General features: G+C 61.0%; 95 protein-coding genes, 2 tRNA genes and 3 pseudogenes (1 of these 100 running past the window's edge). 49 read left to right on the top strand and 51 right to left on the bottom strand.

What is annotated here, in order from left to right; all coding sequences use genetic code 11:
• The 15 genes from lepA to BLW71_RS00440 all read right to left on the bottom strand — a co-directional run.
• Positions 1–737 carry the start of a translation elongation factor 4 gene (gene lepA, locus BLW71_RS00515; RefSeq protein ID WP_091792565.1) on the bottom strand. It extends 1,057 nt beyond the left edge of the window, so only the first 737 of its 1,794 coding nucleotides appear in the window; its start codon is at positions 735–737; its stop codon lies beyond the left edge, outside the window.
• 263 nt (positions 738–1,000) lie between these two features.
• A complete protein-coding gene (locus BLW71_RS00510) occupies positions 1,001–1,264 on the bottom strand; it encodes a glutaredoxin family protein (RefSeq protein ID WP_091792564.1) in 264 nt (87 codons plus the stop codon).
• Positions 1,261–2,778, bottom strand: a complete 1,518-nt coding sequence (locus BLW71_RS00505; RefSeq protein ID WP_091792563.1) for a DegQ family serine endoprotease — start codon at positions 2,776–2,778, stop codon at positions 1,261–1,263. Before BLW71_RS00505 ends, BLW71_RS00510 begins: the two co-directional genes overlap by 4 nt.
• 35 nt (positions 2,779–2,813) lie before the next feature.
• Positions 2,814–3,857 carry a MucB/RseB C-terminal domain-containing protein gene (locus BLW71_RS00500; RefSeq protein ID WP_091800186.1) on the bottom strand — a complete coding sequence of 348 codons (1,044 nt, stop codon included), beginning with the start codon at positions 3,855–3,857 and terminating at the stop codon, positions 2,814–2,816.
• 4 nt (positions 3,858–3,861) lie between these two features.
• On the bottom strand, positions 3,862–4,494 hold the full coding sequence (locus BLW71_RS00495; RefSeq protein ID WP_091792562.1) for a sigma-E factor negative regulatory protein: 633 nt from the start codon (positions 4,492–4,494) through the stop codon (positions 3,862–3,864).
• A gap of 83 nt (positions 4,495–4,577) precedes the next feature.
• Complete coding sequence (gene rpoE, locus BLW71_RS00490; RefSeq protein WP_006051939.1) at positions 4,578–5,177, bottom strand: RNA polymerase sigma factor RpoE; 600 nt, start codon at positions 5,175–5,177, stop codon at positions 4,578–4,580.
• A gap of 101 nt (positions 5,178–5,278) precedes the next feature.
• Positions 5,279–5,764 (bottom strand): hypothetical protein, encoded by a 486-nt coding sequence (locus BLW71_RS00485; protein ID WP_353615877.1) that lies wholly within the window; start codon positions 5,762–5,764, stop codon positions 5,279–5,281.
• Positions 5,765–5,778: 14 nt separating this feature from the next.
• Positions 5,779–7,017 (bottom strand): beta-ketoacyl-ACP synthase II, encoded by a 1,239-nt coding sequence (fabF, locus tag BLW71_RS00480; RefSeq protein WP_091800181.1) that lies wholly within the window; start codon positions 7,015–7,017, stop codon positions 5,779–5,781.
• Positions 7,018–7,249: 232 nt separating this feature from the next.
• Entirely contained in the window at positions 7,250–7,489 is a 240-nt protein-coding gene (gene acpP, locus BLW71_RS00475; RefSeq protein ID WP_004197638.1) for an acyl carrier protein, read from the bottom strand.
• Positions 7,490–7,640: 151 nt separating this feature from the next.
• Complete coding sequence (fabG, locus tag BLW71_RS00470; protein ID WP_091792561.1) at positions 7,641–8,390, bottom strand: 3-oxoacyl-ACP reductase FabG; 750 nt, start codon at positions 8,388–8,390, stop codon at positions 7,641–7,643.
• A gap of 105 nt (positions 8,391–8,495) precedes the next feature.
• On the bottom strand, positions 8,496–9,431 hold the full coding sequence (gene fabD / locus BLW71_RS00465; protein ID WP_091792560.1) for an ACP S-malonyltransferase: 936 nt from the start codon (positions 9,429–9,431) through the stop codon (positions 8,496–8,498).
• Between the two features lie 110 nt (positions 9,432–9,541).
• Positions 9,542–10,531, bottom strand: coding sequence for a beta-ketoacyl-ACP synthase III (locus BLW71_RS00460; protein WP_091792559.1), 990 nt, complete (start codon positions 10,529–10,531; stop codon positions 9,542–9,544).
• Positions 10,531–11,637: a phosphate acyltransferase PlsX gene (gene plsX, locus BLW71_RS00455; RefSeq protein WP_091792558.1), complete on the bottom strand. Its 1,107-nt coding sequence runs from the start codon at positions 11,635–11,637 to the stop codon at positions 10,531–10,533. Before plsX ends, BLW71_RS00460 begins: the two co-directional genes overlap by 1 nt.
• A gap of 184 nt (positions 11,638–11,821) precedes the next feature.
• Entirely contained in the window at positions 11,822–12,001 is a 180-nt protein-coding gene (gene rpmF / locus BLW71_RS00445; RefSeq protein ID WP_006051932.1) for a 50S ribosomal protein L32, read from the bottom strand.
• 101 nt (positions 12,002–12,102) lie between these two features.
• Complete coding sequence (locus BLW71_RS00440) at positions 12,103–12,738, bottom strand: DUF177 domain-containing protein (protein WP_091792556.1); 636 nt, start codon at positions 12,736–12,738, stop codon at positions 12,103–12,105.
• A 284-nt stretch (positions 12,739–13,022) separates the two neighbouring features.
• Between BLW71_RS00440 and BLW71_RS00435 the strand changes: the two genes are divergently transcribed.
• Both BLW71_RS00435 and BLW71_RS00430 read left to right on the top strand, forming a co-directional pair.
• The gene (locus tag BLW71_RS00435; protein WP_091792555.1) at positions 13,023–13,640 is read left to right on the top strand and encodes a Maf-like protein; all 618 of its coding nucleotides are present in this window, start codon (positions 13,023–13,025) and stop codon (positions 13,638–13,640) included.
• Positions 13,637–14,356: an SAM-dependent methyltransferase gene (locus BLW71_RS00430; RefSeq protein ID WP_091792554.1), complete on the top strand. Its 720-nt coding sequence runs from the start codon at positions 13,637–13,639 to the stop codon at positions 14,354–14,356. The genes BLW71_RS00435 and BLW71_RS00430 overlap by 4 nt, the downstream gene beginning before the upstream one ends.
• Positions 14,357–14,454: 98 nt before the next feature.
• On the opposite strand, the gene BLW71_RS00425 is transcribed toward BLW71_RS00430, so the two are convergent.
• The 4 genes from BLW71_RS00425 to BLW71_RS00410 are packed head-to-tail and all read right to left on the bottom strand — an operon-like array spanning position 14,455 to position 17,568.
• Positions 14,455–15,459, bottom strand: coding sequence for a S49 family peptidase (locus tag BLW71_RS00425; protein ID WP_091792553.1), 1,005 nt, complete (start codon positions 15,457–15,459; stop codon positions 14,455–14,457).
• Between the two features lie 33 nt (positions 15,460–15,492).
• On the bottom strand, positions 15,493–15,894 hold the full coding sequence (locus BLW71_RS00420) for a Rieske (2Fe-2S) protein (RefSeq protein WP_091792552.1): 402 nt from the start codon (positions 15,892–15,894) through the stop codon (positions 15,493–15,495).
• A complete protein-coding gene (locus BLW71_RS00415; protein ID WP_091792551.1) occupies positions 15,891–16,550 on the bottom strand; it encodes an HAD-IA family hydrolase in 660 nt (219 codons plus the stop codon). Before BLW71_RS00415 ends, BLW71_RS00420 begins: the two co-directional genes overlap by 4 nt.
• Positions 16,543–17,568: an RluA family pseudouridine synthase gene (locus tag BLW71_RS00410; RefSeq protein ID WP_091792550.1), complete on the bottom strand. Its 1,026-nt coding sequence runs from the start codon at positions 17,566–17,568 to the stop codon at positions 16,543–16,545. Before BLW71_RS00410 ends, BLW71_RS00415 begins: the two co-directional genes overlap by 8 nt.
• Before the next feature lie 732 nt (positions 17,569–18,300).
• Here BLW71_RS00410 and BLW71_RS00405 point away from each other — a divergent pair.
• The 6 genes from BLW71_RS00405 (at position 18,301) to BLW71_RS00380 (ending at position 25,755) form a co-directional block, all read left to right on the top strand.
• Positions 18,301–21,579: an Rne/Rng family ribonuclease gene (locus BLW71_RS00405; protein ID WP_091792549.1), complete on the top strand. Its 3,279-nt coding sequence runs from the start codon at positions 18,301–18,303 to the stop codon at positions 21,577–21,579.
• 221 nt (positions 21,580–21,800) lie between these two features.
• Positions 21,801–22,910: a GTP 3',8-cyclase MoaA gene (moaA, locus tag BLW71_RS00400; protein ID WP_091792548.1), complete on the top strand. Its 1,110-nt coding sequence runs from the start codon at positions 21,801–21,803 to the stop codon at positions 22,908–22,910.
• 10 nt (positions 22,911–22,920) lie between these two features.
• Positions 22,921–23,535 (top strand): molybdenum cofactor guanylyltransferase MobA, encoded by a 615-nt coding sequence (gene mobA, locus BLW71_RS00395; RefSeq protein ID WP_091792547.1) that lies wholly within the window; start codon positions 22,921–22,923, stop codon positions 23,533–23,535.
• Positions 23,536–23,609: 74 nt separating this feature from the next.
• On the top strand, positions 23,610–24,911 hold the full coding sequence (gene moeA, locus BLW71_RS00390; protein ID WP_091800178.1) for a molybdopterin molybdotransferase MoeA: 1,302 nt from the start codon (positions 23,610–23,612) through the stop codon (positions 24,909–24,911).
• 80 nt (positions 24,912–24,991) lie between these two features.
• Positions 24,992–25,267 (top strand): hypothetical protein, encoded by a 276-nt coding sequence (locus tag BLW71_RS00385; RefSeq protein WP_091792546.1) that lies wholly within the window; start codon positions 24,992–24,994, stop codon positions 25,265–25,267.
• Positions 25,267–25,755 carry a GNAT family N-acetyltransferase gene (locus tag BLW71_RS00380; protein ID WP_091792545.1) on the top strand — a complete coding sequence of 163 codons (489 nt, stop codon included), beginning with the start codon at positions 25,267–25,269 and terminating at the stop codon, positions 25,753–25,755. Before BLW71_RS00385 ends, BLW71_RS00380 begins: the two co-directional genes overlap by 1 nt.
• Before the next feature lie 61 nt (positions 25,756–25,816).
• On the opposite strand, the gene BLW71_RS00375 is transcribed toward BLW71_RS00380, so the two are convergent.
• The 5 genes from BLW71_RS00375 to pncB all read right to left on the bottom strand — a co-directional run bounded on the left by BLW71_RS00375 (position 25,817) and on the right by pncB (position 31,809).
• A complete protein-coding gene (locus tag BLW71_RS00375; RefSeq protein ID WP_091792544.1) occupies positions 25,817–27,265 on the bottom strand; it encodes a DNA recombination protein RmuC in 1,449 nt (482 codons plus the stop codon).
• Entirely contained in the window at positions 27,262–28,251 is a 990-nt protein-coding gene (locus BLW71_RS00370) for a 2-hydroxyacid dehydrogenase (protein WP_091792543.1), read from the bottom strand. The genes BLW71_RS00375 and BLW71_RS00370 overlap by 4 nt, the downstream gene beginning before the upstream one ends.
• Positions 28,252–28,293: 42 nt before the next feature.
• A complete protein-coding gene (locus BLW71_RS00365) occupies positions 28,294–29,724 on the bottom strand; it encodes a sodium:proton antiporter (protein WP_091792542.1) in 1,431 nt (476 codons plus the stop codon).
• Between the two features lie 75 nt (positions 29,725–29,799).
• On the bottom strand, positions 29,800–30,462 hold the full coding sequence (locus tag BLW71_RS00360) for a LutC/YkgG family protein (RefSeq protein WP_091792541.1): 663 nt from the start codon (positions 30,460–30,462) through the stop codon (positions 29,800–29,802).
• Between the two features lie 150 nt (positions 30,463–30,612).
• On the bottom strand, positions 30,613–31,809 hold the full coding sequence (pncB, locus tag BLW71_RS00355) for a nicotinate phosphoribosyltransferase (protein WP_091792540.1): 1,197 nt from the start codon (positions 31,807–31,809) through the stop codon (positions 30,613–30,615).
• A 332-nt stretch (positions 31,810–32,141) separates the two neighbouring features.
• Between pncB and fdxA the strand changes: the two genes are divergently transcribed.
• The 8 genes from fdxA to BLW71_RS00310 all read left to right on the top strand — a co-directional run bounded on the left by fdxA (position 32,142) and on the right by BLW71_RS00310 (position 37,075).
• Positions 32,142–32,465 carry a ferredoxin FdxA gene (gene fdxA / locus BLW71_RS00345; RefSeq protein ID WP_091792539.1) on the top strand — a complete coding sequence of 108 codons (324 nt, stop codon included), beginning with the start codon at positions 32,142–32,144 and terminating at the stop codon, positions 32,463–32,465.
• Positions 32,466–32,593: 128 nt separating this feature from the next.
• Positions 32,594–32,669 (top strand) — tRNA-Asn (locus BLW71_RS00340).
• Positions 32,670–32,731: 62 nt separating this feature from the next.
• Positions 32,732–32,807: transfer RNA gene (locus BLW71_RS00335), tRNA-Asn, on the top strand.
• 223 nt (positions 32,808–33,030) lie between these two features.
• Positions 33,031–33,507 (top strand): CreA family protein, encoded by a 477-nt coding sequence (locus BLW71_RS00330; RefSeq protein WP_091792538.1) that lies wholly within the window; start codon positions 33,031–33,033, stop codon positions 33,505–33,507.
• Positions 33,508–33,699: 192 nt separating this feature from the next.
• Positions 33,700–34,530, top strand: coding sequence for a helix-turn-helix transcriptional regulator (locus BLW71_RS00325; RefSeq protein WP_091792537.1), 831 nt, complete (start codon positions 33,700–33,702; stop codon positions 34,528–34,530).
• 411 nt (positions 34,531–34,941) lie between these two features.
• Positions 34,942–35,703 (top strand): AzlC family ABC transporter permease, encoded by a 762-nt coding sequence (locus BLW71_RS00320; RefSeq protein WP_091792536.1) that lies wholly within the window; start codon positions 34,942–34,944, stop codon positions 35,701–35,703.
• Positions 35,700–36,023: an AzlD domain-containing protein gene (locus BLW71_RS00315; RefSeq protein WP_091792535.1), complete on the top strand. Its 324-nt coding sequence runs from the start codon at positions 35,700–35,702 to the stop codon at positions 36,021–36,023. Before BLW71_RS00320 ends, BLW71_RS00315 begins: the two co-directional genes overlap by 4 nt.
• 284 nt (positions 36,024–36,307) lie before the next feature.
• Entirely contained in the window at positions 36,308–37,075 is a 768-nt protein-coding gene (locus BLW71_RS00310) for a DUF4088 family protein (protein WP_091792534.1), read from the top strand.
• A gap of 58 nt (positions 37,076–37,133) precedes the next feature.
• Here BLW71_RS00310 and BLW71_RS00305 read toward each other — a convergent pair whose 3' ends face one another.
• The 3 genes from BLW71_RS00305 to BLW71_RS00295 form a co-directional block, all read right to left on the bottom strand.
• Positions 37,134–39,260, bottom strand: coding sequence for an ATP-dependent helicase (locus BLW71_RS00305; protein WP_091792533.1), 2,127 nt, complete (start codon positions 39,258–39,260; stop codon positions 37,134–37,136).
• 234 nt (positions 39,261–39,494) lie between these two features.
• Positions 39,495–39,758, bottom strand: a complete 264-nt coding sequence (locus BLW71_RS00300; protein ID WP_091792532.1) for a hypothetical protein — start codon at positions 39,756–39,758, stop codon at positions 39,495–39,497.
• 118 nt (positions 39,759–39,876) lie between these two features.
• Positions 39,877–40,344, bottom strand: a complete 468-nt coding sequence (locus BLW71_RS00295; protein ID WP_091792531.1) for a hypothetical protein — start codon at positions 40,342–40,344, stop codon at positions 39,877–39,879.
• A 317-nt stretch (positions 40,345–40,661) separates the two neighbouring features.
• Between BLW71_RS00295 and BLW71_RS00290 the strand changes: the two genes are divergently transcribed.
• The 5 genes from BLW71_RS00290 to fumC all read left to right on the top strand — a co-directional run bounded on the left by BLW71_RS00290 (position 40,662) and on the right by fumC (position 47,151).
• On the top strand, positions 40,662–40,880 hold the full coding sequence (locus BLW71_RS00290; protein ID WP_011489423.1) for an RNA-binding S4 domain-containing protein: 219 nt from the start codon (positions 40,662–40,664) through the stop codon (positions 40,878–40,880).
• A gap of 280 nt (positions 40,881–41,160) precedes the next feature.
• Positions 41,161–42,552 (top strand): MATE family efflux transporter, encoded by a 1,392-nt coding sequence (locus BLW71_RS00285; protein ID WP_091792530.1) that lies wholly within the window; start codon positions 41,161–41,163, stop codon positions 42,550–42,552.
• A 278-nt stretch (positions 42,553–42,830) separates the two neighbouring features.
• A complete protein-coding gene (gene panS / locus BLW71_RS00280; RefSeq protein ID WP_091792529.1) occupies positions 42,831–43,790 on the top strand; it encodes a ketopantoate/pantoate/pantothenate transporter PanS in 960 nt (319 codons plus the stop codon).
• A 240-nt stretch (positions 43,791–44,030) separates the two neighbouring features.
• On the top strand, positions 44,031–45,737 hold the full coding sequence (locus tag BLW71_RS00275) for a phospholipase D family protein (protein WP_502686809.1): 1,707 nt from the start codon (positions 44,031–44,033) through the stop codon (positions 45,735–45,737).
• Between the two features lie 13 nt (positions 45,738–45,750).
• Entirely contained in the window at positions 45,751–47,151 is a 1,401-nt protein-coding gene (gene fumC, locus BLW71_RS00270; RefSeq protein WP_091792528.1) for a class II fumarate hydratase, read from the top strand.
• A 161-nt stretch (positions 47,152–47,312) separates the two neighbouring features.
• Here the strand turns inward: fumC and BLW71_RS00265 are convergent, their stop codons facing one another.
• The 4 genes from BLW71_RS00265 to BLW71_RS41470 form a co-directional block, all read right to left on the bottom strand.
• Positions 47,313–47,819 (bottom strand): acyl-CoA thioesterase, encoded by a 507-nt coding sequence (locus BLW71_RS00265; protein ID WP_091792527.1) that lies wholly within the window; start codon positions 47,817–47,819, stop codon positions 47,313–47,315.
• A 142-nt stretch (positions 47,820–47,961) separates the two neighbouring features.
• On the bottom strand, positions 47,962–49,092 hold the full coding sequence (locus BLW71_RS00260; protein ID WP_091792526.1) for a GlxA family transcriptional regulator: 1,131 nt from the start codon (positions 49,090–49,092) through the stop codon (positions 47,962–47,964).
• Complete coding sequence (locus tag BLW71_RS00255) at positions 49,092–50,348, bottom strand: MFS transporter (RefSeq protein ID WP_091792525.1); 1,257 nt, start codon at positions 50,346–50,348, stop codon at positions 49,092–49,094. The genes BLW71_RS00260 and BLW71_RS00255 overlap by 1 nt, the downstream gene beginning before the upstream one ends.
• A 146-nt stretch (positions 50,349–50,494) precedes the next feature.
• Complete coding sequence (locus BLW71_RS41470) at positions 50,495–50,638, bottom strand: hypothetical protein (protein ID WP_177204935.1); 144 nt, start codon at positions 50,636–50,638, stop codon at positions 50,495–50,497.
• A gap of 222 nt (positions 50,639–50,860) precedes the next feature.
• Here BLW71_RS41470 and BLW71_RS00250 point away from each other — a divergent pair, with 222 nt between their 5' ends.
• Both BLW71_RS00250 and BLW71_RS00245 read left to right on the top strand, forming a co-directional pair.
• Positions 50,861–51,574: an ArsR/SmtB family transcription factor gene (locus BLW71_RS00250; RefSeq protein ID WP_091792524.1), complete on the top strand. Its 714-nt coding sequence runs from the start codon at positions 50,861–50,863 to the stop codon at positions 51,572–51,574.
• Positions 51,575–51,767: 193 nt separating this feature from the next.
• Positions 51,768–54,407 (top strand): DUF6600 domain-containing protein, encoded by a 2,640-nt coding sequence (locus tag BLW71_RS00245; RefSeq protein ID WP_091792523.1) that lies wholly within the window; start codon positions 51,768–51,770, stop codon positions 54,405–54,407.
• 101 nt (positions 54,408–54,508) lie between these two features.
• Here BLW71_RS00245 and BLW71_RS00240 read toward each other — a convergent pair.
• Positions 54,509–54,721 (bottom strand): annotated as a pseudogene (locus BLW71_RS00240) (thymidylate synthase); the annotation flags it as partial.
• 198 nt (positions 54,722–54,919) lie between these two features.
• On the opposite strand from BLW71_RS00240, the gene BLW71_RS00235 reads away from it, so the two are divergent.
• The 5 genes from BLW71_RS00235 (at position 54,920) to BLW71_RS00215 (ending at position 61,448) form a co-directional block, all read left to right on the top strand.
• Positions 54,920–56,152, top strand: coding sequence for a tyrosine-type recombinase/integrase (locus BLW71_RS00235; RefSeq protein WP_091792522.1), 1,233 nt, complete (start codon positions 54,920–54,922; stop codon positions 56,150–56,152).
• Positions 56,153–56,219: 67 nt separating this feature from the next.
• Positions 56,220–58,259: a site-specific integrase gene (locus BLW71_RS00230; protein ID WP_143048269.1), complete on the top strand. Its 2,040-nt coding sequence runs from the start codon at positions 56,220–56,222 to the stop codon at positions 58,257–58,259.
• Positions 58,260–58,288: 29 nt separating this feature from the next.
• Positions 58,289–60,154, top strand: a complete 1,866-nt coding sequence (locus BLW71_RS00225; RefSeq protein WP_177204934.1) for a site-specific integrase — start codon at positions 58,289–58,291, stop codon at positions 60,152–60,154.
• Complete coding sequence (locus BLW71_RS00220; protein WP_091792519.1) at positions 60,147–60,602, top strand: hypothetical protein; 456 nt, start codon at positions 60,147–60,149, stop codon at positions 60,600–60,602. Before BLW71_RS00225 ends, BLW71_RS00220 begins: the two co-directional genes overlap by 8 nt.
• Positions 60,603–60,614: 12 nt before the next feature.
• Positions 60,615–61,448: a thymidylate synthase gene (locus BLW71_RS00215; RefSeq protein ID WP_091792518.1), complete on the top strand. Its 834-nt coding sequence runs from the start codon at positions 60,615–60,617 to the stop codon at positions 61,446–61,448.
• A 280-nt stretch (positions 61,449–61,728) separates the two neighbouring features.
• Here the strand turns inward: BLW71_RS00215 and BLW71_RS00210 are convergent, their stop codons facing one another.
• From BLW71_RS00210 to BLW71_RS00175, 8 genes are all read right to left on the bottom strand, one after another.
• Entirely contained in the window at positions 61,729–63,885 is a 2,157-nt protein-coding gene (locus BLW71_RS00210) for an AAA family ATPase (RefSeq protein ID WP_177204933.1), read from the bottom strand.
• Positions 63,886–63,890: 5 nt separating this feature from the next.
• Positions 63,891–64,613, bottom strand: a complete 723-nt coding sequence (locus BLW71_RS00205) for a hypothetical protein (protein WP_091792516.1) — start codon at positions 64,611–64,613, stop codon at positions 63,891–63,893.
• Complete coding sequence (locus tag BLW71_RS00200) at positions 64,610–66,595, bottom strand: SIR2 family protein (RefSeq protein WP_091792515.1); 1,986 nt, start codon at positions 66,593–66,595, stop codon at positions 64,610–64,612. Before BLW71_RS00200 ends, BLW71_RS00205 begins: the two co-directional genes overlap by 4 nt.
• A gap of 69 nt (positions 66,596–66,664) precedes the next feature.
• Positions 66,665–69,034, bottom strand: a complete 2,370-nt coding sequence (locus tag BLW71_RS00195; RefSeq protein WP_091792514.1) for an nSTAND3 domain-containing NTPase — start codon at positions 69,032–69,034, stop codon at positions 66,665–66,667.
• A 74-nt stretch (positions 69,035–69,108) separates the two neighbouring features.
• On the bottom strand, positions 69,109–72,222 hold the full coding sequence (locus BLW71_RS00190) for a type I restriction endonuclease subunit R (RefSeq protein WP_091792513.1): 3,114 nt from the start codon (positions 72,220–72,222) through the stop codon (positions 69,109–69,111).
• A 101-nt stretch (positions 72,223–72,323) separates the two neighbouring features.
• Positions 72,324–73,694, bottom strand: coding sequence for a restriction endonuclease subunit S (locus BLW71_RS00185; RefSeq protein ID WP_091792512.1), 1,371 nt, complete (start codon positions 73,692–73,694; stop codon positions 72,324–72,326).
• Positions 73,691–75,529 (bottom strand): type I restriction-modification system subunit M, encoded by a 1,839-nt coding sequence (locus BLW71_RS00180; RefSeq protein WP_091792511.1) that lies wholly within the window; start codon positions 75,527–75,529, stop codon positions 73,691–73,693. The genes BLW71_RS00185 and BLW71_RS00180 overlap by 4 nt, the downstream gene beginning before the upstream one ends.
• 222 nt (positions 75,530–75,751) lie before the next feature.
• A complete protein-coding gene (locus BLW71_RS00175; protein ID WP_177204932.1) occupies positions 75,752–78,589 on the bottom strand; it encodes a type I restriction enzyme HsdR N-terminal domain-containing protein in 2,838 nt (945 codons plus the stop codon).
• Positions 78,590–78,782: 193 nt separating this feature from the next.
• On the opposite strand from BLW71_RS00175, the gene BLW71_RS41990 reads away from it, so the two are divergent.
• Positions 78,783–81,155, top strand: a complete 2,373-nt coding sequence (locus BLW71_RS41990; protein ID WP_218157107.1) for an SEC-C domain-containing protein — start codon at positions 78,783–78,785, stop codon at positions 81,153–81,155.
• A gap of 87 nt (positions 81,156–81,242) precedes the next feature.
• Positions 81,243–85,007, top strand: coding sequence for an SIR2 family protein (locus BLW71_RS00165; protein WP_091792508.1), 3,765 nt, complete (start codon positions 81,243–81,245; stop codon positions 85,005–85,007).
• Between the two features lie 681 nt (positions 85,008–85,688).
• Here BLW71_RS00165 and BLW71_RS00160 read toward each other — a convergent pair.
• The 4 genes from BLW71_RS00160 to BLW71_RS00135 form a co-directional block, all read right to left on the bottom strand.
• Positions 85,689–85,997, bottom strand: coding sequence for a helix-turn-helix domain-containing protein (locus tag BLW71_RS00160; protein ID WP_091792507.1), 309 nt, complete (start codon positions 85,995–85,997; stop codon positions 85,689–85,691).
• A gap of 96 nt (positions 85,998–86,093) precedes the next feature.
• The gene (locus BLW71_RS00155; RefSeq protein ID WP_091792506.1) at positions 86,094–86,903 is read right to left on the bottom strand and encodes a hypothetical protein; all 810 of its coding nucleotides are present in this window, start codon (positions 86,901–86,903) and stop codon (positions 86,094–86,096) included.
• Between the two features lie 2 nt (positions 86,904–86,905).
• Positions 86,906–87,100: a BPSL0761 family protein gene (locus BLW71_RS42735; protein ID WP_353615886.1), complete on the bottom strand. Its 195-nt coding sequence runs from the start codon at positions 87,098–87,100 to the stop codon at positions 86,906–86,908.
• A gap of 1,162 nt (positions 87,101–88,262) precedes the next feature.
• Positions 88,263–88,871 (bottom strand): hypothetical protein, encoded by a 609-nt coding sequence (locus tag BLW71_RS00135; RefSeq protein WP_177204931.1) that lies wholly within the window; start codon positions 88,869–88,871, stop codon positions 88,263–88,265.
• Between the two features lie 342 nt (positions 88,872–89,213).
• Between BLW71_RS00135 and BLW71_RS00130 the strand changes: the two genes are divergently transcribed.
• The 4 genes from BLW71_RS00130 to BLW71_RS00115 all read left to right on the top strand — a co-directional run bounded on the left by BLW71_RS00130 (position 89,214) and on the right by BLW71_RS00115 (position 94,631).
• Complete coding sequence (locus BLW71_RS00130) at positions 89,214–89,693, top strand: helix-turn-helix domain-containing protein (RefSeq protein ID WP_091792502.1); 480 nt, start codon at positions 89,214–89,216, stop codon at positions 89,691–89,693.
• Positions 89,694–90,112: 419 nt separating this feature from the next.
• Positions 90,113–91,537 (top strand): hypothetical protein, encoded by a 1,425-nt coding sequence (locus tag BLW71_RS00125; RefSeq protein WP_091792501.1) that lies wholly within the window; start codon positions 90,113–90,115, stop codon positions 91,535–91,537.
• Positions 91,538–92,227: 690 nt separating this feature from the next.
• Complete coding sequence (locus BLW71_RS00120) at positions 92,228–93,919, top strand: RNA-directed DNA polymerase (protein ID WP_091800172.1); 1,692 nt, start codon at positions 92,228–92,230, stop codon at positions 93,917–93,919.
• Complete coding sequence (locus BLW71_RS00115) at positions 93,909–94,631, top strand: hypothetical protein (RefSeq protein ID WP_091792500.1); 723 nt, start codon at positions 93,909–93,911, stop codon at positions 94,629–94,631. Before BLW71_RS00120 ends, BLW71_RS00115 begins: the two co-directional genes overlap by 11 nt.
• Before the next feature lie 329 nt (positions 94,632–94,960).
• On the opposite strand, the pseudogene BLW71_RS00110 reads toward BLW71_RS00115, so the two are convergent.
• Both BLW71_RS00110 and BLW71_RS00105 read right to left on the bottom strand, forming a co-directional pair.
• A pseudogene (locus BLW71_RS00110) lies at positions 94,961–95,731 on the bottom strand (thymidylate synthase); the annotation flags it as partial.
• Positions 95,732–95,986: 255 nt separating this feature from the next.
• The gene (locus BLW71_RS00105) at positions 95,987–97,381 is read right to left on the bottom strand and encodes a sigma-54 dependent transcriptional regulator (protein WP_091792499.1); all 1,395 of its coding nucleotides are present in this window, start codon (positions 97,379–97,381) and stop codon (positions 95,987–95,989) included.
• 537 nt (positions 97,382–97,918) lie between these two features.
• On the opposite strand from BLW71_RS00105, the gene BLW71_RS00100 reads away from it, so the two are divergent.
• The 10 genes from BLW71_RS00100 (at position 97,919) to BLW71_RS00055 (ending at position 106,766) form a co-directional block, all read left to right on the top strand.
• Positions 97,919–98,413: a hypothetical protein gene (locus BLW71_RS00100; protein WP_091792498.1), complete on the top strand. Its 495-nt coding sequence runs from the start codon at positions 97,919–97,921 to the stop codon at positions 98,411–98,413.
• A gap of 86 nt (positions 98,414–98,499) precedes the next feature.
• On the top strand, positions 98,500–99,024 hold the full coding sequence (locus BLW71_RS00095) for a FapA family amyloid fibril periplasmic chaperone (protein ID WP_091792497.1): 525 nt from the start codon (positions 98,500–98,502) through the stop codon (positions 99,022–99,024).
• A 32-nt stretch (positions 99,025–99,056) separates the two neighbouring features.
• Positions 99,057–99,683 carry a FapB/FapC family functional amyloid domain-containing protein gene (locus BLW71_RS00090; RefSeq protein ID WP_091800169.1) on the top strand — a complete coding sequence of 209 codons (627 nt, stop codon included), beginning with the start codon at positions 99,057–99,059 and terminating at the stop codon, positions 99,681–99,683.
• Between the two features lie 26 nt (positions 99,684–99,709).
• Positions 99,710–101,101: a FapB/FapC family functional amyloid domain-containing protein gene (locus BLW71_RS00085; protein WP_091792496.1), complete on the top strand. Its 1,392-nt coding sequence runs from the start codon at positions 99,710–99,712 to the stop codon at positions 101,099–101,101.
• Between the two features lie 94 nt (positions 101,102–101,195).
• On the top strand, positions 101,196–101,909 hold the full coding sequence (locus BLW71_RS00080) for a C39 family peptidase (RefSeq protein WP_091792495.1): 714 nt from the start codon (positions 101,196–101,198) through the stop codon (positions 101,907–101,909).
• 7 nt (positions 101,910–101,916) lie between these two features.
• Positions 101,917–102,744: a peptidase C39 gene (locus BLW71_RS00075; RefSeq protein WP_091792494.1), complete on the top strand. Its 828-nt coding sequence runs from the start codon at positions 101,917–101,919 to the stop codon at positions 102,742–102,744.
• A gap of 158 nt (positions 102,745–102,902) precedes the next feature.
• Positions 102,903–104,339, top strand: coding sequence for a hypothetical protein (locus BLW71_RS00070; protein ID WP_218157106.1), 1,437 nt, complete (start codon positions 102,903–102,905; stop codon positions 104,337–104,339).
• 81 nt (positions 104,340–104,420) lie between these two features.
• Positions 104,421–105,899, top strand: a complete 1,479-nt coding sequence (locus tag BLW71_RS00065; RefSeq protein WP_502686808.1) for a sigma-54 dependent transcriptional regulator — start codon at positions 104,421–104,423, stop codon at positions 105,897–105,899.
• Positions 105,900–105,930: 31 nt separating this feature from the next.
• The gene (locus tag BLW71_RS41465) at positions 105,931–106,233 is read left to right on the top strand and encodes a hypothetical protein (RefSeq protein ID WP_091792492.1); all 303 of its coding nucleotides are present in this window, start codon (positions 105,931–105,933) and stop codon (positions 106,231–106,233) included.
• A 32-nt stretch (positions 106,234–106,265) separates the two neighbouring features.
• Positions 106,266–106,766, top strand: a complete 501-nt coding sequence (locus tag BLW71_RS00055) for a dihydrofolate reductase (protein WP_091792491.1) — start codon at positions 106,266–106,268, stop codon at positions 106,764–106,766.
• Between the two features lie 147 nt (positions 106,767–106,913).
• On the opposite strand, the gene pmbA is transcribed toward BLW71_RS00055, so the two are convergent.
• The gene (gene pmbA / locus BLW71_RS00050; protein WP_091792490.1) at positions 106,914–108,284 is read right to left on the bottom strand and encodes a metalloprotease PmbA; all 1,371 of its coding nucleotides are present in this window, start codon (positions 108,282–108,284) and stop codon (positions 106,914–106,916) included.
• A 254-nt stretch (positions 108,285–108,538) separates the two neighbouring features.
• On the opposite strand from pmbA, the gene yjgA reads away from it, so the two are divergent.
• Both yjgA and mog read left to right on the top strand, forming a co-directional pair.
• Positions 108,539–109,153 (top strand): ribosome biogenesis factor YjgA, encoded by a 615-nt coding sequence (gene yjgA, locus BLW71_RS00045; protein WP_091800163.1) that lies wholly within the window; start codon positions 108,539–108,541, stop codon positions 109,151–109,153.
• Positions 109,134–109,790: a molybdopterin adenylyltransferase gene (gene mog, locus BLW71_RS00040; protein WP_091800160.1), complete on the top strand. Its 657-nt coding sequence runs from the start codon at positions 109,134–109,136 to the stop codon at positions 109,788–109,790. Before yjgA ends, mog begins: the two co-directional genes overlap by 20 nt.
• Before the next feature lie 193 nt (positions 109,791–109,983).
• Here the strand turns inward: mog and orn are convergent, their stop codons facing one another.
• Positions 109,984–110,595, bottom strand: coding sequence for an oligoribonuclease (gene orn, locus BLW71_RS00035; protein WP_091792489.1), 612 nt, complete (start codon positions 110,593–110,595; stop codon positions 109,984–109,986).
• Positions 110,596–110,763: 168 nt separating this feature from the next.
• On the opposite strand from orn, the gene BLW71_RS00030 reads away from it, so the two are divergent.
• The 3 genes from BLW71_RS00030 to BLW71_RS00020 are packed head-to-tail and all read left to right on the top strand — an operon-like array spanning position 110,764 to position 113,292.
• On the top strand, positions 110,764–112,023 hold the full coding sequence (locus BLW71_RS00030; protein WP_091792488.1) for a M48 family metallopeptidase: 1,260 nt from the start codon (positions 110,764–110,766) through the stop codon (positions 112,021–112,023).
• Positions 112,020–112,970: a ribosome small subunit-dependent GTPase A gene (rsgA, locus tag BLW71_RS00025; RefSeq protein ID WP_091792487.1), complete on the top strand. Its 951-nt coding sequence runs from the start codon at positions 112,020–112,022 to the stop codon at positions 112,968–112,970. Before BLW71_RS00030 ends, rsgA begins: the two co-directional genes overlap by 4 nt.
• A gap of 1 nt (position 112,971) precedes the next feature.
• Entirely contained in the window at positions 112,972–113,292 is a 321-nt protein-coding gene (locus tag BLW71_RS00020; protein WP_091792486.1) for a putative signal transducing protein, read from the top strand.
• A 104-nt stretch (positions 113,293–113,396) separates the two neighbouring features.
• Here the strand turns inward: BLW71_RS00020 and BLW71_RS00015 are convergent, their stop codons facing one another.
• The 3 genes and pseudogenes from BLW71_RS00015 to BLW71_RS00005 form a co-directional block, all read right to left on the bottom strand.
• The gene (locus BLW71_RS00015; RefSeq protein ID WP_091792485.1) at positions 113,397–114,335 is read right to left on the bottom strand and encodes a CobD/CbiB family protein; all 939 of its coding nucleotides are present in this window, start codon (positions 114,333–114,335) and stop codon (positions 113,397–113,399) included.
• A gap of 114 nt (positions 114,336–114,449) precedes the next feature.
• Positions 114,450–115,172: a CoA pyrophosphatase gene (locus BLW71_RS00010; protein ID WP_091792484.1), complete on the bottom strand. Its 723-nt coding sequence runs from the start codon at positions 115,170–115,172 to the stop codon at positions 114,450–114,452.
• A gap of 93 nt (positions 115,173–115,265) precedes the next feature.
• Positions 115,266–115,343: pseudogene (locus BLW71_RS00005) on the bottom strand (50S ribosomal protein L19); the annotation flags it as partial.

Genomic DNA, 115,343 nt, shown 5'->3' with positions numbered 1-115,343 from the left:
TTCTTCGACTTCGGCGTGAACACGCCGATGTGCTCGACCGGGTACTGCGCGCCGGTCGCCATCATACGGATCTTGTCCTTGGGACGCAGCGTGCCGTTGACGATACGCACCAGCATCACAACGCCGACATAGTTGTCGAACCACGAGTCGATGATCAGCGCCTGCAACGGCGCTTCCGGATCGCCCTTGGGCGGCGGCACTTTAGCGATCAGTGCTTCGAGCACGTCTTCGACGCCGAGGCCCGTCTTTGCGCTGCAATGCGTGGCGTCGGTCGCGTCGATGCCGATCACGTCTTCGATTTCAGCGATCGCATTTTCGGGGTTCGCCGCCGGCAGATCGATCTTGTTGAGCACCGGAATCACGTCCACGCCGAGCTCGATCGCCGTGTAGCAGTTGGCCACGGTTTGCGCCTCGACGCCCTGGCTCGCATCGACGACCAGCAACGCGCCTTCGCATGCGGACAGCGAGCGGCTGACTTCGTACGAGAAGTCGACGTGGCCCGGCGTGTCGATCATGTTCAGGTTGTAGACCTGCCCGTCACGGGCCTTGTACGTCAGTGCGGCGGTTTGTGCCTTGATGGTGATGCCGCGCTCGCGTTCGAGATCCATCGAATCGAGCACTTGAGATTCCATTTCGCGGTCGGACAGGCCGCCGCAAATCTGGATGATGCGATCGGCGAGCGTCGACTTGCCATGGTCGATGTGCGCAATGATCGAGAAGTTACGAATATGATCCATTCAGTGCCGATCAAGCAAAAAAGGCGCGCTCGGACAATAGCGGAGCACGCCTTGTAAGTAGGTGAAAAACCTATCTATTTTAGCCGAAAAGGCCGTCGCCCGGCGCATCTTGCGAAGCTCGGGCGGAAAAGACAGCTGGGCAACCCTGCTGCATGGGACCAGAGCACGGCGCTGCGGCGCCAACTCGGGTTGACAGGAGAGACGTGAAACTCGGCGTGAGCGGAGCGGCGTCGATGCCGCACCTCGAACCCTCGTGCTAAAACTCAGGAGGCCGCCGCGACCCGCGTGGCGAGCGCGGCGCGAACCCGCGCTACGTCGAGGTGATAGTGACACAGCTCGACGCCGTCACAGACCAGAACTGGCACCAGTTCGTTGTAACGGGCTTCCAGCAAGGGATCCGCGTCGACGTCGACAATTTCGACCTGCGCGCCGAATTCGGCCAGCAAGGGCGCGAGCGCGGCACGCATGTCATCGCAAAGATGGCACCACGCGCGCCCGTAGAGCGTGAGCGGCGCCGTCTTTGTCATTTCTGCGCGCTGCGCGGGCGGACCGGCACGAACTGCGTGTTCTCGCCGCGGCGAACCAGCAGCGCGACCATCTTCTGCGAATCGAGATGCGAACTCACGTCGTCGAACTGCTTTGCGCTCGTGATGTCGGTGTCGCCCACCCGCAGAATGATGTCGCCCTTTTGCAGGCCCACGCGCGCTGCGGGACCGTCCACGGCGTCGATCTGCACGCCGCTGTGCAGCTTCAGCGCCTTCAACTGATCGGCAGGGATATCGCTGACCGCCACACCCAGCACGTTCGTGGCGCGCTGTTTGGGCGGCTGCGGCTTCTTCTGATCCGCCTTGGTTGCCTTATCCGGCTGCATCTCGGCGATCGTCACCGGCAGATCGCGCGTCTGGCCCTTGCGCCAGATCGTGATCGTCGACTTCGTACCCGGCTTCGTGTCGCCAACCATGCGCGGCAGGTCGGTTGCCGTGTCGACCGAATGGCCGTTGAATTTCAGGATGATATCGCCCGGCTGCACACCCGCCTTATCCGCCGGGCCGCCCGGCTCGACGCTGCTGACCAGCGCGCCCTGCGCCTTCGGCAGACCAAGCGATTCGGCGACGTCTTTGGTCACTTCGCCGATCGCCACCGCAATCCGGCCGCGCACCACCTTGCCCGAGGCCTTCAACTGATCGGCCACGCGCATCGCCTCGTCGATCGGAATCGCGAACGAAATGCCCATGAAACCGCCGGTGCGGCTGTAAATCTGCGAATTGATGCCGATCACCTCGCCCTGCATGTTGATCAGCGGACCGCCCGAGTTGCCTGGGTTGACGGCCACGTCGGTCTGGATGAACGGCAGATAGTCGCCCGTATCGCGCCCCTTGGCGCTGACAATACCGGCCGTCACCGTGTTCTCGAGCCCGAACGGCGAGCCGATCGCGACCACCCACTCGCCGACGCGAACCTTGTTCGAGTCGCCGATCGTGATGGTCGGCAGATTGGCGGCGCTGATTTTGACGACGGCGACGTCGGTGCGATCGTCCACGCCGATCAGCTTTGCCTTGAATTCGCGCTTGTCGGTGAGCGTGACATAAATGGTGTCCGCGTCGTCGATGACGTGCGCGTTTGTCATCACGTAGCCGTCCGCCGACAGGATAAAGCCCGAGCCCACGCCGCTGTTCTGTTCCGGATCGCTGCTATCCGGCGTGTCCTGGCTGCCGCCACTGCCGCCGTTGTCGCCGCCGCGGGGTGCCCCCGGCGAACCCGGCGATTGCGGTGACTGCGGCAACGGAATGCCAAAGAAACGCCGGAAAAACTCCGACATGTCGCCGTCGTCCATACCCGGCGGCAAACCGCTGCGGGCACCGCTGCTGGACACGCGAGTGGTGGTGCGGATGTTGACGACCGCCGGGCCGACTTTGTCGACCAGGTCAGTGAAGTCGGGCAGATTGGCGGCGGGAGCCGCCGACGCCGTATGCGGCACGAGCGGCAAACACGCCGCTACTACCGCGGCCGCGAGGAATTTGCGCACCGAGAAAGTCGTCATATCGTAGCAAGCCGAGGGATTCAGGATTCGGGGGGTTACTTCGGAGCTTTGTATTCTATGGCAGCCGCAAATTGCTGCAATGTGGTCTGGGGCACTTCACCCAGCAGAGTAATCCAGAAGTCGCCGCGACGCTTGACGAGCACGTGCGTCGCGCCGCTGCTGCCCGCGCCTTCCTTGCGCGTGTTGTTCTCGACCGGCTCGACGAACACCGAAATGGCCGCGAGGCCGTCGGAGAACACCGCCTGGTCCACTGGAATGGTCGGCTGGCCGGCGTCACGCGCGGCCATGGGACGGCGTAGTTCACGAATCTTGCGGAAACCCGGCACGGTTGGCGTGATCTGCCAGCCTTGCGCGGCCATGTCCACCGGCTCGACCGGCGGGCGCACCACGGTCCAACCCGCCGTATTACGAATACCGTTGACGATGCCGGCCTTGTCGACCGGCACGCCGATGCGAATCTGCGAAAAAGACAGTTGTTCGAGCACCTGACCGCTCGGGTCGAGTGTCTGGGCACGCAGCAGCAGGCCGGTTTTCTTGTCGGCCCACAACTTGTAGGCAAAGCGATAGGCGTCTTTCGGGTCGAGCTCGATCACCTGGCTGTCGACGCCCGCGACACGGTCGTCGCCCAGCAGCTTGGGCTCGTAGACCGACAGCACCTGTTCGCCGCTCACGGCCAGTAGCGCCGGGAACGAATCCTTGTTCTGACGTTTTTCGACGACGCACAAATGCCGCTCCGGCACGAACGTGTAGAGCTCCTCGTTATGACGCAGCATTTTGCGCGGCTTGCCGTCGAGACTTTCGAGCTGCTCGAATTCGCCATCCGCGCGGGTCGCGTAGTGCGCGATCCGCGACGTTTGAACGAAATTGCCGCGTTGGTAGACGAATGCGCCCTCGTAATTTTGCTGCTGTGCGGCTTGATGGATGCGATCGAGCAGATCCGCGGCCGTGCGACGGGCGACGAGCGGATCGTCGGTTTGCGCAAAGACCCGCGGTGTAGCGGACAACAACACGGCTGCGCAGAACAGAAATGCCGGCAGCCGCCCCCAGATAGTCGTTTTATTCAACCGCGGAGTCTGCATCAAACTATTGGCCTTGCGTAGAAACGGCGGCAGCGCGAATCAGCGGCATCGAGCCCGGCATGACCGGCTGTTGCGCGAATTGCTGGTGAGCTTCCAGATACTGGTCGAGACTGGCGTCACGAATGATATTCGCGTCTTGTACGATCGGCTGAACGGTAGCCGCCGGCACCGAAGCCATGGCCACGCGTTGCAGCGTATCGCCATGCGACTGGACCGACGCGAGTTGCGCCGTGCCCGGACCGCCCGGCACGCCTTGCAGTTGCGGCACGACGATCCACGTCAGCGTGGCGGCAGCGGCCGCGACGGCAAAGGCCGGCACGACACGGCGACGCAGCGCCAGCAAACGACGCGCAACAGGCATAGCGGCAGGCGCCAACACGTGCGGCTCGTTGTCGAAGCGCGCGGCAAAACCGCTCAGGAACGCGCTGCTCGCGGCCGGACTCACCGCCAGATCGTCAGAACGCAAAGCGTCGCCGATCAGGTGATAGCTCGACCAGGCGGCGCGATCCTGGCCGTCTAGCCCGGAAAGAAACGCGTCCAGATTCAGATGCTCTTCGCCGACCAGCTCACCGTCGACAAAAGCGGACATGCGCTCGCTGCGCGAGCTGGCTTGCGATTGCATCGAGACCGACCCCATGATGCTCCCCATCTTACAAATACCTCGTAGTGACACCACTAATCCAGATATTGCACCCGCGCCCCGCCCGGCCGGCTGGTGGTTTACCAGCGCTTGCCTTCAGGTGTGTCAAGTAACGGACGCAATTTTGCCGCAATGGCTTCGCGAGCGCGGAAGATTCGTGATCTGACCGTGCCGATTGGGCACCCCATCATCTCAGCGATTTCCTCATAGCTCAAACCTTCAATTTCACGAAGAGTAATGGCGGTGCGCAACTCTTCCGGTAAAACCGCCATCGCAGCATTGACCGTCTCAGCGATCTGCTTGCTCATCAACATCGACTCAGGCGTGTTGATATCCCTTAGTTGGTCCGCGTCCGAGAAAGTTTCAGCTTCTTCAGCATCTGCTTCGGTCGAGGTCGGCGCGCGTCGCCCTTGGGTCGCAAGGTAGTTCTTTGCCGTGTTGACGGCAATCCGGTACAACCACGTATAAAAAGCCGATTCCCCGCGAAACTGCGGCAGCGCCCGATACGCCTTGATAAAGGCGTCCTGGGCGACGTCTTCCACCTCGGCGGGGTCCCGCACGAGGCGCGAGATCAGCCGGAGAATCTTGCGGTGGTATTTGGAGACCAGAAGCTCGAACGCGGCCTTGTCGCCCTTCTGGACGCGCTCGACCAGCACCTGATCAATTTCTTTTTCGCTCACCTGATAAATCCGTTAACTATAGGGCGCATGGCGGGGCACCATTGTAGCGTCCCCATCAACTGGGTACGTTACGCCGGTAACAGCGGTTACAGTCGTTACAGTCAGGCGCCGGCGCCACGCCGGCCCAGCACCGCCAGTTCGCGGAAGACGGGTGCCGGGAGAGTGTCGGCGGCAAGCAGTAGCGTGCGCGGGCCGCCTTGATCCGGCATGACTGTCAGAATCAGCAGGCGACCGCTCCACTGCGAACAGCCGGCAAGACGTCCGTGCGCCAGCAGTGCGCCTGTTCGGCCCCAAACGGACAAGCCGTCCGCCCCGATTTTCAGCGCGACGGGCTGCGCGCGCCCATAGCGGAGCGCGCAAAGCGTGAGCCACGCCCATACCGCGAGCGTCAACGGAACCGCTTGCCCGGCGCCCAGATGCGACGCGAGGCAAGCGAAGACGGCAGAGGTCGCCGCCAGAATGAACGCCCCCAGCGCAGCCCATATGGCAACGGAGCGCCGCAGCGCAATCCGCTGCGGCGCTCCGTCGGGCGTTGCCGGTTCAGGGGAAAGCGCCGGCACAACCGGCGCCGTCGACTGGCGCGTCACCAACTATCAGGCGATCAGGCGCGCTTGAAGACCAGCGTGCCGTTCGTGCCGCCGAACCCAAACGAGTTCTTCAGCGCGACGTCGATCTTCATTTCCCGCGCGGTATTAGCGCAGTAATCCAGATCGCAGGCCGGATCCTGGTTGAAGATGTTGATGGTCGGCGGCGACACCTGATGATGCACGGCCAGCACGGTGAACACCGACTCCAGACCGCCGGCGCCACCCAGCAGGTGCCCCGTCATCGACTTGGTCGAATTCACGACCATGTTTTTGGCGTGATCGCCGAAAGCGCGCTTGATGCCGGTGGTTTCGGCCAGATCGCCGAGCGGAGTGGACGTGCCGTGCGCGTTCAGGTAATTCACCTGGTCGGCATTGACACCCGCGTTCTTCATTGCGGCCAGCATGCAGCGGCGAGCGCCGTCGCCGTCTTCCAGCGGCGCGGTCATGTGATAAGCGTCGCCGCTCATCCCATAGCCGCTGACTTCGGCGTAAATCTTCGCGCCGCGTGCCTTCGCGTGCTCGTACTCTTCGAGCACCATGACGCCGGCACCCTCGCCCAGCACGAATCCGTCACGATCCTTGTCCCACGGACGGCTCGCCGTTGCCGGATCGTCATTGCGCTGCGACAGCGCACGCGCCGCCGCAAAGCCGCCGACACCGAGCGGCGACACAGTCGATTCCGCGCCGCCGGCGATCATCACGTCGGCGTCACCGTATTCGATCAGGCGCGAAGCCTCGCCGATACAGTGCAGGCCCGTGGTACAGGCCGTGACGATAGCCAGATTCGGTCCCTTGATGCCGAATTTGATCGACAGGTGGCCGGAAATCATGTTGATGATCGACGCCGGCACGAAGAACGGCGAAATACGGCGTGGGCCGCGATTGAGCAGTTCGGTTTGCGTCACTTCGATCATCGGCAAACCGCCGATGCCCGAACCGACCACTACACCGATACGCTCCGAATTCTCGTCGGTGACTTCGAGGCCGCTGTCCTGCATCGCCTGGATGCCTGCAGCCACGCCGTAATGGATAAACGTATCCATGTGGCGCGCTTCCTTACCGGGGATGTAGTCCTCGATATTGAAGCCCTTCACCTCGCCGGCAAAACGAGTCGAAAAGTTCGACGCATCGAACTTCGTGATATTGGCAATACCCGACTTGCCGGCGACCAGATTGGCCCAGCCGTCGGCAACATTATTGCCAACAGGCGAAATCAGCCCCAGGCCTGTAACAACAACACGACGGCGGCTCACGGTAACCCCTTTTTCATAGATGACAAAAGCAAAAGCCACAGCGGCCACAGGAACCTGCCCTGTATGCCCTGTGGCTGTTTAACTCGGCAATCGCGCGAAAAATTGCGCAGTCAACATCGCTCGCTCCTGCTTGGCAAAACGCGTGGCAAAAAGCGCCAACCCTGCTGGCGTCGGCAACCGACACGGCAGGGCGTCATACGCCGCCAACGCAGAAACGCGGGCGCGAATGACCTTAGGCCTTGACGTTCGCGCGAGCGTAGTCGATCGCTTGCTGAACGGTGGTGATCTTCTCGGCTTCTTCATCCGGAATTTCCATGCCGAACTCGTCTTCGAGGGCCATCACGAGTTCAACGGTGTCGAGCGAGTCGGCGCCGAGGTCGTTCACGAACGAAGCTTCGTTCTTGATCTCAGCTTCTGCAACGCCCAGTTGTTCTGCGACGATCTTCTTGACGCGCTGTTCGATATTGTCCATTACCCCTCCAAGGGAAAAGAAGTTCAAAAATACAGGTGCGCGCATTTTATCAGGTTTGACCCGGCAAAAAAGCGGCGCATCGGGTGGCTGTCAAGGCATGCGCCTTACGCATTTACAAACGCATCAAGGCGCGGATAGTAACCGAATTTGGTTACGACATGTACATCCCACCGTTTACATGCAATGTCGTGCCGGTGATATAGCCCGCATGTGGCGACGCCAGAAACGCCACGGCGTGCGCAATATCTTCCGGGCTGCCGAGACGGCCCAGCGGAATCTGCGTCTTCAGCGCCGTTTGCTGCTCTTCCGGCAACGTCTTGGTCATGTCGGTATCGATAAAGCCCGGCGCGACACAATTCACCGTGATGCCGCGGCTGCCGATCTCGCGTGCGAGCGCACGCGTCATGCCCGCCACGCCCGCTTTCGCGGCGGCGTAGTTGACTTGCCCCGGGTTGCCGGCCGAGCCGACCACCGACGTGATGTTGATGATGCGGCCGCCCTTCGCCTTCATCATGGGACGCAGCACCGCGCGCGACAGCCGGAACACCGACTTGAGGTTGGTGTCGATCACCGCGTCCCAATCGTCGTCCTTCATGCGCATGGCAAGTTGGTCCTGCGTGATGCCGGCGTTATTCACCAGTACGTGCAGCGCGCCGAATTCCTTCACCGTGCCGTCGATCAGCGCTTCCGCCGCAGCCGCGTCGTTCACGTTGAGCACCGCGCCACGGCCGTTCACGCCGGCGGCGTTAAACGCTTCGCTGATTGCGGCTGCGCCGCTTTCGCTGGTCGCCGTGCCGATTACCGTCGCGCCCTGGCGCGCCAGTTCCATGGCGATCGCCCGGCCAATACCGCGCGAAGCGCCGGTCACGATTGCGATCTGCTTGTCGAGAGTCTTTTCCATCTGTCAGTCCGGATGCCCTTCGGAGGGCTGATTGATTCTTGATGCGATGATCTGACGCTCTCGCGCAGCGCGTGCTGTCAGCGCAAGGCACGCGCGGCGCAGTGCTCAGCCAGCCGTCACGAGTTTGAGCGTCTCTTCGAGCGAAGCCGGATCGAAGATCGAAGCGCCGACCAGATTGCCGTCGATACGCTTGGTCAAACCCGCAAGGACCTTGCCCGGACCGCATTCGATCACGTGCGTGACGCCCTGAGCGGACATGGCCTGAACGCTTTCCACCCAGCGCACCGCACCGGCAGCCTGGCGCACCAACGCGTCCTTGATCCCGGCCGGTTCGTTGACCACGGCAACGTCCACGTTGTTGATGACCGGAATGGCAGGCACCTGCACGTCGACACTCGCGAGATACTCGCGCAATTGATCCGACGCGGGCTTGAGCAGCGACGAGTGAAACGGCGCCGAGACCGGCAGCGGCAACGCGCGCTTGGCGCCCTTAGCCTTCGCGACTTCGCAGGCCTTTTCGACCGCGGCCTTGTGGCCCGCGATCACGACCTGCGCCGGCGCATTGAAATTGACCGCTTCGACGACGCCCGCAACCGACGCCTCAGCGCACACCGCGCGCACCGTGTCGTCGTCGAGGCCGAGGATCGCGGCCATACCGCCTTCACCGACCGGCACCGCCGTTTGCATCGCTTGCGCGCGAAAACGCACGAGCGGCACGGCATCGCGAAACGCGAGCGCACCCGCCGCGACCAGCGCGGTGTATTCACCCAGGCTGTGGCCTGCGACGATCGCCGGCTTCGGGCCGCCAGCCTGCAACCACGCGCGATACATGGCGTAGGAGGCGGTCAGCATGACAGGCTGGGTGTTGGTGGTGAGGTTCAGATCTTCGGCGGGGCCTTCGGCGATCAGCTTGCCGAGGTCCTGATTGAGCGCGTCGGAGGCTTCCTGAACCGTCTCACGCACGACCGCGTGATCGGCGAACGCGTTGAGCATGCCGACCGACTGCGATCCTTGCCCAGGAAAAACGAACGCAAATTTCATATCGTCCCCAAAATCGATGTTGTCAGATGTGGGTGGCGCGCCCGGTTGACGGCGAGCGCGCTCAAGCGAAGCCGAGCGCCGTGAAGCGCGCTCGCCATACGTCGCCGCTATCAGTAGCGGATAACCGACGCGCCCCACGTGAAGCCGCCGCCGACGCCTTCGATCAGCACGTTCTGGCCGCGCTTGATGCGGCCGTCGCGCACGGCGACGTCGAATGCGAGCGGAATGGACGCAGCCGACGTATTGCCGTGCTCGCCCACGGTGACGACCATGCGTTCCTGCGGCAAGCCGAGCTTGCGGCAGGTGCTTTGCATGATGCGGATATTCGCCTGATGCGGGATCAGCCAGTCGACCTGCTCAGCCGACAGATCGGCCTTCTCGAGCGCTTCGACCGCGACCTTTTCGAGCACATTGACGGCAAGCTTGAACACGGCCTGTCCGTCCATATGCAGAAACGCGCTGCCGGCTACCACACCGCCGTTCACGTTGCCCGGCGTGCAGAGAATGTTCGAATGGCTGCCGTCCGCGTGCAGCGCGCTCGCGAGCACGCCCGGTTCTTCGGATGCCTGCAGGATCACCGCGCCCGCGCCGTCGCCGAACAGCACGCAGGTGGTGCGGTCTTTGAAGTCGAGAATGCGCGAGAAAGTTTCCGCGCCGATCACGAGCGCCGTACGATGCTGACCGCTGCGAATGAAGCTGTCCGCCGTCGCCACCGCATAGGCAAAACCGGAACAGACGGCCTGCACGTCGAAGGCCGCGCCGTGGTTCTTGATGCCGAGCTTGTTCTGCAACAGGCACGCCGTGCTCGGAAACACGAAGTCCGGCGTGGACGTGGCGACGATGATCAGATCGATGGACTGCGGGTCGATATCTGCCGCTTCGATCGCGCGTTGCGAAGCGATGAACGCCAGATCGCTGGTCGTGACATCAGGTTCCGCGAAGTGGCGAGCATGGATGCCCGTGCGGGCGACGATCCACTCGTCGCTCGTCTCGACGCCCTGCTTGGCGAGACGTTCGGCCAGATCCTGATTGGAGACGCGGTTGGGCGGCAGGTAGCTGCCGGTGCCCAGCACGCGGGAATAAATTGTCGATTGAGCCATTATGCCTTCGAGGATTGCGCAGCGTAGGGCTCGGCTGGCTGGCCTGCGATCGGGCTTGCGTGACCCGCACCGCTCGCGTCGCGCGCTGCCTGCTCGAGAGAACCCGCGTTCTCTTCCATCGCACGCGCAAGGCGTTCCAGCACGCCGTTTTTGACGGCATCATACCCGCGTTTGATAGCCCACTCAAACGCGTAGGCATCCGCCGAACCGTGGCTTTTTATCACCAGCCCGCGCAGGCCGAGCAACGCGGCACCATTGTATTGCCGATGATCGACGCGTTTCTTGAAGCGCATCAATACCGGCAATGCGAGCACCGCCATCACCTTGGTCAGCCACGAACGGCCAAACTCTTCCTTGATGATGTTGGACAGCATCTGCGCGAGGCCCTCCGACGTCTTCAGCGCGACATTGCCGACGAAACCGTCGCAGACGATGACGTCGACCGTGCCTTTGAAGATATCGTTGCCTTCAACGTTACCGTGAAAGTTAAGTGTACTCGCGCGCAGCAATTCGCCGGCACGTTTGATGGTGTCGTTGCCCTTGATGACTTCTTCGCCGATATTGAGCAGACCGATGGTGGGCCGCTCCTTACCCTCGAGCGCCGACACGAGCGCGTGCCCCATCTCCGCGAACTGCAGCAGATGCTGAGGTTCACAGTCGACGTTGGCGCCCAGGTCGAGCATCATCGTGTAGCCATTGGGATTGGGCAGTGCCGACGCGATAGCCGGGCGTTCGATGCCCGACAGCGTTTTCAGCACATAGCGCGAGACCGCCATCAGCGCGCCGGTGTTGCCGGCGGAAATGCAGGCTTGCGCCTCGCCTTCCTTGACGCGGTTCAGCGCCACGCGCATGGAGGAATCTTTTTTCTTGCGCAGCGCGACTTCGACCGGATCGTCCATGGCGACGATCTCGGAAGCGGGTACGACGGTCAGCGCCGGCAGGTCCTGAGCCTTCAACTTCTTCAGCTGCGCACGAATCGCACTTTCAATGCCGACGAGCAGCAACTGCGCATCGGGATGCGAACGAACGAAGTTGACGGCAGCGGGAACGGTCACGGACGGGCCGTGGTCGCCTCCCATGCAATCTATCGTGAGCTTTACTGTCATGGAGTGCGACGAATTTCAGGCGCCCTGCATGGGACCGCGGTAGGCGCTAAATTGCCAGCTGCGATCGACACAAAAAAGCGGCAATTGAATGCCGCTTTTTTGCCGAGCCGGGAAAATGTCAAGCGAGCCCATCGCCACGCGAAACGCCAAGGGGCGACACGCAGAGAAACAGGCGGCGAAACGATTAATCGTTCTTCGTCTTGACAACTTTCTTGCCACGATAGTAGCCGTTCGGGCTAACGTGGTGACGCAGATGCACTTCGCCCGTGCTCGGTTCCACGGCCAGCGGCGCTGCCGTCAGGAAATCGTGCGAACGGTGCATGCCGCGCTTCGACGGCGACTTCTTGTTTTGCTGAACTGCCATGACTAACTCCTAAAAATTTTCCGGATTCTAACACAGCCCGACTCGGTGTCCGCCACTGGCCGAGTGGCCAATGCGCCCGCGTCGCGCTCCAATGCAACTGTTCAGTGCTTCTTGTCGCCCGGCTCACCGCGTTTGAGACTCTGGAGCGCCGCAAACGGATTCGGCCGCTCGGGCTCACCGCCCTCATCCAGTGCGCCCTCGTCGCCCTCGCCTTCAGTACCGGCCACACCAGAGACGAGACTCTCGTGCACTTCGGGACAGACCTCATGCTTGGGCACGAGCGGCAAGGAAAGCAGCAACTCTTCTTCGATCAAGTCGATGAGATCGAAATGGTTCGAGCCCACGATCACTTCGACTTCATCCTCGTCGAGCGGAAACTCTTCGGCTTCCGCCTCAGTGTTGACGATCCGGTAAGTTGCATCGACGTTGAATGCCTGCAAGTACGGTGTCATGCACCGCTGACATTCGAGCCATGCGGCGCCGTGAATCGCCATCCTCAAATAAGGCTGGGGACCCTCGGTGCCGTCGTCCTGCAATTCCGGCTGCGTCGCCCCTTCGGCTTGCCAGGTGAACGCCGTATCGCGGTCTGGCGCTTCTGCCGGGACTTCGTTTAACATGCGCGGCAGTTGCGAGACGCGCACGACACCCGCGGCCTGACGCGCGCTCCGCGCAAATTCGAACAGATCGAGATTATGCGGGTCGGACAGACCTGCAGGGTTGCCAGGATGTTGAGTCATGTGCGCTCCTGCTTCGGCAAGGGTTTCGCCGGGGTATAAACCGCGGGGTATAACCGCGGGGTACAACCGGTTTGCGAGACAACCTGAAAGACCCACGAGTTGTACGCCACGCTTGCAAGTCCGCTTGCACGCCTGACACACACCGAGGCCCGCCTAGCGCAAGCATACCGATGAAAAGCCCAAAATCATATCCGTTTTGTCTTTTCGAGTCAAACACTTAAGCCCGTACACGCGCAAGCTTTCCGCGACCCCGTACGTTCTGCCTCTCTAGCCGTTGATTGCCCATGCCAGATTCCCTCAATCGCCCGCCACGCCTGATCCTGGCGTCGAGTTCGCCTTATCGCCGCGAGCTGCTCGAACGCCTGCGTGTGCCGTTCGATGTCGTCGTACCCGCGATCGACGAGACGCCGCTCGCCGGCGAGACGCCCGAAGTGACCGCTCTGCGCCTCGCGCAAGCCAAAGCTCGCGCGGTTGCCGGTGGACTCGGCGCCAGCGAGGCCGCGCTCGTAATCGGCTCCGATCAGGTTGCGACCTATGACGGTCTGCAAATCGGCAAACCGGGCACCCACGCCAATGCGCTGGCGCAATTGCAGGCAATGCGCGGCCGCGAAGTGCAATTCCATAGCGCATTGTGTCTATTCGACACTCGCTCGGGGACAGTGCAAGCCGCCGACGTAATTACCCGCGTGCAATTCCGCGATCTGCCGGACACCACGCTGGAAGCCTATCTGCTGGCCGAAACGCCGTACGACGTTGCAGGCAGCGCCAAATCCGAAGGACTCGGCATCGCGTTGCTCGAAGCCATCCATTCCGACGACCCCACCGCGCTCGTCGGCCTGCCGTTGATCGCACTGTCGCGCATGCTGCTCGCAGTGGGCTTTCCGCTTCTGGGGGCGCAATGACCGGCACGCTCTATCTGATTCCGAACACGCTCGGCGAAGGCGACGCCGAGGCGCTGGACGCCGTTCTGCCGGCGCCGGTACGCGCCCGCGCGGCTTCGCTTCACTATTACATCGGCGAAAACGCGAAAACCACGCGCGCGTTCCTGAAGAAAGTCGGCACGGAACGGCCGATCCAGGAAATCGAGATCCGCGAACTGAACGTCAACACGCCGGCCGGGGAGATCGATAAGCTACTCGCGCCGCTTCTCGCCGGCACCGACGCCGGTCTCGTCTCCGAAGCGGGCTGTCCGGCGGTCGCCGACCCCGGCGCCCTGCTGGTGCGCCGCGCGCATGAACGGGGAGTGAAAGTGGTGCCGTTCGTTGGCCCCAGTTCGATTCTGTTAGCCTTAATGGCTTCCGGGCTCAACGGCCAGAGCTTTGCGTTTCACGGCTACCTGCCGGTCGATGCCACGGAGCGAGCCAAGCGCCTGCGAGACCTCGAACAGCAATCACGCAAAGGCAAGCAGACGCAGATCTTTATTGAGACGCCCTACCGGAACCGCGCGCTGCTGGATACGTTACTGGCGACGTGTGCGCCTTCCACGCTCGTCTGCGTGGCGGTCGATCTGACGCTGGAAACCGAAACCATTGCCAGCCGCACCGTAGCCGACTGGAAGAAACAGCCTGCAATCGATCTGCACAGGCGGCCCGCCATTTTTCTGATCCTGGCCGTCTGATCCGGGCTAACCGGGATAGGTATAAAAAAGCCCCGCGCGATCGTCAAAACATCGATCGCGCGGGGCTTTTCACATCAGCACGTCAACAAATCAGCACATCAACGCAGATTCAGCTTCCCGCCGAGCGCCATGGCGTGAACCGCACCGCTCCCCACAGCCGCGCCGAATTTACGCGCAACGCGGTCCGTAATGCTCTCTTTCACTGTGTAGTCGACAATATCCGGCGCCTTGAAGAGGTCGCGCGCTACGTAATCCGCGTCGCCGAAACCATCGGCGAGACCGAGCTCAACGCTCTTTTGACCGGTCCAGAAAAGCCCTGAGAACATATCCGGCGTTTCATGAAGGCGCTTGCCGCGCCCCTGGCGAACGGCGTCGATAAATTGCGCGTGAATCTGATCGAGCATGTCTTGCGCGTGTTCGTCCATCTTCGGCGTTTCTGGCGAGAACGGATCGAAAAAGCCCTTGTTCTCACCCGATGTGTGCAAACGCCGCTGAATTCCCAGCTTGTCCATCAGGCCGGTAAAGCCGAAGCTGTCCATCAGCACGCCGATCGATCCGACGATGCTCGCCTTGTCCACGTAAATCTTGTCGGCCGCCGCGGCCGCATAATAGCCGCCTGACGCGCACATATCGCCCACGACGACGTAGAGCGGAATTGACGGATATTTGACGCGCAAACGACGAATTTCGCTGTAGATAATGCCCGCCTGCACCGGACTACCACCCGGACTATTACAGCGCAGGATCACGCCGGCGGTGCCCGCATCGTCGAACGCACTTTGCAGCGCGGTATTGATATCTTCCGCGTTCGCGTTCGTATCAGCGGAGATCTCGCCGTCAAGCGATATCAAAGCCGTATGACGGCCAGTGGCAGCTACCTTGTCACCGGACAAGTCGATGGCGGCCCATATTGCCAGCAGAAGGACGACGAGGAAGACGAAGCGGAAAAAGATTTTCCAGCGCCGCGCCGCGCGCTGCTCATTGATCGCGGCAAGAGCAATGCGCTCGAGCGCCGCGCGTTCCCAACCGGGCTCATCGGCAGGCGTGCGGGGGCGGCCTGTCAGGGACGGTTCCTTCGGCTCGGGAGTCAAATTGTCGGACATGCGGTGCAGTGGAAAGGTCGAAGAAGAGAAAAATCAGGGGGTGTCCGGACGCAGTTCGCCGTCAGGCAGCCAGAAAACCGCGCGGCCTTCCGGCGTATCGCGTTCGTCCACCTGAACGGGCCGCAATCTGCCGCCGCGGCACGGACCACCGACGCATTTGCCTGTGTCCGGCGCGTAAATCGCACCGTGTGTAGCGCACATCAAGTATAAACCGGACGATTCGAAGAACTGGCCCTCGGCCCAGTCCAGCTCCATCGGCACATGGGCGCAGCGGTTCAGGTAGCCGTAAGCGCGGCCATCATAGCGAACAAAAAATACGACGACGTCGCCTCCGCCGAGCTTCGCCCCGCGGCGCACGCCCGCGCCGCCGTCGACCAATTCCGCCGACGCGCAAATGCGAACCGCCTGCGCCGCGTCCGGTGTCTGCTCGCTCATGCGTTTTCTCGCAGCCAGCCCGACAGCACACTGACGCTCGACGCCACGAACTTCGGCGATAACGCACTCAACGAGCCGGCAGGATGCGCCCCATATGTGACACCGATGCCCGCGACACCCGCGTTGATCGCCATTTGCAGATCGTGCGTCGTATCGCCGACCATTACCGTGCGGGCGTTGTCCTGCCCTAGTTCACGCGTCAATTCGTGCAGCATGGCCGGGTGCGGCTTCGAGAAAGTCTCGTCGGCGCAGCGGGTGCCGTCGAACAGGCTCGTGAGGCGCGACTGGTCAAGCGCGCGATTCAGCCCGACGCGGCTTTTGCCCGTGGCCACGGCCAATAGATAGCCCAGGTCGCGCAATTCCTGCAGCATTTCGCGCACACCGGCGAATAGCTCGGTGGTCTGATCCTTTACCAGATAGTGGAAGCGATAACGCTCGGCCAGCCGCGGATAGTCCGATGGGTCCAGCGTGGGCGCGGCAATTTGTAGCGCATCACGCAAACCGAGGCCGATGACGTAGCTCGCCGCCTCGTCGGCGGGAACCGGCAAGCCGAGATCGCGGCAAGCCGACTGGATGCTGCGCGTGATGTGGGCGGTCGAATCCATCAGCGTCCCGTCCCAGTCGAAGACGATCAGATCAAATTGCTCTCTAGCCATGCGGTGTCGTCTCCGGGTTTGACCCATTTCGTAATTCGTTGAGCTGCGCGATGAAGCTGCGGCATTCGGCCGGCAACGGCGCCTCGAACTGCAGCGGCGCGCCGGTTGCCGGGTGCGTGAGCTTTAACCGGTAGGCGTGCAGGAACATGCGCTTCAGGCCCGGCTTCGCATTGGCGCGCGCCAATGCCTTATTCAGCGCGAAGTCGCCATATTTGGCGTCGCCGACGATCGGCAGTTCCAGATGCTGCAAGTGGACACGGATCTGATGCGTACGCCCGGTCTTCAGTTCCGCCTCGAGCAGCGCGTACTCCGGCCAGCGGTCGATCAGGTTGAAAACCGTGTGCGACGCGAGGCCGTCGGGCTGCACGCGCACGCGGCGCTCGCCGTCCGCGGTCAAATACTTGTGCAGCGGCTCCTTGACCGCGCGGCGGCGGCCCCAATCGCTCGCCCAGTCACCGTGAACGCAAGCATAGTAGCGCTTATCCATCTTGTTCTCGCGAATCTGCTCGTGCAGATTGACGAGCGCCGAGCGCTTCTTGGCGAGCATCAGGATGCCGGAAGTCTCGCGATCCAGCCGATGTACCAATTCGAGGAATTTCGCCTGCGGACGCGCCTCGCGCATCTGCTCGATCACGCCGAACGCTACCCCGCTGCCACCGTGCACGGCCACGCCGGCCGGTTTGTCGATGACGAGCAGATGCTCGTCTTCGAAAATGATCTTGAAATGCGCGGCGGGTACCGGCGCCTGGGCGGCGGTTTCGCTCAGTTGGGCGACGCGAATGGGTGGCACACGCACCAGATCGCCTAGTTCGAGCCGGTACTGCGCGTCTATCCGGCCCTTATTGACGCGGACCTCGCCGCTGCGCAGGATGCGGTAAATATGGCTTTTCGGCACGCCTTTACAGACGCGTAACAGGAAGTTGTCGATGCGCTGTCCGGCCGCACTGTCGTCGATCTCGATCATCGAGACCTGGTCGCTTGCGACCGATTTCTGGGATATTTTGCCTAACTCTTTCATTCTGAATATAATTTGCCCAGCAGTCTGCGGCGGCCGGCGCAGTGTTCGGAATTCGGGCGGATTGCGCAGGCGCAAGCGATAAACCGTTATTTTACTTGCGCCGGGGTCTGGTTGCTCACCCTGAAAATGAGATGCAACAAGTTGCACGCACGAAGTCAGTGCCCGGCAGGGACGGCGCCCATAGGCGCGTTCGGTCAAGGTCGGCTTCGACGGTAACGGAATTTTGGTAAAAAAGAATTTAACTTTCAGCTTCGGTATCGGGCGGTCTGACGCCCAGTTGTACGAGGCTGCAAGTTGCGAAAATACGGCGTGCGCCCGAGGCGTCTTGTAGAAAGTACAAGACATGGCGACGTCAAAATGAGGCGAGACACCCCCAGCAGGAAAAGACGCGCCGACTGCGCGAACTTCCCGCTGCGGCACGGCCGCAGCCTTCGACCCTCCGGTCACGCGCCCAGTTGGCGCACCGGCGCGAGTGGACGAAGGCTTTTGAAGGTCTGCCGGCAGAACCCGCGGCGTGTCGGGTCGTTATTTGAAGCCGTGTTCGCATGTGCCCTGCGGCACCGCGCCCATTTTTCAATGGGGCCGGGCCCTCTCAGGCAATTCTCCCGCCAGTTTTCCCGCTCCAGCGTGCTTGTGAAAACACAATAAGGCGCGGCATGCCGCTGCCCGCTTCGCTCTCGCGACTGACAACCGCGCAGCGATGGGCTGGCTAAGCCGCTCTGGAGCCGTTCAATGAAACGAATGTTGTTCAACGCGACGCAGCAGGAAGAACTGCGCGTCGCCATCGTCGATGGGCAAAAACTCATCGATATCGACATCGAAACCGCCGGGCGCGAACAGCGCAAAGGCAATATTTACAAGGGCATCATTACGCGCATCGAGCCGTCGCTCGAAGCCTGTTTCGTCAACTACGGCGAAGACCGCCACGGCTTTCTGCCGTTCAAGGAAGTCGCCCGCCAGTATTTCCGCGACGGCGTCGACATGCGCTCGGCGCGCATCCAGGACGCGCTCCGTGAAGGCCAGGAACTGATCGTTCAGGTCGAAAAGGAAGAGCGCGGCAACAAAGGCGCGGCCCTCACCACCTTCATTTCGCTCGCCGGCCGGTATCTGGTTCTGATGCCGAACAACCCGCGCGGCGGCGGCGTGTCGCGCCGGATCGAAGGCGACGACCGTCAGGAACTGCGCGAAACCATGGCGCAGCTGCAATTGCCGGAAGGCATGAGCATCATCGCGCGCACGGCCGGCATTGGCCGCAGCGCCGAAGAGCTGCAGTGGGACCTGAACTACCTGATGCAACTGTGGCGCGCGATCGAAGCTGCGTCGCAGAGCGGTTCGAACGGTCAGCCGATGCTGATTTATCTCGAATCGAGCCTCGTGATCCGCGCGATTCGCGACTACTTCCAGCCGGATATCGGCGAAATCCTGATCGACACCACTGAAATTCATGACCAGGCACGCGCCTTCATGGATATCGTGATGCCGGACAATGTCAGCAAGGTGAAGCGGTATCACGACGACGTGCCGCTCTTCTCGCGCTTCCAGATCGAACACCAGATCGAAACGGCGTACTCGCGCACGGTGCCGCTGCCCTCGGGCGGCGCGATCGTGATCGACCACACCGAAGCACTGGTCGCGATCGACGTGAACTCGGCCCGCGCCACCAAGGGCGCAGACATCGAGGAAACCGCCGCGCGCACCAACCTCGAAGCCGCCGACGAAGTCGCCCGCCAATTGCGCCTGCGCGATCTGGGCGGCCTGATCGTGATCGACTTCATCGACATGGAATCGGCCAAGAGCCAGCGTGAAGTCGAGCAACGCCTGAAAGACGCGCTGAAGCACGACCGTGCGCGCGTCCAGATGGGCAAGATCTCGCGTTTCGGCCTGATGGAACTGTCGCGCCAGCGTCTGCGCCCGGCCCTGTCCGAAGGCAGCCACGTGACCTGCCCGCGCTGTAACGGCACGGGTCACATCCGCGATACCGAATCGTCCGCGCTGCAAGTGCTGCGGATCATTCAGGAAGAAGCGATGAAGGAAAACACCGCGGCAATTCACTGCCAGGTGCCGGTCGAAGTGACCGCCTTCCTGCTGAACGAAAAGCGCGCTGAAATCAACAAGATCGAGTCGCGCTTCAAGGTCAACGTCGTCCTGATTCCGAACAAGCATCTCGATACGCCGCATTACAAGCTCGAGCGTCTGCGTCACGACGACGCGCGCCTCGACGAACCGCGCGCTTCGTGGAAGATGGCCGAAGAAGCGGCCCGCGAACTCGAATCGGAAACCGGTTACAGCAAGCGCACCGAAGAAGCAAAGCCGAAGCAGGAAGCGGCGGTCAAGGGCATCACGCCTGAAAAGCCGGCGCCGAGCGCACCGGTTCGCCCTGTCGCTGCCCCGGCTCCGGTCGCGGTCACGCCGGCAAGCGGTGGGTTCATCGGCTGGCTGAAGAATCTGTTCGGCATGCAGCCGGCGGCACCGGCGCCTGTCGCGCCGGCTACGACCGACAAGCAGACGCGTCCGCAACGCGGCGAACGCACGGAGCGCGGTGAGCGCACCGGTGAACGCGGTGGCGATCGCAACCGCAATCGCCGTGGCGGCGCAGGCGGCCGCGATGCAGCGGGCCGCGGCGAAGGCGCGACCGGCGGCCGTCAGGCTCAAGGCCAGCAGCCGTCGCAGCGTCGCGAGGAACGCGAACCGCGTGAAGCACGCGAAGGCCGTGAGCCGCGTGAAGCGCGCGAGCCGCGTGGCAACCGTGAACCGCGTGAGGCCCGCGAAGGCCGTGAACCGCGCGAAACCCGCGAGCCACGCGAACCGCGTGAAGGTCGCGAGGGTCGCGAAAACCGTGACCGCGAGAATCGCGGCAACGACCGTGCGGAAGCCGTCGAAGGCGCACCGCGCGCTGAACGTGGCGAGCGCGGCGAACGTCCGGAGCGTGGCGAACGGCGTGAACGTGGTGATCGCGCTGAACGTGGCGAGCGCCGCAAGCCGCAAGCTGAAGCCACCGAGTCTCTGACGCAAAGCGACGCTCAACCGGCGGAAGAACTGGCGCAAAACCAGACCGCCTTGGGCGAAAACGGCGCGCCGATCGATCAGGAAGCCGTGGCGCGTGAAGGTGAAGAGCGTCGTCGTCGCCGTCGCGGCCGTCGCGGTGGTCGTCGTGAGCGTGAAGAGGACGTGAACGGCAACCTCGCAGCGGACGTCGCGGAAGCTGAAGGCGACAACGCCAGCGTTGCCGACGAAGCGCCGGTGCGCACCGCGCATCAACCTGTCGAGCACAAGACGGAAGTCAACGAGGCGAAGAACGTGACGCCGGTAGAGGTGGTGGTCGCCGCTGTCGCGACTGAAACCGCCGTGGTCACCGAACTGCACGCTGCTACCGAAACGCCGGCTCTGGCTGTCGAAAAGGCTGCGAAGACGGAAACGGTCGTCCCGGTAGCGCAGGCGCCGGCGACTCCGGCTGCTGTCGAACCGGTCGCCGAAACGCCGGTAGCGCCCGCCGCTGCCGTGCCGGTCGAAGCAGCGCAAGCCGCGCCGGCCGTCAGCGAGACGGTTTCGCTGGTTGAACCGGTCGCACGCTTTGAAGCACCGGCTCAGGCTCAAGTCGAAACGCCGGTGGTGGCGTCGCCTGTCGAAGCACAAGCCGCGCCGGCTCCCGTCGAAACCGCCGCTCCGGTTGCGGTCGTCGAAGCTCCGGCGGCTCAGCCTGTGTTGCATGCCGAGATCGCCGAAACGCAGCCGGTTGTGGCCGCGGTCGAGCCGACGGTGATCGAGCCCGCGCCTGTCGCAGTTGCACCGCAAGCACCGCGTCATGGCGCCGTGTCGGCGGAAGCCTTGAAGCCGGTGCTGGAACAAGCCGGTCTCGTCTGGGTGAACACCGACGCCGACAAGCTTCGCGCCGCTCAGGAAGCGGCCGCGCAGACGGTCAAGCCGGCTCGCGTGGTGCGCGAGCGTAAATCGTTGCCGCCGCTCGACAGCGCGCCGATGCAACAAGTGGAAACGGGTAAGCACCCGCAGTAAGCTGCCCCGCTCCACCAGCAAAGCCCGCCTTCATGGCGGGCTTTTTTTATGCGCAGCGCGGGCGCGCCGGTGGCATGCACCTCCCCGTATACCCGACACCGCCGGGGGGTCCCACTGCCTTTTGAGGCATTTCCGATAGAATGAATATCTAGCTTTGATTTCAAGCACTAAGTTCAAGCACTGAGCAAAGCAAACACGCGAAGCAATTAAGCGAAGCAACCATGTCCCGACGCATCATCCCTGTTGCCGATTTCAGCGCTGTGCCGGTTATCAGCGGCCCCGTGCAGACGCCTAGCGGCGCGCTGCACGACAAGCTCGCGCGGCCGCTGCGCGACCTGCGCATTTCGGTCACGGATCGCTGCAATTTTCGGTGCGTCTACTGCATGCCGCGCGAGGTGTTCGACAAGGACTACACCTTTTTGCCGCACAGCGACCTGCTGAGCTTCGAGGAAATTGAACGGGTGGCGCGGATCTTCGTCGCGCACGGCGTCGAAAAAATCCGTCTGACGGGCGGCGAACCGTTGTTGCGCAAGAATCTCGAATTCCTGATCGACCGGCTCGCGCAACTTACCACGCCGGCGGGCCGTCCGCTCGATCTGACGCTGACCACCAACGGTTCGCTGCTGGCGCGCAAGGCGCGCAGCCTGAAAGACGCCGGTTTGACCCGCGTCACGGTGAGCCTGGACGCGCTCGACGACACGCTGTTTCGCCGCATGAACGACGCCGACTTCGCCGTCGCGGACGTGCTGGACGGCATTGCCGCCGCGCATGCGGTGGGGCTCGCGCCGGTCAAGGTGAACATGGTCGTCAAGCGTGGCACGAACGATAGTGAAATCGTGCCGATGGCGCGTCATTTCAAAGGCTCGGGCGCAGTGTTGCGCTTTATCGAATACATGGACGTCGGCACGTCGAACGGTTGGAACATGACCGAAGTGCTGCCGTCCGCCGACGTGGTCACACGCATCGCCGAGCACTTCCCGCTCGCGCCGCTCGAAGCGCACAGCGCCGCCGAGACCGCGCAGCGCTGGGGTTATGCGGACGGCAGCGGCGAAATCGGCGTGATTTCGAGCGTGACCCGGGCGTTTTGCGGCAGTTGCACGCGAGCGCGTCTGTCCACAGAAGGCAAGCTCTATCTGTGCCTGTTCGCGTCGTCGGGGCACGACCTGCGCGCACTGGTGCGCAACGGCGCGAGCGACGCCGGTATCGCCACCGCCATCGCCGAAATCTGGCAAGGCCGCGGCGACCGGTATTCGCAACTGCGCGGCAGCAACCCGGCCGATTCAGGCGCGCGCGACGGCCGTCGGGTCGAAATGTCGTACATCGGCGGCTGAGCGGCGGCGCATGAGACCGACGCGCGAACACATCACCGGCCTGTTGCTCGCGGGCGGACGCGCCACACGCATGGGCGGCGCCGACAAGGGGCTGCAAACGCTGCACGGCGAGCCGCTCGCCGGCCATGTGCTCAAGCGCCTCGCACCGCAAACCGGCGCGTTGCTCATCAGCGCCAATCGGCATGCCGAAGCTTACGCCGCACTCGGTGCGCCGTACGGCGCCACGGTCGTGGCCGATACGCTGGCCGGATTTCCGGGCCCGCTGGCAGGTCTGCTCGCGGGCTTGCGAGCAGCGGGAACCGGCTATGTGCTCAGCGCACCCTGCGACTCGCCGTGGCTTCCCGCCGACCTCGCCGAGCGTCTTGCGCGCGCGCTCGACTCGAACGGCGCCGATATCGCCACGGTCGCCACCTCCGACGCGCACGGTCAGTTGTCCCTGCACCCCGTTTTCGCACTGTTGCGCACGGGCCTCGCGGACGATCTGGCGGCCTTTCTGGAGGCCGGCGAGCGCAAAGTCCGCGCGTGGTACGCGCGCCACAAGACGGAGGAAGTCGTCTTTACCGACGAGCGCGCGTTTTACAATATCAATTCGCTACAAGAACTCGCCGACCTCGAACGTGATTGAGGCCCCGGTTGAAATCCCGCTCCGGCCGCACGGCAACTGCCGCTGCCGCCTCCGGTCGCGACGTCCCGCTCTTCATGACCACGCCTAACGAATTCTCCCGCTGCGTCGCGCAGTACGATCCTCACGCGCTACCCGTGTCAGCCGCTCAGGCGATTGTTCGCCAGTGGGCCGCACCGGTCACGGCTACTGAACGCGTGCCCCTGCGCGATGCGCTCGACCGCGTGCTCGCGGCGGATATCGTGTCGCCAATCGACGTGCCTTCGCACGACAACTCCGCCATGGATGGCTACGCGTTCAAGAGCGCGGCACTCGCCACCGGCGGCGCCACCGTCGAGTTGACGGTGGCCGGCAAAGCGCTCGCCGGGCATCCGTTCACGGGCCGCGTCGAAACCACACAATGCGTGCGCATCATGACCGGCGCCTGCATGCCGGCCGACTGCGACACGGTCGTGCCGCAGGAGGTGGTCGAGCGCGACGCCGACTCGGGTTCGATCCGCTTCGCCGCCAACGCCGTGGCGGCCGGCGCGAACCGGCGTCTCGCCGGCGAAGATCTCGCGCGCGGCCACGCCGCACTGCGCTCGGGCCGTATCATGCGCGCGTCGGACCTTGGTTTGCTGGCCTCGCTCGGCATCGGCGAAATCAATGTCAAGCGGCGCTTGCGCGTGGCCTTCTTCTCCACCGGCGACGAATTGCGCTCGCTCGGCGAGCCGCTCGACGCGGGCTGCGTGTACGACAGCAATCGCTACACGCTGTTCGCCATGCTGCGGCGCCTGAACATCGACACGCTCGATCTCGGCGTGGTGCGCGACGAGCCCGCCGCGATGGAAGCCGCCTTGCGCAGCGCGGCGGCGAGCGCCGACGTGGTGCTCACCTCGGGCGGGGTTTCGGTCGGCGAGGCCGATTTCACCAAACAACTGCTGCAAACTTTCGGCGACGTCGCCTTCTGGAGTCTCGCCATGCGGCCGGGCCGGCCGCTCGCCTTCGGCCGCGTCTGGTCCGGCGAGCGACCCGGGCTCGGGCTTCCCGCGTTATTCTTCGGTTTGCCGGGCAATCCGGTCGCCGTGATGGTGACCTTCTATCAGATCGTGCGCGAGGCGCTGCTGCTGATGTCGGGCGCAACACCGCAACCGTTGCCGTTCATTCACGCCCTGAGCCGCAAAGCCATCCGCAAGCGCGCCGGCCGCACCGAGTTCCAGCGCGGCGTAGCCGAACAGGACGCGCACGGACAATGGCATGTCACGCCAACCGGCTCACAAAGTTCCGGCGTGCTGAGTTCGATGAGCGAAGCCAATTGCTTCATCGTGCTCGGGCACGATGAGGGCGAGATTGCGCAAGGGGAGCGCGTCGCGATCATGCTGTTCGACGGCCTCATCTAACGCCCGGCTCACGCCTCGCTCTCGCCAGCGGCCATTCATAGCTTTACCCATTACCACTACGACACACGGGTTTGACTTACATGAAAAAACAGATTTCGTTCATTGCACCAGGACAGACAGCCAAAGCACTGATCCTCGTGTACCTGACGTTTTCGGTACCGATCGTGCTGCTGGGCGTACTGGTGGCGTTCGTGCGCTATGGTTCGGTGGAACTGAGCACGGTGTTCAGCGCGCTGCTGCTGAATGCGATTCTCGGCTTCGTCCTGCTATGGATCGCCTGCCATGCGTACAACTGGGTTGCGTCGCGCTTCGGCGGAATTGAAATCCAACTGACCGACGCCCCGGAAGAAGCGTAATGCCCGCGACGATCCGCGCCGCCACGCCTGCCGACACCAGCGCGATCTTCGCGCTGACGTACGAGCTCGCGGAATTCGAAAGCCTCACGCACGTCTTCGTCGCAACCGAAGAGGGCTTGCGCGACGCGCTGTTCGGCGCGCGGCCTTCTATTGAAGCGCTGGTAGCGGAGAGCGAAGGACGCATCGTCGGCTATGCGCTGTTCTTCCACAATTACTCGAGTTTCGTCGGCAAGCGCGGACTGTATCTCGAAGACGTCTACGTACAACCCTCGCAACGCGGCAGCGGTCTGGGCACCGCATTGATTCAACGCCTCGCCGCCCTGGCGGTGGAACGGCAATGCGCGCGCTTCGAATGGACCGTGCTCGACTGGAACCGGCAGGCCATCAGCTTCTATGAAAAGATGGGCGCGACCGTCATGCCCGACTGGCGCGTGGTGCGCCTGACAGGTGACGCGCTTGAACAGCTGGCAGCGGGCGCGCGTGCCTGAGTGATTGGCGGGCGGAGCTTCACGCCGGGTTCCGCCACACCTAACCGTTAGCCCCGTACCCTCATTGCTCTTCGGGCTCCGCACCCGAGAGCGCATCGCCGAGCAACTCGCTCGCCTCCTCGCCCGGTAATGCCTCGACATCGCGCAGTCTGCGGCTCATGACACGCGTGCGCGTTTCCGCCGCTTCGATAGAACGCGTGACGGTTTCCAGTTGCGCCTTTGTCTTCGCCAGCACGTCACCGAATTTGCCGAACTCAGTTTTCACCGCGCCGAGCACCTGCCACACCTCGCTCGACCGCTTTTCGATAGCGAGCGTGCGAAAACCCATCTGCAGACTGTTGAGCAATGCGGTCAGCGTAGTCGGACCGGCGATCGTCACGCGATAGTCGCGTTGCAGCAGGTCCGTCAGGCCCGGCCGGCGCAACACCTCCGCGTACAGGCCTTCGGTCGGCAGGAACAGCAACGCGAAATCCGTGGTGTGTGGCGGCGACACGTATTTCTCCGCAATCGTGCGGGCCTCGGCGCGAATCCGCGCTTCGAGCGCGCGGGAGGCTTCTTCCACCGCGACCGGATCGGCGCGCTCCTGCGCTTCGATCAGACGCTCGTAGTCTTCACGCGGAAACTTGGCGTCGATGGGCAGCCAAACCGGCGTGGCCACGCCGCCCTGCTCCGCGCGCCCGGGCAACTTGATCGCAAACTCGACGCGCTCCGTGCTTCTCGGCACGGTCGCAATGTTCTTCGCGTACTGGTCGGCGGTGAGCAGTTGCTCCAGTAACGCTTCCAGCTGCACTTCGCCCCACGTACCGCGTGTCTTCACATTGGTGAGCACTTTCTTCAGGTCGCCGACACCGGCCGCCAGCGTCTGCATCTCGCCCAGTCCGCGGTGCACCTGCTCGAGCCGGTCGGACACGAGCTTGAACGATTCACCCAGACGCTGTTCGAGCGTGGCGTGCAGTTTTTCGTCGACGGTGCGGCGCATTTCCTCGAGCTTGACCGAGTTGTTCGCCTCGATATCCTTCAGCCGCTGTTCGATGGTTGCGCGCACCTCGGCGAAACGGCGATCGTTCGCCTCCGTGAGTTGCCCCAGTTGCAGGCTCAGCGTGTCGCCGAACTGCTTGAGCGAGCGGCCCTGCTCGTCGCGCGCCTGCTGGGCCTGCGCCTGCAGACTGTGACGCACGGCGTCGAGCTGCTGGGCGAACCCGTCGATCTTGCCGCCCTGCACCGTCGTCATACTGCTGAACTGCGCCGCCAGCGTCTGCTGAAAGTGCGCGAAGCCGCTGCTCTGTTCAGTACGCGACACCCGCGCGGTCTCGGTGATGTCATTGCGCAGTTGCCGTTCGAGACGCTCGTAGGCGTGTGCTTGCGCGTCGGTCGAGGCGTCCAGCCGCTCGTTGAGCAGTTCGAACTGCTCGCTCTCTTGCGCGCGGCTGTGGCCTCGCATCAGCAAGGCCAGCGCAATGACCAATGCGACCGCCAGCACTGCGACGGCCGCCACCAGAATCATTGTCATGAACGCGCCTTGCCGATGACCTCGGGATTGATCGGATTCGGCGGCCGGCCCGCGCGCGGGCCTTCGCCCAGGCCCGCGATCAGATTGTCCGCGGCGAGATTCGCCATGGCGCGGCGCGTGGCTTCGGTCGCGCTGGCAATGTGCGGCGTCAGCACGACATTCGGCACGCTCAGCAAGTCCTGGTTCAGATTCGGCTCGCCTTCGAACACGTCGAGACCGGCGGCGGCGATCTGCTTCGAGCGCAAGGCCTGGACGAGCGCCGCGTCGTCGACAATGCCGCCGCGCGCGATGTTGGTGAGCGTCGCGGTCGGCTTCATCAGCGCGAGTTCGGCGGCGCCGATCGTGTGATGGTTATCCTTCGTGTACGGAAGGACGAGCACGACGTGATCGGCACGCCGCAACAGGTCCTCTTTCGACGCGTATTCCGCGTTCAGCTCGGCTTCTATCTCCGGCGCGACGCGCGAACGATTGTGATAGATCACCTGCATGTTGAAGCCCTTTGCACGACGCGCCAACGCCTGGCCGATGCGGCCCATGCCGACCACGCCGAGCGTCGAGCCGTACAGGTCGCTGCCGAGAAAACCGTCATACGCCCACTTCTGCCATTTGCCCGCGCGCAGCCAGTGCTCCGATTCGGCGATACGGCGCGCCGCCGCCATCATCAGGGCCCAGCCGAAGTCCGCCGTCGACTCGTTCAACACGTCCGGCGTATTGGTGCCGAGCACATTGGCCGCGGTGAAGGCGGCCATGTCGAAATTGTTGTAGCCCACCGCCATGTTCGACACCACGCGCAGACGCGGCGCCGCCGCGAGTACGCCCGCGCCGACCGGATCGCCCGCGGTGAGCGCGCCGTCCTTGTCCGCGAGACGACGCGTCAGTTCGTCGGCGGACAATACGTCGCCCTGATTCCAGTCGACGTCGAAATACTGTTTGAGCCGTTCGATCACGTCAGGAAAGATTGGACGGGCGACGAGGATCTTCTGCATTGCAATTCTCCGTATAGCGCGTCGAGTTCGATTGCCTCGGCGTCAGAAAAAAAGCCAGCCGGTCACGAGGAACAACGGCAGCAACACCGCCGCGGACCAGCCCAGATACGCGAAAAAACCCGGCATGCGCACGCCGCGCGATTCCGCGATTGCCTTCACCATGAAGTTCGGCGCATTGCCGATATACGTGTTCGCACCCATGAACACCGCGCCAGCCGAGATCGCCGCGAGCGTGGTGGCGCCGGTGGTCATGAGCGTCTGCGCGTTGCCGCCGGCCAGGTTGAAGAACACGAGGTAGGTCGGCGCATTGTCGAGAAACGAAGATAGCAGCCCGGTCATCCAGAAGTACATCAAATCGTGCGGCTGGCCCGATGCGTCGTTGACCAGATGGACGATGCCGGCAAAGGCGCCCGCCTCGCCGGCACGCAGGATCGTGATGACCGGCGCGATCGTCACGAAGATGCCGGCGAACAGCTTGGCCACCTCTTCGATTGGCGCCCAGTTGAAGTCGTTGCCCGCGCGCGCCGTACGCGGCGTGAGCACCAATGAAAGCAACGTGACGCCGAGCAGCGCGGCATCGCGCACGGCATTCTGCAGCGCGAGGTGCGTGCCGAACACGTCGAACTCCACGCCCGGCTTCCATAGCCCGCTCATCAGCACGAGCCCGACTACCGCGGCGAGAAGCACGAAATTGATCTTGCCGTCGATGCCGAGCAGCGGCGAGTCAGGCGAGGGATCGAGAAAGCGCGAGCGCTCTTCCTCACGCCGATGAAAGTAGTACGAGTCGAGCGCATAGAACCCGATCAGCAGCACGCCGCAAATGAACAGCATGGGCAGCATCAGATGCGTGGTGGTCCAGAAAAAGCTCACGCCCTGCAAAAAACCGAGAAAGAGCGGCGGGTCGCCCAGCGGCGAGAGCGAGCCGCCCGCGTTCGCCACGAGGAAGATGAAGAACACGACTACATGAACCACGTGCTTGCGATTGTCGTTGGCGCGCAGTAATGGACGGATCAGCAGCATGGCCGCGCCGGTCGTGCCCATGATGCTGGCCAGCAACGTGCCTAGCGCGAGAATTCCGGTGTTCAGACGCGGCGTGCCATGCAGATTGCCGCGCACGCAGATGCCGCCCGCCACGGTGTACAACGCCGTTAGCAGCACAATGAACGGAATGTATTCTTCGAGGAGCGCATGCACGAGCGTGCCGAACGCGACGCCTGAACCGAAGGTGAGCGCGAACGGCACGAGGAACGCAAGCGCCCAGGCAGCCGCGATCTTGCCGAAATGGTGATGCCAGAACGCCGGCGCGATCAGCGGAAATACCGCGATCGACAGCAGCACGCCTGCGAATGGCAGTCCCCACAGCGCCGACAAAGTGGCGCCATCGAGCGTAGCGGCAGACGCCAGTTGCGGCCAGCCGGCCAGCGCCAATGCAGCCGCGAACCCCATGCCCGTCCAGACGGCATGTCCTTTCATAGCGTTGAAATCCTTGTTATTGCCGGCAGCCGCGCGTGGGCACATGCGCCCCGTGGCGCGGGCCGCGCTTGCCGTTCAGGCGCCCTGCACCACGATCACATGCACGCGGTATGGCCCATGCGCGCCGAGGACGATGGTCTGCTCGATATCCCCGGTGCGTGAAGGCCCGGAAACGAAATTGACCGCGCGTGGAAGTTCGCCGCGTTCTTTGCGGATCAGACCGAACGCCTCTTCATGACCCGAGACGATGCGTGAAGCCGGCACGATGGCAATATGCGTTTCAGGCAGCAGACCAGCGGACGCATAAGTTTCCGGTCCCGACAGCAACACGAGCGTGCCGGTCTCGGCGGTCGCGCAGAAGCAGCCGGTCAGGCCGACCACGTCGCCGTCTTGCGGCTTGCGGAATTCGACGGTGAGGCCGGCTTCGGCCCACTGCAGATCCTGCAGCGTTTGCCAGGCGATAGCCTGCAACGGCAACGCATGTTGTGTGAGGTAGCGATGCGCCGCGGCCGGCACGTCGCTCAGTGCCTGAACCGATTCGACGGTGGTCGCCATCTTCCGGGCCTGTTCGACGAAGCGCGCAACGAGGTCGGCCGGCATCTCCGGACGCGGCCCGGCAGGATGGCGCGCCAGGTAGTCCGCCGCCGCCTCGCGCTCGGCAGCGGACGGCTCCGGCTCACGCCCTTGCGCCGCGCGGATGCGCGCCAGTATGTTGCGTCGGGCAATCGATGTATCCATGTGCGAAATCCTCGTGTCGACAGCCGTTCGGGATGGCGGGAATTATACCGGCCGCCCCGCGCGCGGCCACCCTGGCCAAACGGGATATTGCCGCGTATCGCACACGCGGCTTACGCTATAGCCCACTGCAATAGCCAGCTGCGAGCCGCGTTACTTCGCCGCCTCTTCCTCGGGCTGCGCAATGCCGAACACCTGGCGCAGGTAAGCGAGGTAAGCCTTGTCTTCGCACATGTTCTTGCCCGGCGAGTCCGACAGTTTCGCCACCGGCTGGCCGTTGCAGCGAACCATTTTGATGACGATCTGCAGCGGGCTATAGCCGAGGTCGTTGGTCAGATTCGTGCCCACGCCGAACGCCAGCTTGCAGCGGCCGCGGAAGCGCTCATAGAGCTGCAGCACTTTCGGAATGTCGAGGGCGTCGGAAAATACGAGGATCTTGGTGCGCGGATCGCAGCGATTCGCTTCGTAGTGCTTGAGCAGACGTTCGCCCCACTCGAACGGATCGCCAGAATCATGGCGCGCGCCGTCGAACAGCTTGCAGAAGTACATGTCGAAGTCGCGCAGGAACGCCTCCATGCCGTACACGTCGGAGAGCGCGATACCCAGGTCGCCGCGGTATTCCTTGGCCCACATTTCGAAGCCGAAGATCTGCGAGTCGCGCAGCCGTGGGCCGAGCGCCTGGCACGCCTGCAGATATTCATGCGCCATCGTGCCGAGCGGCGTGAGGCCGTGCTTCATTGCGTAGAAGACGTTGCTGGTGCCGGCGAACTGCTCGCCGAGGCCCTCTTTGAGTTTGAGGATCACTTCCTCGTGCCATTGCTTCGAGAATCGGCGGCGCGTGCCGTAGTCGGCGATCTTGCAGTCGGCGAATTCCGGACGCGCGCCGAGCAGCTGGATCTTGTCGACGAGGCGGCCGCGCCCTTCGCTGTAGTCCGGCTTCTGCTGCGTATTGCGGAAGTACACCTCGTTGACGATCGCGAGCATCGGAATCTCGAACAGGATCGTATGCAGCCACGGTCCCTTGATCTCGATGTCGATTTCGCCATTGCCCTTCGGCGAAGGTTCGATCGAAATGTATTTTTCGTTCAGATGGAACAGCGCGAGAAACTCGATGAAGTCGCCCTTGATGAAGCGCATGCGGCGCAGGTAGTCGAGTTCGTCGTCGGTAAAGCGAAGCTGGCAGAGCTTGCGCACTTCCTCGCGAATCTCGCCGATATACGGAACGAGATCGACATTCGGCGTACGGCAACGGAAGCGATATTCCACGTTCGCCGCGGGAAAGTGATGCAACACCACTTGCATCATCGTGAACTTGTACAGATCGGTGTCGAGCAGCGAAGTAATAATCATGATGGTGCGAACTGGACTGCAGGAAAAACGGAAGGCCCGACACGAAAGGCCCGACTCAACCATGCGCATACGGCACGCCCCGTGCGCACCGACCTGACGCATGTTACCCGAATGCCGCCGGATTCCGCGCGCCGCCGGGCGCTCGCACCGCACGCCCGAACAAGGTCTTCACGGTGAGCGCCGCGAAGCAGGTGGCCTTCAGCGCGCCATAAACTAATCACGAAAACGTATAAAAGGCATGGTGCGATGCTGCATGCGCCTCTTGACGTTACGATACAATAGCGCTTTTGGCGTTTGCGCCTCCCCAGATACCGCATGCAGGAGCTGCCTGAATGACTCACGTTGTGACCGAAAGCTGCATCAAGTGCCGCTATACCGACTGTGTCGATGTGTGCCCGGTGGACTGCTTTCGCGAAGGTCCCAACTTCCTCGCGATCGACCCCGATGAATGCATCGACTGCGCAGTGTGCGTAGCCGAATGCCCGGTGAACGCCATCTATGCCGAAGAAGACGTGCCGGGCGACCAGCAGAATTTCATCGAGCTGAATGCCGATCTCGCGAAAAGCTGGCCGAGCATCACCAAGACCAAAGCACCGCTGCCGGAAGCCGACGAGTTCAAGGACGTAAAGGAAAAGCTCGAGCTGCTCGTACGTTGAGTCTCGCGGCACGTCACGCAGCACGTCACATACGCAGCGGACTTCGAATGAAATCGAGATGAACGCAGGGTATTGACAGCCGCTTAAGCTCCTCCTACAATTTCGTTTCTCTGCTGTTGTTGTTCTGTTCCTCGATAGCTCAGTCGGTAGAGCGCCGGACTGTTAATCCGTAGGTCCCTGGTTCGAGCCCAGGTCGAGGAGCCAAGAATTGCAAAAGCCCGTTAACCAAGACGGGCTTTTTTATGTAGATCAAGCTGTACTGTTGTTCCTCGATAGCTCAGTCGGTAGAGCGCCGGACTGTTAATCCGTAGGTCCCTGGTTCGAGCCCAGGTCGAGGAGCCAAAAATTTTGAAAGGCCCGCATTCGTGCGGGCCTTTTCTTTTTCCGCGTCACATTTCTGCACGCCCGATCACAGCCCCGGGTCGATGCTCTCGCCGCAATCCCGAACATGGCGGACGCTGTCCGCACTCGCCTGCAAAAGCCCGATGATCGGCTCGCCGTTATACGATGGCGGTTTGCGGCATGCATCCCGCGCCTGCCCAGGCGCTCAATTTCTGGCGATCCCATGAAACCCACTTTGTTGCGCATCGCGCTCGCGGCGACCGCCGCGCTGCTGCTGCCTTCGGCACACAGCGAAGAAGTCGGCAGCGTCAATACCAACTTCCACGTCACGGGTTCCGACCGTGTGGTCGTAGAAGCCTATGACGATCCCGTGGTTCAGGGCGTGACCTGCTACGTATCGCGGGCGCGTACGGGTGGTGTCAAAGGGACGCTCGGCATCGCGGAAGATCCCACGGAGGCGTCGATCGCTTGCCGTCAGGTCGGCGAAATTCACTTCACGGGTCCTGTGAAGAAACAGGCCGACGTGTTTTCGGTGAGCATGTCGCTCATCTTCAAGTCGCTGCACGTGGTGCGGGTCGTCGACGCGAAACGCAACTCGCTGGTGTATCTCACCTACAGCGACCGGGTCGTCAGCGGTAGCGCGAAGAACAGCGTGAGTGCCGTGCCGATGCCGGCCGGCACGACGATCCCGCTCAAGTAAGCGCCCCGCCCTACGGAAAAACACAGCCGGCCGATGCGATGGCGTGAATCGGTGGCCTCAGGCGGTGGGAGGAAAGCTACTGCTCGAACCGAGGCATCACACTCCGGCAGGAAACACCCGCACGAGCCCTAGGTCGATGAAGCGCCGCCCGTCACGACGCGCTACACTGACCGGTCCTGCTGGACCTTCGCCATGACCACCGCCCATCGTTTCCAGGATTCCGCCCGCTACTGGCGCACGCCGCTTCTGCCCGGCGCGGACCTGCTCACGGCCGAATATCACGATCACGAGTTCACGCCGCATTGGCACGACGCGTACACGATTCCGGTGATCGTCGCGGGCGCCGAGGGTTATCGGTACCTCGGTTCCGACTACGTGGCCGAAGCCGGCAGCGTGCCGATCATCAATCCCGGCGAGTTGCACACTGGCTCGAAGGCGGTCGAGGCGGGCTGGCGGTATCGCGTGATGTATGCGCCGGTGGATTTTATTCATTCACTCGCCAATGAAGTCAGTGGCAAACCGCAGACGTTGCCGTGGTTTGCGCCCGGCGTGATCCGCGATCCTGATCTGGCTAAGCGGCTCGCGCACGCGCATCGCCTGCTGGAGGCCGGCGACGACGCGCTTGCCGCCGAGGCCGCCATGCTCGACGCGTTGTCCACGCTGCTGGTGCGCTATTCGCAAACGCGCCCGGCGCGCGCCCGCCTCGCCACCGACGACACACGCGTGGCGCTCATGCAGGAGTGCCTGACGGGCGACCTCGCCGAACCCGTCACACTCGCCGAAGTCGCTCAGGCGGCCGGGCTTTCGCCGTTCCACGCGGCACGTCTTTTCACTCAAACGACCGGCTTGCCGCCGCATGCATGGCGCAATCAGGTGCGCTTGCAGCGCGCGCTCGCGCCATTGCGCGCCGGCGTATCGGTCACGGATGTCGCCGCCGCCAGCGGCTTCACCGATCAGAGCCATTTCACGCGGCATTTCCGGCGGATGTTCGGCGTGCCGCCCGGACGCTGGCAAGGCGTCTAACTGGGTGTGGGTGTTGGCGTGGGCACCGGCGTTGGGCGAGCAGCGCGTCCGGCGGCCTCAAAGAGTCCAGCCGCTAAAGACAGCCTTAGCGCGAACGTTGCCGGCGACCTTTACCGCCGTTCCGGGCGCTCTAACCGCCAGAGACAACCCTAGCGCGAACGTTGCTAGCGACCTTTGCACGCCCGCTGCCTGGGACGCCCCAGCCGCCAGCGACATACCAGCACGAAATTTGCTGCCAACCTTTGCGCGCGCCGCCGCGTCGCTCATTCCGGCCGCACGACACGCCCCGGCGCGCAAGCCACCAACCAACGACATCGCCACGCGTCAGCGCATCGAGACACGCCCAGCCGCAAGAACGTACAAGCCCCGCTGGGCCGCCCCCGCTAAGCTTCCCGATTCAAGGAGGCAAGATTGACCCATTCCACCGCAGGCCAGCCCACGAGCCACGGCCATCTAAAGGAGTTCACCGCCGGCGCGCGCGACATCATTCCGATGATGGTCGGCGCGGCGCCTTTCGGCGTCATTTTCGGCACACTCGTCGCATCCGGTCCGCTGCACCTCTGGCACGGGCAGTTGATGTCGCTCGTCGTGTTCGCCGGCTCCGCGCAGTTCATCGCACTCGGCCTGATCGCGGGTCACGCCAGCTTCGCCGTGATCTGGGCGACTACGCTGGTGGTCAATTTGCGTCACATGCTGTACAGCGCCACGCTCGCACCGCACGTCGCGCATCTGTCGGCGCGCTGGCGCTGGGCGCTCGGCGCGCTGCTCACGGACGAAGTTTTCGCCGTCGCGTGGGAGCATTACCGGCATCGGGAGCCCGGCACGGTCGGCCCGCACTACTTCTTCGGCGCGGGTCTCGCCATGTACCTGAACTGGCAGATCTGGACCGTCGCCGGCCTGTTGTTCGGGGCGGCGTTTCCGGGATTGCAATCGCTCGGCCTCGATTTCGCAATGGTCGCCACCTTTATCGCGATCGTCGTGCCGCAACTCGTGGCGCTGCGCTATATCGCGGCCGCAGTGACCGCGGGCACGCTGGCCTTCTTCTGGCAGGCGTGGCCGTACAAGCTCGGGCTGCTCGGCGCGGTATTCGCGGGCGTGGCGATCGGCGTCCTGCTGTCGACCTCGCGCCCCAACCTGCGCGGCACGGGCAAAACCGCGGAGGCGTCCCGATGAACTACGTCGTTCTGATTCTCGGCATGGCGGCCATCACGTGGGTGATCCGCGCCGCGGTCTTCGTGCTCGGCGACCGGCTCGTGTTTCCGCCGCTTGTGCGCACCGCCCTCGGCTTCGTGCCGGTCACCGTGCTGACCGCGATCATCGTGCCGATGGCGGTTTCGCCGCACGGCAGCAATGCCGAACTGACTTGGCGCAATCCGCAACTCGTCGGTGCGCTGGCCGCGGTGCTCGTCAGCGCAGTCACACGTCGGCCGCTTCTGACCATTGCGGTCGGCCTGGCGGTGTTTTTTGTCTGGCAATGTATCGTGCTGAAATAGGTGCACGCCGCCTTCATGGCGGCATCCGGGTCGTCCGGCTTGCGACACGCAAGCGCATGCCGGGCGACGCTTCCCTCTAAAGCGGGCGCACCCGTCCCGCACGCCCTTAAGTTTCCCCCCGATCCGCCGTTATGCAGTCGAGGTCCGCTCGTCGGGATACGTCCCGCTGGTTACGCGGCAACAGGCAGGAATCAAGCGCGCCGGCATCGAACGTCGCGTCTCCCAAGGCCCGCGCGGCCGGGTGGCGCGGCGAAGCCGCGCGGCAGGACCAAACGGGATAACTCATGGGTCAAATCACCCTCACGCTCAAAGACGAGACCATTGCGACACTGCGCAAGGATTTCGACGCTTTTCTGCGGGTATCGCTGAAGCTCGATCCGCAGTTCGCGACGCCGTCGTTTGAGGACTTTTTGCGCGCCAAGCTGCTCGACAATATGGTGCCGCTGACCGAACACGCGGTTCAGCGGATGTTGCAGGGCGGCCAGTACGCTTGGGCCAAACGAACGCTCGACAAGGAGTTTCCGGACGTCGTCGCAATCCTGATGCGGCAGGCGGGCGAATTCGGCTTCGGTTTCGCGGCCCGCTCGGAATGGACGCCGGAAGAACTCGCCAAGCAGTGCCGCGACTGGGCGGCGGCGATCGTCAAGGAAGCGGAAGGCGACGCCACGCTGGTCGACCCGCTCGCGGCGCAGATCAAGAGCGCGGCGCAGGACATTCAGGCGCTCGAGGAAGTAATGCAGACACCGGCCTGGCGGCTGGTGGAGTCGCTGCGCCAGCGCGTCTACGAGGCCAAGGTGGCGTGCGAAACGAGCGTGGGGAGCACCGCGCGCGAGAAGCTCGGCGAACTGCGCGGGCTTCTGCGGCTGGGCATCTCGCACGGCTCGTTCCAGAAACAGGAAGCGCAGCAGATCATGGAATTCCTGCGTTTGCTCAAGCCGGAGATTTTCGTCGAAGAGCCGTACGACGTGTTCTCGCGCATGGCGGCCTGGCTGCGCAACTTCTTCGTGCCGCCGCGTCCGGCCCCTCAGCAGCAACAACGGCAGTCGCGCTGAAGATCGAGGCCTTCAGACGGCAGGCGCCGCGCCCGTAACGGCGGCACCCACCGCACTCTCAATCCCACATCTTCCTGAGTTTCGCCGCGATCTCGATCTTCGCCTGCGCGGCGGCGGCCAGCCCGGCCGCCGTGGGCGCGCTCGGAACCGGCACCCGCGGCCACGCATAGGCCTCGAACAGCGGCATGAGATGCGCGGGAATGAAGCGCGTACGCGACGCCCACACGTGACGATCACCCATATGCGTCTGGTTGTGCACGTAAAAGCGCTGCGGCACGACGATATGCAGATCCTCTTTCGCGCGCGTCATCGCCACGTAGAGCAGGCGGCGCTCCTCGTCGATTTCCTCCTCGCTGCCGGTGCCGAGGTCGGAGGGAATGCAGCCGTCCACACCGTTCAGCACGAACACGTTGCGCCACTCCTGCCCCTTCGCGGAATGAATCGTGGAGAGGATCAGGTAGTCTTCGTCGAGCAACGGCACGCCGGATTCGTCGCTGGTGGCATCGGGCGGATCGAGCGTCAGCTCGGTCAGAAAGCGTTCACGCGACGCATACGTGCCCGCGATGCTCTCCATCTGCAACACGTCCGCATGACGGATCGCGGCGTCCTCGTGGTTGCGCTCGAGATGCGGCTCGTACCACCGGCGCACCATCTCGAACTCGGCGGGCCACGGCGTCTGGCGGCCGTACACGCTCGACATCAGCTTGACGAACGGATGCCAGTCTTCCTGCGCGCGAGCCGGCGCGGCGAAGGCCGCCAATGCGCCACCGGCGGTGTCGGCGGGATTGCCGCTGCCCGCGCGCGCGACGATCTCGTCGAGCACCTTGGCAGCCGTGGCCGGCCCCACGCCCGGCAGCAGCTGCACGACGCGAAAGCCGGCTACGCGGTCGCGCGGATTTTCCGCCCAGCGCAGCACGGCGAGCACGTCTTTCACGTGCACCGAATCGAGAAACTTCAAGCCTCCGAATTTCACGAATGGAATGTTGCGCCGGGTCAGTTCGATCTCCAGCGCGGCGCTGTGATGCGCTGCGCGAAACAGCACCGCCTGTGATTTGAGCTTCATGCCCTGCTCGCGCGCCTCGAGCACCTGTTCGACGATGTAGCGCGCCTGATCGGCCTCGTCGGCGACGCTCACGAGGCGCGGGCGCTGCGCCGACGCCTTGTCGGTCCAGAGATTTTTCGTGTAGCGCTCGCTGGCCAGTTCGATCACCGCGTTGGACGCCGCCAGAATCGGCGCGGTCGACCGGTAATTGCGCTCGAGCGTGACCTGTTTGGCCGGCGGGTCGAAATGCGCGGGGAAATCGAGAATGTTGCGCACGGTCGCGCCGCGAAACGAATAGATGGACTGGGCGTCGTCGCCGACCACGGTCAGGCCGCGGCCGTCCGGCTTCAATGCGAGCAGGATCGACGCCTGCAGACGGTTGGTGTCCTGATATTCGTCCACCAGCACGTGATCGAAGCGCGCCGACAGGTCGGCGGCGATGGCCGGCTCGGCCGCCATGTGCGACCAGTAAAGCAGCAGGTCGTCGTAGTCGAGCACGCTCTGCTTCTGTTTGGCCTCGACATAAGCCGCGAACAGCCTGCGCAGATCGGCTTCCCATTCACGGCACCAGGGGAACGCACTGTCGAGCGCCTGGCCGAGCGACGCGCCGGTGTTCACAACGCGCGAGTAGATGGCAAAGCACGTGCCCTTGGCCGGGAAACGCCGCTCTTTCGCCGACAAACCGAGCTCGTGGCGCACCAGATTCATCAGGTCGGCGGAATCTTCGCGGTCGTTGATCGTAAAGGCCGGCGCGAGGCCGATCAGGTCCGCGTACTCGCGCAACAGCCGCGCGCCCACGCTATGGAACGTGCCCGACCATGTCAGCCCTTGCGCGAGCGCGGCTCGCGTGCCGAGCGCCGCGCCGGCGATGCGCGTGACGCGCCGGGTCATTTCGAGCGCAGCGCGACGCGAAAACGTTAGCAGCAGGATGCGGCGCGGATCGGCGCCGTTCACTACCAGATTGGCGACCCGGTGAGCGAGAGTGTTGGTCTTGCCGGAGCCGGCGCCCGCGATCACCAGCAATGCGCCGGGCGGCGCGGTAGGCGTGTCGGCGCCGTACTCGACGGCTTCGCGCTGCGCGTCGTTGAGCTTTGCCAGCCAGGCGACGGTATCGAACGACGGGGATTCGGCGACGGAGAGCACGATCGGTTTGGACGTTAGGTGGATTCAGTACGGCGACGCATACTGTATATCCATACAACCCTCGTCGACAAGCGACCCTTTTTTCGACCGCGCGCCCTCGGCGGCCGGCATCCCGCCGCATGACAATTGCGCATATGAAAAATGGCCCGTGGCGTGGAAGCGCACGGGCCATTTCTTTGAAAACGCAACGCGGAGCCGCTCACACGTCGCCGCGAGGCCAGCGGTCAAGCCGGGCTACTGCGTCTTCGCGTCCTTCACATTGGCGTCGGCCTTGGCCTTATCGGCGTCGGCCTGAGCGTCGGTTTTCTTCTTGTCCGCCTTGGCTTGCGCGACGGACGCTTTCTTATCCGCCTTCGACTGCTCCTTGGCCGCCTTCTTGTCGGCATGGGTAACCGGCGCCGCAGCCGGATCGCTAGCCTGCGCGAAGGCAACCGACGACAGGCAGCCCGCGATCAACGCGGCCGAAATTCTGGACTTCATGGACAGAGTGATATTCATGCGATACCTCCGTGAAACGAGATGCCTGGACCTTGCGATCCTTCAAACGCGATCGGTCAAGGCGGCGGCGTTGGCAACCTATGCCGCCCCGCCACCGCCTTGACGCTCAGCCTCGGTCTTAGTGCTTGACGTCGGCGCCGTCCGCCTGGACGCCGGCCTGGCCTTGCATGTCCATCTTCATTTCGTTGTTGGCGGCCTGCTTATCCGCCTTCTGGTTGATCTTTGCGCCGCGCACCTCTTCCTTGTACTGCGCCTTGGCGGCCTTCTGCTGGTCCTTCAGCTCGGCCTTGGATGCCTTTTTCGACGCGCGATATTCAGCGTTGGCCTTCGCATTGGCGTCGCGCTTCTGCACCAGCGGGTCCGTCGAACCCGACGCCGTCAGGCGCGCCGGGGGCGGCGTCACCGGCTGCACGCCCTGCGCGGCGGGTGCAGCGGGCGCAACGTCGGCGCCTTGCATCTGGACTTGCGGCTGGCCGTTGACACCCTCGGCCGGTTGCGCAGTCTGCGCAACGGCTGCGGTGGCCGCGAACGCGGTCACGGCGGCGGTCAGGGCGGTATTGATCAGAAGCGTTCGAATTTGGGTCATGACTAATCCTCTCTAAAGTTGTTGTGACGCGGGCGACCTGTCCGGCATTGCGCATTCTCGAGCCGCTTTGCAAGCTTGCTCTGCGTGCCTCGCCCGGTCTGCTCGCTGCCAGATCAATCCAGCAGGCTTTACCACTGACCTGCACTTTACGAGTGAAGTTCGTGTCTTACGACCGGTGTTACGCAACGTTTCACTTTCTGACAATCGCATAACATCTGCTTGCAGATGCTCACGCAAAGTCGGCGCACACCTTGAACTTCATCCAGGGCAAGCTTCTGGCTTATGATGCGAACCCCTTGCCTGAAGGCGCAAACGCCATGCCCAACCTAGATTTCACCCTCACCGGCGACTACGTCGAACTGCATAATCTGCTGAAGATAACGGGGCTCGCGGACAGCGGCGGCTCGGCAAAAATGATGGTGGCGGACGGTGCTGTCACCGTAGACGGCCGGGTCGAAACGCGTAAAACCTGCAAAATCCGCGCGGGCCAGGTCGTCTTGCTCGGCGACACGCGGATTGCGGTTCACGAAGCCTGACGCAACGCCCCGCCGCTCTGCGGTTTCCGAAAACTCGGAGGAGGCGCGCGCACCAAAATCGTGCCTTCTCCATCGACAGCGCCGCGCCTAAGCAATAAGCTGTCAGTTTCGACAGACAAACAATCGGCTGACACTTTCGGCTGGCGGTTGCTTCGTGCGCTTGTTTCGTACGATTGCCTCGTGCGTTCACCAAGGCCCGCCGAACCGCTGCCCTCGCCACCGCCCGCGCGACTACCGCGCCCGCCGTCGCGCTGTCGCCACTTCCGCTGCCAAGCGCTCCATGACTCAATCCGGCTTCACCCGGGTGGCCGCCCGGCCGCCGACCCTGACCCGCCACGCGGCGGACACTGCCCGCCTCGCCGCGCCGCTCGCCATTGCGCAGCTCTCGCAAATGGCCATGGGCGTGACCGACACGATCCTGCTCGGCTCGCTCGGCCCCGACGCGCTCGCGGCCGGCGGCCTCGGCGCGAACCTGTTTTTCGTGGTGGTCACGCTGCTGCAAGGCGTGCTGACCTCCGTCAGCGTGAGCGTGTCGCACGCGCGCGGCGCAGAGGACGAGGGCCGCGTGCCGCACATCTACTGGACCGGTTTCGTGCTGTCCGTGCTGCTGTCGGTGCCGGCATTCTTCCTGCTCTCGTTCGCCACGCCGATCCTGCTCGCTTTTGGCGAACCCGCGCTGCTCGCGCACAACGTCGGTGAGTACGCGGCGGTGCTGCGCTGGGGGTCGCTCGGCAGCCTGATCGGCGTCGGCCTGATGCGCTCGTTCCTGCCGGCCATCGGCGCGGCCAAACGGCTGTTGTGGGTGTCGCTCGCGAGCGTCGGCGTGAACGGGTTTCTCAACTACGGGCTGATTCACGGCGCCTATGGTTTGCCGCGGCTCGGCTTTCTCGGATCGGCGGCCGCGACTTCCATCACCGTCTGGCTGAGCGCGCTCGTGCTGATGGCGCTGTTGCATTTGCGGCCGCGCTACCGGCACTTCGTCGTCGCCACCCGGCCGAACGTGCCGTTGATGGGCGAACTGTTCGGCATCGGCTGGCCGGTCGCGATCACCTACGGTGTCGAATCGACGCTCTTTCTCGCCACCGGCCTGATGGTCGGGCTGCTCGGCGAGTCGCAACTGGCCGCGCATCAGATCGCGCTGAACGTCGCCTCGGTGGCCTTCATGGTGCCGCTCGCGATCGGCCAGGCGGCCAACGTGCGAGTTGGCTTCTGGTCCGGCGCCGGCCAGCCGCTCGCCGCGCGCCATGCGGGCTTTGTCGCGTTGGCGCTCGGCGTCGCCTTCATGACGCTGTCGGGGCTCGTGCTGATCGCCGCGCCGCACTGGATCGTCGGCCTCTATCTGCATCTCGACGACCCGGCCAACGCGGCCACGGTCGCGCTCGCGAGTTCCCTGCTCGGCGTGGCGGCGATCTTCCAGATCGTCGACGGCATGCAGACGGTCGGTTCCGGCTGTCTGCGCGGCCTGAAAGACACCCGTGTACCCATGATCGCCGCCGCGTTCGGTTACTGGGTGATCGGTTTCCCGACCGGCTACACGCTGGCGTTTCACTTCGGTCTCGGCGCGCGCGGCTTGTGGTGGGGACTCGCCGCCGGCCTCGCGAGCGTCGCGCTGCTAATGACGCTGCGCTTTCACAAACTGAGCCTGCGGCGCGTGCCGGCCAATCCCGTTTGAACGATGCCCGACTGGTTGCACGCGCAACCACCGGCGCACGGGAAATTCGCCGCGAACGGTAAAATACCGTGTTTCGGCGCATGGACGCGCACCCGCGTCCATGCGCCGAAAACCCACTCGCGCGCCTCAAAAAGGCCCGCGTAGCCCGAAGGCTCATCACCCGCCATCACGGCTTGCCGCGCTCACGCGGCAGACTCCCGCAAGCGCGCCGCCGACGGCGGCGTGCCGCCCGACCGACCCTGCTTCTCGCGATAAAACATAATCAAGGAACACCTCTCATGCTTGCCCGCGTCACCCGTCTCTTCCCGCTCTGGGCCGTGCTCGTTTCGATTGCCGCGTACTGCTCGCCCGCCTCGTTCTCAGGCATCGCGCCGCACGTCACCACGCTGCTGACCATCATCATGCTGGCAATGGGCGTCACGCTCTCCGTGGCCGATTTCCAGCGTGTCTTCACGCGGCCCGCGCCGGTGATCGCCGGCATCGTGCTGCACTATCTCGTCATGCCGCTCGCCGCGTGGGTGATCGCCAAGGCGTTGCGCATGCCGCCGGACCTCACCGCAGGCATGGTGCTAGTGGGCAGCGTGGCGAGCGGCACGGCGTCGAACGTGATGATCTACCTCGCGCGCGGCGACGTTGCGTTGTCGGTGACGATCAGCGCGCTGTCGACCCTCGTCGGCGTATTCGCGACGCCGCTGCTCACGCGTCTTTACGTGGACGCCTCGATCGCCGTCGACGTACACGGCATGCTGATGAGCATCCTGCAAATCGTCGCGTTGCCGATCGTGGTCGGCCTGATCGTCAATCATCTGTTCGGCAAAATCGTGCGCAAGATCGAACCGGTTCTGCCGCTGATCTCGATGGTCGCGATCGTGCTGATCATCGGCGCGGTGGTGGGCGGCACGCAGAAGAGCATCGCCTCGGTCGGCCTCGTGGTGATGCTGGGCGTGGTGCTGCACAACGGCATCGGTTTGCTCGGCGGCTATTGGGGCGGGCGTCTGCTCGGCTTCGACGAAGCCGTGTGCCGCACGCTCGCCATCGAAGTGGGCATGCAGAACTCGGGCCTCGCCGCGACGCTCGGCAAGCTCTATTTCACGCCGATCGCGGCGTTGCCCGGCGCGCTGTTTTCGGTGTGGCACAACCTGTCGGGCTCGCTGCTCGCCGGATACTGGGCAGGACGTCCCGCGAAAGGCTCGACGCATATGGACGGTGAGCAGGTGTTGAACGCCGAACGCGGGTAACAGCGCGCGCGTCGCGCTGGCTTCGCGATCCCGGCGCGCGCCGGCATTGAATTTCGGGTTCTGCCGATACGTTCACGACGCATCCGTAGAACCCGCAACGCGAGCGCCGCATCGCGAGATGCATCGGCCAGGCGGCGTATAAGATCAAAAAGCAGAACAACAACCAGAACAAAAACCCGCCCGCCTGATTCCCCTTAGAATGCATTTCTCGACAGCGTGAATAGCTCGCGCGCTGTCGCCATGAGAAGCCTGCAAACAAGGGGAGAAAGCGTGCCGTCGCATCCAGATAAAAGCAGAGCCGCACCGCAACGCCAGTGCGCGTTCAGCACACCCCAGCGTAAGAACGCCTGGGGCACCACGAGACATTTCTTCCTGCGGTGTTGCGCAACGGCACTATTGACCGCCTGCGCCACCAAGCCACCGGCCACCGAGTTCGACCGTCACATCACGCACGCCCTGCCCGTCACGGAAACCACGCCGCTTCGCACGGCACTCGCGCCGCTCGAAGCCGCGCATCCGGATCAATCCGGTTTCCGGATCCTCCCGAACGGCACCGACGCCTTGCAGATGCGCATTGCGCTCGCACGCGCCGCGACCCGGACCCTCGACATGCAGTACTACATCGCGAACGAGGACACCACCGGCAAGCTGCTGCTCGGCGCCGCGCTCTTTGCGGCCGATCACGGCGTGCGGGTGCGCATGCTGGTCGACGATCTCAACTTCAAGGACATCGACCGCGTGATGGCGGGCTTGAACTCGCACGAGAACATCGAAATACGCGTCTTCAATCCGTTCGGCAGCGCGCAGGAAGGCATGTTCGAACGCACCACGAACGTGTTCACGCAAATCGGCCATTTCACGCGCCGCATGCATAACAAGGCGATGATCGCGGACAACCAGCTGGCGATCGTGGGCGGCCGCAATCTTGGCGACGAGTATTTCAGCGCGAGCGAAACACTGCAGTTCCGCGACCTCGACGTGCTCGCCGCCGGCCCGATTACCGCCGACGTCTCCGCGAGTTTCGACGACTACTGGAACAGCAGCATCTCCTATCCGTTGCGCGTACTGAACAAGCAGAAGTTCGACGCGAAGGAATTGGACCAGACACGCGACGAGTTGCGCCAGCACTGGCGCACCAACGCCGATCCGTACAACGCGAAGCCGCTGAACGCCACCCCGCTCGCCTCGCAGATCGCCAAGGATCAGCTCGGCCTGACCTGGGCGCGGGCGGAGTTCAAGGCGGACCTGCCGGAGAAGATCGTGCATCCGTCGCCGGACTATGTGAGCCCGCCGATGCAACGGCTCGGCGAATTGATGCGCGACGCGCAGAAAGACTTCCTCGTCATTTCGCCTTACTTCGTGCCGCACGAAGCCGGTGTGAAGACGGCCGGCGAACTGACGCATCGGGGCGTACGCATTGCCGTGCTGACCAATTCGCTCGCCGCCACCGACGCCGTCGCCGTGCAGGCCGGCTACAGTCCGTTTCGCGTACCGCTGCTGCAACAGGGCGTCGAGTTATACGAATTCAAGCCGCAGCAGAACATGCCGAGCGTGGGCTTCGCGGGCTCGCGTTCGCGCGCCAGCCTGCATGCCAAAACGTATGTGATCGATCGCAAGATTCTGGTGATCGGCTCGATGAACCTCGACCCGCGTTCGGCCAATCTGAACACCGAACTGGCGCTGGTGATCCACAGCCCGCCGCTCGCCGAACAGGTCGCGCAAATCTTCGAACGCGCCACGAGCCCGGAGGAAAGCTATCGCGTCACACTCGCCGACGACGCGCAACTCGCGTATCTGCGTTCGATCGGCGCGCCGCTCTCCCCGCTCGTGTGGACCGACGTCGAAGACGGCACGCGCCGCACCTACATTTTCGATCCCCAGGCCGGTTTATACCGGAATGCGCTAACAGGTCTATTCTCCCTATTGCCCGTCAACGCAGAACTTTGAAGCGGAGTTGAACATGACTGAAGACGTACGATTGGAGCGCGACACGTTCGGCGAAATCGCCGTGCCGAACGCTCGTCTATGGGGCGCGCAAACTCAGCGCTCGCTGCAGAATTTCCGCATCTCGACCGAGAAGCAATCGCCCGAACTCATCACCGCGCTGGCCGTCATCAAGCGCGCCGCCGCCGAAGTCAACCTCGGCCTCGGCGTGCTCGACGAGAGCAAGGCAAAGGCGATCATGCAGGCCGCTGACGAGATCATCGACGGCAAGCACCCGGAGGAATTTCCGCTCGCCGTGTGGCAGACCGGTTCCGGCACGCAGACCAACATGAACCTCAACGAGGTGATCGCGAACCGTGCAAGCGAGCTGCTCGGCGGCGAGCGCGGCGAAGCGCGCAAGGTGCATCCGAACGACGACGTGAATCGCGGCCAGTCGTCCAACGACGTGTTTCCGACCGCCATGCACGTGGCCGCGGCCTATGCGATCGTCAAGCATCTGCTGCCGGCGCTGAAGACGCTGCGCGACACGCTCGACGGCAAGGCGAAAGCGTTCGTGGGCATTGTGAAGATCGGCCGCACGCATTTGCAGGACGCCACGCCGCTTACACTCGGTCAGGAGTTTTCGGGTTACGTCGCGCAACTCGAACACGGCATTCGTCACGTCGAATCGGCGCTGCCGCATCTGTACGAGCTCGCGCAAGGCGGCACGGCGGTCGGCACGGGTTTGAACGCGCATCCGCAGTTCGCCGACAAGGTGGCCGCGGCAATCGGCAAGCTGACCGGCTTGCCGTTCGTCTCGGCGCCGAACAAATTCGAAGTGATGGCCGCGGCCGACGCGCTGGTGTTCGCGCATGGCGCGTTGAAAACGGTGGCGGCGAGCCTGAACAAAATCGCCAACGACGTGCGCTGGCTGGCAAGCGGCCCGCGTTGCGGCCTCGGCGAACTGTCGATTCCGGAGAACGAGCCGGGCAGCTCGATCATGCCGGGCAAGGTCAATCCGACCCAATCCGAAGCATTGACGATGCTGTGCTCACAGGTGTTCGGCAACGACGTTGCGGTGAATATCGGCGGCGCGAGCGGCAACTTCGAATTGAACGTGTTCCGGCCGATGATCGCGCACAACGTGCTGCAATCGGTGCGCCTCCTCGCCGACGGCGCGCACAGTTTCAACGACAACTGCGCGGTCGGCATCGAGCCGAATCACGAGCGCATCGATACCCTGCTCAATGAATCGCTGATGCTGGTGACGGCGCTCAATCCGCACATCGGCTACGACAAGGCCGCGAAGATCGCCAAGAAGGCGCACAAGGAAGGCACCACGTTGAAGGCGTCGGCGCTCGCGCTCGGCTTCGTCACCGAGCAGCAGTTCGACGAATGGGTGCGGCCGGAAGACATGGTCGGGCATTCGTCGGCGTGATCGGCCGCGCCGCTGCGCCTGGGGCCGCCAGATCGAGTGGCCCGGCCAGCGTGCTTTGAGCCGCTACGGTGATTTGGACACCGTGTCTGGAAGTACAGCAACAGCAGGCCGCGCGAACACAACATTCGTGCGGGCCTGCGAGCGGCGCTTCAGGGCGCCGCTTAAACCTTCCCCTGCGCCACTTCTTCCGGCTTCAGTTCGACGATCGCGTCGAGCGCTTCCTTCACGTCCATCGCGTACCGGGCAAGGCGCTTCTGTTCGTCCGTCTCCGGCACGAAGGCCGGCACGGGCACGGGCTGGCCATTCTCGTTGACGGCGACCATCACGATCAGGCAATCCGTGGTTTGCAGCAACTCGCCGCCCTTCGGGTCGCCGGCCTGCACCGAAACGTGAATGTGCATGCTGGTGCGGCCCGTCGCCACGACCCGCGCGCGCAACTCGACCAGATTGCCGACCAGAATCGGCCGACGAAAACGGATATTGCCCACGCTGACCGTCACGCAATAGCGCCCGGACCACACCGCCGAGCACGCGTAAGCGGTCTCGTCGATCCACTTCATCAGCGCGCCGCCATGCACCTTGCCGCCGAAGTTGACCGAGGTCGGTTCGGCAAGAAAGCGAAAAGTGGTTTCGGAACGGTCCAGCGGCGCTGCGGCAGGGGTGCTCATCTTGACTCCGGTCAATCGATGCATTGAAAGGAGGCGATTATACGAGCGCAATATTGACCTCGTCTCCCGCGCCGGTTGAGGCGTCAGATCCGGCGAGAGTGCATCTTGAGCTTTTCGGGGCGCGCTGGTTTCGCGTCCGCGATCAACTTGCCTCGACGAGCTCGGAAGCGCTCTCACTGCGCGTCGGGCCGGCCGACATGAAACGCTCGCGATAATCCAGCGGCAGCACGCCGAAACGCCGTAAAAACGCCCGCCGCAGATTCTGTTCACTGCCAAAACCACAGTCCAACGCAATCCGCTTGAGCGGACGGCGCGATTCGGCGAGCGCCCGCGAAGCCGCTTCGAGCCGCAGCGCCGAGACGGTTTTAGCCGGCGTGCGACCGACCTCGTCGACATAGCGGCGCGCAAAGGTGCGCGGGCTCATGCGGATTCGCTCGGCGAGCCGCTCGACCGACAGGTCCTCGCGCAGATGCGCCGCCATCCAGCTGTGCAATGCGTCGAACGGACCGTTCGCCGAGGCCTGTGCCGCCAGCGCCGCGCTGAACTGCGACTGACCGCCGGGCCGCTTCATGAAGACCACCAGCCGCCGCGCGGCCTGCATCGCAACCGCGTGGCCGAGGTCCTCCTCGATCAGCGCCAGCGCCAGATCGATACCCGCCGTCACGCCCGCCGAAGTCCACACGACGCCCTCGCCTTCACGGCGGCCCACATCGCGGATGAAGATCGGATCGGCGTCCACCTGGACGTTGGGAAAGCGCTGCGCGAGGTGCGGGGCGTCGCGCCAGTGCGTGGTAGCGCGGCGGCCGTCGAGCAGGCCGGCCGCCGCCAGATAGAACGCGCCGGTACACACCGAGCACACGCGCCGCGCCCGCGGGGCATGCCGTCTGATCCATGCGACGAGTTCGGGCTGGAGTGTGCAGTGCTCGTCGACCGGGACGCCGGGAATGATCAGCGTGTCGATCGGCTGGTCGTCGAGCGACTCGAGCCGCTCGGTGACGATCGGCAGACCGGGGAAAGTCTGCAATATGCCGCCGTCGATCGAGGCGACCGTCGTGCGATAGGCCACGGCTTGCGCCGGGCTGCCGGTCGAACCGGCCGCTCTACCCGAGCCGCCCGCGCTGGCGCTTTCAGCAGGATTCACGACGCCGGAAGCACCGCCACCGGCGTTCCCGGCAACCGTCAACTCCGCGCGCCAGAACGCCTCCAACGGCCCGCAGGCGTCGAGCAGCACCAGATCCGGCGCGACCGCGAACACAATATGACGCGCCACCATCAGGACATCTCCCCCGCCACCTGCCGCCTGCGCGACCACGCGTAGCCCAACGTGGCGAGCCCCGCCGCGCCGAGCAGCGGAAATATCGCGGCATTGATCGTCGCCCAGCCGAAGCGGGCCAGCAATTGACCCGCGAACAGCGAGCCCAGCGCGGAGAACGCGAAAGTCGTGAATTCGCTGGCCGCCTGCGTCTTGGCCCGCTCCGACGGCCGGTACGATTGCGCGAGCAGCGTCGAGCCGCCGACGAACATGAAATTCCAGCCCACGCCGAGGCAAGCAAGCGCCGCATAGAAATGCGGCAGATCGGTCGAGCGCAGGGCGAGTACCCCGCACAGCGCCGACAGCGCGATGCCCACGCCGATCACCGGCAGCACGCCAAAGCGTTTGATCAGCCGCGCGGAAAACAGCGACGGCGCGAACATGCCGACCAGATGCCACTGGATGATCGCCGCGCCGTCGCCGATCGTGTGGCCGCAGGCGAGCGCGGCGATCGGCGTGGCGGTCATCACGAACATCATCACCGCGTAGCCGAGCGCATTGTTGGCGAGCGCCGCCGCAAAGATCGGCTGCCGCACGATTTCGCCGAGCGGCCGCGCCGCTTCATGACTCGCCGCCGTGCTCACGGCCGGCGCCGCGTCGCGATACAGCAGCGCCAGCAAGGCGACCGACACCAGCCCCAAAACCGTCACGAGCGCATAAGAACCCGCGAACGCGACCGGCGCCAGCCAGTCTTTGCTCCATGCGGCAAGAAGCGGTCCGCAGACGGCGGCCACTACGCCGCCCGCCAGCACTGTCGAAATCGCGCGACTTTTGTCTTCTATGCCGACGGCGTCGGCTGCGGCCAGCCGGTAATACTGCGCGAACGCCTGGAATACGCCGACCGTCGCCGTGCCGGCGCAAAAAAGCCAGAAACTGTGGTGAAAGATCGCCCATACGGAAACCGCGCCGCCGAGCGCACCGACGCCCGCGCCCAGCACGAAACCCGCGCGCCGGCCAATGCGCGCCATCAGGAAAGACGCGAAGATCGTCGTCAGCGCGGCGGCGACGGTAATCAGGGAGAACGGCAGCGTCGCGAGGGCTTTGTCCTCGGCGAGCGTGTAGCCCACGAGGCCGGTCAACGTCAGATCGATCGATACGGATGAGGTGTACAGCGCCTGGCATACGGCCAGCACGCGTGCGGCGCGGCGGTCGTGCGGATCGGCGTCGCGCAGGCCGGTGGAGTGGGCGGGAAAGGTGGAAGCGGCGGACGGTGGCATCGATAGGTTCCGGGCGGCGGACGTGAGATGGCCTGATCGTCACACGAGCGCCGTTGGCAGAAATGCCAATAATGCATCAATTTCTGCCAGTCGCTGCGGTTGTCCACGGTCGTCCGCGGTTATTTGCGTAAGCGCCGGCGAGCCGCCTATTTGCGCACCGTGACGCCTTCGTCGATCGTGCCGTACATGGTGATGCTGCCGGTGCCCGCGCCCGAAGACGAACCAGCGCCGCCCTGCGCACAGGCGCTGATCAGCAGGGCCGCGGCAATGACGGCGAGAAGAGTTTTCATGGCAACGTGTTCCTGCAAGGACAGACAACAATTCTAGCCTGGCGGGTCTGCGCGGCATCGAAGCGCCGGCTGGGACGCTCGCTTTCGCTGAAGGCCCGCGTCTTCGCCGGGTTTTCGTAGCTGCCGCATTCGACAGTTCACGCTAAGCTGAAACATCGAATCGCCTGGCCCGATACAGTGGGTTGCATGGCGCCCTGTCCGCGCCGCCCCAGGAGACGTCAAATGACCGCCACCCTCGCAGACGAACAGAACCATTTTCCCGGCCTGAGCCGCATCGGCGCGCTGCTCGCCGATCCCGGCCGAGCCGCTATGCTGTGGGCGCTCATGGACGGCAGCGCCCGCCCGGCCGGCGAACTGACCATGATCGCCGGGCTCTCGCCCTCCGCGGCCAGCGCCCATCTCGCGCGTCTGACCGACGGCGGCCTGCTCGCCCTCGAGGTGCGCGGCCGGCATCGCTATTTCCGGATTGCGTCGCCCGACATCGCAGCGTCGATCGAAGCGCTCGCCAACGTCGCGCAGGTCAGCGCGTCGCAACGTCCGGTGCCGCGCCCCGTGCGCACCGTGCCGCTCGACATGCGCTACGCGCGCACCTGCTACGACCATATGGCGGGCGAGCTGTCGGTGCGCGTGTTCGAGCGGCTGGTCGCGCGCGGCCTGCTGACGCTGCACGGCACGTCGCTGGAAGCCACCGCTGACGGCGCCGCCCGCTTCGCCGACTGGGGCATCGACATGTCGGCGCAGAAAAGCCGGCGCCGCCGCTTCGCCTGCACTTGTCCCGACTGGAGCGAACGGCGTCCGCATCTGGGCGGCGCACTCGGCGCGGCACTGCTCGACTCGTGGTCGTCGCATGGGTGGGTCGAACGCACGGAGCGGCCGCGAATCCTGCGCATCACGCCGGCCGGGCATCGGCATTTCGATGCGTTCCTCGCCGCCTGATGCGCGCCTGAAGGTCCGTCGCGCTTACAGGACATCGGCAATCCGCTTACGAATAACCTATCGGGACCTTTTTCGAGATCTTTTGTTACACGGTGGCAAGGCGGCCTTACAAAAGTGGGGGCCTTGAAACAATCGCCACGGGTAGAGTGACTGCACGGATGCCGCAAGATGCCGCGTTCGTCGGAGATAAATCATGAGAACAGTCACCCCAGACCACCATTCGAACCGCCGGGTCATCGGCTATACGTTGATCGCAGCCGCCACGTTCCTGTTTGCGGCTCAAGCCACCTTGGCGCAGGAAGTCCAGCAAGCGCCGCAGGCCGCCGCCGCATCGCAAAACACCGATCCGCCCGGCCGCGTCGCGCGCCTGAACTACACGGCAGGCACCGTGACCACGGAACCGGCCGGCGCCACCGACTGGTCCTACGCGCAAATCAACCGCCCGCTCACCACCGGCGACCAGCTGTGGAACGATCAGAACGCCCGCTCGGAGCTGCACATCGGCTCGACCGCGGTGCGCCTCGGCCAGTCCACCAGCCTCGACCTGCTGAATCTCGACGACAACAGTGCTCAGCTCAAAGTCGCTCAGGGCACGCTGTCGGCCCGCGTGCGGGAACTCGCGCCGGGCTCGTCCTATGAAATCGACACGCCGAATCTCGCGCTCGGCCTGAACGGACCTGGCGACTATCGCGTCGACGTCGCGCCGGACGGCAGCAGCACCACCGTCACCGTGCGCAGCGGCAGCGCGACGGTGTACGGCGACAACGGCCAGGTGCCGGTTGCGGCCGGCCAGCAGATCCGCTTTGGCGGCACCAACCTCCAGCAGGTCGCCGACAACGGCGCGCCCGGCCTCGACGGCTTCGATCAATGGGCCGCAAGCCGCGACGCCGCCGAAGATCGCTCGGTCTCGGCGCGCTACGTGTCGCGCGACATTCCCGGCTATCAGGATCTCGACGCCAACGGCACGTGGCAGAGCTCGCCGCAATACGGTGAAGTGTGGGTGCCGCGCGGTACGCCCGCCGGCTGGGCGCCGTATCACGACGGCCATTGGGTATGGCAGGCGCCGTGGGGCTGGACCTGGGTCGACGACGCGCCGTGGGGCTTCGCGCCCTACCACTACGGCCGCTGGGCTCAGGTCGACGACACGTGGGCGTGGGTGCCGGGACCGGTCGCGGTCAGCGAGCCGCCCGTTTACGCACCCGCTCTCGTCGCCTTCGTGGGCGGCGGAGGCGGCGGCGTGAACTGGGGTGTCGATCTGGCGATCGGCGGAGCGGTAGCGGCGGGCGTCGCATGGTTCCCACTCGGCCCGGGCGAGCCGTGGCACCCGCATTGGGGCGATCACGATCACTGGAGCCCCGGTTACTACAACCGCGTCAACCAGACGACGATCGTCAACAACTACAACCGCAACGTGAATGTGACCAACATTCACAACACGTATATCAACTACCGCGCGCCGGGCGGCGTGACCGCGATGCCGGCGACAGCCTTCGTACATGGTCAGCCGGTCGGACGCTTCGCCCAGAAGGTCGATCCGCGGCAATGGCGCAACGCGCAGATCAACCCGGGCGGCCCGGGAATCGCGCCGGTGCGGGAGAGTTTCGGCCCGGGTTTGCGCAATGCGAACTACCGGCCGCCTGCGGCGGTGATGGCGCGCCCGGTGGTAGCGACACGTAGTCCCGCGATGCCGGCGGCTTACCACGACAGCCTCGCTCAGCGGTTCGCACAAAGCGGCGGACGGGTGTCGGGCGCCGGCCAGCCTATCGTGCGGACTTCGGTGCCGGCGCATATGGCGGGCGGTCCGGGCGCGCTGCCGGTGCAGAACGTGCGGGTCGTGCAGTCGCATATCGCGGGACGTGCGCCGGGGATGGCGGCGGGCGCGCCGGGTGGGCCTGGCGGCGGGCAGCAGGTGGGACAGCGGCCGGGTGAAGGGCCGCGTGGCGGCATGCAGCAGGCCGGGCAGCAACCGGGTGAGGCGCCGCATGGCGGCATGCAGCAGGCTGGGCAGCGGCCGGGTGAGGCGCCGCGTGGCGGCACGCAGCAAGCTGGACAGCGGCCAGGCATGCCGCCGCAAATGGCAAACCAGCGCCCGGAGCCTCAAGAGTCGCAACGTCCGTCGAACGGTGTGCCGCGTCCGCCGCAAGCGAACGGCGGCAACCCGGGCGGCAACCCAGCGGCGTGGGCGCAGCAACAGCAGCGCGGCATGCCGCAACAGGCAGGTCAGCAGCCGGCCATCAACGAACGCCACGAGCCGGCCTGGACACAGCCGCACACGCCGATGGCCCAGCAGCACGGCGGTGCGCAACAACAGGCTGGGCGGCCGGATGCCGCTCCACAGCCCGGCGCTCAGCCACAGGGAAGACTGCCGGAGATGGCGCAACAACAGCACGGCGCGCCGCACCCCGCGGAAAACCCGGCCGTGCAGCAGCAACAGCAGCAGCAGGGGCTTCATGCGCAGCCACAGCCGCAGGCGCAGATGCAACGTCAGCCTGAGCAGCAGATGCGGCGTCCAGCGCAAGTTGAGGCGCAACAACCGCGTCAGGAATATCATCCGCAGCCCATGCAGCAGGCTCCGCGCCAAGAGCCACGTCCTGAGCCGCGCCAGCAACAGGTGCAGCAACAGCCGCGGCCGGAGTTTCATCCCCAGCCACAGCAGCAGCCCCGTCAGCAACAGGCGCAGCAACAACCTCGGCCGGAGTTTCATCCGCAGCCGCAGCAGCCGCGCCAGGAATCACGCCCGCAGCAGGCCCAGCAGCCGCATCCTCAGGCACAGCCGCAGCACGCCGAACAGCATTCGGGTGGCGGAAACCGCGACGAGCATCACAAAGGCTGAGCGCCTCCCGCTTGCGTTTGCAGCCAGCATGAAAAAACCCCCGCGATTCGCATCGCGGGGGTTTTTTCTTCATGCGGACCGGGCAGCTTGCCCGCCGACGCTCAAACGGCCATTGGCGCAGTGAGCGGCTCGTGATGCCGGTAGCCAACCAGCGAGAAATCCGACGGCTCGATCTTTTCGAGCCATTCCGGCTCGTACACGCCGGTTTTTGCGTACTCCGGCACGCGATCCGAAATCGCGAAAGCCGGGCTTTCGTACGGCTCGCGCGTGAGTTGCTGCTGCAACATGTCGAGCTGATTCTCGTAAATGTGTTTTTGGAACCAAACAGTAAAGGCCATCTCGTGGGTTGTTACACGGCTGAGCGTGCAAAACGACCGGTAAACCTGTTTTGTTTCTCACAACCATATTTTTTAGCCATTTCATCAGTCTGATGTACAATCGGCCGAGGACACTTTCTGGATAGACGACGTGCGACCGCTTTTGCCTGTACCCACAGATGTTTGGAAATACCTATGACACGTACAGGTGCCCTCGAGGCGCAGTTTGTAGTGGTGCGATACAGCGACTCGCCCATGACTGTGCTTTCCAGTGGCGACACTTTTGATGCGTCGATTCCCAAAAGCAGCTACCCCATATTCAGCGTCGTGGACTCAAGCGGGGCTGTGGTGAAATCCATGCATGGGTGGTTGCGTTCGTTGAGTGCTGTAATTGGACTGACTGTCGGGCACGACACTGTCGTGCTATACGGCCGCATCCTTTCGTATCTTTGTCGCTGGATGGAAAGGCGCCAGTTGTATCCAAACCTCACTATCGACGAACAACTGCCCCTCTTGAGTCGTCAGGACATCGCCGCCTGGCTCGACGACATGAAAGAGCTCGGAGCAGAAAGCCACTTCACGCTGCACACCCGAGAGGCTTGCGTAAAGAATTTTCTCGAATGGTTGACAACAATCGAGGCGGGACGTCTTAGAGACCCGGCGGATTCGCCCTACGGTCGCAACAACAGCCTTCGGTACATCGTCGCCACCCCCAATGCGCGCAGTCCCAAATTTGTCTCTACTGAAATCGTTATTGAGCTTCTGAACGGGATGCACAACGAATGCGAAAGGTGCATGTTTCATGCGCAGTACGACATGGGATTCAGAATCACCGAAGTGACTCGGCTGACTTTAGGCGACATCCCCGACGACACAATGTACAACCCGTCTCTTGAGTTCATCCCGGTCTGCGCGAAGCGCGTTAAGGGGCGCGGCGGTCAAACTCCGGAGAAAATTACTTTAATTTCGCGCGCTGTTCTCAAGCGAATCAAGCGATACCACAGTACTCCAGAGTACAAACTCGCGCCCGACTGGGACATTCACGACCCTAGCAAGCCCGCATTCCTCACCGTCAATCAGTTGCCTTGGGACACAAGAAATGCTTCCAAGCAATTCAAGAATGCCATTCGCAGAGTTGGCCTGACAGACCAGATGTCAACACACTGGATGCGCCACGGTACCGCCTATTCGGTGCTGCGCTCCGATATGGGAAAAGATTACCAAGACAGGATGCTGATTGTTCAGCAGATGCTTGGTCATGCGCAGCTCACCACAACCGAGATATACACGCAGATTCCGCCCTCAATGTTGCAAGCACTGACCAAAGCCGGAAGCGCAATCAATCGTCTGGGAGAGGCCGAGACGATTCGAGAGAAGACATTCTTGGGTCATTTGCAGCATATCGAAAGACGAGGCCATCGTGCTTGACGAGCCTGTGCGTCTTCATCAGCCCCCCAAGCCGACGATGCGGGACCCATATGCACAGGTCAAGTGGATGTTCTTCCAACTCGAAGCCGAATACGAGACAGTGACCGCGAACGGAATTCGTTACGCAAAGAACAAGTACTTGAAGTTCGTAACTGAAACCAACGCATATTACGACGACCTGGAGTCCGACAAACGCTTCTATCTCACCGCTCACTGGGAAGCCGATGCTTTAATCCGTTTCAACAAGTGGTTGAACGCGCAGGCACTAGCGAGCAAGACGCGTTACAGCATCTATAAGTCAGTCCGGCAAGTTATGGACATGGCCTATGCGCTTCGAGTCATCGACACGGTGGTCTATCATGCACCGATGTTTAAAGGTGTGTCAGAGACGAAGCAGAGGTCAGCCTACGCCGAAGACGAACAGGAAGTCATCAACGCAGCGGTCGCTCGGTGGATTGGCTTGGCTAATAGCGCTCTCAATGGTTATACGCCTACAGGTGCAGGCATTCCGTATCGCAAACGCGAGATGGCCTTTCCGCCCCTTGAGCTAGACGGTAGACACTACGGAATATCCGAAGCTGCCGAGCAGTTCGGGATTGCACCTGGAACGCTTTCACATCGAATTCGTCAGGGCTGGAGTTTTTGCCAGGCCATCGGATTGTCACCCCGCCCTTCATCAAAGGGTTTGCCCACTGCACTTTCAGTCGAAGATATTACGTACAACAGCATCAGCGCTGCGGGTAATGCATATGGCATTAGTAGTTCAGTCGTCGCCGTCCGATTGCGCCTTGGTTTCACTCCGGAACAGAGCGTTGGAATTGAGCCCCTTTATGTACGAAAAAACGATGACCGAGCGCTCCTGTGGATGTTCGAAAACGAGTTCGGCTGTGACGCGCTTGCGATGTATGAGGATTTTTCTCGTGTGCGGAATCGCCTGACGGCTGTCTGCACGATGAAGCGCCTGTCGACCCTCTTCATCCGATGGGGCGTCTGGCCTCATGTAGATGACCGGATAATCATGCCACTCGCTTTAGAGCTTAGTATGTTGACAGGCTTGAATGTCGAGGCGCTAAAGGAACTACAGGTCGATTCTTACCAGAAGGAACACACGCTCACTAGACAACCAGTCATTATCTACCACAAGCGGCGGTCCGGTAGTTCGACTCGCTCGGAGGATAGAGAGCTGCATTTGGAAGTGCTGGAAATGGAAGAGCACTATCTTGCTGATTCGGTTGTCGAGCGGGTTGAGAAGGTAGTCGGTCTTGTTCTCGCTCTCACATCGAAAATCAGAAATGACGCCCCTCCAGAAATTGCCCGGCGACTCTTCATTTTTGAGGACGTCGAACGCTCCCGAAGAGAGGGTAATCGTGCGGTCGTGGCGATAGAGCCCAAACGCAAGGTGCGGACTTGGTACGGGCGGTTCTGCTCCGGCGAAGGTCTATATCGCCTGTACGGCCGAGGCTTTAATTTCAATCTTGCACGGTGCCGCCCAACCCTTGCGACCAATCTGGTTCTGGCGGGGGCCAGCATGTTTGAGGTGCAGGTAGCGCTGGGACATGAAGGCATCGCGACTACCGCAACTTATCTGGATAGCCAGGGACTGCAACCTGTATTTAACCGCACCGTCTCGGAAGCTCTTCAGCGCATAGCCCAACGCTCCAAAGAACATATGAAGACCGACCAGACAGTCGCACAGGCTACGAAGCCTCGTATGACCGCGAGTTCGGACGGTTTCCTCGAAACCCTTTCCGGTTGCGGCTGCCGAGACCCTTACAATCCGAGCGCGAACGTGCGTGCTGTCACAAAGCATGTTGAGGGCTCCCCCTGTGCGCACTGGAACATGTGCATACGGTGCGACAGCTCAATCGTCACCGAAAAATCTCTCCCCAAGCTCATGGTCTATCAGGGGCGGGTCAATACGGCACTTCATGAAGACTCTCCCGCAATCCAAGGCAGGAAAGAGCTATATAAGGACACAGTCAAGCTCATTGACGGTCTCTTGGAGCCCGACGTGGTGTTTCCTGCATCGGTATTGCGGAGCGCCGAGCATATGGCGGCGACCATGGATGACCTGCTTGTGGACCATTTGATTTACCAAGGTATCTAGCCATGCCCATGTTCTCACGTGTCCCCACGGTGTCCGACGTCATCGAAGGACGAGCGGTTTTTAGAGATGACATGCCCGTCTGGTCCGGACGGTTTGGCGATGACATCTGGCCCTTCGTCGCCCCTGATTCCCCTCTATATAAAGGACCGACTACCTCTAGCTTTGTATGGCGAGACTACATTGACGGCAGAGGCACCACTCTCAGTCATCCGAACTCTGTTCACAAGGCAAAATATACTTATTGCCTGACCAAGCAGATAGTTCGCGACCTCAAAATTGCAGCGGTCATTTTTGGGAATTTTCCCAATTTGATAAAAGATGCGAAGACCGCCAAGGAGCAACTCGACCCCAAAACGGTGAAAGGACGCATCGACGACCTTGCGAAATTTTTTTCCTCGGTCATCCTGAAAGCGAAAGAGAAGCCCGAACTAGCCGTAGCGAGTCTCGCCGACATTCCTTTCTCGTTGGTGAAGGAAACCGTTGCGTCGTTCGCGGGTCGCCCGGAGCATCTAAAACGGGCGCTCAAGTTGATTTCGGACCCAAGCGTCCAGAAGAATCTTAGCGAGCCCTTGCAGTGGGGGCTCTCCGATATTACGGGAAGCTCGATTTCCTGGAGAAGTTCGGAAGACGAAGGCGGCATCCCCACGCTGTCTGACGCGCAGTTTCTCTATCTCCTTGACTATTGCAAAAAGGCCATTGTCGAGTTCAAGTCCGCAGCCGGCTTAGAAATGCATGACAGCGACTGTCAAGCGTTGGGTCGTTCTCTCGGGTCGGACTCGAGTCAATCGCGGAAGAGTGCGTTTGACAGCTATTATGGAGGTAGACGCGACGCGGTGGGCGGCAACGCCTTTCGCAACAAGCACGGCCTCGCAGCGTCCGAGCTACACCAAGTTATCAAAGAGGGCCATACCTCGGCCATGCTCCTTGTTCTCCTTTTTACGGGGATGCGCGCGACTGAAGTCGCCTACTTGAAGCGCAACTGTCTCAAACTAGAGCATGGTTACTGGTTCTTGGTTTCTAAGGAAGTGAAACAGCGCTCGAAAGATACGCCAATAAGCGAGGGGTGGTTAGCCATAGACATCGTTCGGGACGCGTACGACATCCTAATGTTTATCACGGCGAAAACGGGGAATGAATTCTTGTTTTCGTCGCCGTGGCTAGGGCAGAGTGACGGCAAGAAGGGCTACACCCATGGCGGCACACTCAACACTTTGTTCGCAAGATGGCTGCGAACAATCGATAGCCACGGCCTTTTCGTTGACTGGACGTTTTCTATCCACCAATGCCGCGAGACACTTGTCTCGCAACTGGCGCAACAGGAAGTCGGCCTACCATTCATCAGTATGCAACTGAAGCATTTCAGGAGCCAGTTCAGCGCTTTGCCCAACTCTGTGACGGCCGGGTATGGACAATACCGAAAGCAGTTGATGACGAGCATTTCAAACCGTCTGGCGGACGCCCGGGAAAGAGCTCTGTTGGACGTCTACGGCGAAGAGGCCAGATTTGCTGGTGGTGGCGCTGTGAAGCATAAGGCACGAATTGACGGTTTTTTCTCCGGCATGGGACTTTTCGGAGAACGGCGCGAAAAGTACATCAAGGATATGGCGAGGCGTGGCGTGAAACTGATGCCAACAAGTATTGGAAACTGCGGAAAAAATCTTGCCGCCCCGACAGATAGCATCCCGCCTTGCTACGGCGACTTCCAATGTGACCCGGACTGTCCGAGCCATTTGATTACAGACCGGGCAGCGAGAGCGCTCGTCGCGCGAAAAAATCATGCGATGGGTGAAGCAGAGCGCGAGACCAATCCGGCCTACAAGAAGGTCTGGTGGGGCTTGGTTCAGACCTTGGATAGGCACGTTGCCAAGCTAGAACGGGAGACTACTAATGTCTGACCAACGCCCACCCGAACTGACGAGTCATAACGCCGCTGAATCTGAGAAAAATGATAGGCTTATTCTGGATGCTCTGGCGCTCCTGGGCGACCCGATGAAGCGCGGAAAGCGCAAACCCATAGTTGCAGTGGTTTGCAAGATGACTGGGTTGTCGAGAAACACCATTCGCAACAGGACCTGGGCCCTCACAAAACTGAAAGAAATTAAGAAAAAGCTTAAAACCGATGCGGAACCTCAGGCGAACAGCCAACCCACGCCCGACCAGCCCGAAAACACACCCGACAAGCTCAGGGAACGAATCGGCCGCCTTCTCCAGCAGAACGTGTTGCTATACGAACACGTTCTTCAGCAGCAAGAGACTATTGCCCGCAAGGACAAGGAAATCGCTGGGCTCAAAGCTCGAAAGAACCTGTCAATCGTCCCACCTGTCGGTAGGACAAACGAATAACTGGACGTACACATGAAGCAATACCTCGAACTTCTTCGAGACCTGCTGGAAAACGGAGCCGCCAAAGGTGACCGCACGGGAACCGGCACAACATCTGTTTTTGGGCGGCAGATAAGGCACGACCTTTCGAAGGGTTTTCCGCTGCTGACGACAAAGAAATTGCATTTCAAGAGCATCGCCAACGAGCTCATTTGGTTTCTCAGCGGCGACACGAACGTTAGCTGGTTAAACGAGAATGGCGTCACCATCTGGAATGAATGGGCCACCGAAGACAACGAGCTTGGTCCGGTTTATGGCAAGCAGTGGACGGCTTGGCCTACGAAAGATGGTGGCACCATCAACCAGATTGATTACGTAATCGACACGCTTCGGAAGAATCCCAATAGTCGGCGAATTCTGTTTCACGGCTGGAATCCCGAGTTTCTACCGGATGAATCTATCAGCCCGCAGGAAAATGCCAAGCAAGGTCGGATGGCTTTGCCACCATGCCACTTGCTCTACCAGTTTTACGTGGCAGAAGGCAAATTGTCGTCAATGTTGTACATCAGAAGCTCAGATAGCTTTCTTGGACTGCCCTATAACATCGCCTCACTTGCCCTTCTCACCCACATGCTCGCCCAGCAATGCGACCTAGTGCCTCACGAGATTGTGGTCAGTATCGGCGACCTGCATGCCTATTCCAACCATATGCAGCAGATTCACACACAGTTGACTCGCGACGTCCGGGAGTTGCCGAAGCTTGAAATCAAGCGAAGGCCTGAATCGATTTACGGGTACAGGTTCGAGGATTTTGAATTGGTCGGCTACAACCCTCACCCGTCAATTGCCGCTCCCATCGCAGTCTGAGACGACGGGATGGCGTGATGGACGAGACAGCGCTCTGAAATCGCTGCCTCGTCCGTGACGGCCTCGCACTCGGTCTAACTACGTCAACCTCTTTCCAGAGTACTCGTTGAACTGCTCACCTGCCTCCTTAGGCTGAGAGCAATGCGGCATTCTGCCGCTGGTTCTGGCTTCATCAAGCAACGATTTCGTGCAAGCGATTGAGTACCGAATGTCAGAAGGTTGGGCAACTATTGGGCCGCTCATTTTCGTGGCTCCTTAGGTCGGGCCAGCTGAGTGCGCCTTAGTGCGTACGCCCGTGCAGTTGGGTTTGCAGCCAACGACAGATGCTCACTGGGTCGGGCGGTTCGGAATCGTTCGGCATCTTTGCATTGTATTCAACGATGGAGGGACCTCTGGCCGGCGTCCACTCTTCGATATGAATGACTTTCATCGATTTCCCAGGGGGGGGCAGTAAATAATCGATGAGATAGTTCGTCATCTGTTCATGATGACTGGTCAGGATGACCTGGCGGTGATATTGCTGAGATGTGCTGTACGCAAGCTGACGTAATATTCCTGCAGCTGGAATCAACTGCCCCATATCGAGAGCTGTCGTAAAGTCGTCAAACGCGATGAGTGGTGTCATCAGTCTATCTCGCAACGCATAACTAAGGCATACCGACCAGCTGATTGCCAATTGCGTTTTTTGCCCAGTAGAAAGCCCTTGGAAGTTGACGCCATTCCGTGAAACAAAGCTATACACGGTTGCCTTACTTCGTCCGGGATTTCGTGCGAGGCGTATGGGCAAAAAATCTTTCGGGAAGTGGAAGCGTGCCAATAATCTATTTAGAGTCAACAAAAGTTGTTCAAGCTGCCCACCATTCATCGCGGATGCCAAACTAAATATCCCGTCATTAGATAGGGCTTGCTTGAGCGTTCTCTCCGCTTCGACAAATGTCTTTTCGGCTTCTTTTAAGGAAGTTGCTTCTCGAGCACGGAGGGTCTCGGCTTCGATTGCACGTTCGATATTGGCCCAAGCGACAGTCGCCTCTTCGAGTGTCGCCAGCTGAGCGGCAACACGGTCGGTCCGAGACTCCTTATACCGCTCGGTGTCCAAGATGTCCTTGACCTGCCCTTTCAAGTCACCGATGGTTGTCGCAGATTGCACCCAAGGCTCTTCTTTCAACCCTTGAAGGACAGCTGCGCACGAAAGTTCATGCTGAAGCTGTGTGTCAACTTCGCCTAATTCCCTGACAATATCCGCTAGATGGAGGCGCTCTTCCTCTAAAGCGGAAGCGTACCTCGCGACGCCCGCGCGCAACAACGGCGTCTTTTCAACCGTGTCGCGCAGCCAAGTATGTAGTGCATGCACTCTCTCGTCATCAGGATGATGCCTGTCCATTTGTCCGAGCCATGGAGGGGCTACCTCCCCAATTTGCTCGAGCATGCGAGTGAGCGACTCCAGCGGAGAATCGAAATCACTTAAAAATCTATCCAGCTCACGTAGCCGTCGCTCAAAAGTCCTGTACTTATCTTGAGTTTCGCCTATTTTCTCTCTCCAAATCTGCTCGGATTTGGCGTCCACCGGGAGGCTCACTGGAGCATCGCTAGCTCTCGGATAAATGGGCAACTCACGAGCCCAAAAGAACGGAGCGTCGGCCGAGAATTCAAGACGATTCTCGAGCGCAGCGATAAGATTATGCTTCGATTCTGGACGCCCGGACGAGTGTGCAACGTTGTTCCTAAGAATTTTTAATAGTTGAGCCAGCTCGGTTAGAGTTGTCGCTACATCAGTGGAGGGCGTGGAGCTACTCCCAACAATCGAACCGATTGTTGCGACCAAATTGCGAAGCTGACTCTCCCAATGATTAGCCAAATTATCTTGCGTCAGCAACAGGCTCTGTACATCACGAATGTTCGCTGTCCACTCAAACGCATCCACATCTAGCGCGGCGCGCGCGTTCTCAAAGCGTCGAGCTGCTGTCCGTCGCGCACTCTGTGTGTCCGCAACGCGTGCTACCAGTTCCTTCCTGTGTCGCGCGATTTCGTCTACCGCGCTTTGCAAAGCGGGCTTAATCTCGACCCACGCACCGGCCTGTGGCTCGAGAATGCTCAAGACATCACTTGACGACTCAGGGGAATCGATTGAGTCGGCGATAAAGAAATGAGCCCGCTCTAGCAGGTCTGCATGCAAGACAGGGGGCGGCGGCATCATCAGGTCAATCTTCTTGGCAAAAGCTCCAGTCGTTTCCAGCGTCCCGGAGCTGGCACCCTTCGTTAAAGTCGCCCCAAGTTTTTCAAGCGAGGACGTCTGACCATTTAACAACAAATTGAGTGCAAGCAAGAGGCTCGTTTTTCCGACACCGTTCTTTCCAGAAATAAGCACCAAGTCAGCGTCAAGGTCAATTTCGTGTGTACCGACAAACCCCCTGAAATTCTCTAACTTCAGTTTTTGCACAGGTCTCATAGTCCATCCTTTGTTGCGGCCTTTGTTTGCGGGGCTGTCGGTGATTCAGCTAACGCTTTCAAGGCGCGAGGGAGGACCTCATGCGCCACCCAACGATTGACCGCGCGCTCCACCCGACCTTGCCCGACTGGTTCGCCCGCTCTCAATAGTCCCGTTTCACTGAGGGATTCGACGATGTAACCACCCAACACTCGCGTGGAGTTGCTCTTCTCCGTCTGCAAACGTTTATTAACGATATCGAGGTAGTCTGCGTCGGTCAAAGTTCGAAGCTTGTAATTGCTTACGTGAGCGGCCTCGACATCTGTCAGCATCCTGGCATACTGCGCGGCATCTGCTATTCCGACGCTTCGAAAGGCTGCTGGTGTAAATGGCTCGATGAAGAACGTGCCACGAATCCAGTCCTGGTCTCCGGCCAGCTTGTGCCACGCGTCGTAGTTCGCTTCGTCACAACTAACAATTAGAGTTAGCGGAACCTGCATTCCAAATGACGAAAGCGCGTCCAAAAGGTCACATATTTCGTCTCGCAATGCGTCTCTTTTCTGGATTCCGCTCTCGCCCTCTGCGGGTGCGACCGTACCAACGGCCTGCAGCACAGCTGCAATCGGGGATATCGTTAGCCGGTCCCAGGCGAGCCATTCGAACGCGCGCAGGCTGAATTGATTTGCATCGCAAGCTGCAGCGCCGGGGGCTATAGGGAATGAATGTTCTGCCAGCATCATAGTCCTGATGTAACTGCGTTCAGCTCAAGGAACGGATTTGTCCGAACGCTCGCGTCCAGTCTCCGCCGATATTTAGTCGGAAAATGGGCTGCGTCTTTGACCCTTCGACTTAAATCGCGGTAGCTCTTGAGTGGCATGTCCGGCGGGAAAAGCGCTTTCCAGTCCAAGCGTATCAAGGTCACCGGACTTTGTCCTTGTGCGCTGACAGCAAACGTCCGGCGCTCCAGGTCAACAAGGGGATTTGCCCCTGCCCCCAGCACAAGCTCCAATCGCTTCGCCCCACGGCTAGAATTGCCTACTTGCGGCAATTGCCCACTTGTGGACGTAAGAGTGCGGCTAACGAATATGGAGGTCGGTGTCGGGACGCCGCTTTCGCCGGGTACGTAAATTGGCACTTCTAGAACGCTTCCGCCACGAAGGACGACCTGCTGCCAATCGTCGGGCATTGCTCCCAAACTTGAAGCTTCTCGCAGCAAGGCGAACAGTAGCACCAATTCCGTGAAGAAACTTCCATGGTCTGACAGCGCTGTATAGCGATTCAAACTGTCGAGCTGACCGAGGAGATGAGTGACGCAACGAGTCAGTTGGGGCGGTCGCGCGTGAGGCGCAGCGTCTTTCGGGGTAAGTTCCGTGAGCCAATGTGCCTCGCTAGCCCCCGGTAACATCCGTGACGCGACATTTCCCTCCAACCCCTGAGCGATTGAGCTGAGCCAACTATTGGCGTACGGGATAGTCGCCGTAAACGCCGCACTGTTTGTCGCCGCCGCGTTACGCAACTCCCGGACGAGCAATTGGCCAAAGACCGCCTGAAAGACGTCCGCCCAGAGTTCATCTGCCGTCAGCCCTTTTGCCGCCCGCGCTTGACCGCTGCCCAATGCTTGACTTCTGCTAGGCCGCTGCAACGGTCCAATAAGGAGTTCGTCGCCGCCCGTCGAATTTCCAGTCAACCAACTCGAGAACCCGTAGGCAAGCTGCATCTGTGGAAAGCTCGGATACGGCTCGTACATCGTCACGATTGGGGCGTTTTCCGACGCCAACAAGTCATCGCTCCCCCAGCCTTTCGGTTCACTGTCGAAGCCCGCAAATTCCTCTAACACTTGTTGTAGCGTGTGAACCACTTGCGGTTCGTCGCTGCCGAAGCCGATTGTGACAAGGGACGCCATGCGTATCTTCGTCCGAAAAAAATCGGCAGCCCAACGTCTAGCCCGCCAATCCTGAAGCTGTGACGCGGTAAGCAAAATGTCCGTTGCGTGACTTTGACGTTCCCGTAGTCGGGCGGCGCAGCCATTGATTTTGAATACTTTCAATGGATGGCGCGTGTCTTCGCCCGCCACCCATTTGGCGCTGTCGGCGGCGCCAACGGCGAAGCTCTTGAGGTCGTAAATAGCGCAGATTGGTCCGATTTCAGGCGAACGCGAGTTTGACCATGTCTCGCGATACGCAGTCTCGAGATTGCAATCATAATTTGTAGTGACGAATTCGGTTATAAGTCCCTCACGCGCGAGAAATGCGAGGTGAAAATGCGCCGATGTTGGGTCTAGGTCGGCGAACTGGTCAATGTGTAGTGCTTTGACGAGTTCCGTGTACGTTTCCTTCCTGTTTGGGCCACCACGCTCCCAAAGGAATGCTTCACATGCTTTTGTTAGCGCACGACTCTGTTTTGCTTCTCGCAGTTCGCACATCGGACAGGTACCGCTGGCCAAATCCAATCGTTGCCGAATATTGTCCGCAAATGCCAAAAAACACGATTGACACAGTGCGACGGCGTCTCCGGCAGCTCTCGCAGACTTCGAAAGGCGTTCGATTCGCATGTCGACGGTTGGGCTAACAACCTTCCCGAGCATTTCCCACACCGAGTGCCCGTTCCATTCTTTGCCGTTTTTGGTAGAGGTCATTGAGATGCCAGCGCCGATAAGAGGTACGCAGCGCTTCCTCAATATCCGGTCAACCAGATATTCAAAGGCGTTCCTAGACGATTTCACTATTTTCCTTTTGAGTGTGGAGGCGCGTAGGGGAATTGTTCTTACTCCGCCCGAACCGATTAGGGGAGACTAGCGGTTCAGCAGTTCGCTAAAAAGCAAATCGAAATCCTCAACATCCTCGTCGTAGTCGGTTTTTGCCCCGTAGCGCAATTGCTCCGCGTCGGAGTCTTCTTCCACCTCTTCGTCGTCTTGTGACTCTAGGTCGTCTGCGCGCCGCTCAAGCTGCGCTATCTCCATGCTCATGTCAATTTCGAGACCTGCCTCAACCTTCTTGAGTTCTTTCACGCAATATCGAAGTTCGTCTGGGTCTTCCTCTTCACCAAGAGACATTGCTACCGACGCTCTTGCGGCGTCAGCTACTGCATGCCTTTCTTCGTCGCCAAACGGTAGATTATCTGATATGCAACCTCTGGTCAGGCTTTCGAGAACAGACATCTGAAGCGTACCGAGCTGAGGGTCATCGAAGATACCAAGGAGCGCCAGTCGATAGCAACGATTCGACTCGCGCACATGCCAGGAAGACCACCCGCTTTCGCTTTCAATCCATCGTTGTATTCTGGCTGCGTCCATAGCACCAATCACATCGTGCAAAGTGTCTTGAAAGATTCCTTTCCATGCCTCGACCGTAAGGAGTTGCTTTTCAAGGGCCTGCGTATGCGCATCTGGCAATTTGGCCTTGGAGTCAATCTGTAGGTGACGCAGCGTTATTGCCGACAGCCTAGTGGGCTCAACCATCCATACTGTCCGTAGCATATTGTGACTCGAGTACCTGTAGCTAAGGAAACGTCGGTGCGCCTTGTCTTCTACTAGCCGCAGCTGCTGTCGTAGCTTTAACCAAAAAGTCGCGCCTAGGTCGTTCCGTGATTTCCCGGCATCAAACAAGGTGTTGACTTGGTCAATGCAGATAACTGCGGGCAGGATGATGCTTAGCCACGTCGGCTCATCTGATACTAGCTGACGCACAAACTCAGCGACCGAAGGATTTTGAAACTGAGCGATGTGAAAATCGCGAGCACTCCAGTTCCCCCCCGCAAATCGTCCGGTTTGGATAAAATTTCCATCAACTTGCTTTATTGCGTCGTTGAACTGCACTGCAAGAGCTTCCGGCGATATGCCGGGATTCAGCAAGGAGACGCACTTGCGAAGAAACGAAATTTCTGTGTGGCCTCCGAAGCTCCAAAGACAGGCCAGAAGATGCTTAGCAATTCCGCTGATATGTCGGTGGAACGGAACCGACCACAACTTCGCTGGATTTTTGAATTCCGCAGCGACATACGTAACGTATTCGTCGTCATTCATCGAACGACTGTTAGCGTAACTACTGATTGCTTCGACGACCCGAGGGTTGAAGTGCTTATGCTTGACTATGTCCCGATAGACACCCGTTTGGACGAACTTTTGAAGTCGTTCGTCAGGCAAGTCGGAAAAATATAAGTGATTGAATAGCATTCTTGCTCTGTGCGTCTCAGTATAGTCTGCAAGCGAAATGGTGCATTTGACCAGCTCGCTTGCTCGCATATCAAACGCGCCGTGCACGCGCTTCGCGTCTTCAAGAATGTATTCTCTTGTTGTTAGGACAAAACGTAGATTGGACGAGGCCCTCACTTTATCTAACAACGTCATCAACGACGCATCTTCGTTTTTTTCAAAGCGTCTCGAATCGAACGCGTCCAGCCCCAAGAAGTCGTCGTAAACAATGAATAGCTTTCGTCGTTCATCACGTGCCTGATGAACAAGCGTCCATGCGTCTTCAATATTGCCGGATATCATCACTGGTTCGAACCCGTTGCCCATGTAGTGACACATAAGCATCCGCGCGAGGGTCGTTTTCCCGATGCCGGGATTTCCGGCTATCACCGCGTGGTGATGCTGATGCAGCAAGTCCAGCGCACGAGTCAAACCATTGTGGACAACAAGCTTGCTTAGTTGTCTTCGCGTTGCATCAACTGTGGCGTCAGTGAACGCAAAAATTCTGGCATGCAATACACTTTCTAAAACTTCCGTACTACTAATCCAAAGTTTGAAATGCGCCTTTAGGACCTCGGGGTGTTCACGGAGCAGACCGTTCAATTCGTCTGGTCCAAATATATCACCGGGCGACTGACACCAAGGCCGCAGCAGTTCGATGAGGACGTCCTTGTTCAGCGGTGTCAATCCAACCGAAGTTGCCAATACGTAACGATGTGGTCGCAACTTCGCCAGCTTCGGAAGCTCTAGTTTGAGGCTTCGCAAAAGTTCAGGAAGCTTATGAGGCGCATAGCGTTTGCATTGGACAACGGTATCTCCCTCATCGGCCGCAGCGCGACTAAGGCGCAAGTCGATGCCACCGTCCTTTCCAGCCTTGAATGATTCCAACCGTCGGCCCCAGCTTCGTGACAGAAGGTCGGCTACAAGACTTTCAAAATCTCCCGGACTAAGTGTGGTGAAGTCGTATGACATAAATTTCGCGTGGTCGATTATCGAACCTATACCGTCGTCCGTCGCTTACCTTTGCGGGCGAGCTCTATTCAGCTTTAGGCAGCCGTCCCTTCGGCGCTGTTTGACTTGGCGCGCAACGCTTCGTACAACTGCGCTGGCCCAAGCAAAATGTCCTTGAGCCCTTCGCGCACTCGCTCAGAACCAAGTGCCTGAGTGCTCATGGCGCTGTGCGCTTCGAACGCATCCATGATGGCGTGAAGCAACGCATTTTTCAGGTCCGGTGAGCTTGCAAACTGCTCCTTGCTGTTGCTCATCGCCTGCTGCACCAAGGTAGCGTTTTCCAGCAACTTGCCCTTGATGACGCCGTTGACGTACACGAGCTGGTCATCGTCCGTGAGCTCGCCTTCGAACAGGCCATTGACCTTCTCGATTATTTCGTCGAGAAACGCTTGCTGTTTATCCTGAACGGAACCGCTTCCGACAGCATCCATCGGCGGCAGCTTTGGCGATTCACCATGCCCGAGATTCAGCGTTTGTCTGCCGGTGTTTCGCAAGTTATGGTGAGTCAACACCACTTTGGAAAGGTCGACCGCGTCGCGTTCACGGCCGAACTCCAGCAGCGGTCCCAGCCGCTTGAAGAACAGGAAGCGCTTTTCAATATCGGTATTGCCGTAATCGAAAATCTGGGACAGAAACGCGTACAGGCGGATGAATGCGCCCATATCATTTTTGAAGAGAACGAGCGCGTCGAGGGCATCTTTTGCAGCCTGAGCGGCCTTGTCGTCATGTTGCTCCTCGGCATAAGTTCGCTCCTGCCACGTGGACTTGTAGCGCTTAAGCAAGCGGTTCGCGACGGGAGCGATTGCCGCGTCCAATTGCGCCTGAGTTCCTTTCGGGTCAAGGTCAACCTTTGCTACCCGCTCGACCTCAAAGTCATCGTAGTTGCCGCTCGCGTCGAGCTTGGCCCGTAGGTCGTAGACCTTGTGCGGGTCCGTTGTCGCTTCGAGTTCTGCGGTCTCGTAATAGGTCTTGAACGCCTTCAGAATTTCGCCGGCGTCATTGACGAAGTCGAGAATGTAGGTGGTGTCCTTGCCCAGATACGCGCGGTTCAGGCGCGAGAGCGTTTGTACCGCCTGAATACCGCCCAGCATCTTGTCGACGTACATGCCGCACAGCAGCGGCTGGTCGAAGCCGGTCTGAAACTTGTTGGCCACGAGCAGGAGGTGGTAGCTGGGTTCGCTGAACGCGTCCCGGATGTCGCGACCCTTGAGCCCGGGATTCAGTTCCTTGCTGGTCTCGGACACCGGCATTGGAAAGGTCTCGAGGTCGTCGATTTCGCCGGAGAATGCAACAAGCACGCCAAGCGGATAATTCTGTTTTTCGATATAGGCGCGAATCGCCTTCTGCCAGCGCACCGCTTCCTTGCGGCTGGCCACAACTACCATCGCCTTCGCGCGGCCGTCGAGCAGTGGCTGCACATTCTCGCGATAGTGCTCGACAACGACCTGAACCTTCTGCGATATGTTGTACGGGTGCAGCCGGACCCACTGCATGATGCCTTTCATCGCAGTGCTACGCTCGACCTGTTTCTCGTCGAGCTCGTGACCGTCGTGTGCGAGTTTGAAGGCGAGCTTGTAACTCGTGTAGTTCTTGAGGACATCGAGGATGAAGCCTTCCTCGATTGCCTGGCGCATCGAATACACGTGGAATGGTTGCGGTAGGCCGTCCGGGGCGGGACGACCGAAGAGCTCAAGGGTCTTCTGTTTCGGCGTCGCCGTGAAAGCTACGTACGTCAAGCCCTTTGCGCCGGTGCGCGCTTCCATTTGGGCGGCGAGCAGCGCTTCCGTGTCGATTTCGCCTCCGTCCTGCAATGCATTCCACTCCTCGACTGACAACAGTTGCTTCAGTTTCGAGGCTGCTTCGCCCGTCTGCGAACTGTGCGCCTCGTCCGCGATGACGGCAAAGCGCTTGCCCTCGGTGGCGGCCAGCTCCTGCACGGCCTGCAACGCAAACGGAAAGGTCTGGATGGTACAGACAATAATCTTCTTGCCGTCTTTCAGCGCCTGGCTGAGTTGGGCGCTTTTGCTGCCGTGCTCGTTCGTGATGGTGGCAACCACGCCGGTGGTGCGCTCAAAGTCGAAGATAGCTTCCTGCAGCTGCGCGTCGAGAACTGTACGGTCCGACACGACCAGCACACTGTCGAACATCTTATTGTGTTCAGCATCATGCAGGTCAGCAAGGAAGTGCGCCGTCCATGCAATCGAGTTGGTCTTGCCGGAGCCTGCGGAATGCTGGATAAGGTAGCGCTCGCCCGCGCCCCTAGCTAGCGCGTCGGCAACCAATTTGCGGGTCGCATCAAGCTGGTGGTATCGGGGGAAGATGACGCTCTTGAGCTGTTTCTTGTCGTCGCGTTTGCCAATCAGATAGCGGCCTAGAATCTCGAGCCAGCTCTCGCGAGCCCAGATGTCTTCCCACAGGTAGGCGGTGGCAAAGCCACCTGGATTCGGTGCATTTCCGGCCGCGCCCTCGTTGCCCCGGTTAAAGGGTAGAAAAACGCTCGAGGGGCCAGCCAACCTAGTGCACATCATGACTTCGCTCTGGCTGACAGCAAAATGCACCAGCGCACCGCCGGGGAAGCTGAGCAGCGGCTCGACTATGCCTGCTTTGGGATGCGGGTGCCGGTCGAAGCGATACTGGTCCACTGCGTCCTGCACACTCTGCGTGAAGTTGGACTTCAGTTCGACCGTGGCAACCGGAATGCCGTTGACGAATAGCACGAGGTCCAGTTCTTCTAGCGGGTTGTTCGGCGAATGCCGCACTTGGCGCACGACGCGCAAGCGGTTTGCTGCGTAGCGCTGCAGAATGGCTGGGTTGATGGCGAGCGACGGTTTGAACTGCACCAGTGACAGCGGCTCCTTCAGACCCAGCATCTCCACGCCGCGCCGCAGGACGTCGAGAGTGCCGCGCTCATTCAGACTCTTGCGCACCCGGTCGGCAAGCCGGTCACTCACGGCCGGACCGTGCGTCTTGGTTAGGCGCTGCCAGGCGGCGGGCTGAGTTTCTTCAACCCACGCCAGCAGGTCGGGAAGATAGACGGCGTTCGGGCGGTCGTACCGCGCCGCATCACCCTCTGCGTAGAGCCAGCCGTTGGCACCCAGGTGCTGGCAGATTTCCGCCTCGAAGTGGTGCTCCTGGTGCAGGTTGCTCATGCGTTACCCCGGAATGGTCTGTTCTTGTTGTGTGGCGCGTTGGCAAGTCTCACGAGTCGTCACCTCGTCGTGGGCGGAAAGGCGAAACGAGCCGACGACGTTCATGCTGCGGCTTCCAGCGCAAGAGACTGCCCGCGCACGTCGATTTTGCCAGTGACGGCAGCGGAAATAAGGGCGCTACGCCGCTCCTTCAGCAGTTCTACAGCGCGTTCCGCTTCGGTTTTCAGGGCATCAAGCTCAACAACATTCCGCTCGATATGGCCCACAATTGCCGCTTGCTCATCAAGCGGCGGCAAGCACAATCGAACCTGCCCGATTTTGCTGCCTTTGATACCTAACGCGGTAGAGCCTGTCGCCAGCTGCGCTAGATTGAACTGGCAAGCGTCTCCCATAATCCAGAATTTGAGAAAACGATTGTCTAGATGAGTGCTCTCTCCTCTGAACTTTATGACACGCTGAGCCAAAGCGATATCTTCGCGGTCCACCAACGCAACTTGTCCGAGGGGCGCCTCGGTCGTAAATAGCACGTCCCCGACTTTGGGGAGACCTCGTCTCATGACTTCGTCGTATTCTGCAGTCCCGATGTACTCTTTCGACGACTCGTAATCAATGACGCCGTCTCGAATGTTTTTGGCCGTAACCAAAAAAACGCCCTCATCAACCTTGGTGGGAGTGCGGCCCCGGTAATCCACAACGGATTCAAGATACTTCGTGAGACCGACGACCTCCCAATGCACCGGTACGTCGCCTAGCCATGCCACACCCGAATCCTTCTTTGGCGCGTCCGGATTGAGGCCTCGGGCCACCGCGTGCGAGATGACGGCTTGCCGCTTTTCTGCCAGCAGGGTGAGGAGCTTTTCCTGCTCTGAAATCAGAGTATCAATCATGCTGGTTTCGCGGTCGAGGAAAGCAGCGATGGCCAATTGCTCTTTGAAAGGTGGCAGAGGTACGGGTAGCTCGAGAATTACGGATTGTCCGATATTGAGCATCGAGCTGCTTGCGCCAGTAGCCGCTAATTCGATTTGCCCCCTGACTTCTTCGATGCCGAGGTAGCAGGACAAGAAATGCGGCGTGCATTGCTCGCTCTGCAAACGAAGCCGATACAGCTTGTCACATAGCAAAAGATTTCTATAGTCCTTCGTGGCCACGGCCGCGCTACCAACCAGCTCCCGCGTGTTGGCGCGAGAAATTAGCAAATCCCCTTGCGCAATACCGAGTTCGGGGATTGCCGTTAGCTCGGAAGGCAGTTTCTTGTTCTCGAGCGGGTTGAACACTCCACCGTTCACGCAGCCGACTTTAAGAACGCCCCACTCATCTTCGCCATCAACCGCCCAATTCTCGCACTGTGGGCTCCAGCCCTGTTCGATTGAGCTAACTAGCCTCTTAACACGCTTCACATTCCAATGCTGCGGCACCTCTGCGAGCCACTCGTGGCCGCTGTCCTTGTATTCTCGATAGCGTGACAAGCTCATTCCGCCAGTTCCTCAAGCATCCTCATGATATTGGCCGACACCGCCTTCAATTCTTCGTCAATCGTGTGCAAGTCGCGCGGTGGCTCGAACACGTAGAAATGTCGGTTGAAGGGAATCTCGTAGCCTATCTTGCTCTTTTCGTCATCAATCCACGCGTCGGGCGCATGAGGCAGCACTTCCCGTTTGAAGTAAGCGGCGATGTCTTCGGAAAGCGGTACGTTCTCGGCGTCGCGCAACGCACTATCCGGTTGTGGCTGGCCTTTCTGTTTTCCCTTCAGGCCGAGCATGACCTTACCATTCCCGTCCCGTAGCGGCCGCTCAATAGTAATCGTCGTGAAGCCAAAGTCTTCGTTCCTGAATACTCGCGAAATTGGTGTCGACTTCAACTTGCCGCCAGCAGGCACTTCCGGCGCCCGCCCGCCACCAAGCATGACCCACCGGGAAAGCTCTTTGCCCTCGACATCCACGACGGTAGCCAGTTCAGCCTCGACGAAATCTCCGAAGAGCCGGGTAACAGTCGCAATATGCTCTTCGGACATCTCTTTGCGCTTGCTGCCCAAGCTTTTGCGCATCTTCTGCCAGAAGCTGGACGCGTCGATAAGCTGCACGTAACCCTTGCGGTTCTGCGGCTTTTTGTTCGACAGAATCCACACGTACGTCGCGATGCCGGTGTTGTAGAACATGTCGGTCGGCAGGCCGATGATGGCCTCCACCAGGTCGTTCTCCAGCACGTAGCGACGGATTTCGGACTCGCCAGAGCCAGCACCACCGGTAAAGAGCGGCGAGCCGTTCAGCACGATGCCGAAGCGGCTGCCGCCTTCCTGCGCGGGGCGCATCTTCGAGAGCAGATGCATCAGGAATAACATCGAGCCGTCAGACACACGGGGCAACCCAGGGCCGAAGCGGCCATCAAAGCCCTTCTCTTCATGCTCCTTGCGCACCGCCTTTTCGACCTTTTTCCACTCCACGCCGAACGGCGGATTCGAGAGCATGTAGTCGAACTTGCGTCCGCTGTGACCGTCGTCCGACAGAGTATTGCCGGCAACGATGTTCGTGACGTCCTGGTCCTTGATGAGCATGTCCGCCTTGCAGATGGCATACGACTCATCGTTCAATTCTTGGCCAAACATCGTCAAACGGGCTGCCGGATTGTGGTCGAGCAGAAATTCGCCTGCTACCGACAGCATGCCGCCAGTCCCTGCGGTCGGGTCGTAGATTGTGCGCACGACGGCGTTACCAGGCGTAAGCACATCGTCGTCCTCGATGAACAGCAGGTTCACCATTAAACGGATGACCTCACGCGGGGTAAAATGCTCCCCGGCCGTCTCGTTCGAGATTTCCGCAAACTTCCGGATGAGTTCCTCGAACACTAAACCCATCTGCGTGTTATCTACGGCCGAAGGGTGCAAGTCGATGTTTGCAAACTTCTCCGTGACCAGGTATAGCAGGTTGGCTTTTGCCAGTCGTTCCACCTGGGTGTAAAAGTCGAAACGTTCAAAGATGTCTCGCGCGGCGGGCGAAAATGCTTGGATGTATGTATACAGGTTCTGCCGGATATGGTCCTGGTCACCCAGCAGCTTCACGAGGTCGAGCGGTGAGGTATTGTAGAACGACTGTCCGGCTTTGCGCGTGAGGAATGGGTCCGGGTTCAGCCCTGCCTTCGTCTTTGCGTCAAATTCAGCTAGTACTGCCGCCTTCGTCGGCTCAAGCACGCAATCGAGACGTCGCAGTACGGTAAATGGCAGGATGACGCGTCCGTACTCCGATTGCTTGTAATCGCCACGTAGCAAGTCAGCTACGGACCAGATGAAAGAAGACAAGGCCTGATGGTTCATTTTTTCGATACCTATCCCGCTACTACTTGTTGGCTTGTCGACCGCCCCAGTCGGACGGTGATTTGGCGTTGCCGTAATTAACGGCAGGAAATGCCGGTGATTTTAACTCCCATCGGGGCAAGCCGACGCGAGTGTCTCGGTCAAACCCTGTTCACCCGTAGCTTCGAAGGCGGCGGTTCCTGGCGACTTGTGGTCAGCGCACACCTCCCGGACGGCTGACAGTTACTCTTCAGACCCGATGGGTAGCGACCTGCCTGTGACCTGATAAAAGTGACTTTGGAATTCATGCCGCAACCGCTGGCAAGCGGTTCTGAGAGCGGCCGTCTTGCCGTCGTAACCTCCCGTCAGCGTGCGCCCCGAGAATGACGGTGGAATTCCCGTGCCATATGCGACGTCTCGGAATCGTCGCCCAAGCGAATTCAGTTTGGCGGCGGTCTCGTCAAACCACCCTGCCTTGATGTCGGTTAGTCCTTCGGCCGGCGTGCCTCTGACGACACGAACGGCAACATCGGCCTCGTCGGCGACCGGGTGCCATAGCGCTGTAATCCATGGTCGGCGGCCGGTGCTCTTCGGCTGGAAATAGACCTCCCACGAACGGGGCAACAGAGTGTACGTGGCCAAGTCGTTCGCGACTTCACTGAAGTTCAAAGCGATAAGCTCGGCGTATGCCGCGTCGGCCCGCGTATAGTACTGCTGCAACGTCTCGTCGCGTTCGTCCCAGTCCCGAGTCCACCATTGGTCGTCGCCGCCAGAGTTCCACCAGACCGTCGCCTCGCTAACGCCTGCTGTTGCCAATACGTCGAGGTCGACGAGAATCTCGTCAACTGAGACCTCACAAAGTACGCCGCGTATTGAGCAAACATAGGTTTCCCCTCGATATTTTTCCCAGAATGCCAGTTGCTGGCTGATATGGAGGGAAGACTCCACGGCAGCCCGTCCCACGAGGAGGAGACGTAAGCGGCTCAACAGCCGCTCTTCATGCCAAACTGGACCGCCGCGCAGGTGGGAGTCCGATATGAGCTTGTCCAGCGAGCCGTGCAGCGCTTCCAGTCCAATTTCACGGCCCATTGGGGCGAAGTCTTGCCTGCCGAGACGGGATTCGCGGTACGGGTCCTCGCCCGTCTCTTCAGCGTCCCCGCCGAAGAGTGAAAATCGGACAGCCGTACCTTTATCAGAGAGCTTCACGGCCGCATGGACGGTTGTCGCGCGGACGCCTGTGGCGGTCGCTATCAAATCCGCAAGTAAGCCGGGGAAAAACCGTCGCGCCGGCGCCATGAAGCCATCGACGACCTCCGTAGCCATATTCGCTTCAACATCCGCTGTCGACAGGGAGTTGTGACCTTTCGCCGCCTTCCCCCGGAAGCGGACTGCGTTGAGATAGCCTTCGAGTCCGAGAGATGTGAGTTGAGTGAGCACCTTGCGCTGCGCATCAGTATCTGTCGTCAGTGCGGAAAGAAGAACGGGGAAGAAGGCGTCGCTGTTAAGTCGACTCGCGTGAATGACTGTGTCCGGGTCTATGTGGACGGCTTCGACGGTCGCCTTCGCACGCAGATAATCGGCCAGTGCCTCGTGCTCGACTTCAAAACGGCCGTCGCTTTCAATGATTGCCCCTAGCTCAACAAGCCTGTCGAGAAACTCAAGAGGGAGGCCCCTCTCGCTCAGGGCCTCGGAAATTTCCGATACAGTGGCCGCGCCGTCCCACGTCCGAAGCGAGATGGCTGTCAAAGCGCTTTCGAGAGCGGCGTATGTCGTGGGCTTGTGCTCACGGCGGCGAAGTGCTTCTCCCAGCCAGAATCGAAACAGCTCGGCCAAATCGGTCGGCAGCTTGCCATTCTCGGCATAAAACTCAACCAGTCGAGCAAAGATGAGAGGGCTACCCGCTATCCTCTTGAAAAAGTCGGGCAACAACGATGGGACAACCGCGAGCCCGTCGCCATCCAATGGCGATTTCGCGCACCGGATGACCCTTTCCAGTTCCTTCTGTTGCCCAAGGTCTAGTGGTTGCAGATAGTATGTATCGGCTTTGAGTTGGGGAGCTGTGCCCCGACGCGAAAACACGGTCAATCTCGTGCGGGGTGAATCTCTGAGCAAGAGGCTCAGTTCGGTCTCTATATGCGGCCGCCGGGAGTCCGGAACGCGGTCGAACGCATCACAATGCAAGTTCAACCCATTTGTGCGCAATATCTCGCCGAACATGGACGGCGTGAATTGCGGACAGTGCGCAACTATCCTGTCGTACGCGAACTTTCTGATGTCGCCGTGAGACGCCGCAGCGTCAGGAAGCGAAATTGCCACGGGAATGGGGCGCTCCATCAGAAGGCGTCGGCGCACCAATGCCTGCTGAAACATCCGCAACAAAGAAAACGATTTACCCATGCCTGACGGGGCGTAAATCACGGTTAGCGGCTCAAGCGCCACGTACTCGTCGGCAGAAATCGGTTTCGAGTCAGCAGAGGGAAATTCTGTGCGAAGAAGCGTCCGATTTACCAGCGCTTCGCCGGCCGCCAGTCTCGAAAGTTCGGCGTTTTCATATGCTGACAGGTCCCACGCGACGTCGCGCAGGTTCGGCTCGCGAATCTGCGCGCGATACGCCTTAAGGCTTTCCCGACCGAGACTCGCTTCGATTTCGGCTCGATGAGCGGGTAGGTCGCAGACTCGACAGTTGACAACGAGCTCGGATTTACCTGTGCGACGATACTGCCAGACCTCAAGCGTGCGACCGTCCGTGACAACGTGCACGAGAGCGTGCAGTCTAAGCGCGTATGACTCCGCTTGGCGTCGGGCCGGCTCCATCCGTTCGCCAGGCCGTTTGGCCTCTATCACAAGGAGAGCGTCACCCTCATCCCGCGACGGGCCATCGAATATAACGAAGTCCGCATATTTGATTGTGACGGCACGGCCGTCCTGAAACCTGATGGGGTGCTTCGCTGCTATGTCGTCGCCGCCATAGCCCAACGCATCGAGCAAGGGCGCGATGAGCTTGACTTCGACCGTCGCTTCGTTTGCCGCATCAGCGATGGCCGGAGGGCAGTTCCAGATGAGTTCGGTACCTGGCGTCAATTTCGTTCGTTCGCTATATGAGTACGTCCGCAACCGACAGGTGCTGACAGCCGTTATCTCCCTTGGCTCAAAGGCGGACGAGGCTCATTATAGGCGCAAGCTGTATGACCGCCTTGAATGGCACGAGTGCAATCCGCATACTCACCACTGACGACAGCAGATGGCTGTACGCCCCAAAAGAAAGAGAAAATTTATGGCCAGACGAAACAGGAAGCAGCCGCGCAATGGGAGCGCACATAATGTCGTTCGTGTGGGGCCTCGGATTGACCTGGCGCCCGCCGTCGAGCGCTCGCGCCTCAAGCTCGAAAAGCTTGCGGAGAAGATTAAGAGCAACGTGCTTCGAAATGACCCGAAGCAGCTTCTTGGCTATCTGTGGTCGCGACTCCTTCTTGTGGCCGTGAAAGGTGACGCAAATGATGCAACCCGGACAACGCAGATAGAGATTCTCCAGATGGCCTTGGAGTACCTTCACGCCGTGCTGTCGTGCTTCACTCCAGAAGACGAACAGGCGCCCACGTTCAGTGAGAAAAGCGGCATTGAGCTCGTCGCGCTTTGTGAGCAGATGCACAAGGCCGCCAAGTACTACGCGCTGGTCAGCACCCCGCAACGTGGCGATGGCGAATTCGGACCCGAGACGTCGCGGGTCGAGATATTCGCCAAAGCGAACTGGGTTACGCTGCGCGGGCACCGTTATCAAGTGCTCGAAGGGGAGTTTTTTCGCTTCGTGCTCGCACCACATGGGGAGGCTTTGCATCGCGCATATGGGATAGGAGCGAACGAGGTCGCCGCCGGCATCCAGCAGATTGCGCATTCGATGATGCAAGGGCACGACGAAGCGTTTGCTGTGCTGCGGGAGGGCCAGAGCAGGCTTTCCGCACTCGTCGAACAGGGCGTCGAGGAAGAACAGGCAGCCCGGATTTTGCGCGCTGAGGACCCGGGCATATTTGAGCGTGGCCAGGCGGCGATAGTCGATATGTTCCGTGGCGGAATTTGTAACCTTTCGCGTAAAACGAGTCTCCCTGAAGCGCTGCTCGTGGACCTTGCTTTCGAAAGAGGGGGCAACGGGGAGTTTTTTGCACCGGGTGATTTCTGCGGGACTCCCTATCGAACATTGCCGGCGCGCGTGCGACCAGCCGTGAAGCTAGATGATGGCTACTACGCGACCGACGTTGCCTTCATTCGCGACAGCGCCTACCGCGCCATTCAATGGGGCTTGCGGGAACGGCTGCCTGACTACCGTCAGGCTTGGAACACGAATCAGCAACGGATGTCGGAAGACGCGTTCGAACTCATTTGTTCCTCGCAATTGCGTGGTGCCCAGGTATTCAAAGAGGTGTACTACCAACATCCCGAAACTGGCAGGTGGGTCGAGAACGATGTCCTCGTGTTGATTGACGACGTGCTAATTCAGCTAGAGGCAAAGGCCGGCGCCATGCCGATGCATAACCCGGCCACGAACTTTACGAATCACGTCAGGGGCGTCAAGCAGCTCGTGACTGCGGCGTACGAGCAATCGAAACGCTTCTTCGAATATGCGGCCTCAGCCGAAAGGGTCCCGCTCTTCCGTCTAAATGAGGGGAACTATGAGGAAGTTCTCCGCCTACGCCTCGCTGACTACCGCGTGTGTATTCCTGTCGGGCTTACCGTAGAGTCATTCGCGCCGTTTTCGACGATGTGCAAGGAGCTGCCCGGCATTGACCCGATATTGGGCAAGCACCCCTTCGTTTCACTGTCGATTGACGACCTCTTCGTTGTGACTAAGGTCCTGCCAGGCGCCGGCGAGTTCTTTCACTACCTGAGCGTGCGTCAGCAGGCCGCCGGCATCCGCAGGGCTATGGTCTTCGATGAACTCGACCACCTGGGGTTTTACATCAAAAAGAACCGCTTCGATTGGGACCTCATTGAGTTGAAGCGCGGCGGCGACGAACTGTTAACTACCGGCTACTCTGACGTTATCGACCGCTACTTTGTGGACGACTCGTGGGCTGACCGGCCGCGTCCTCGACAAGACGGGCCTCAAGAGTTTTGGTCGCTGTGCCAGGCCCTCGATGAGGCGCGAAAGCCTGGGTGGCTCGCTGCGCAGGCCTGTCTCCTCGACTTCGACGGGGATATGCGCACATTGGTCGCATCGAAAGTCGCTGAGCTGTCTGCGTCGCTTCAGAGAAACGCAGAGCGATGGACTATGTTCGATGTTAATAGCGAACCTGTCGTACTGTGGTTGCGCCGCGAAGACGCCGATGCGAATCTCGAGAAGCTTGCTCACGAGGCTGAGGCTTTCGCCTTGATGCAAAGCTTGCCGGTAAAAGCCTTTGTGCTGACCTACGATGTCGCGCTCAGTCTGGTTGATGCGTATCTGCAGGTCGTTGATTTTCCGGAGGTCGGGTCGCAGCGATATGCTGCAGCCGAAGCCCGGGCGGCGGAGCTGCGTCAACGGGCCCAAAACTTGAAACCCGTCCCGAATCATCCCCCGAGGTTGCCGGGACGAAATGACCATTGTTGGTGCGGAAGCGGCGTCAAATATAAAAAGTGCCACCTCGAAGAGGATAAACGCCACCAGGTGTTGTAGTTCGTCGAGCGTTTCGCGACGGTGCTGCGCCATGCGCGCAGAATATCGGATACTGTGGCATCACACTGCGGAAGGCATTCTGTAAATATGGACCAAATAACTGCCTTTGAAGACCCGTATAAAGCACCAACGTCGATAAAGGAAGCGGCGAGGAAGGGAGAGTTGGTAATATTTGTGGGCGCAGGCGCGTCAATGTTGTGCGGCAGTCCGTCGTGGCAAGAGTTCGCTCACGGAATGATTGACCAGCTGGCCAAGCAGGTGGGACTGGACTACTCCGCCTCGCAGCAATTGAAAAACATATCTGATGCCCGTCGCAAAGCGTCGGTCGCCAAGGAGATATGGCTTGGTGCCGAGACGGATATCGACTTCGACCGGATTCTCCATCCGCCGGGTTCGCCACGTGACGAGGGTGTACGCCTATATCAGCTTCTGGCAAACATCGGTGCTGTCTTTGTCACAACGAACTATGACCGTTGGCTCGATGAAACGCCGGCCGCTCCAATCACTGCGACTCCCAAAGATAACACTTTACCGGCCCACGACCCAGCAGTAAGCGCACGCAAGGTATTTCATCATCGTAACGACCTCAATATCGCGCGGCTAGATGAGCCAGGGACCGTGTTGCATCTGCACGGCAGCTGGGCCGACCCACACGGAATGGTCATCTCGCTGAGTGATTACATTCAGCACTACGCCGATGGGTACGTTGATGCCTTCCTGCGTGAACTGTTCAGCCGAAAGACCGTGCTGTTCCTCGGCTACAGCATGTCCGACATGGAGGTATTGGATTACATAGTTAGGGCGAACCCGACGCCCAGTGATGTACGGCACTATCTCCTTTTCCCGTACCTGAGTTCTGAAAAAGTCCAGATTTTTTACCTGCAACGCTATTTTCGTAACCAGTGCGGGATAAATCTCCTTCCATTCTGTATTGACAAGAGTGGCTATAGCGAGCTCGTTAGCGTCATCGAGTCATGGTCAGGACAGGTGGATGTTCGCCCTCCGCACTTCGTACAGAAGCAGGAGCTGATAGACCAGGCACTCGCGAAATCAACGTCGGAACCTTGGCGAAAGGCCGCCCTCGAGCTTATCGCGAACGACGAAGACCTCGCCGGATACTTTTTCGCTCGGGTCAAAGGCAAGGAATGGTTTGACGCCTTTCTTGCTGCGGGCTTTTTCGCCGCAAACCAGAATCCTGCACCGAAACCCTCCGAACGAGAGGCGCATCTTGTTTTGATACCGCTTTGGTCCTGCCTTCCATATCTTGAGCGTGTATCAGGAGAGTGCTCAGTCGGTACTGACGACCGCATAGCGACTGAAATCACCAACATCATCAAACAGGTCAGCGAGCTCGATGCCCCAGACAATGACCGGACGTGGTGGTTCTTCGCAAAATGCCTGACTGCGCTGCCACCGACTTTGGTGCCTACGCAGCTACTGGAACTAACCAGTCGATGGTTCGAAAGCCGATTTGACTCGTCCCTCTTTGGCTACGAACTGGCTATCCATCTGTTGCCCCGGCTTTTAGAGGATGATTCAGCTGATGCCCCCGAGAAAGTCAACGCGTTATTCAATGTCCTGTGCCGGGTAAAGGGTATCGAAGCAGATTCCGACGGTAATAGATTTGGCGAAGCAACGTCAGTGATAACTGACCACTGGTTGTCCGAGATGATGACCGCACGCGCCAGAGATGTTGCAAAAAAATGCGGTACGGCTTGCATCCCAAACTTGGTCCAACGCTTGACTGATGCCCTTAAAAGCCCGGAGGACGACAGGTATGGGTATATCTGGCGAAACACGATAGAAACTGGGGCAACGCAATACGAACTCGCGAACGCCAGGGATTCTTTGATAAACGGATTACGCGATGTGCTTGACGTCTGCTGCTCAGCCGCTCCCGGCGAAGCTATCCCCTACATCCGCTCGCTGCTAACGTCAGAATTTGCTACTTTGAAGCGCGTAGCACTTAATGCAACTTCCGCGCACTATCCGGCGGTAAGGGAAGCGTTCTGGGAAACACTCGACTCTTCCTGGTTTGTCATTGAACACCAACATGAACTCTACCTTCTTCTAAAAAACAACTTTCTTCAGTTCTCCGTGGCCGAGCAGACAAGAGTCTTCCATCTCATCATGAATTTGTCCGGTGAGTGGAGCGACCAGAGCAAAGCTGACTACTACAACGGAAATCTCCGGCGCGACTGGTTGTCTTCCCTCGCGAATCAAGGCTTCGAGAATATAGACAAAGCATTCGACGCGCTTGTGCAACAGTATGGACCTGTCGAAGGGCGTCCAGAGCTCCCCTATGCGTCCCGTGACGTCAGCGTTTTCTCTGAAGCCAGTCCGATATCGTTCGAAGAGATGGTTGCAATGGAGACGGCGGAGATATACCAGCATTTGAAGGACTTCGTTCCCTCGGGCCGCTGGGACGAAGATAGCGACGCGGGTCTGGCGCGCGTCTTGAAAGAGGTAGTCAAACGCGTCCCCGAAAAGTTCATTGACGAGTTGCACCGGTTTAACGACCTCCGCTGGGTTTATCAGGAGGCCCTCTTCGCAGGCATGTTCGCACGAGTCATCGATGGCCTCGACCTTTCATGGCAGCAAGTAGCGAGGTTCTGCGTCAGCATTTCCGAGTGCGAGCAAATCTGGGTAAAGTACACGGCCGAATCCGCATCAGACGGTAGTTTCGACGTGCACCGCTTGCTCAACTCAATGCTCGACATGTTAAGAGTGGCTCTCGAACGACGCGAATATCAATTCCGGAGCGACGTCTTGGAGGACATCGGACTGGCCGTCGCTACCTTGTCCACACGCTCGGCTCCGTCACAAACGTTTTCGCTCGATGCTCCGATGGATACGGCGCTTAACACGGTCCACGGACGTGCCATTTGGACATTGCTGGCTTACGCACTGCACGTTGACCGCAACGAGGACCGAACCGGCGGTGACAAGAAGCGCGCGTGGCAGTGCATACAGGTTCCATGGAACCAACTGCTCCAGAATTCCAGAGAAAGACGGGACCATGAGTTCCACGCTTTGGCGGCCAGACATCTGTTGCAGCTTTTGTACCTAAACGAGGAATGGACCCTCGCCAACATACTCAACATATTCCTGCTTGATGATGACGAGCTTTGGAAAAGTGCAGCCCATGGGTTCGCTGGCGTGCCATTCTATTCACCCCCCCTTTATTTAGCGCTTCGGTCTTCTGGCGTCCTCGCGCAATTGGCTGCCAAGAGCATGCCATATCGGCAAACACGCGAAAGAGCGAGTCAATACATCACCTTCGCCTATCTTTCTGGACTCGAGGAGCTTGCCGATGTGAGGAGTTCGATTTGTCAAGTGCTCGCGGACTTATCTGATAGCAACGTGGGCCAAATCGTGTGGTTCCTATGGACTTTGCGCGGAAGCATTGTTGGCGAGCAAACGCCGAGAATCATTGCATTCTGGGCATATCTTTCAGAGAGAATTGCAGGTCATGAGGAGCAACACAGAGAACTCCTCTCCAAACTCAACTTTCTTTCGGCATTTATCGATGCGCTAAACACGTCGACAACGACGCTGTGGATGCAGTGCGCGCCGTATGCGGATGTTTCACACAATGGTTCCGTGCTAGTGTCAAACTTCGCCCGACTTGTAACGACCCACCCTGAAGGAATTGGGCAGATTTTCAACGCCACCCTCCAGTCGTTCGTACCCACATATGACCCGGTCGATATAACGAAATGCGTCGAGCAACTTTATCTGGCGGGCGCTCACGAGCAGGCCGACTCTATATGTGAAGTCTATGAGCGCAAGGTGCCCGGATTACTCCGCGACATCTACAACAAGTACAACGGAGGCGCACATGGGGGATGAGCGTATAGCGATGGCTTGTGCCGAATTGTTCTCGATAGTACCGCCCCGGTACAACCGTGGACTAACAGCTCGTTGTCGCCGCTCTGTGCGAAGCGCGCCGACGTCGACGGAGCCATCGAACAGGCTGGCGACTACGCAAGGTCGCCGCTCATAATGCAACCAGCAAGAGGGGAATCAATCGACCACAGTTGCCGATACATACGCTCGGCTAGTGGAGAGCTATCTGCGTTCTTCAGATGTCAGTGGCAACGCCCTCGCGGACACCATAGCACCACGTCATTGTCGCTGGATGACCTCGCGGATGTCTTGTTGTGCTCGTGAGAATATGGCCCAAGATTAAAAAGGGCTCAAAGTAAATGAATTCGGCGTGCGGGATATGCGCCGCATAGCGTCGTTGCAAGCAGCAGCTCAATAGCACCCCGCCGGCGCCTCGTTCCGTGTTCGGATTGCCCTCCTTTAAGGAGACATATCCGCCCAGCGTGGTGGATAACTTTTTGCGACCACCATCATTTGACGATGTGACTCCGCCAATAAAAGTCAACGCCCATGTGCGAAGGCACGATAGGAACCACATCCCGATGACTACTGCAGACGCCGCATAATTCATTGATTTCATGGAATTGGCCGTATCAACCTCTATACCGAGTTTTTCACGGCCAATTGGGGCAAACACGCGTCACGTCAGCGGCGCGGCAACCCCTTGAGCTCCGCGTCATAAAGTCCCAGGCGCTCAGTCGCCTTCATCATCCGGGTTAATCCGCTCCTCTGCTGGATTTTGCACCGCCTTTTGTAGGCCAGCAGTTGCGCCATTGAGAACCAACGACGACCGCCGCTTGGAGCATGTCGAATTGCTGACAGCTCGACTGACCGGACCAGCCTGTCGAAACATTCCCGCGACACGTGCAATAAGCGCGCGGCCTCGTCGATATTCAAGCGCCCGGGGCCAGCGGTGATGGCAGCCCGCATGTGCTTCAGCTTCCGCACCTTCACTGGATTTCCCTTTGGTCGAGTGGTGAGTCTCTCGCGATTGCATCGGCTGGCCCGGTCTGTGTCCGTATTCACTTGCTTATCTATTTCCCACCGAAACTACTTTATCGCGCCTTTAGACTCGCTCTCTCTGGCAGTTACGACGACGCGAAGTACGACGTCGACGATGCTGTCTTCATCCGCGACTTGGATTGAGCCTAGCTCGTAGGCCGGCGTTTCGTGGCTAACGATGACCGCACTCGCGATATTATCCACAACGCTCACGTCGATACGGGCCTCAGAGGTGGCCGGTGCTTGCCCGGCGGGATGCCGGGCGATGAATACAGTAGCCACAGGTGCACGCGGATATGGCCCGCACGGATGGATGTATCCGCCCGACCGTAGGGCTCCCGCCGCCCGCGTCCAGAGGTTCACTCTCGGGTCTACTTCATCCGCCGCCGTCAATGTGGGCTCCGTACCACTCGGCTTCCCCTCGTAACGGCCCACGTAAATCGTGACAACAGTTCGCGACCATTCAGCTGCGTACGCGGCCGCCATCCGGCGTAGCAACCGGTATTGACTCTCATCGCGAAGCGCTTCGATGGGCGAAATGCCTCCGATGTTAGCGTGCCTTGACGACAGATATCCGAGCCTGCAGGATGGTGGCGCCGGCACTAGCAAGCGGCAGATTGAATGCAGACGCTTGAGGTCAAGCTCTTGCGCCGCAAGAAATGCCGGAAAGCACGTCACGCCATCGACTTCGATAGAGAATATGTCTCCCTTTGACGTCATGCGAGCGAACAGGCGGTCGCCGACATGCAAACGCTCGCGGAATTCGCCGTCAGATATCAACTCCCCAGTCCGCAGCATCTCGCGCCTTGCAGCCATTGCTTGTCGCTCAATTTTGTCCCGGAAGGATATTTTGGGCATTTCTATATCCGTCTGGGCCAGTCGAGCCAAATCGTGTCCTTGGCGATGGCCGCCAGCATGCCATCGTCCGGGTAATGGCGCGGCACGTCATTGGCCCTTTCTCTCGCTGCCTGCCCGACGACAGGTTCACGCGACTGAGCTAACTCTGTCAGTAGCTCACGCGCACGGATTAATGCGCGAGCTCTCTCATCCGGCATCGTCATTCGCTTCCCCTTGTTAGCCGCATTCCGTTCGCCCATGCGTGAACAGGATTCGCATCTTGCTTCGGAATTGCGCGTATGAAATTATCAATCAAGGACCTGTGTGCGTCGAAAAAATCGCACGAAGGACTTTGAGAACGATGTCCCAGACACCGTCCTCATCACCATATGCTACGGCGGGGACATCAATCCGAGGCTCTCTTTCCGCTGTTATGCTCGCGAAGGCGCAACATCCATCCAGCACAACATCGAGCCGCGCGACCAGAACTTTAACGTCCGTAGAACGGTTCTCAACGCGCTCAACAAATACGGTCATCAGGTGACAAGGGATTGCCTTAGGCTCTAGCGGATAGTTATAGCGCGCCCTTTCGCTGAGGTTAATGAGCATCGCAGCAAAATGACAAGCGGCCGGCGAAGACAACAATCGTCGAACGTTTCGCAACTCGGCTTCCCCGCTCGTAGAGCTGACCAAGGGAAGCGCCTCACACTCTCCTAAGTACTCCCCTGCATAAGCTCGGGCTGACCATAAAATCTGTCGCCCCCTGTCGGCGCGCTCCATTCCGGCCTCCTCGTGTGACAGGCCCTCTGCTTACAAATTTGAGGGGCAGCCAGCTTACTGCTCATCTTCGGGCCAGACTATGCGCTGTCTCGGTCGACGGCTACCAGGGATGAGTTGTTCGCTTATGTCTTTCCAGGGCTGGCCGTTTCCGATGATTTCCTTAACTCTGTTAAACACATACTCCGCGTCGCTGTTGTACCCACTTCCACCAACTAACTCATACCTGCGTCCGCTGGCAGTCCGTGCGGTTCTGGCTTCGGCGTCCAGCTCTGTGATTGCGGTACTCACTCGCCCATCGTGCGTTTCGAGTGAGTACCCAACGAAATGTCTTCCACCACCGTCGAACTCTCTGATTGACCAAGACTCTAGGCGAACAACATCGTCATCCTCGTTCGGCGGCTGATGCAGGTAAAGTGACATTAATCGTCTCCGGCTGAGGAGTTGAGTTCGGTGGCTTACAGGTCGAGCTCTTCGTGAAAGACCCATACATCACGAAAGTTATCAGGACGTCCACGCTACTGTCCGCATGCGCGAGCAGCTGCGATATCGGACTACCCGGGCCGGCGAGTTCGTGGTGCAAATCGGTCGCTATCTGCATTCTCACCGCGTTACCCCCGAGCCGAGGAGAAAGCGCAGCTTGCGCTGAAACGACACATCCTCGCCTGCACGAATGGGTGAAATGTATTTCTGCGCGCGTTGCAGGTCTCGCGAACCAACAGTGGCACGCAGCATGTCGTCGTCAGAAAGCGGGTTCGACGCATGCTCTCCGAGCGTATGCAGATGTTCGATAAGACGAGCGCGTGCTTCGTCATCGAACCCGTGTTGCCGGTTCACATCGATGCGCCTCGAAGCAGTCAGCTCTGTAAATTCAAAATCCGGTGAAGCAATAACAACGAAAGGCTCCGCGCGACCGGACATGAAATCAAGTAAGGCCAACTCCTTAGTGTCACCAAGTGTCCGGACCACATTCACAATGTGTCGCCCGGACTCGCCACAAGCCGCCCGCAAAGTGGGAACGTCGTAGTAGAACGGCCAGTCGTTACCAATGACCACAACAGCGCCCGGGTGAGCGCCTAGCGCTCCTGCGAGCAGCGCCATATCCGCACCGAGCGAGCGGCTGGCCTCGGGCTCGCCTTCACGTGTTGTCAGCGACGGATGCTTTTGCATTGGACCCAAGACGCCGCTCACGCAAAAAAAGACGAACACCATATTCGCTCCAGCATGTACCTGCCTATCACGCTGCGCACGTCCGACAGCAGCAAGCTTTTCAATTCGACGGACGGCAATTCCGCGCGACCCAAGCCGGGACGAGGCATACCGGTTCAGCTCGCACCCAGCGACCGACGCGAGTTATCAATTCGGCCCCGAAGGGCCGCCCAAGGTGAAATCAATTTCACTTCCGCTCGGATGCGATTGCTGGCCCCACCGATAGAGACGCGACCGTGTGTGGCTATTGTATAGTTTACGGAGTGCTAGTTTCAAGCGTATTTTTTTAAAGCGTGCTTTTTTCATATAGTAGAAAACAAAGACAATGCACGCCAAAGTTCGGGCATGCCAACACTCGACGAAGCGGTCGCGCTCGGTCTGTCCGAGAGACTTAAAAAGATACGAAAACGCGTAGGTATTTCGCAAGACGGGCTCGCGGCGAAGGCGTCCGTCTCCAGAGCTAATGTCACCGCTCTCGAGCAGAAGCGCCACGCCAACGTGCGTCTGACGACACTGGTTCAGCTTGCAAACGTATTGGAGGTCGACGTGCTTGACTTCCTGCTTGACCGGGAGGAAGAAAAGCAACTGCCCGAGAAGCTGGAACCTCTCGAACGCGTCATTGCCAACGTAAAGGCTCTTCGCAAAAAAAAGAAGCTCAGCCAAGAGGCCTTATCTGAGGCGGCGGGGCACTTTCGAACGTATGTCGGAAGGCTGGAGAATCGGGTGGCGAACCCACTGTTGGTGGATTTGCAAGACCTGGGTGCCGCGCTCGACGCCACGCTTACCCGACTGCTTCAACCCCCCGAGAAACAAACTCGGCGTTGACCTAGCGATTGGCAGCGGGAAGGCCAGTCTGGCGGTCTCCCAGAAAACCGTGTCTGGGAAGTTTTTGGCGGAGAATCGAACGCAAGCCACGCAAGTTCGGCGATATGAAAGTGGCCGTAAATTCAGGATGCGCCCTTGAGGATGTCCTATGTCAAAATGGCCGGACGTCGACAGCTGCAGTCCCCGTAGGCGGCGATAGATGCAGATAGCGTCATCGTCCGCGTAGACTTTCTTTCTGGCACACTGCAGGTTGACCTGTCACGGCTATTGAATAGGTAATCATTAGCTGGAGCCACTTCCGCTTTGATTTTTTGCGTAATTGGCCGAGACCAACACGCGCGCCAGCACCGTCACGTGACAGCAGATGCGGTTTTAACGACAGAAATCGCCACAACATTCACCTCTGCACTAGAACAACGATGCCTGCCCCTCACAATGCTGAAAACGTCGACACGTTTTTGCGGACAATTTCGCCGTGGGGAGACGCTTACGGTGCTGCGACCTTATCGTTCGTTGCTGTAAAACGCGAGGATAGTCTGGAAGTCGTACATGCCCATCTGGTTCTCCCGAACGGCCCCATTGCGCGGAGCGACCTTCGTTTCGAAACGACCTCTCTCCTCGCAGGCCGGTTCAGACTGGACATGGCGAATCTAACGGTCGAACAGGCGGTCCGCGACTTTGCCGACGCTGGCTTGGAGACCCCTTTCGGCCGACTGAGGTTATTGCTCGATGCTGACGGAACTCTGGCGACCTTCCTCCAACTGTGGAAGACAGGTCTTCGTGACGGTGAAGCACGAACGATAGCTTTGGCGCTATCGGGCTCAGCACGGCCTCTCGGTCAAGACGAGCTGCCCTATTTCACCGAAGTACGTTCGTGCGCCACGCCCTTTGCCTCACTTGACGAAATGGCCATCGCGGTAAATGACATCCCTTTACGGCGAGACATTTCCCTTCTGGAAATCACCGCCGCAAACTGTGTGCAGGTTGATTTCGGTCGTCGGGTCACCGGCACTGCTGCAAATCCGGCGCTGGTTCTGTCGCCAAATCTCGATGAATCGAAAGCTAGTCTTGGTCTCGCTATCTTCAACAGGGGCGCAGAGCCAACGCGCGTTCAATACAGTGGCGACCAACTTCAGTGGCAGGTCGACGAGCGTGGTTTTAACATCGGAACCATATATATTGACGTTCCCGAAGGAAGCGCGATTCGATGCTTTGCTGCATATGACGGTGCACCGCAATGCATTGGGTGGATAGGCGACCCGGAGAAGATGCCGAACCTTCGCTATGCTTTGCATGCGACATTCGACGCGGAGCTCCAGGTTTTGCAGCGGTATCTTTTAGATGAGGACCACCACCAAAAACATTCAAGGGATTTCGAGACCGGCGTCGCGGCCTTATTGTTTATGCTTGGATTTTCAGTCGAAGCTCTCGCCGGCAAGCCCCTCGAAAACGGGCCCGACCTCGTGGCGACGACACCCAAAGGCGAGCTCGTCTTGGTGGAGTGCACCATCGGGCAAATAAACAAAGATGGGAAGCTTGGAAAATTGGTCGACCGCGCCGCTTCGGTGCGCCGTTCGCTGCAGGGCGCTGGCCACAATCCGGCACGCGTACTCCCAGTCATCGTATCGCCGAGGCCATTGGAAGCAATCGCAGACATTACAGCAGCAAATTCCATGGGTGTCGTGGTGTTCACACGGGAGGACCTCGAGGCCGGGCTGCAGCTTGCACGCAACCCGCAAGACCCCGATGACTTGATTGCGAAGCAATGGGAGAAACTGCAAAGACAGCTTGATGCGGCCCGGGGGCAAATGGACCTATTTGCCACGGCCGGCGAGCTGCCGTGAGAACCATGGCGAGCTGAAAGCAAGTGCATTTTCAACCGAGCGTATTCTCTCAATGTGTAGAGCACCGCGCTCATTGGCTTGCCCGTATGCTTCATCGGTTTGTCCATCGGTCGATATGCCGTCTATCGCGACCGAGCGCATATGGAAGAGACAACGCGCAGGCAGCAACAAATAGCAGCTTCCGAAAGCGCAATGTCGAAGGTGGAGCAGTGGTCTAGCTCGACTCATCGTTCACTTGGTCGCCACCGTGAGCGTGAGGTGGCGAAGTTGGCCTGTGCAAAGAAGGCGGGAGAATATTTTACGTAGCGGGCCATCACCGACTGCAGCCAGTCCTTCAACGGAAACCGCTTCTATGTTCTCGGTAGTGCAGCCTCCGCCCGTGCGTCGTAGCGCCTGTCCGCCCAGAGTTAGCCGTCTCGGATGTACCGTCTCCGCGACCGACGGCACCTCTCCGTCGACGGCGAATGTGCCAGTCAACGCACACTATGAACCGACCGGATACGGCTGACAGTGCGATACCGGGTACGTGGAACGCGGGCGAGCATGTAACAGACTCATTGTGCCGCCTCATGCGCATCTCGACATTTCCGGTCACGGATGGTCCTGCTACTCTGGCTTCGAGCAGAGCAGAGATACGTGGCAGTCGCACTAGATGTTTACTTCGATGTATATCGAAAACGGGAGACTTGCTTGCTGAAGCCCGCACTCGACCATTTCGAGCGCGCCGCGCGCGAAGTTGCTGCACACGGTGACAACGACACGCTTCCGTTTGACTTGGACGTGAAATTTTGCGGCGACCGTGCGAAGGACCTCGCTACCATCGCCTTCGGCTTTTACGGAGAACTACGCGATGGGCCGCCTAAGGACAACCATGAGCGCATCGCTTGCATGCGCATCTACAGCGAGCGACTTATCGCCCCCTCTGGTCCTGCTGGCTTCCGCGTGGTCACAAAGATTCATCATTTCTGGAACGTTTACCTTAACGGTCTGGCCATCGCAATTGCCGAGGCGATAGAACCACAGCGGAAAGCCACCGTCCACTCTTACCGGTTTCTTCCCGGTGCCGGAGTGCAGTTGTTTGACCCGGCTCGGTCGTGGCGCGCATTCAAGGAGGAGACTGTCCGTAGCGCTGACGCCGCTGGCACAGATGCCATCGTCGTTCAGACTGATATCTCCAGCTTTTACGAGCACGTCTCTCACCACTACATCGAGAATTTCATCAACGACCTTGGCGGAGATAGCAAGCAGGTCTCGAAGCAAATCAACGCCTTGTTGGGTAAGCTGTTCGCCGGCAGGTCCTTTGGACTTCCTGTGGGCGGCCAAGGTGCGCGCATTCTTGCGGAACTCTTCCTCAACCAAGTCGACAACGCTATCACAGCTGCCGGCGTCACTTGGCACCGTTACGTCGACGACTACGTCTTGATTGCTGCGAATACAGCCGAGGCTTACCGCGCCCTTGGCGTGCTGGCACAGAGTTTGATGGATTATGGCCTCAGCCTGAACAAATCCAAGTCCGTGTTTCTGTCCTCAAAACACTATCGAGACTACGTCAATTCCCAGTTAGGCGCAGGTGATGACGAGGCAATCAAACTCCGAACCATCGACCTCAAGTTCGACCCATACTCTGACACGCCAGACGACGACTATGAATCGCTGAAGGAGACTGTCGAGACGCTTGCGATTCGGAGCCTGCTGAACCGGGAACTTGAAAAGGCGTTGCCCGACACCTTCCTGGTGGCCCAGATTGGTCGTACGATGCGACTGCACGACCCAGACATCGCACTGGAAATCGCTTCAACGCTGCTGGCCAGCAAGAATCTGCATGCTTTTCGCGCATCCTTCTCGACCATTATGCGTGGCATCGCCCATCTACACGCTGACCCACGCTTCGTGTCCATCCACGAGCGTATCGATTCGCTGCTCGACGCGGTGCCAAATCACTCGAGTCATCTTCTCGAAGTTGACACGAGCCTTCTCCATTACATGCGGTGCCTGAGATTCCGTAGCACAACGGAACGCGCTCTCTACGTTCGCCGGCTCTACGACTCAACTCAGCTGGATACCGTCCGACGCGCTTGCCTAGACTGTTGGCGTAACTGGGGCGACAGGACCGGATTCAACTACCTCCGAAATCGCTGGCATCAGATGACGCCCGAGTGCCAACGTCTCTTCTGGCTCGCCGCCTTCAAGTTTGCTGACGAAGGCGATGCCACGCAGCGACAGTTTCGCCACGCCATCACTCAAGCGTGGGCTCTGGGCGTTGAAGTACCGTTAGACGAAGAGAAGGATAAGGAAAAGCTCAAAAAGCATCCGCGAGGCGCTGAACCCCGGTTCGCAACCGTCTATGAAAAATGGGCGAAGGAAGTCAAAGATGCAGATTGACCCGCGCTCCGTCGCTCGCGAAATCCCCGGCATCCTTGATGAGGTATTTCCGCAGTTGACACCGGGAATCGTCGCGCACTTCAATTCGCGAGCCAGCAAATTCAATGTTCAAGAGCTGCCCCCAGCATTGCTTTCTCAGTCCAGGCTACAGCGCGCCATTCTGTTCGAGCTTGGATATACGCTTGCAGAACGCATCATGACAGGTACCGCATATGACTGGGCCGAGTGCATTGAGGCGACACTGCAGCGGCAGGGAGCATTCTTCGACGCCGTGCTTCCGGACAAAATCGAACCGGCTGACCGAACGCTCGCTGAAATCGTCGCGCAGAATCTTTCGACCAGGCTCAGGACGAAGAGCCACCAGCAGAACCAGCCGGTCGTTTTGCGTCCAGCCATCCCAGGATTGGAGTGGATTGGAAGCGGGCAAGGCGACTTTGCAATTGGCCCCTCCCTCATTGAAGTCAAGTGCTCGGCCAAACGCTTTTCAGCGTCCGACTACCGTCAAATTGCCATCTACTGGCTCTTGAGTTTCGCGGCCGCTGTCGAAGGTAAAGGCGAAGAGTGGCAGGACTTTGTTCTGCTCAATCCTCGTAGTGGCGAAGAAGTATCGGTGCGCTACGACCCCTTTCTGGCATCAATCAGTAGCGGAAGAACGAAAGTTGACATTCTCCAGGTATTCCAGACGCTCGTCGGGTCACGGCTAACCCGTTAGAGTGTTAGGACTATTCATGTAGCGCTTTTTTCCGAAAACCGGCGACAAGGGAAAGAACAGCGAATCGCCAGCCCGCAGCTACGCCACTGTTTATTTAGGGCTGGAACGCCGACCGAGACGGAGCGCACGTTTGACCGGGTGCAACGTGGAAGAGAAAGGAGGGTTCATTTGGAGCCGCGACCGAGTACATGCGCCTGTGGATTAAATGTGGATAAGTAAAAAGCCGGCGCAGTGTCTTGAAGGCGAAATGGTACTTTCCAAAAAAGTGCCATGCCAAATTCGGCTGAAAGCCAATGTCAGTGGTATGTTGGTACTAATTTAGGTTCCACAAAGATATGCACGTCACCGATGAAATAGGTGAACCACCGCGGCGTATAACCCGTCAGACGACCGACCAGGTGCAGCAACGCCGCGCCTTCGGTCAGATTGAACGGCGTCCCCAAGCCCACGTCATTGCTGCGGATATAAAGGCACAGCGAAATTTCCTTGCGCACCACGTTCGGCACGAACTGGTAAAGCAGGTGGCAAGCCGGCAGCGCGATCTGATCCAGCACCGCGGGGTTCCACGCATGAAACAGAATGCGCCGGTCCGCCGGGTTCTGCATGATCGTGTCGAGGCATTGGCGCAACTGGTCGATCGCTTTGTACAGCAACACTTTGCGGCTGCCATCTTCTTCGAACTCGGTCACCACCTGGAAGCCGCGCGCGGTCGCGTCGGCAAGCTGCGCGCTCGCGTCTGCGTTCAACACCTTGTAGGCCGGCCACTGGCGCCACTGCACGCCGTACACGTCGCCGAGATCGTCCGGGCCTTCGCGATAGGGATTGGCGAGCCACTGCGGATTCTGGTTGGCGTTCGCGTCCCACACCTTGCAGCCGAGGTCGCGGAAATCCGCGGCGCTGCGCGAGGCGCGCAGAAACCCGACCAGTTCACCCACCGCCGATTTGAACGCCAGCTTTTTCGTGGTGACCGCGGGGAAGCCTTGCTGAAGGTCGAAGCGCAACATGGCGCCCGGCATGCTGATCGTGCGGATGCCAGTGCGGTTCTCCTGCCACGTGCCGGTGTCGAGAATCGTGCGGACGAGGTCGAGGTATTGTTTCATTCGGGTTCCTTCGACGCGGCGCCTGCCGGGTAAATCCGGGCGCCACGGGGATTGAGCGGAAAACCCGATTTTAACAAGCGCAGCCAGACGGCGCCCGGTCGGGGCGCGCGGCATCGAAATTATCTCGGGAAAAGATGAACGGAGATGGCGCGGCCGGACGGCGCGCCGCCACGCACAGCGCGGCTAATGCGCTCTGCATCAATCGCTGAAGTCCGCTCTAATGGCCGGCGCAAACCACGCGGCCCGTCGAACGATTTATAGATGCGGCACCGAAGCCGGCAAATCGCCGTGCGGCGAAGCCAGCGGCTCGCCCTCCATATGCCGCATGCCATGCGAGCACAAGAGCCGGTACAACGTGACGCGCGAGATGCCGAGTTCTTGAGCCGCATCGCCCAAACGCCCGCGGTGACGCAACAAAGCCAGCTCGATCGCCTGACGTTCGGCCGCTTCGCGCGCCTGCGCGAGCGAGACCGGCACGATCTCCACATATTCGGCGAGCTCCAGATCGCGCGCCGTGATCGCGCGGCCTTCGGACATCACGATGGCGCGCCGCACCCGGTTGATCAGCTCGCGCACGTTGCCCGGCCAGCCGTAGTTATGCAGTGCCGCGATCGCGTCCGGCGCGAAGCCGCGCAAGCGGCGGCTCGCATCTTTCTTGAAACGTTCCAGCATGTGCCGGGCAAGCAGTTCGATATCCTTACCACGCGCGCGAAGCGGAGGTTCGTCGATCTGCAGCACGCAGAGGCGGTGATACAGGTCGGAACGGAAACGGCCTTCGATCATCGCCGCCGTCATATCCACGTGCGTGGCCGAGATAATGCGCACGTCGACGTCCACCGCGCCGTGCCCGCCCAGCCGCTCCACTTTGCGCTCCTGCAGAAAGCGCAGCAGGCTCGCCTGGCTTTCGAGCGGCAGATCGCCGATTTCGTCGAGAAAGAGCGTGCCGCCGTTGGCCGCTTCCACCCGGCCGATCTTGCGCTGATTGGCGCCGGTGAACGCGCCGCGCTCATAGCCGAACAGTTCGGATTGCAGCAGATGCGGCGGAATTGCGCCGCAGTTAATCGGCACGAACGGCGCGTTGCGCCGGGCCGAGCGCTCGTGAATCGCGACCGCGGTCAGTTCCTTGCCGGTGCCCGATTCGCCCGAGATGAACACGGGCGCATCCGTCATCGCCACTTTGCGGATCGAGCGGAACAGCGCGAGCATGGCGTCGCACGAGCCGACCATTTCGCCTTCGGCGCCTTGCGACGCGTCGTTGGAAGCCGGCTCGCCCAAGGAAATCATGCCGTATGCATGACCGACCGAGTCGACGATCCTGTCGCCCGAATACGGCACGGTCACATAGTCGAAACAATAGTCGCGTACGAGCCGGCGCAACGCGGCGTCCTGCAGTTGACCCGGCATGGTGGCCGCGACCCAGCCGACGTTCGGCATGGTCAGGCACGATTCGAAGGCAGCGATTTCGTGTGGCTGAAAATCGCTAGACAGATCGAGCAGGCCGCCCGCCGCCATTCCGGCGCGAACCGCCCGGCGCACGTCGCGCGCCGACCCCACCACTTCGACGTGCCAGCCGCGCTGATGAAACCGAGTATTCAGCTCCGCGCTCGGATCGCGCGAAACGTAAATCAGTTGTCGCGTTGCGGGTTCCATTATTCAGATCCTCTCGTCAACGAACGTTAAGGATGACGCACGCACCTGAACCGAATTCAGACACGCTGACTCATTCGGGATTCGCGAAATAGCAAAAACCGAACGGGCATTCCATTCCGTGCGGACAGCTGATCCCCAAGAAAGCGGCGTGTGTGTGATTGAGACGGCCCTTTGGTGGGCTTTTTTAAAACTGAAGCTCTTTTCTGAGAGCTTACTATACGCGCGGCGCTTGGAAAACAGTTATGCGAATTTAATCGTGCACTCCTTACCCAGCAAGGCTCTGCGGGCAATAAACGGTTATTCAGCCGACGAATAAAAGATTAGTGGAAGCGCTTTTCCTAGCGTAGACCCCAAGGTACTTCATACCGCCTCAATTAACAAATTACAGGTATTTCCTCCTCATCGTTTCAGCGCTGAAACGTTTTTGTCCAAATTCTCAATCATTGCTTCGAGGTTTTGCTTCTTGTCCTGATGCACCAATGGATTGCGAGCGATGGCACACGTTTCGCTAAATGCTGTGCACCAAGGAGACACATCATGCGACCTGTTTTCCGCATCGATTTGAGCCGCACTGCACCATTGGCGGCCCTTTGCACCGCAATCGCGCTGACCATGCTGCCCATTGGCGCCAATGCGCAGAACGCCGAACCGGCCCAATCCGCCACGCTGGCGGAATCCGCCGATGCCGGTTCGGCCACTTTCTCCGAAACCACGATCACGCGAGCCGCCTCCTCCGATGCGAGGGCGCGCACCGCCGACGCCTTCCGCCAGGCCGCCGCGAACTCGCTCAGCATTCCGGCTGATGCTGCATCCGTGAACGATTTTGCACTCGACGACCAGATGCTCTCTCGGCAACGCGGCGGCGCGGTCGGCATGGTGATGGTCGCCGCCACGCCGCAGCTCATGCGCGGCAACAGTGGCGGCAGCAGCGTGACGCTGTGGGACGAGATCGCCCCGCCCTCGCCGCTCCCCGTCCCGATCGATGCGGCGCGCGCGGCCCAAGGCAACGTCGCCAGTTACCAAAGAAAGTAGACCGAACGAATTAGCGATGCAGACAGGGGTGGCGGTGTAGCGAACACACCGCCCGCATATAAGACAAGACGCAAGCAAGGACCGACATGACCACCTCTATCCGGACGCCGCGCGCATTCAGGTCGCGGGCGTCGTCGCCCACCCTCCTGCAGGCGGCGCTGGCCAGCGTCGTCGTCCTGTTCACGGTCTGTTTTGCCGTCGACGCCATAGCGCAAGCCGTCAATCCGGGCGACATCATCGTCGAGCGCACGATCACGCCGCGCGACGCCTTCGTACCGGTGCCGAAGAGTCAGGACCCGGTCGCCGTGCGCGCCACCACTTTCCCGGCCAACTCGTTCAATCCGGCGGTCGCCCAGATCGTGGCCGACACCGATCTGACGAACGCGCACGGGTCCAGTGGTGTGGCGGACGGCGGTGTGCTCGGTGGTACAGGCATGCAGGCGGTGACCCAGATCCTCAGTGGCAAAGCAACCGGCAACAACGTGGCGCTGAACTCCGGCGGCATCGGCCTGCCCGCGCCGGGCATCGGCGGCACCATCACCTCGTCGGTGACGGGCGCGCTCGCGCCGCTGTCGAATGCGCTCACCGGCGCGCTTGGCGGTCTGAAATGAGCCCGCTTACGAACCCGCTCGCGCACGCACTCATGAGCCCGCTCAAGCTCCGTGCGCTGCACGCGGCACTGTGCGTCTGTCTCGGCGGCGCAGCACTGGTAGCGAGTCACGCCCACGCTCAATCGGTGCCGACGATCGGCGCCACCTCGACCATCGCCAACGGCGCGGCCGCCGGCGTGACGGGCGCTTTCGCGGTCAACGAAACGGCCGGCCTGAACAACGCGCAAACGAATCAGATCACGGTGTCGAACGGCGGCGTCGCCGGCAACGACAACGCAAGCATGCAAAGCGCCGCCGTCGCCGCGAAGGTGACGAATGCGCGTGCGTCGATCGAAGCCAATGCATTTTCGAATTCATCCGGTGCGGTGCTGGTGAACCAGTCCGCCGGAGCAGGGAATCTGCAGCGCAACAGCACCCAATTGGGCACTGCGGCGCTCGGAGTCGAGACCGTCTCGGATGGGGAGCTATCCGCGACGGCCCCGAAAAACGGAGGTCTGGGTCAATCCATCGGGGTTCATAGCGTCCGCGAGGCAAACATTTCCAGCGATGCCTTCAAGAACGCCAACGGGATCGTGCAGATCAACCAGACAGCCGGCGCCGGTAACGCCACGGCAAACAGTTTTGTGCTCCGTCCCCCGGCGGGCACTTTTTTTAACTGACCACACTTAAAGTATCGGAGCGAATCATGAAGCGCACTCTTATTGCCGCAGCCGTTCTCGTTGCCGCATCCGGCAGCGCGTTTGCCGCACCGCAAAAGGCCTACCTGTTCAATGCCACCCTGATCGGCGAAGCGGTCGGCGTCGAAGGTCTGGTCGGTCTATACGGCTGCGTACACGTGTCCAGCACGGCGGGCGCGGTGATCAACAACAGTCAGACGGTCAACGTCAACGCTACGCTCAACCCGCAAGCGCAGAGCTATACGACGGGCCGTGTGACGACCACCTATAACAACAGCTCTTCGTCGATCAAGGGCGGCGGCTCGGTCTTCGCGGTGGCATCGCAAAGCCACTCGCAGTCGTCGGTCGGCGCGCAGGGCTATCAGGCATCGGGCGGCTACGTGTACGGCAGCCAGAGTTCCTCCGTCGCCGGCGGCGGGTATCAGACCAGCCAGCAGGCATCGGGAATCGCTGGCGGCTTCACGCACACCAGCCAGAACTCCGGTGGCCATATCGCGGCAGGCGGCTCGATCGGCGGCAGTTACAACTATGCGGCCTTCAATACGCCGTTCTTCGGCGCCGGGACGTTCCATGCGGCAGGCGGCTTGCAGGCCGGCTATAACGAGTCGAGCTACGCCAACACGTCGAGCCTGGCCGGCGGCTTCGAGGCAACGCAGGCATCCGGACAGGGCAAGGTGTGGGGCTACAAGGCTAGCGAAGGATCGGGCTTCGCGGCGGTCGGCGAACACTCGTCCGGCTACCAGACCAGCCGGACCTCCTCCACCGACTCTTATGCGGCGGCCTTCGGCGTCAACGCCAGCCTTGCCACGACCGACGTGACCACACGGGGCTACGTGACGCAGCACATCGACACCCAAGCGGCAGGCACGCTGACCGCCACGACCGGCACCAATGCGGCCAACGGCGTCTCGGGCAACCTGGGCATCAACATCGCGGAAGGCATCAGCAACGCGCAAAGCAACGACGTGTCGCTGGCCTCGGTCGATATCGGCAACGTGTTCGGCAATGCGCAGATCTTCAACGCGCAATCGACAGGCGGCAGCGCGAGGATCAACAACTTCAATCTGAACGCGTCGATCGGAGATGGCTCGCTGTCGGGTGTGACGGGCAATGTCGGGGTGAACGTCGCGTCGGGTATCGGCAACGTGCAGAACAACAGCCTCGCCGGTGCCGTGACGACGACCAAGCCGGGCAACGCGCTGACCACGGCGATGGTCGCCACGGATGACAACTCGCAAACCGCCGGCATGACGGTCACGGGTCAATTCCAGGGCACCGCGATGCTGGGTGCCAACTCGTTGGCCAATGCGTCGGGCAACATCGGCGTGAATATCGCCGGCGGCGCGGGCAACCTGCAGCACAACGGCCTGGCAATCGCCGCGCTGAACAGCGGCCACTAAGCCGGCAGCAGGCACCAGAAGCCAGCAGGCAGTTGAGGGGGGACGCGCCGGCAGCCATTCGCAGCGGCCGGCGCGTATAGAGCAGGAGACCAGCATGTCCGGGTTCAAGGGGTTCCCGGCGCTACGGTTCGCTGTAGCGCTGGCAAGCTGCGCGCTGTGCGCGGGCCCGAGTTACGCACAGGCGAGCATCGACACGTCCACGCTGGCGGGCGTTCCGTTGAAAAAGACGGTGCGTTCGATGAAGGACATCCGCTACAGCCACATCGTCAATCAGCAGTTCGATTACAGCTGCGGTGCGGCGGCGCTGGCTACGCTCCTCAAATACGGCTATGGCATCGATATTCCGGAGACCGAACTGATTCGCCGGATGATGGTGTTCTCCACGCCGGAAGTGGTTGTCAAAAATGGCTTCTCCATGCTCGACATGAAGAAATTCGTCGAGACCATCGGTTTGCGCGGCCGCGGCTTCCGGGTCAACGCCAGCGCGCTCCAACACTTGCAGATTCCCGTGATGGTTCTGATGAACATCGACGGGTACGAGCATTTCGTGATCGTCAAGCATGCCCAGGATGGCCGCGTGTTCATTGCGGATCCGGCGCTCGGCAACCGCATCGTGCTCGAAGAGGACTTCGTGCGGACCTGGAACGGCCTGGTATTCGCGGTCCTCGGCAAACCCTTCAGGGAGGATTCCCCGCTCTTGCAGGACAACGAGTCGCTCGCGCTCAAGCTGCGCGCCAGCGCGCTGGCTAACGGCACCGCGGCGACTCCCTTCGTCGAGTACGGCTTGATCAAGGCAGACCTGTTCTGAACCAACCATGAAGCAACCCCTCACCCCGCTCGGGCTCGCGATCTGCACCATGATGTGCGGCCTGAGCGCGATCAGCGGCAGCGCCCACGCAGCACCAGGCGCCGGCTCTGCGCCGGTGCCTGACTATCTCGCCGCTCATGACGTCGGTGCTGGCGCGGTCAAGGTGCAGCTGGTGGACGACGACGTCCTCGCCGGCCAGACCGGCAAATATGTCGGCGGCACGATGATCTCCGGCTTCGTTCTCAATGTCATTTCGCAATGGCAATTGCCCAACGGCGTGACCGCGCTTGCCCAGGGCACCCTCAGCGCCGGACAGAACGCGCTCGGACAGGCGACCAGCGCCGTCAACACGCTGGCGAGCGTGAGCGGCGGCGGCCCCGGCAGCCAAGCCAATGGCGCCAACTCCGGGGCCAATCCCAATGCCCAGGTCAACGGAGGCCAGAGCATTTCGGTCAATGGCGTGTCGCAAGTGACCCAGGTGGCCGGCGACCGTAACAGCGGCGCCAACTCCGCGCTCATCGACTTCAACAACAACGCCGTGATCCTCGCGGGCACCGCCAATGCCCCGACAGCAGCGGCCAGCAATTCGACCGGCTCCGTCAAAGCCGGCATCTCGTTCGGCAGCAACGGCATCCTTGTCTCGCTGCAGACTCCGGCTGGACTCGCCACCCAGACCATCGCACCAGGCAACGGGCAAATCGCCCAGTTGCTGCAGATCGCAGGCAATAACCAGCAAGTCGCCAACGCATTGCAGCTGCATTTGCAGACGCAGCAAATGTCGGCCGCCATGATCCGTCAGTTAGGCGTTCTACAAGCTCTGCAAAACAGGAGATAAGCATGCGGGCCGCCACCCGCCGACCGCAGCAAAGGCAGTACAGATAAGGCCGCGCGCTGTCAGCAAGCGTGTTGCATCGAACCGGAGCAAGTGCTTGGCACCCGCTCTGATCGACGGGACACGGAGGGCGCCCGGCCGGAACACCGGGGGAACACAAAATGAATAATCTTTCATCGAAAAAAGTGCCGCGCATGGCACTCGCGGCCATTCCGGCCGCCGTCATGCTATTCGCACTTTCGCAAGGGGCGAGCGCGCAGGCGCTCGCTGGACAATCGGTCGAAGAACGTCTGAATACGTTGATGCGGGTCGTCGACGAGCAGCAGCGGCAAATTCATTCTCTCGAGCGCCAGGTGACCAATCTGGAGATGGCGCAACGCGGCCGCGGCGTACCGGGCGCCGGCGCGCCGGCCGGCAGCGACGCCGTGGCCGAGCAGCCCGGCGCCGACGGCCTGCCGGTGCCGCTGCCGCCGCTCGCCCAGGTCAGTCCCGGCGCGCCCGCGCCCGGCGGCAACACCGGCACGGCGACCGGCGTGCCGGTCTATCCGCCGCCGCCCGATGGCGGCAGCGCGGGTGGCCTGCCGTCCGCGACCGACGGCAGCGGCGCGATCGGCCAGACGCAGAAAGCGGCCGAACCGGTGCGCACGCAAGCCGAAGAAGCCGTGGTGCAGCGCGAGCACGCCCCGCTCTTCGACCACAAGCTGACGATGGACTGGGGTATCAGCGACACCTACTACGATCGCCGCCAGTTGCAGCTGTCGGGCTTCCTCGCGCTCGACGCGATTTTCCTCGGCAACATCAACCTGGGCCAGACCAAGTCGCACCAGGTGATGGCGGATCTCGATACGCGCTACGGCCTGACCGACCGTATGAGTATCGACGTCGACGTGCCGTATATCTACCGGCATAGCAACTTCATTGTCGGCGGCGCGGGCGGCGCGGCGAGCACGATGTCGGACGCGTCCGTGAACGGCAGCAATATCGGCGACGTCAACTTCGGGATCTACTACCAGTTCCTGAAAGAGACCAACAGCCTGCCGGACGTGGTCGGCAGTCTGCGCATCAAGGCGCCGACCGGCACCTCGCCGTTCGGCGAGAAACTGGTCCAGGTGGACGCCAACAACACCAATCTGGTGGCGCCGAGCAAGCTGCCTACCGGCACGGGCTTCTGGAACATCACGGCCGGCATCTCGCTTTTGAAGACCTACGACCCGGTGGTGCTGTTCGGCAGTCTTTCCTACACCTACAACATCGCGCGCTCGTTCGCGGACATCTCGTCGGTGCAGGGACAAACCCAGCCGGCGACGGTCAAGCTCGGCGACATCGTGCAGTTCGGCGGCGGCGTGGCGCTCGCATTCTCCGACAAGGACTCGGCCAGCATCTCGTACACGATGGCGCTCGAACCCGAATCGAAAACGCGCGAGCCGGGCGGCTCATACGAAAAGGTGCCGGGCAGCGAGACCACGGCCGCGGCGCTGAATTTTGGCCTGAACCACGTCGTGAACAAGCACCTGACCATCAACGGCTCGGTCTCCGTGGGCTTGACGCCCGACGCGCCGAACTTCGTGGTCGGCGTGCGGTTTCCGTACACATTCTGACGTGCCAACGATACGAGGTCGAACGTGCGTGAATCACCTCATCTGTCCAGTGTTGCTCCGGCGGCCGGAGCGGGAGCGCATATGACGCGCGCGCTAACCAGCGAGATGGCGCCGGCACGGACTTCGGCGGTAGCCGCGGTCGCAGGCGCGCCGCCGCTGGCCGCGGTCGCCGGTTGCGGCGTCGAGCGCCCGCTGTTGTATGTGGCCCGCACGCCGGACGACACGCTGATCGCGCATCTGAAAAACCGCGGCTGGCACGTCGTGGCGGCGCGCTCGGCGCACGAACTCGGCCGGCTGTTGAAACCCGACATGGCTTGCGCGGGCATCGTCGATCTGGCGAGCTTTCCGCCGCGCGACCTGGCCGGACTCGAAACAAGCCTGCGCCAGCAGCAGATCGGCTGGATCGCGCTTGCCACCAGCGAGCGGCTCAACGATCCGGTGGTGCGGCGACTCGTACGTCACTACTGCTTCGACTTCGTGAAGATGCCGGTGGCGAACGCCACGGTCGACTACCTCGTCGGCCACGCGTTCGGCATGGTGACGCTATGCGACCCCGAAGCCACGCCGCCCGTAAACGAATCAGGCGACGAGGAAATGGTCGGCACCTGCGAAGCCATGCAGCAGCTCTTTCGCACCATCCGCAAAGTGGCGAACACGGACGCGAGCGTGTTCATCGCGGGTGAATCGGGCACCGGCAAGGAGCTCACCGCGCTCGCGATTCACGAGCGCTCGCCGCGCCGCAAAGCGCCGTTCGTCGCGATCAATTGCGGTGCGATTCCGCACCATCTGTTGCAGTCCGAACTATTCGGCTACGAACGCGGGGCGTTTACCGGTGCGAATCAGCGCAAGATAGGCCGCGTGGAAGCCGCGGACGGAGGCACACTGCTGCTCGATGAAATCGGCGACCTGCCGCTCGAGAGCCAGGCGAGCCTGTTGCGCTTTCTGCAGGAAGGCAAGATCGAGCGGCTCGGCGGACGCGAATCGATTCCTGTCGACGTGCGGATCATTTCCGCGACGCACGTCGATCTGGAGAGCGCGATGCGCGACGGCCAGTTCCGCGCCGACCTGTTTCATCGGCTTTGCGTGCTGCGTGTGGACGAGCCGCCGCTGCGCGCGCGCGGCAAGGACATCGAAATTCTCGCGCATCACATCCTGCACAAGTTCAAGACCGACGGCGCGCGCAAGATCCGCGGCTTCACGCCGTCGGCGATCGAGGCGCTCTATAACTACAACTGGCCCGGCAATGTCCGCGAGCTGATCAACCGGGTGCGCCGCGCGATCGTGATGGCGGAGAACAAGCTGATTTCCGCCGACGATCTCGATCTCGCGCACTTCACCGGGCAGCAGACCATGACGCTCACGCAAGCGCGCGAAGCCGCCGAAAAGCGGGCGATCGAAGCGGCGCTGCTGCGTCATCGTCACCGGTTGAACGAGGCGGCGGCGGATCTGAATATTTCGCGCGTGACGCTATATCGCCTGATGGGCCAGCACGGGCTGCGCGAAATGAGCGCCGCCGACGAGAAGGCGGCATTCGCCGTGGGTGCAGGCGCGCAGGAATGACGCGCGCGGCGGTGGGGCATGGTGGCCGCGCATGGCGGTGGGACACCGCGGTCGCGAACGGCGGCAGGACACGGTGATCGCGCACGCCGGGGGGACACGGCTGTGGGACACGGCGGTGGGTCCTGACAGTCGCAAACGCCGGGAACACGGCAATCGCGCACGCCGGTCGAACATGTGTGGCGCGCCGCGCACAGCCGCGCGACTCGGCGACCTCACGCGGCTGCGGCGAAACGCGTGGGACACGCGCCTTGTCCGTGCCGGCTCCGATACCGCCGCGAATCCTCGCCGCCGGCTCGCCACCCGCCTCGGCGGCATGGCCTTGCGCGTCAGGTAGAATCGGTCCGGTTACGTTCCCCTTTCCATTCGATGACGACGCTCACCCTGATCGTCGCTCGCGCCAATAACGGCGTGATCGGCCGCGACAACCAGTTGCCCTGGCGACTCCCCGAAGACCTCGCGTTCTTCAAGCGCACCACCATGGGCGCGCCCATCATCATGGGCCGCAAAACGCACGAGTCGATTGGCCGGCCCTTGCCCGGACGCCGCAACATTGTCGTGACGCGGGATGCCGCGCGGCGCTTCCAGGGATGCGACGCGGCCACGACGCTCGAAGAGGCGCTCAAGCTCGCCGCTCAGGATCAGGCGCCCGAAGCGTTTCTGATCGGCGGCGCGCAGTTGTATGAGGAAGGGTTGCGGCAGGCGGACAAGCTCATCGTCACCGAGATTTCCGCCGACTTCGAAGGCGACGCCACCTTCCCCGAACTCGACGAAACCGAGTGGGAAGAAGTCGCGCACGAAACACACCGCGCGCATGCGCCGAACGACTTCGACTACGCGTTCGTGACGTACCGGCGCAAAGGCGTCTGAGGCCGGACCGCTTCAGCGGTAATCGTGCCCGCTCGAAGCAGACAGTGGCCGCCGAACTGATATAAAAAAACGCCACGCAATGACCTCGCGTGGCGTTTTCTCATCGACCGACGAACCGGCGGCCCGCCGGCTCGCGGCAAAATCGCTTCACTGCCCCGCGATCGTCATGCGCTCGATCAGCACCGAGCCGGTTTTCTTGGTGCCGCGCGTGATCGTATCCGCGCCGATCGCGACGATGTGGTGGAACATCTCCTGCAGCGTGCTCGCCACCGTGATTTCCTCGACCGGATACTGGATCTTGCCGTTCTCGACCCAGAAGCCCGACGCGCCGCGCGAGTAGTCACCCGTCACGTAGTTCACGCCCTGCCCCATCAGTTCGGTCAGCAGCAGGCCCGTGCCGAGCTTGCGTAACATTTCTTCGAAGTCGTCCTCGGGGCGCGTGTTGGAGCTGAGCAGCGACAGGTTGTGCGAGCCGCCGGCGTTACCGGTGGTCTGCATGCCGAGCTTGCGCGCCGAGTACGTGGACAGGAAATAACCTTCCACCACGCCGTCTTTCACCACCGACCGCTTTTTGGTGCGCACGCCTTCTTCGTCGAATGGCGCGCTGCCCATGGCACGCGCGATATGCGGGTCTTCGAGCACCTGCACGTGCGGCGCGAACACCGGCTTGCCGAGGCTGTCGACGAGGAACGAGGTCTTGCGATACAGCGCGCCGCCGCTCGTGGCTTGCACGAACGCGCCGAGCAGGCCCGCGGCGAGCGGCGCTTCGAACAGCACCGGCACCTTGCGCGTATCCAGACCGCGCGCGCCGATGCGCGCGAGCGCGCGTTGCGCCGCGTAACGGCCCACGGCTTCGGGATCGGCCAGTTCTTCGGCGCTGCGGGTCGACGTGTACCAGTCGTCGCGCTGCATGTTGCGGCCGCTGCCTGCAATCGGCGCGCACGCGATGTAGTGGCGCGAGTACGGATAACCGGCCAGGAAGCCGCGCGAGGTGGCCAGCACGAACTGCGAGTGCTGTGCCGAGACACTCGCGCCTTCCGAATTCTTGATCTGCGGATCGGTGGCGAACGCGGCGTCTTCCGAGCGGCGGGCAATTTCCACCGCTTCATCCGCGGACAGATTCCACGGGTGATAGAGATCGAGATCGCGCGGCGCCGTTTCCAGCAATTCGGCTTCGGCGAGACCCGCGCAGTCGTCTTCGGCCGTGAAGCGCGCGATGTTGTAGGCCGCCGCAACCGTGTCCTTCAAAGCCTGCGACGAAAAGTCCGAAGTGCTCGCGTTGCCGCGCTTGTTGCCGATGAACACCGTCACGCCGACCATCTTGTCGCGGTTGTGCTCGATCGTCTCGACTTCGCCGCGCCGCACGGAGACGGACAGGCCGTCGCCTTCGGAAATCTCGGTCGCCGCGTCGGTACCGCCGAGCGACTTCGCGTGACGAAGGATGTCCGAGGCGATTTCCTTCAGCTCATCCTGGGTATGCGGAAAAAAGCGCTGCTTGACGTCCATGTCTGCTGCCATTGTCGTTGCCGTCCTGTTCGGGGCCGAGCGGCCCTGGGTGTGTTCGCTATGTTCGCACCGGTTACGCACATGCCTCACGCATGCGCGCGCCCGTGTCGGGTTATGCATCCCGCGATCATAGCAAGGTACGCGACGCCGTACCTGGCATTCGCAGCGCCTCGCGCATGCGCCGCGCCGCCATCGCTTCGCAGGGCGCGAGGCCTTGTGCGCAGCAGCACGGCGGTTCAGCGGGCGCGGCACGCTACAATATCGGTATGACACGCAAAACCCGCATTCAACCCATCGAATCCGCCGAGCCGGAAGTCGACGAAAACGGCTACGACCGTCCCAGCAAGTCTCAGCTCAAGCGCGAAATGCACGAGCTGCAGGAACTGGGCGCGGCGCTGATCGCGCTGCCCAAAGACGCGCTCAAGCGCATGCCGATGCCCGAAAAGCTCGACGACGCCGTGCGCGAAGCGCGCCGCATCACCGATCACGAAGGCAAGCGCCGCCAGGTGCAGTACGTCGGCCGCGTGATGCGCTCGCTGCTGGACGAGGAAACCGCCGCGCTGCGCACCGCGCTCGACACCTATAACGGCGTCAACAAAGCGGAAACGGCCAAACTCCACTGGATCGAGCGCACCCGCGAAAAACTGCTCGCCGACGACGCCGCGCTGACCGATTTCATCCGCCAGCACCCGAACGCCGACCCGCAGCAGGGGCGCACGCTGATCCGCAACGCACGCAAGGAAGCGCAGCAGAGCAAGCCGCCGCGCTACTTCCGCGAACTGTTCCAGTGGATCAAGAACGCGGACGGCCCGTCCGCGCAGACCGATTCCGACGCCGACGACGCCCTGGACGACGATGACGATGACGACCGCGACGCATGATCACGCAGGCAAGCCGGCACGCAATCACCCCGACGAAATCCTGATCGGCCTCGTGTCGATCAGCGACCGCGCCTCCACCGGCGTGTACGAGGATAAGGGCCTTCCGGCCTTGCAGGAATGGCTCGGCGCGGCCCTCACCTCACCGTGGCAAGTGGTCACCCGTCTGATTCAGGACGATGCGCCGACCATTTCGGCCACGCTGACCGAACTGGTCGACGAGGTCGGCTGCGATCTGGTGCTGACCACCGGCGGCACCGGCCCGTCACGCCGCGACGTGACGCCCGAGGCGACGCTTGCGGTCGCAACAAAGGAAATGCCGGGTTTCGGCGAGCAGATGCGGCAGATCAGCCTGAATTTCGTGCCGACCGCGATTCTGTCGCGCCAGGTCGCCGTGATCCGCGAAACGGCGGAGCACGCAGCGCTGATCATCAATCTGCCGGGGCAGCCGAAGTCGATCAAGGAAACGCTGGAAGGTTTGCGCGACGCCGAAGCGGGCGGCGCGGTGAAGGTGCCGGGCATTTTCGCCGCGGTGCCGTACTGTATCGACCTGATCGGCGGGCCTTATGTGGAAACCAACGCCGACGTGGTGAAGGCGTTCCGGCCGAAGAACGCGCAGCGCGCGCCCAAGTCTGCATAGGCTGGAATCACGGCGCGGATTGGCCGCTGTGATTTGGCCGTCTGGCTTCCCGGGGCTTCGGTTTTGGGTCGCGCTCTGGCGCAGGGAACTGGCAGGCGCCAGTCAGCCGCGACCAGCGAGGTGCGCCCAGCCGGAAGGCGGCGCCGCTCCGGCCAGCCACCGGCGCGTTACGCGTCGAAGCAGATCAGCCCCGTTATTCCGCGCCGCCGGCGGCGTCCGGCGCCGACGGGATCAGGAAGTGCTCGCGGTAGTACTTCAGTTCGTCGATCGACTCGTGGATATCGGCCAGCGCCGTGTGCATCGCGCGCTTCTGGAAACCCTTGTAGATGGCCGGCTGCCAGCGGCGGCACAGCTCCTTCAACGTGCTGACGTCGAGATTGCGGTAATGGAAGAAGCGCTCCAGGTCCGGCATCCAGCGCGCCATGAAGCGGCGGTCCTGGCAGATCGAGTTACCGCACATCGGCGATTTGCCGGGCGGCACGAAGACGCTCAGGAAATCGCGGATTTGCTCGGTGGCGTCGGCCTCGCTCACCGTGGACGCCTTCACCCGGTCGATCAGCCCCGAACGGCCATGGGTGTTCTGATTCCACTGATCCATTTTGGCGAGCGTCTCGTCGCTCTGGTGAATCGCCAGAACCGGACCTTCGACGAGGCGGTCGAGCGTCGAATTCGTCACCACCACCGCGATTTCGATGATGCGGTCGGAATCGGGCTCGAGCCCGGTCATTTCCATGTCCAGCCAGACGAGATTCATGTCGCTGCGCACGAGCGGCGGCTGTTCGGTGGATGCGAGGATGTCAGTCATGAAGGCAACCCTGATGGCCGGGCAAACGGCTTGTCAGCAAGCCCGCTTGCCGCGGCGATTGTTCGTTTGAGATTGGATTAAGCTGGTGCGAGCCGGTTTGGACTCACCTTCCCGCCGCGAGGCAGGAAGAAACATATAATTCTCGCATAGATACCACGGAATCCCCGGATGCCTACCCTGTACTTCACCGTTCTGTTCGTCGTCGCCGTCGTGGCGATGGTCGGCACCAAACTGTGGCTCGCGTCGCGGCAGATCCGCTTCGTGGCCCAACATCGCGAGCAGGTGCCGAGCCAGTTCGCCGGCACCATCGCGCTCACCGCGCACCAGCGCGCCGCCGACTACACCGTCGAGCGCACGCGTCTGACCTTGATCGAGATCGTCGTCAGCGCGGCCGTGCTGATCGGCCTTACGCTGCTCGGTGGCGTGCAGGCGCTCGATCTGGGCATTTCCGACTGGCTCGGCCGCGGATACATCGGGCAGATCGCGCTGGTCGCCGCGGTGATCGCGATCACCAGCGTGGTCGACCTGCCGTTCGACTACTACCGGCAGTTCGTGGTGGAACAGCGCTTCGGCTTCAACCGCATGAGCCGCGGCATTTTCTTCGTCGACCGCCTGAAGGGCGTGTTGCTCGGCGCCGCGTTCGGCCTGCCGCTACTGTTCGTCGTGCTGTGGCTGATGAACCAGGCCGGCAGCCTCTGGTGGCTGTGGACATGGGTCGTGTGGGTCGCCTTCCAGATGCTCGTATTGGTGCTGTATCCGTCGTTTATTGCGCCGCTCTTCAACAAGTTCGAGCCGCTCAAGGACGAAGCGCTGAAAAGCCGCATCGAAGCGCTGATGCAACGCTGCGGCTTCGCCGCCAAGGGTCTTTTCGTGATGGACGGCAGCCGCCGTTCCGCGCACGGCAACGCCTATTTCACCGGCTTCGGCGCCGCCAAGCGAATCGTGTTCTTCGACACGTTGCTCGCGCGCCTGTCGGGCAGCGAGATCGAAGCCGTGCTCGCGCATGAACTCGGCCACTTCAAACGCCGTCATGTGATCAAGCGCATGCTCGTTACCTTCGCGATCAGTCTCGTCATGCTCGCCCTGCTCGGCTGGCTCATGCAGTGCGTCTGGTTCTATGAAGGGCTGGGCGTGCGGCCGTCGCTGGTCGGCGGCAATAGCGGCCTCGCGCTGGTGTTGTTCTTCCTTGCGCTGCCGGTGTTCCTGTTCTTCGTCACGCCGCTCGGCAGCCTCAGTTCGCGCAAGCATGAGTTCGAAGCCGACGCGTTCGCCGCGACGCAGACCGACGCGCAAGATCTCGTCAATGCGCTCGTCAAGCTGTACGAGGACAATGCGTCGACCCTGACGCCCGATCCGCTCTACACCGCGTTCTACTACTCGCATCCGCCGGCGTCGCAGCGGATCGACCGCCTGCTGCGGCACGCATGAGCGGCCGCTCCCCGAAAGCGTCGCGCGCGCCGTCCAGCGCGCGTGTAGGCGGCCTCGTGGTGGCCGCGCATGGCCGCCACTATCTCGTCGCACCGGACGACGGCGGCGCCATGCTTCAATGCTTCCCGCGCGGCAAGCGCAGCGAGGTGGCGGTCGGCGATCACGTGATTTACGAGTTGGCTTCGGCGGATCAAGGCGTGATCGTCGAGATCGGCGAGCGGCGCAATCTGCTATATCGCTCGGATCAGTACAAATCGAAGCTGTTCGCGGCCAACCTCGACCAGTTGCTGATCGTGCTCGCCACTGAACCGCACTTCAGCGAAGACCTGCTCGGGCGCGCGCTCGTCGCGGCCGAGGCGAACGAACTGAAGCCGTTGATCGTACTGAACAAGACCGACGTGACCGGTGCGCTCGAAGGCGCGCGCAAACGGCTCGAGCCGTATCGCGCGTTGGGTTATACGGTCGTGGAGGTGTCGATCAAGACTCAGCCCGAGGCCGCACGTGCCGCGTTGATCGAACATCTGCATGGTCATTCGACGCTGCTGCTCGGCCAGTCGGGCATGGGCAAATCCACACTCGTCAATCTGCTGATTCCCGATGCCGAAGTCGCCACGCGCGAAATTTCTACGGCGCTCAATAGCGGGCGCCATACGACGACTTTCACGCGTCTCTATCCGCTGCCGGACAGTGCGGACGGCATAGGCGGTTCGTTGATCGACTCACCGGGCTTCCAGGAGTTCGGCCTGCATCATCTGACCGAGGGCCGGCTCGAGCGCGCGTTTCCCGAGTTCAGGCCGTTACTGCCGAACTGCCGCTTCTACAACTGCCATCACTTGCATGAGCCCGGTTGCGCGATCCTCGAAGCGGTCGCGGACGGCCGCATCCGCCCCGAACGGCATGCGCTGTATGCGCAACTCGTGCACGAAGCCAGCCAGATCGTGCGCTGACATGAAACTGATGCGCGCGCCGAATCTGATCATCGGGCAGCACTGGGTCAATGTGCTGGCCACCGCGGGCATTGCTTGCGAGTTACACAACCGTTATCTGAACGGCGCGCTCGGCGATATTCCGGCGGATCAGTGCTCGCCGGAGCTTTGGCTCGTCGATGAACGTGATGAGGCGATGGCGCGAAGGTTGATCGATGCAGCGTCGCACGGGCCGGCGGCGGGAACGCCCGGCTGGCGGTGTCGGCACTGTGGTGAAACGCTCGAGGCGCAGTTTACGGTGTGCTGGCAGTGCGGGACGGCGCGCGATCCGCGGGATGGGTGATTCCGCACGAGATCGGTGTCAGCTTATTTCAGGATGATTTGCAGGCATAAAAAAACCGGACGTTGTCCGGTTTTTTTATGCCAATCAAGATCAGCTAAGCGACTTTAAGCCAGCCACACTGCAATCGTCAGCATCAACAGCAGAATCATCCACAGCACCACCGCGCGCCACACCAACCCCACAGCCGATTGCAGCGTGCGCGGCGTGCAGTCGTCGCCGACCTGCATCGGGCCGCCGTCGCCGGTGGCTAATGCGTCGAGACTCGACGGCTCGGCAAGCGGCCCGCTCAAACGTGCGCCCAATGCACCGCTGCCCGCGGCCAGCAACACGCCGTCGTTCGCATCCGGCCACTGGCGCGCATGATTGCGCCATGCATAAATCGCGTCTTCGAAATTGCCGACAATCGCAAAGCCCAGCGACGTCAGCCGCGCCGGCACCCAGTCGATCACGAAGAAGGCGCGCTGTGCGAAGCTCGAAAACGCAACCGTACGATCGTCGACCGGACGTGCCCACGTGCGCGCCAGATACTCGGCAATCCGATATAGCACCGCGCCCGCCGGACCGACCGGAATCAGAAACCAGAAGAACACGCCGAACACATGCCGATGCGAAGCGACCACCGCATGAATCAGCGTATGACGCACGATTTCGCTGACGGGCATATCGACGGTATCGAGCCCGGTCCATTCGTTCAGGATTTCACGCGCGTGCGGCACGTCGTCGTTATTCAACGCGAGGTGGATGTCCGTGAAGTAATGGCTGAACTGGCGAAAGCCGAGCGTGAAGTACAGCACCGCGACGTTCCACAGGAACGCCAGTGCGAAATGGATGTGATACAGCACGTAGTAGACGAGCGCCACGGCCAACGTCCAGGGCACCACCACCACGAGCCAGGCGAGCAAGCCATGCTTCGGCTTGCCGGCATCGAATCCGTGCGCCGCCGATTCCGCATGGTATTGAAGCAACGCGGACACCGGATTGCTCGGTGAAAGCGCACGCACCTGTTCAATGATCAGAGCCAGCAATACAGAGAAAAAAGTCATGCGATGCGCCGTGCTTTTCGAGTTTTACGATTGTTTTATAACGATAGCACAGGGTCGGATGCGACTGAGCGCAGTCGTTGACAAACACCCAACAACTGCACAGTCCCGTGCGGTTTACGCCGCGAGGAAGCGATAGAAGTTGCGCAGCATCGCCGCCGTTGCGCCCCAGATGAAGTAGTGACCACCGAGCTCGCTTCCGCTCTCCGCAGCCTGCGCTTCGGCCGACGCGGCACGCGGATACGGCATGGCGAAGAAGCGCCGCTCACCGCCCTCGTAGCGAAACACGCGCTCTTCGTGATGGGCGGGGTTCATGAGAAAGGCGAGTGGCACTTCGAAGACTTCGGCCACTTCGAGCGCGTCCGCTTTCACTGTGAACGGCGGATGCACGAGGCCGATTACCGGCGTCACGCGAAAACCAGTGCCCGTCAGGTAGTCCGGCAAGGCGCCGAGAATCTCCACACGCGAGGGCGCAAGACCCACCTCTTCCTGTGCTTCACGCAGCGCGGTGGCGGTGGCGTCCGCATCGAAGGGTTCGTGACGGCCACCGGGAAAGCTCACCTGCCCCGCATGATCGTTCAGATGGTCGGCGCGCTGGGTCAGCAGCACGGTCAGGCCGCGCTCGCGCACCACCAGCGGCACCAGCACCGCGGCAACTCGCGGATCGGCATGCGTATCGCGCCACGGCGCTTCGACGATAGGTTCGGGAGTCCAGGCAAGGCGCTGCTCGAAGCGTGCGCGCAGGCCGTCAGGCGTGAGACGGTCGCCGGCCACCGGCGGCAGATCGGCGCCCGTCGCTTCGACAGGCAGAGTTTCAGGCTCAAAGACGGGGCGGATCAACGGGTCTCTCGAAATAGGCGGATAGGGGACATGCCGCTATTTTGACCTGGCAAACAAAAAAGCACCCGCGAGGGGTGCTTTTTCTTACAGCATTTACGCTTGGGAAGCAGCGCGGTCTTTCGAGACCAGCTTTTCCTTGATCCGGGCCGACTTGCCCGAACGGTCGCGCAG

It is taken from the genome of Burkholderia sp. WP9, assembly GCF_900104795.1.
In the GTDB taxonomy this organism is placed as follows: Bacteria; Pseudomonadota; Gammaproteobacteria; order Burkholderiales; family Burkholderiaceae; genus Paraburkholderia.
Note: the sequence above shows the minus strand (reverse complement) of the source record. Positions and strands in the feature narration are given on the sequence as shown.

Coding starts and splice junctions, on each gene's coding strand:
- BLW71_RS00105 (WP_091792499.1), bottom strand. CDS start 97,381: ATGGAACCCGCAACGCGACAACTGATTTACGTTTCGCGCGATCCGAGC.
- BLW71_RS00460 (WP_091792559.1), bottom strand. CDS start 10,531: ATGGCTCAATCGACAATTTATTCCCGCGTGCTGGGCACCGGCAGCTAC.
- BLW71_RS41990 (WP_218157107.1), top strand. CDS start 78,783: ATGGCCAGACGAAACAGGAAGCAGCCGCGCAATGGGAGCGCACATAAT.
- BLW71_RS00385 (WP_091792546.1), top strand. CDS start 24,992: ATGAAAAAACAGATTTCGTTCATTGCACCAGGACAGACAGCCAAAGCA.
- BLW71_RS00410 (WP_091792550.1), bottom strand. CDS start 17,568: ATGAAAGAGTTAGGCAAAATATCCCAGAAATCGGTCGCAAGCGACCAG.
- BLW71_RS00155 (WP_091792506.1), bottom strand. CDS start 86,903: ATGCCCAAAATATCCTTCCGGGACAAAATTGAGCGACAAGCAATGGCT.
- mobA (WP_091792547.1), top strand. CDS start 22,921: ATGAGACCGACGCGCGAACACATCACCGGCCTGTTGCTCGCGGGCGGA.
- BLW71_RS00315 (WP_091792535.1), top strand. CDS start 35,700: ATGAACTACGTCGTTCTGATTCTCGGCATGGCGGCCATCACGTGGGTG.
- moeA (WP_091800178.1), top strand. CDS start 23,610: ATGACCACGCCTAACGAATTCTCCCGCTGCGTCGCGCAGTACGATCCT.
- rsgA (WP_091792487.1), top strand. CDS start 112,020: ATGAGCGGCCGCTCCCCGAAAGCGTCGCGCGCGCCGTCCAGCGCGCGT.
- panS (WP_091792529.1), top strand. CDS start 42,831: ATGCTTGCCCGCGTCACCCGTCTCTTCCCGCTCTGGGCCGTGCTCGTT.
- BLW71_RS00130 (WP_091792502.1), top strand. CDS start 89,214: ATGCCAACACTCGACGAAGCGGTCGCGCTCGGTCTGTCCGAGAGACTT.
- pmbA (WP_091792490.1), bottom strand. CDS start 108,284: ATGGCAGCAGACATGGACGTCAAGCAGCGCTTTTTTCCGCATACCCAG.
- BLW71_RS00265 (WP_091792527.1), bottom strand. CDS start 47,819: ATGAGCACCCCTGCCGCAGCGCCGCTGGACCGTTCCGAAACCACTTTT.
- BLW71_RS00065 (WP_502686808.1), top strand. CDS start 104,421: ATGACGCGCGCGCTAACCAGCGAGATGGCGCCGGCACGGACTTCGGCG.
- BLW71_RS00020 (WP_091792486.1), top strand. CDS start 112,972: ATGAAACTGATGCGCGCGCCGAATCTGATCATCGGGCAGCACTGGGTC.
- mog (WP_091800160.1), top strand. CDS start 109,134: ATGACGACCGCGACGCATGATCACGCAGGCAAGCCGGCACGCAATCAC.
- BLW71_RS42735 (WP_353615886.1), bottom strand. CDS start 87,100: ATGCCGGATGAGAGAGCTCGCGCATTAATCCGTGCGCGTGAGCTACTG.
- BLW71_RS00295 (WP_091792531.1), bottom strand. CDS start 40,344: ATGACCCAAATTCGAACGCTTCTGATCAATACCGCCCTGACCGCCGCC.
- BLW71_RS00135 (WP_177204931.1), bottom strand. CDS start 88,871: ATGGTGTTCGTCTTTTTTTGCGTGAGCGGCGTCTTGGGTCCAATGCAA.
- BLW71_RS00165 (WP_091792508.1), top strand. CDS start 81,243: ATGGACCAAATAACTGCCTTTGAAGACCCGTATAAAGCACCAACGTCG.
- BLW71_RS00190 (WP_091792513.1), bottom strand. CDS start 72,222: ATGAGCAACCTGCACCAGGAGCACCACTTCGAGGCGGAAATCTGCCAG.
- BLW71_RS00115 (WP_091792500.1), top strand. CDS start 93,909: ATGCAGATTGACCCGCGCTCCGTCGCTCGCGAAATCCCCGGCATCCTT.
- acpP (WP_004197638.1), bottom strand. CDS start 7,489: ATGGACAATATCGAACAGCGCGTCAAGAAGATCGTCGCAGAACAACTG.
- plsX (WP_091792558.1), bottom strand. CDS start 11,637: ATGACAGTAAAGCTCACGATAGATTGCATGGGAGGCGACCACGGCCCG.
- BLW71_RS00070 (WP_218157106.1), top strand. CDS start 102,903: ATGAATAATCTTTCATCGAAAAAAGTGCCGCGCATGGCACTCGCGGCC.
- BLW71_RS00180 (WP_091792511.1), bottom strand. CDS start 75,529: ATGAACCATCAGGCCTTGTCTTCTTTCATCTGGTCCGTAGCTGACTTG.
- BLW71_RS00215 (WP_091792518.1), top strand. CDS start 60,615: ATGAAGCAATACCTCGAACTTCTTCGAGACCTGCTGGAAAACGGAGCC.
- BLW71_RS00205 (WP_091792516.1), bottom strand. CDS start 64,613: ATGATGCTGGCAGAACATTCATTCCCTATAGCCCCCGGCGCTGCAGCT.
- BLW71_RS00260 (WP_091792526.1), bottom strand. CDS start 49,092: ATGGTGGCGCGTCATATTGTGTTCGCGGTCGCGCCGGATCTGGTGCTG.
- BLW71_RS00495 (WP_091792562.1), bottom strand. CDS start 4,494: ATGGGGTCGGTCTCGATGCAATCGCAAGCCAGCTCGCGCAGCGAGCGC.
- BLW71_RS00055 (WP_091792491.1), top strand. CDS start 106,266: ATGACGACGCTCACCCTGATCGTCGCTCGCGCCAATAACGGCGTGATC.
- BLW71_RS00440 (WP_091792556.1), bottom strand. CDS start 12,738: ATGACTCAACATCCTGGCAACCCTGCAGGTCTGTCCGACCCGCATAAT.
- BLW71_RS00505 (WP_091792563.1), bottom strand. CDS start 2,778: ATGACGACTTTCTCGGTGCGCAAATTCCTCGCGGCCGCGGTAGTAGCG.
- fumC (WP_091792528.1), top strand. CDS start 45,751: ATGACTGAAGACGTACGATTGGAGCGCGACACGTTCGGCGAAATCGCC.
- orn (WP_091792489.1), bottom strand. CDS start 110,595: ATGACTGACATCCTCGCATCCACCGAACAGCCGCCGCTCGTGCGCAGC.
- yjgA (WP_091800163.1), top strand. CDS start 108,539: ATGACACGCAAAACCCGCATTCAACCCATCGAATCCGCCGAGCCGGAA.
- BLW71_RS00250 (WP_091792524.1), top strand. CDS start 50,861: ATGACCGCCACCCTCGCAGACGAACAGAACCATTTTCCCGGCCTGAGC.
- BLW71_RS41465 (WP_091792492.1), top strand. CDS start 105,931: ATGGCGGTGGGACACCGCGGTCGCGAACGGCGGCAGGACACGGTGATC.
- BLW71_RS00405 (WP_091792549.1), top strand. CDS start 18,301: ATGAAACGAATGTTGTTCAACGCGACGCAGCAGGAAGAACTGCGCGTC.
- BLW71_RS00325 (WP_091792537.1), top strand. CDS start 33,700: ATGACCACCGCCCATCGTTTCCAGGATTCCGCCCGCTACTGGCGCACG.
- BLW71_RS00510 (WP_091792564.1), bottom strand. CDS start 1,264: ATGACAAAGACGGCGCCGCTCACGCTCTACGGGCGCGCGTGGTGCCAT.
- BLW71_RS41470 (WP_177204935.1), bottom strand. CDS start 50,638: ATGAAAACTCTTCTCGCCGTCATTGCCGCGGCCCTGCTGATCAGCGCC.
- BLW71_RS00500 (WP_091800186.1), bottom strand. CDS start 3,857: ATGCAGACTCCGCGGTTGAATAAAACGACTATCTGGGGGCGGCTGCCG.
- BLW71_RS00095 (WP_091792497.1), top strand. CDS start 98,500: ATGACCACCTCTATCCGGACGCCGCGCGCATTCAGGTCGCGGGCGTCG.
- BLW71_RS00380 (WP_091792545.1), top strand. CDS start 25,267: ATGCCCGCGACGATCCGCGCCGCCACGCCTGCCGACACCAGCGCGATC.
- fdxA (WP_091792539.1), top strand. CDS start 32,142: ATGACTCACGTTGTGACCGAAAGCTGCATCAAGTGCCGCTATACCGAC.
- BLW71_RS00235 (WP_091792522.1), top strand. CDS start 54,920: ATGACACGTACAGGTGCCCTCGAGGCGCAGTTTGTAGTGGTGCGATAC.
- BLW71_RS00360 (WP_091792541.1), bottom strand. CDS start 30,462: ATGGATACATCGATTGCCCGACGCAACATACTGGCGCGCATCCGCGCG.
- BLW71_RS00420 (WP_091792552.1), bottom strand. CDS start 15,894: ATGAGCGAGCAGACACCGGACGCGGCGCAGGCGGTTCGCATTTGCGCG.
- BLW71_RS00075 (WP_091792494.1), top strand. CDS start 101,917: ATGAAGCAACCCCTCACCCCGCTCGGGCTCGCGATCTGCACCATGATG.
- BLW71_RS00090 (WP_091800169.1), top strand. CDS start 99,057: ATGAGCCCGCTCAAGCTCCGTGCGCTGCACGCGGCACTGTGCGTCTGT.
- BLW71_RS00275 (WP_502686809.1), top strand. CDS start 44,031: ATGAGAAGCCTGCAAACAAGGGGAGAAAGCGTGCCGTCGCATCCAGAT.
- BLW71_RS00085 (WP_091792496.1), top strand. CDS start 99,710: ATGAAGCGCACTCTTATTGCCGCAGCCGTTCTCGTTGCCGCATCCGGC.
- BLW71_RS00080 (WP_091792495.1), top strand. CDS start 101,196: ATGTCCGGGTTCAAGGGGTTCCCGGCGCTACGGTTCGCTGTAGCGCTG.
- BLW71_RS00255 (WP_091792525.1), bottom strand. CDS start 50,348: ATGCCACCGTCCGCCGCTTCCACCTTTCCCGCCCACTCCACCGGCCTG.
- pncB (WP_091792540.1), bottom strand. CDS start 31,809: ATGATTATTACTTCGCTGCTCGACACCGATCTGTACAAGTTCACGATG.
- BLW71_RS00300 (WP_091792532.1), bottom strand. CDS start 39,758: ATGAATATCACTCTGTCCATGAAGTCCAGAATTTCGGCCGCGTTGATC.
- BLW71_RS00100 (WP_091792498.1), top strand. CDS start 97,919: ATGCGACCTGTTTTCCGCATCGATTTGAGCCGCACTGCACCATTGGCG.
- BLW71_RS00365 (WP_091792542.1), bottom strand. CDS start 29,724: ATGAAAGGACATGCCGTCTGGACGGGCATGGGGTTCGCGGCTGCATTG.
- fabD (WP_091792560.1), bottom strand. CDS start 9,431: ATGAAATTTGCGTTCGTTTTTCCTGGGCAAGGATCGCAGTCGGTCGGC.
- BLW71_RS00230 (WP_143048269.1), top strand. CDS start 56,220: ATGTTCTTCCAACTCGAAGCCGAATACGAGACAGTGACCGCGAACGGA.
- BLW71_RS00330 (WP_091792538.1), top strand. CDS start 33,031: ATGAAACCCACTTTGTTGCGCATCGCGCTCGCGGCGACCGCCGCGCTG.
- BLW71_RS00310 (WP_091792534.1), top strand. CDS start 36,308: ATGGGTCAAATCACCCTCACGCTCAAAGACGAGACCATTGCGACACTG.
- fabG (WP_091792561.1), bottom strand. CDS start 8,390: ATGGAAAAGACTCTCGACAAGCAGATCGCAATCGTGACCGGCGCTTCG.
- BLW71_RS00425 (WP_091792553.1), bottom strand. CDS start 15,459: ATGTCCGACAATTTGACTCCCGAGCCGAAGGAACCGTCCCTGACAGGC.
- BLW71_RS00125 (WP_091792501.1), top strand. CDS start 90,113: ATGCCTGCCCCTCACAATGCTGAAAACGTCGACACGTTTTTGCGGACA.
- BLW71_RS00030 (WP_091792488.1), top strand. CDS start 110,764: ATGCCTACCCTGTACTTCACCGTTCTGTTCGTCGTCGCCGTCGTGGCG.
- BLW71_RS00245 (WP_091792523.1), top strand. CDS start 51,768: ATGAGAACAGTCACCCCAGACCACCATTCGAACCGCCGGGTCATCGGC.
- BLW71_RS00435 (WP_091792555.1), top strand. CDS start 13,023: ATGCCAGATTCCCTCAATCGCCCGCCACGCCTGATCCTGGCGTCGAGT.
- BLW71_RS00285 (WP_091792530.1), top strand. CDS start 41,161: ATGACTCAATCCGGCTTCACCCGGGTGGCCGCCCGGCCGCCGACCCTG.
- BLW71_RS00415 (WP_091792551.1), bottom strand. CDS start 16,550: ATGGCTAGAGAGCAATTTGATCTGATCGTCTTCGACTGGGACGGGACG.
- BLW71_RS00185 (WP_091792512.1), bottom strand. CDS start 73,694: ATGAGCTTGTCACGCTATCGAGAATACAAGGACAGCGGCCACGAGTGG.
- BLW71_RS00370 (WP_091792543.1), bottom strand. CDS start 28,251: ATGCAGAAGATCCTCGTCGCCCGTCCAATCTTTCCTGACGTGATCGAA.
- BLW71_RS00015 (WP_091792485.1), bottom strand. CDS start 114,335: ATGACTTTTTTCTCTGTATTGCTGGCTCTGATCATTGAACAGGTGCGT.
- moaA (WP_091792548.1), top strand. CDS start 21,801: ATGTCCCGACGCATCATCCCTGTTGCCGATTTCAGCGCTGTGCCGGTT.
- BLW71_RS00195 (WP_091792514.1), bottom strand. CDS start 69,034: ATGTCATACGACTTCACCACACTTAGTCCGGGAGATTTTGAAAGTCTT.
- rpmF (WP_006051932.1), bottom strand. CDS start 12,001: ATGGCAGTTCAGCAAAACAAGAAGTCGCCGTCGAAGCGCGGCATGCAC.
- BLW71_RS00375 (WP_091792544.1), bottom strand. CDS start 27,265: ATGACAATGATTCTGGTGGCGGCCGTCGCAGTGCTGGCGGTCGCATTG.
- BLW71_RS00290 (WP_011489423.1), top strand. CDS start 40,662: ATGCCCAACCTAGATTTCACCCTCACCGGCGACTACGTCGAACTGCAT.
- BLW71_RS00430 (WP_091792554.1), top strand. CDS start 13,637: ATGACCGGCACGCTCTATCTGATTCCGAACACGCTCGGCGAAGGCGAC.
- BLW71_RS00220 (WP_091792519.1), top strand. CDS start 60,147: ATGTCTGACCAACGCCCACCCGAACTGACGAGTCATAACGCCGCTGAA.